At 62.0% G+C, this 113,352-nt stretch carries 108 protein-coding genes and 2 pseudogenes (2 of these 110 only partly in view); 58 read left to right on the top strand and 52 right to left on the bottom strand.

Going from position 1 to position 113,352, the window contains the following annotated elements:
* Positions 1-1,846, bottom strand: the 5' portion of a protein-coding gene (locus B7Y43_RS11480) for a S8 family peptidase (RefSeq protein WP_374131788.1). The gene continues 530 nt to the left of window position 1, outside the view; only the first 1,846 of its 2,376 coding nucleotides appear in the window; its start codon is at positions 1,844-1,846; its stop codon lies beyond the left edge, outside the window.
* Between the two features lie 90 nt (positions 1,847-1,936).
* On the opposite strand from B7Y43_RS11480, the gene B7Y43_RS11475 reads away from it, so the two are divergent.
* From B7Y43_RS11475 to glpX, 4 genes are all read left to right on the top strand, one after another.
* Complete coding sequence (locus B7Y43_RS11475; RefSeq protein ID WP_374131787.1) at positions 1,937-2,602, top strand: pyrimidine 5'-nucleotidase; 666 nt, start codon at positions 1,937-1,939, stop codon at positions 2,600-2,602.
* Entirely contained in the window at positions 2,599-3,444 is an 846-nt protein-coding gene (dapD, locus tag B7Y43_RS11470) for a 2,3,4,5-tetrahydropyridine-2,6-dicarboxylate N-succinyltransferase (RefSeq protein WP_374131786.1), read from the top strand. The genes B7Y43_RS11475 and dapD overlap by 4 nt, the downstream gene beginning before the upstream one ends.
* The gene (locus B7Y43_RS11465) at positions 3,441-4,247 is read left to right on the top strand and encodes a glutaminyl-peptide cyclotransferase (RefSeq protein WP_374131785.1); all 807 of its coding nucleotides are present in this window, start codon (positions 3,441-3,443) and stop codon (positions 4,245-4,247) included. Before dapD ends, B7Y43_RS11465 begins: the two co-directional genes overlap by 4 nt.
* A 130-nt stretch (positions 4,248-4,377) precedes the next feature.
* Positions 4,378-5,424: a fructose-bisphosphatase class II family protein gene (gene glpX, locus B7Y43_RS11460; RefSeq protein ID WP_374131784.1), complete on the top strand. Its 1,047-nt coding sequence runs from the start codon at positions 4,378-4,380 to the stop codon at positions 5,422-5,424.
* On the opposite strand, the gene B7Y43_RS11455 is transcribed toward glpX, so the two are convergent.
* Positions 5,421-6,503 carry a sensor histidine kinase gene (locus B7Y43_RS11455; RefSeq protein ID WP_374131783.1) on the bottom strand — a complete coding sequence of 361 codons (1,083 nt, stop codon included), beginning with the start codon at positions 6,501-6,503 and terminating at the stop codon, positions 5,421-5,423. The genes glpX and B7Y43_RS11455 overlap by 4 nt on opposite strands.
* Positions 6,504-6,663: 160 nt before the next feature.
* On the opposite strand from B7Y43_RS11455, the gene B7Y43_RS11450 reads away from it, so the two are divergent.
* The gene (locus B7Y43_RS11450; RefSeq protein ID WP_374131782.1) at positions 6,664-8,526 is read left to right on the top strand and encodes a CocE/NonD family hydrolase; all 1,863 of its coding nucleotides are present in this window, start codon (positions 6,664-6,666) and stop codon (positions 8,524-8,526) included.
* 55 nt (positions 8,527-8,581) lie between these two features.
* Here B7Y43_RS11450 and B7Y43_RS11445 read toward each other — a convergent pair whose 3' ends face one another.
* Positions 8,582-9,469, bottom strand: coding sequence for a hypothetical protein (locus B7Y43_RS11445; protein ID WP_374131781.1), 888 nt, complete (start codon positions 9,467-9,469; stop codon positions 8,582-8,584).
* 179 nt (positions 9,470-9,648) lie between these two features.
* Between B7Y43_RS11445 and B7Y43_RS11440 the strand changes: the two genes are divergently transcribed.
* Positions 9,649-10,569: a TauD/TfdA family dioxygenase gene (locus tag B7Y43_RS11440; protein ID WP_374131780.1), complete on the top strand. Its 921-nt coding sequence runs from the start codon at positions 9,649-9,651 to the stop codon at positions 10,567-10,569.
* Positions 10,570-10,637: 68 nt separating this feature from the next.
* Here B7Y43_RS11440 and B7Y43_RS11435 read toward each other — a convergent pair whose 3' ends face one another.
* The 5 genes from B7Y43_RS11435 to B7Y43_RS11415 form a co-directional block, all read right to left on the bottom strand.
* A complete protein-coding gene (locus tag B7Y43_RS11435) occupies positions 10,638-11,399 on the bottom strand; it encodes an ABC transporter permease (RefSeq protein ID WP_374131824.1) in 762 nt (253 codons plus the stop codon).
* 5 nt (positions 11,400-11,404) lie between these two features.
* Positions 11,405-12,340 (bottom strand): ABC transporter ATP-binding protein, encoded by a 936-nt coding sequence (locus tag B7Y43_RS11430; protein ID WP_374131779.1) that lies wholly within the window; start codon positions 12,338-12,340, stop codon positions 11,405-11,407.
* A 235-nt stretch (positions 12,341-12,575) separates the two neighbouring features.
* On the bottom strand, positions 12,576-13,334 hold the full coding sequence (locus B7Y43_RS11425; protein WP_374131778.1) for a DsbA family protein: 759 nt from the start codon (positions 13,332-13,334) through the stop codon (positions 12,576-12,578).
* Complete coding sequence (locus B7Y43_RS11420) at positions 13,334-14,683, bottom strand: M48 family metalloprotease (RefSeq protein ID WP_374131777.1); 1,350 nt, start codon at positions 14,681-14,683, stop codon at positions 13,334-13,336. The genes B7Y43_RS11425 and B7Y43_RS11420 overlap by 1 nt, the downstream gene beginning before the upstream one ends.
* A gap of 98 nt (positions 14,684-14,781) precedes the next feature.
* Positions 14,782-17,601 (bottom strand): ribonuclease E/G, encoded by a 2,820-nt coding sequence (locus tag B7Y43_RS11415; protein WP_374131776.1) that lies wholly within the window; start codon positions 17,599-17,601, stop codon positions 14,782-14,784.
* Positions 17,602-18,130: 529 nt separating this feature from the next.
* Between B7Y43_RS11415 and B7Y43_RS11410 the strand changes: the two genes are divergently transcribed.
* The 7 genes from B7Y43_RS11410 to B7Y43_RS11380 all read left to right on the top strand — a co-directional run bounded on the left by B7Y43_RS11410 (position 18,131) and on the right by B7Y43_RS11380 (position 26,104).
* On the top strand, positions 18,131-19,336 hold the full coding sequence (locus tag B7Y43_RS11410; RefSeq protein WP_374131775.1) for an N-acetylmuramoyl-L-alanine amidase: 1,206 nt from the start codon (positions 18,131-18,133) through the stop codon (positions 19,334-19,336).
* Between the two features lie 58 nt (positions 19,337-19,394).
* Positions 19,395-21,944, top strand: coding sequence for a penicillin-binding protein 1A (locus tag B7Y43_RS11405; protein WP_374131774.1), 2,550 nt, complete (start codon positions 19,395-19,397; stop codon positions 21,942-21,944).
* 115 nt (positions 21,945-22,059) lie between these two features.
* The gene (gene prfB / locus B7Y43_RS11400) at positions 22,060-23,154 is read left to right on the top strand and encodes a peptide chain release factor 2 (RefSeq protein WP_374131773.1); all 1,095 of its coding nucleotides are present in this window, start codon (positions 22,060-22,062) and stop codon (positions 23,152-23,154) included.
* Positions 23,144-23,878, top strand: coding sequence for a class I SAM-dependent methyltransferase (locus tag B7Y43_RS11395; protein ID WP_374131772.1), 735 nt, complete (start codon positions 23,144-23,146; stop codon positions 23,876-23,878). Before prfB ends, B7Y43_RS11395 begins: the two co-directional genes overlap by 11 nt.
* Before the next feature lie 4 nt (positions 23,879-23,882).
* Entirely contained in the window at positions 23,883-24,677 is a 795-nt protein-coding gene (locus B7Y43_RS11390; protein WP_374131771.1) for a thymidylate synthase, read from the top strand.
* Positions 24,674-25,141, top strand: coding sequence for a dihydrofolate reductase (locus tag B7Y43_RS11385; protein WP_374131770.1), 468 nt, complete (start codon positions 24,674-24,676; stop codon positions 25,139-25,141). Before B7Y43_RS11390 ends, B7Y43_RS11385 begins: the two co-directional genes overlap by 4 nt.
* Positions 25,142-25,174: 33 nt before the next feature.
* Positions 25,175-26,104 (top strand): bifunctional riboflavin kinase/FMN adenylyltransferase, encoded by a 930-nt coding sequence (locus tag B7Y43_RS11380; protein ID WP_374131769.1) that lies wholly within the window; start codon positions 25,175-25,177, stop codon positions 26,102-26,104.
* Here the strand turns inward: B7Y43_RS11380 and B7Y43_RS11375 are convergent.
* Positions 26,097-27,005, bottom strand: coding sequence for a MipA/OmpV family protein (locus tag B7Y43_RS11375; RefSeq protein ID WP_374131768.1), 909 nt, complete (start codon positions 27,003-27,005; stop codon positions 26,097-26,099). The genes B7Y43_RS11380 and B7Y43_RS11375 overlap by 8 nt on opposite strands.
* Positions 27,006-27,454: 449 nt before the next feature.
* Between B7Y43_RS11375 and ileS the strand changes: the two genes are divergently transcribed.
* Genes ileS through B7Y43_RS11360 form a run of 3 tightly spaced genes read left to right on the top strand, consistent with a single transcriptional unit; the run spans position 27,455 to position 31,399 of the window.
* Positions 27,455-30,475: an isoleucine--tRNA ligase gene (ileS, locus tag B7Y43_RS11370; protein ID WP_374131767.1), complete on the top strand. Its 3,021-nt coding sequence runs from the start codon at positions 27,455-27,457 to the stop codon at positions 30,473-30,475.
* A complete protein-coding gene (lspA, locus tag B7Y43_RS11365) occupies positions 30,472-30,990 on the top strand; it encodes a signal peptidase II (RefSeq protein WP_374131766.1) in 519 nt (172 codons plus the stop codon). The genes ileS and lspA overlap by 4 nt, the downstream gene beginning before the upstream one ends.
* A complete protein-coding gene (locus B7Y43_RS11360) occupies positions 30,983-31,399 on the top strand; it encodes a DUF3035 domain-containing protein (protein WP_374131765.1) in 417 nt (138 codons plus the stop codon). The genes lspA and B7Y43_RS11360 overlap by 8 nt, the downstream gene beginning before the upstream one ends.
* Before the next feature lie 249 nt (positions 31,400-31,648).
* On the opposite strand, the gene metC is transcribed toward B7Y43_RS11360, so the two are convergent.
* Together metC and sseA are read right to left on the bottom strand one after the other, a co-directional pair.
* Positions 31,649-32,839, bottom strand: coding sequence for a PLP-dependent aspartate aminotransferase family protein (gene metC / locus B7Y43_RS11355; RefSeq protein WP_374131764.1), 1,191 nt, complete (start codon positions 32,837-32,839; stop codon positions 31,649-31,651).
* Positions 32,836-33,675, bottom strand: coding sequence for a sulfurtransferase (gene sseA, locus B7Y43_RS11350; RefSeq protein WP_374131763.1), 840 nt, complete (start codon positions 33,673-33,675; stop codon positions 32,836-32,838). Before sseA ends, metC begins: the two co-directional genes overlap by 4 nt.
* A gap of 169 nt (positions 33,676-33,844) precedes the next feature.
* Here sseA and queF point away from each other — a divergent pair, with 169 nt between their 5' ends.
* The 6 genes from queF to B7Y43_RS11320 all read left to right on the top strand — a co-directional run bounded on the left by queF (position 33,845) and on the right by B7Y43_RS11320 (position 41,812).
* Positions 33,845-34,297: an NADPH-dependent 7-cyano-7-deazaguanine reductase gene (gene queF, locus B7Y43_RS11345; protein ID WP_374131762.1), complete on the top strand. Its 453-nt coding sequence runs from the start codon at positions 33,845-33,847 to the stop codon at positions 34,295-34,297.
* A 461-nt stretch (positions 34,298-34,758) separates the two neighbouring features.
* Positions 34,759-36,108 (top strand): alpha-L-fucosidase, encoded by a 1,350-nt coding sequence (locus tag B7Y43_RS11340; protein WP_374131761.1) that lies wholly within the window; start codon positions 34,759-34,761, stop codon positions 36,106-36,108.
* 784 nt (positions 36,109-36,892) lie between these two features.
* A complete protein-coding gene (locus B7Y43_RS11335) occupies positions 36,893-39,166 on the top strand; it encodes a glycosyltransferase family 4 protein (protein WP_374131760.1) in 2,274 nt (757 codons plus the stop codon).
* 80 nt (positions 39,167-39,246) lie between these two features.
* Positions 39,247-40,530 (top strand): glycoside hydrolase family 130 protein, encoded by a 1,284-nt coding sequence (locus B7Y43_RS11330; RefSeq protein ID WP_374131759.1) that lies wholly within the window; start codon positions 39,247-39,249, stop codon positions 40,528-40,530.
* A gap of 80 nt (positions 40,531-40,610) precedes the next feature.
* Positions 40,611-41,069: a DUF4440 domain-containing protein gene (locus B7Y43_RS11325; protein ID WP_374131758.1), complete on the top strand. Its 459-nt coding sequence runs from the start codon at positions 40,611-40,613 to the stop codon at positions 41,067-41,069.
* Positions 41,070-41,233: 164 nt separating this feature from the next.
* Positions 41,234-41,812, top strand: coding sequence for a glycine zipper 2TM domain-containing protein (locus tag B7Y43_RS11320; protein WP_374131757.1), 579 nt, complete (start codon positions 41,234-41,236; stop codon positions 41,810-41,812).
* Between the two features lie 65 nt (positions 41,813-41,877).
* On the opposite strand, the gene B7Y43_RS11315 is transcribed toward B7Y43_RS11320, so the two are convergent.
* The 5 genes from B7Y43_RS11315 to hflK all read right to left on the bottom strand — a co-directional run bounded on the left by B7Y43_RS11315 (position 41,878) and on the right by hflK (position 48,027).
* Entirely contained in the window at positions 41,878-42,609 is a 732-nt protein-coding gene (locus B7Y43_RS11315) for a class I SAM-dependent methyltransferase (RefSeq protein ID WP_374131756.1), read from the bottom strand.
* A 48-nt stretch (positions 42,610-42,657) separates the two neighbouring features.
* Positions 42,658-44,304: a helicase HerA-like domain-containing protein gene (locus tag B7Y43_RS11310; protein WP_374131755.1), complete on the bottom strand. Its 1,647-nt coding sequence runs from the start codon at positions 44,302-44,304 to the stop codon at positions 42,658-42,660.
* Positions 44,305-44,422: 118 nt separating this feature from the next.
* Entirely contained in the window at positions 44,423-45,961 is a 1,539-nt protein-coding gene (locus B7Y43_RS11305) for a Do family serine endopeptidase (RefSeq protein WP_374131754.1), read from the bottom strand.
* Positions 45,962-46,045: 84 nt separating this feature from the next.
* A complete protein-coding gene (gene hflC / locus B7Y43_RS11300) occupies positions 46,046-46,921 on the bottom strand; it encodes a protease modulator HflC (RefSeq protein WP_374131753.1) in 876 nt (291 codons plus the stop codon).
* Complete coding sequence (hflK, locus tag B7Y43_RS11295) at positions 46,918-48,027, bottom strand: protease modulator HflK (RefSeq protein WP_374131752.1); 1,110 nt, start codon at positions 48,025-48,027, stop codon at positions 46,918-46,920. Before hflK ends, hflC begins: the two co-directional genes overlap by 4 nt.
* A 265-nt stretch (positions 48,028-48,292) precedes the next feature.
* On the opposite strand from hflK, the gene B7Y43_RS11290 reads away from it, so the two are divergent.
* Genes B7Y43_RS11290 through B7Y43_RS11280 form a run of 3 tightly spaced genes read left to right on the top strand, consistent with a single transcriptional unit; the run spans position 48,293 to position 49,904 of the window.
* On the top strand, positions 48,293-49,081 hold the full coding sequence (locus tag B7Y43_RS11290; protein WP_374131823.1) for an Mrp/NBP35 family ATP-binding protein: 789 nt from the start codon (positions 48,293-48,295) through the stop codon (positions 49,079-49,081).
* On the top strand, positions 49,062-49,490 hold the full coding sequence (locus B7Y43_RS11285) for a CoA-binding protein (RefSeq protein WP_374131751.1): 429 nt from the start codon (positions 49,062-49,064) through the stop codon (positions 49,488-49,490). Before B7Y43_RS11290 ends, B7Y43_RS11285 begins: the two co-directional genes overlap by 20 nt.
* 60 nt (positions 49,491-49,550) lie before the next feature.
* Complete coding sequence (locus tag B7Y43_RS11280; RefSeq protein WP_374131750.1) at positions 49,551-49,904, top strand: hypothetical protein; 354 nt, start codon at positions 49,551-49,553, stop codon at positions 49,902-49,904.
* Here the strand turns inward: B7Y43_RS11280 and B7Y43_RS11275 are convergent.
* The 4 genes from B7Y43_RS11275 to B7Y43_RS11260 form a co-directional block, all read right to left on the bottom strand.
* Positions 49,901-51,190 (bottom strand): homoserine dehydrogenase, encoded by a 1,290-nt coding sequence (locus B7Y43_RS11275; RefSeq protein ID WP_374131749.1) that lies wholly within the window; start codon positions 51,188-51,190, stop codon positions 49,901-49,903. The genes B7Y43_RS11280 and B7Y43_RS11275 overlap by 4 nt on opposite strands.
* A 136-nt stretch (positions 51,191-51,326) precedes the next feature.
* Positions 51,327-52,280: an isopenicillin N synthase family oxygenase gene (locus B7Y43_RS11270; protein ID WP_374131748.1), complete on the bottom strand. Its 954-nt coding sequence runs from the start codon at positions 52,278-52,280 to the stop codon at positions 51,327-51,329.
* Positions 52,281-52,384: 104 nt separating this feature from the next.
* Positions 52,385-52,807: a hypothetical protein gene (locus B7Y43_RS11265; RefSeq protein ID WP_374131747.1), complete on the bottom strand. Its 423-nt coding sequence runs from the start codon at positions 52,805-52,807 to the stop codon at positions 52,385-52,387.
* Positions 52,808-52,922: 115 nt separating this feature from the next.
* Complete coding sequence (locus tag B7Y43_RS11260; protein WP_374131746.1) at positions 52,923-53,435, bottom strand: hypothetical protein; 513 nt, start codon at positions 53,433-53,435, stop codon at positions 52,923-52,925.
* A gap of 122 nt (positions 53,436-53,557) precedes the next feature.
* On the opposite strand from B7Y43_RS11260, the gene B7Y43_RS11255 reads away from it, so the two are divergent.
* From B7Y43_RS11255 to B7Y43_RS11235, 5 genes are all read left to right on the top strand, one after another.
* Entirely contained in the window at positions 53,558-54,787 is a 1,230-nt protein-coding gene (locus tag B7Y43_RS11255; RefSeq protein ID WP_374131745.1) for a multidrug effflux MFS transporter, read from the top strand.
* 93 nt (positions 54,788-54,880) lie between these two features.
* Positions 54,881-55,228, top strand: a complete 348-nt coding sequence (locus B7Y43_RS11250; RefSeq protein ID WP_374131744.1) for a DNA primase — start codon at positions 54,881-54,883, stop codon at positions 55,226-55,228.
* Positions 55,229-55,291: 63 nt separating this feature from the next.
* Positions 55,292-55,888 (top strand): YdeI/OmpD-associated family protein, encoded by a 597-nt coding sequence (locus tag B7Y43_RS11245; RefSeq protein ID WP_374131743.1) that lies wholly within the window; start codon positions 55,292-55,294, stop codon positions 55,886-55,888.
* 142 nt (positions 55,889-56,030) lie between these two features.
* The gene (locus B7Y43_RS11240; RefSeq protein WP_374131742.1) at positions 56,031-56,576 is read left to right on the top strand and encodes a cytochrome c; all 546 of its coding nucleotides are present in this window, start codon (positions 56,031-56,033) and stop codon (positions 56,574-56,576) included.
* A 154-nt stretch (positions 56,577-56,730) separates the two neighbouring features.
* Positions 56,731-57,144 (top strand): ExbD/TolR family protein, encoded by a 414-nt coding sequence (locus B7Y43_RS11235; RefSeq protein WP_374131741.1) that lies wholly within the window; start codon positions 56,731-56,733, stop codon positions 57,142-57,144.
* A gap of 2 nt (positions 57,145-57,146) precedes the next feature.
* Here the strand turns inward: B7Y43_RS11235 and B7Y43_RS11230 are convergent, their stop codons facing one another.
* A complete protein-coding gene (locus B7Y43_RS11230; protein ID WP_374131740.1) occupies positions 57,147-57,902 on the bottom strand; it encodes a M15 family metallopeptidase in 756 nt (251 codons plus the stop codon).
* 101 nt (positions 57,903-58,003) lie between these two features.
* Here B7Y43_RS11230 and B7Y43_RS11225 point away from each other — a divergent pair, with 101 nt between their 5' ends.
* The 4 genes from B7Y43_RS11225 to B7Y43_RS11210 all read left to right on the top strand — a co-directional run bounded on the left by B7Y43_RS11225 (position 58,004) and on the right by B7Y43_RS11210 (position 59,036).
* Positions 58,004-58,180, top strand: a complete 177-nt coding sequence (locus tag B7Y43_RS11225; protein ID WP_374131739.1) for a CopG family transcriptional regulator — start codon at positions 58,004-58,006, stop codon at positions 58,178-58,180.
* A 1-nt stretch (position 58,181) separates the two neighbouring features.
* Entirely contained in the window at positions 58,182-58,457 is a 276-nt protein-coding gene (locus tag B7Y43_RS11220; protein ID WP_374131738.1) for a type II toxin-antitoxin system RelE/ParE family toxin, read from the top strand.
* A 101-nt stretch (positions 58,458-58,558) separates the two neighbouring features.
* Positions 58,559-58,762 (top strand): hypothetical protein, encoded by a 204-nt coding sequence (locus B7Y43_RS11215; RefSeq protein WP_374131737.1) that lies wholly within the window; start codon positions 58,559-58,561, stop codon positions 58,760-58,762.
* Positions 58,752-59,036 (top strand): type II toxin-antitoxin system RelE/ParE family toxin, encoded by a 285-nt coding sequence (locus tag B7Y43_RS11210; RefSeq protein ID WP_374131736.1) that lies wholly within the window; start codon positions 58,752-58,754, stop codon positions 59,034-59,036. The genes B7Y43_RS11215 and B7Y43_RS11210 overlap by 11 nt, the downstream gene beginning before the upstream one ends.
* 47 nt (positions 59,037-59,083) lie before the next feature.
* Here the strand turns inward: B7Y43_RS11210 and B7Y43_RS11205 are convergent, their stop codons facing one another.
* From B7Y43_RS11205 to B7Y43_RS11180, 6 genes are read right to left on the bottom strand one after another with little or no spacing between them, the layout of a single operon-like run.
* Positions 59,084-59,977, bottom strand: coding sequence for a hypothetical protein (locus B7Y43_RS11205; RefSeq protein WP_374131735.1), 894 nt, complete (start codon positions 59,975-59,977; stop codon positions 59,084-59,086).
* A complete protein-coding gene (locus B7Y43_RS11200; protein WP_374131734.1) occupies positions 59,961-60,797 on the bottom strand; it encodes a HipA family kinase in 837 nt (278 codons plus the stop codon). Before B7Y43_RS11200 ends, B7Y43_RS11205 begins: the two co-directional genes overlap by 17 nt.
* A 14-nt stretch (positions 60,798-60,811) precedes the next feature.
* Positions 60,812-61,870: a ribonucleotide-diphosphate reductase subunit beta gene (locus B7Y43_RS11195; RefSeq protein ID WP_374131733.1), complete on the bottom strand. Its 1,059-nt coding sequence runs from the start codon at positions 61,868-61,870 to the stop codon at positions 60,812-60,814.
* Positions 61,871-61,908: 38 nt separating this feature from the next.
* Positions 61,909-62,121 (bottom strand): hypothetical protein, encoded by a 213-nt coding sequence (locus tag B7Y43_RS11190; RefSeq protein ID WP_374131732.1) that lies wholly within the window; start codon positions 62,119-62,121, stop codon positions 61,909-61,911.
* Positions 62,118-62,330 carry a hypothetical protein gene (locus B7Y43_RS11185; RefSeq protein ID WP_374131731.1) on the bottom strand — a complete coding sequence of 71 codons (213 nt, stop codon included), beginning with the start codon at positions 62,328-62,330 and terminating at the stop codon, positions 62,118-62,120. The genes B7Y43_RS11190 and B7Y43_RS11185 overlap by 4 nt, the downstream gene beginning before the upstream one ends.
* Positions 62,327-62,647 carry a hypothetical protein gene (locus B7Y43_RS11180; protein WP_374131730.1) on the bottom strand — a complete coding sequence of 107 codons (321 nt, stop codon included), beginning with the start codon at positions 62,645-62,647 and terminating at the stop codon, positions 62,327-62,329. The genes B7Y43_RS11185 and B7Y43_RS11180 overlap by 4 nt, the downstream gene beginning before the upstream one ends.
* 86 nt (positions 62,648-62,733) lie before the next feature.
* Here B7Y43_RS11180 and B7Y43_RS11175 point away from each other — a divergent pair, with 86 nt between their 5' ends.
* Complete coding sequence (locus B7Y43_RS11175) at positions 62,734-62,982, top strand: DUF2171 domain-containing protein (protein WP_374131729.1); 249 nt, start codon at positions 62,734-62,736, stop codon at positions 62,980-62,982.
* 2 nt (positions 62,983-62,984) lie between these two features.
* On the opposite strand, the gene B7Y43_RS11170 is transcribed toward B7Y43_RS11175, so the two are convergent.
* From B7Y43_RS11170 to B7Y43_RS11160, 3 genes are all read right to left on the bottom strand, one after another.
* Positions 62,985-63,479 (bottom strand): endonuclease domain-containing protein, encoded by a 495-nt coding sequence (locus B7Y43_RS11170; RefSeq protein WP_374131728.1) that lies wholly within the window; start codon positions 63,477-63,479, stop codon positions 62,985-62,987.
* Positions 63,480-63,660: 181 nt separating this feature from the next.
* Positions 63,661-65,553 (bottom strand): ribonucleoside-diphosphate reductase subunit alpha, encoded by a 1,893-nt coding sequence (locus B7Y43_RS11165; protein ID WP_374131727.1) that lies wholly within the window; start codon positions 65,551-65,553, stop codon positions 63,661-63,663.
* A gap of 602 nt (positions 65,554-66,155) precedes the next feature.
* Positions 66,156-68,804, bottom strand: coding sequence for an EAL domain-containing protein (locus B7Y43_RS11160; protein ID WP_374131726.1), 2,649 nt, complete (start codon positions 68,802-68,804; stop codon positions 66,156-66,158).
* Positions 68,805-68,957: 153 nt separating this feature from the next.
* Between B7Y43_RS11160 and B7Y43_RS11155 the strand changes: the two genes are divergently transcribed.
* Complete coding sequence (locus B7Y43_RS11155) at positions 68,958-70,481, top strand: fumarate hydratase (protein WP_374131725.1); 1,524 nt, start codon at positions 68,958-68,960, stop codon at positions 70,479-70,481.
* Here B7Y43_RS11155 and B7Y43_RS11150 read toward each other — a convergent pair.
* From B7Y43_RS11150 to B7Y43_RS11140, 3 genes are read right to left on the bottom strand one after another with little or no spacing between them, the layout of a single operon-like run.
* Complete coding sequence (locus B7Y43_RS11150) at positions 70,478-70,993, bottom strand: hypothetical protein (protein ID WP_374131724.1); 516 nt, start codon at positions 70,991-70,993, stop codon at positions 70,478-70,480. The two genes, B7Y43_RS11155 and B7Y43_RS11150, sit on opposite strands and share 4 nt — an antisense overlap.
* Positions 70,990-71,484: a hypothetical protein gene (locus tag B7Y43_RS11145; protein WP_374131723.1), complete on the bottom strand. Its 495-nt coding sequence runs from the start codon at positions 71,482-71,484 to the stop codon at positions 70,990-70,992. The genes B7Y43_RS11150 and B7Y43_RS11145 overlap by 4 nt, the downstream gene beginning before the upstream one ends.
* Positions 71,481-71,723: a helix-turn-helix transcriptional regulator gene (locus B7Y43_RS11140; protein ID WP_374131722.1), complete on the bottom strand. Its 243-nt coding sequence runs from the start codon at positions 71,721-71,723 to the stop codon at positions 71,481-71,483. The genes B7Y43_RS11145 and B7Y43_RS11140 overlap by 4 nt, the downstream gene beginning before the upstream one ends.
* Before the next feature lie 51 nt (positions 71,724-71,774).
* Here B7Y43_RS11140 and B7Y43_RS11135 point away from each other — a divergent pair, with 51 nt between their 5' ends.
* Positions 71,775-71,921, top strand: coding sequence for a hypothetical protein (locus B7Y43_RS11135; RefSeq protein ID WP_374131721.1), 147 nt, complete (start codon positions 71,775-71,777; stop codon positions 71,919-71,921).
* Here the strand turns inward: B7Y43_RS11135 and B7Y43_RS11130 are convergent.
* Positions 71,918-72,808 carry an FkbM family methyltransferase gene (locus B7Y43_RS11130; protein WP_374131720.1) on the bottom strand — a complete coding sequence of 297 codons (891 nt, stop codon included), beginning with the start codon at positions 72,806-72,808 and terminating at the stop codon, positions 71,918-71,920. The genes B7Y43_RS11135 and B7Y43_RS11130 overlap by 4 nt on opposite strands.
* A 141-nt stretch (positions 72,809-72,949) precedes the next feature.
* On the opposite strand from B7Y43_RS11130, the gene B7Y43_RS11125 reads away from it, so the two are divergent.
* Positions 72,950-74,128 carry an MBL fold metallo-hydrolase gene (locus B7Y43_RS11125; RefSeq protein WP_374131719.1) on the top strand — a complete coding sequence of 393 codons (1,179 nt, stop codon included), beginning with the start codon at positions 72,950-72,952 and terminating at the stop codon, positions 74,126-74,128.
* A gap of 74 nt (positions 74,129-74,202) precedes the next feature.
* Positions 74,203-74,655, top strand: coding sequence for a hypothetical protein (locus tag B7Y43_RS11120; RefSeq protein WP_374131718.1), 453 nt, complete (start codon positions 74,203-74,205; stop codon positions 74,653-74,655).
* A 22-nt stretch (positions 74,656-74,677) separates the two neighbouring features.
* On the opposite strand, the gene msrB is transcribed toward B7Y43_RS11120, so the two are convergent.
* Together msrB and B7Y43_RS11110 are read right to left on the bottom strand one after the other, a co-directional pair.
* Positions 74,678-75,169 carry a peptide-methionine (R)-S-oxide reductase MsrB gene (gene msrB / locus B7Y43_RS11115; protein WP_374131717.1) on the bottom strand — a complete coding sequence of 164 codons (492 nt, stop codon included), beginning with the start codon at positions 75,167-75,169 and terminating at the stop codon, positions 74,678-74,680.
* A gap of 79 nt (positions 75,170-75,248) precedes the next feature.
* On the bottom strand, positions 75,249-75,647 hold the full coding sequence (locus B7Y43_RS11110; protein ID WP_374131716.1) for a VOC family protein: 399 nt from the start codon (positions 75,645-75,647) through the stop codon (positions 75,249-75,251).
* Positions 75,648-75,804: 157 nt separating this feature from the next.
* On the opposite strand from B7Y43_RS11110, the gene uvrB reads away from it, so the two are divergent.
* From uvrB to B7Y43_RS11085, 5 genes are all read left to right on the top strand, one after another.
* Positions 75,805-78,012 carry an excinuclease ABC subunit UvrB gene (uvrB, locus tag B7Y43_RS11105; protein ID WP_374131715.1) on the top strand — a complete coding sequence of 736 codons (2,208 nt, stop codon included), beginning with the start codon at positions 75,805-75,807 and terminating at the stop codon, positions 78,010-78,012.
* A 142-nt stretch (positions 78,013-78,154) separates the two neighbouring features.
* The gene (locus B7Y43_RS11100; RefSeq protein WP_374131714.1) at positions 78,155-78,520 is read left to right on the top strand and encodes a type II toxin-antitoxin system RelE/ParE family toxin; all 366 of its coding nucleotides are present in this window, start codon (positions 78,155-78,157) and stop codon (positions 78,518-78,520) included.
* Positions 78,495-78,785, top strand: a complete 291-nt coding sequence (locus tag B7Y43_RS11095; RefSeq protein WP_374131713.1) for a DNA-binding protein — start codon at positions 78,495-78,497, stop codon at positions 78,783-78,785. Before B7Y43_RS11100 ends, B7Y43_RS11095 begins: the two co-directional genes overlap by 26 nt.
* A gap of 35 nt (positions 78,786-78,820) precedes the next feature.
* On the top strand, positions 78,821-79,072 hold the full coding sequence (locus B7Y43_RS11090; protein ID WP_374131712.1) for a hypothetical protein: 252 nt from the start codon (positions 78,821-78,823) through the stop codon (positions 79,070-79,072).
* A gap of 55 nt (positions 79,073-79,127) precedes the next feature.
* The gene (locus tag B7Y43_RS11085; protein WP_374131711.1) at positions 79,128-79,385 is read left to right on the top strand and encodes a type II toxin-antitoxin system HicB family antitoxin; all 258 of its coding nucleotides are present in this window, start codon (positions 79,128-79,130) and stop codon (positions 79,383-79,385) included.
* 4 nt (positions 79,386-79,389) lie between these two features.
* On the opposite strand, the gene B7Y43_RS11080 is transcribed toward B7Y43_RS11085, so the two are convergent.
* Entirely contained in the window at positions 79,390-80,748 is a 1,359-nt protein-coding gene (locus tag B7Y43_RS11080; RefSeq protein ID WP_374131710.1) for a methyl-accepting chemotaxis protein, read from the bottom strand.
* Between the two features lie 215 nt (positions 80,749-80,963).
* Between B7Y43_RS11080 and B7Y43_RS11075 the strand changes: the two genes are divergently transcribed.
* Both B7Y43_RS11075 and B7Y43_RS11070 read left to right on the top strand, forming a co-directional pair.
* Complete coding sequence (locus tag B7Y43_RS11075) at positions 80,964-81,746, top strand: class I SAM-dependent methyltransferase (RefSeq protein ID WP_374131709.1); 783 nt, start codon at positions 80,964-80,966, stop codon at positions 81,744-81,746.
* A gap of 31 nt (positions 81,747-81,777) precedes the next feature.
* Complete coding sequence (locus B7Y43_RS11070) at positions 81,778-82,440, top strand: hypothetical protein (protein WP_374131708.1); 663 nt, start codon at positions 81,778-81,780, stop codon at positions 82,438-82,440.
* 167 nt (positions 82,441-82,607) lie between these two features.
* On the opposite strand, the gene B7Y43_RS11065 is transcribed toward B7Y43_RS11070, so the two are convergent.
* A complete protein-coding gene (locus B7Y43_RS11065; protein ID WP_374131707.1) occupies positions 82,608-83,876 on the bottom strand; it encodes an MFS transporter in 1,269 nt (422 codons plus the stop codon).
* A gap of 125 nt (positions 83,877-84,001) precedes the next feature.
* On the opposite strand from B7Y43_RS11065, the gene B7Y43_RS11060 reads away from it, so the two are divergent.
* The 3 genes from B7Y43_RS11060 to B7Y43_RS11050 all read left to right on the top strand — a co-directional run bounded on the left by B7Y43_RS11060 (position 84,002) and on the right by B7Y43_RS11050 (position 87,057).
* The gene (locus B7Y43_RS11060; protein ID WP_374131706.1) at positions 84,002-84,589 is read left to right on the top strand and encodes a hypothetical protein; all 588 of its coding nucleotides are present in this window, start codon (positions 84,002-84,004) and stop codon (positions 84,587-84,589) included.
* Complete coding sequence (locus tag B7Y43_RS11055; RefSeq protein WP_374131705.1) at positions 84,589-85,173, top strand: hypothetical protein; 585 nt, start codon at positions 84,589-84,591, stop codon at positions 85,171-85,173. Before B7Y43_RS11060 ends, B7Y43_RS11055 begins: the two co-directional genes overlap by 1 nt.
* 306 nt (positions 85,174-85,479) lie before the next feature.
* Complete coding sequence (locus B7Y43_RS11050; RefSeq protein ID WP_374131704.1) at positions 85,480-87,057, top strand: amidase; 1,578 nt, start codon at positions 85,480-85,482, stop codon at positions 87,055-87,057.
* Here the strand turns inward: B7Y43_RS11050 and B7Y43_RS11045 are convergent.
* The gene (locus B7Y43_RS11045; RefSeq protein ID WP_374131822.1) at positions 87,054-87,515 is read right to left on the bottom strand and encodes a DUF2721 domain-containing protein; all 462 of its coding nucleotides are present in this window, start codon (positions 87,513-87,515) and stop codon (positions 87,054-87,056) included. The two genes, B7Y43_RS11050 and B7Y43_RS11045, sit on opposite strands and share 4 nt — an antisense overlap.
* A gap of 79 nt (positions 87,516-87,594) precedes the next feature.
* Here B7Y43_RS11045 and B7Y43_RS11040 point away from each other — a divergent pair, with 79 nt between their 5' ends.
* From B7Y43_RS11040 to B7Y43_RS11030, 3 genes are all read left to right on the top strand, one after another.
* Positions 87,595-88,554, top strand: a complete 960-nt coding sequence (locus B7Y43_RS11040; protein ID WP_374131703.1) for a GNAT family N-acetyltransferase — start codon at positions 87,595-87,597, stop codon at positions 88,552-88,554.
* A 327-nt stretch (positions 88,555-88,881) separates the two neighbouring features.
* Positions 88,882-89,139 carry a YjhX family toxin gene (locus tag B7Y43_RS11035; RefSeq protein ID WP_374131702.1) on the top strand — a complete coding sequence of 86 codons (258 nt, stop codon included), beginning with the start codon at positions 88,882-88,884 and terminating at the stop codon, positions 89,137-89,139.
* A 151-nt stretch (positions 89,140-89,290) separates the two neighbouring features.
* Positions 89,291-90,184: an ROK family protein gene (locus B7Y43_RS11030; RefSeq protein WP_374131701.1), complete on the top strand. Its 894-nt coding sequence runs from the start codon at positions 89,291-89,293 to the stop codon at positions 90,182-90,184.
* A gap of 173 nt (positions 90,185-90,357) precedes the next feature.
* On the opposite strand, the gene B7Y43_RS11025 is transcribed toward B7Y43_RS11030, so the two are convergent.
* The 9 genes and pseudogenes from B7Y43_RS11025 to B7Y43_RS10985 all read right to left on the bottom strand — a co-directional run bounded on the left by B7Y43_RS11025 (position 90,358) and on the right by B7Y43_RS10985 (position 100,307).
* The gene (locus B7Y43_RS11025; RefSeq protein ID WP_374131700.1) at positions 90,358-91,503 is read right to left on the bottom strand and encodes a patatin-like phospholipase family protein; all 1,146 of its coding nucleotides are present in this window, start codon (positions 91,501-91,503) and stop codon (positions 90,358-90,360) included.
* Complete coding sequence (locus tag B7Y43_RS11020) at positions 91,500-92,915, bottom strand: efflux transporter outer membrane subunit (protein ID WP_374131699.1); 1,416 nt, start codon at positions 92,913-92,915, stop codon at positions 91,500-91,502. The genes B7Y43_RS11025 and B7Y43_RS11020 overlap by 4 nt, the downstream gene beginning before the upstream one ends.
* A 5-nt stretch (positions 92,916-92,920) precedes the next feature.
* A complete protein-coding gene (locus tag B7Y43_RS11015; RefSeq protein ID WP_374131698.1) occupies positions 92,921-94,036 on the bottom strand; it encodes an ABC transporter permease in 1,116 nt (371 codons plus the stop codon).
* Positions 94,033-95,160: an ABC transporter permease gene (locus tag B7Y43_RS11010; RefSeq protein WP_374131697.1), complete on the bottom strand. Its 1,128-nt coding sequence runs from the start codon at positions 95,158-95,160 to the stop codon at positions 94,033-94,035. Before B7Y43_RS11010 ends, B7Y43_RS11015 begins: the two co-directional genes overlap by 4 nt.
* Positions 95,157-96,872: an ATP-binding cassette domain-containing protein gene (locus B7Y43_RS11005; protein WP_374131696.1), complete on the bottom strand. Its 1,716-nt coding sequence runs from the start codon at positions 96,870-96,872 to the stop codon at positions 95,157-95,159. Before B7Y43_RS11005 ends, B7Y43_RS11010 begins: the two co-directional genes overlap by 4 nt.
* 1 nt (position 96,873) lies before the next feature.
* Positions 96,874-97,878 (bottom strand): HlyD family efflux transporter periplasmic adaptor subunit, encoded by a 1,005-nt coding sequence (locus tag B7Y43_RS11000; protein WP_374131695.1) that lies wholly within the window; start codon positions 97,876-97,878, stop codon positions 96,874-96,876.
* The gene (cecR, locus tag B7Y43_RS10995) at positions 97,875-98,534 is read right to left on the bottom strand and encodes a transcriptional regulator CecR (RefSeq protein ID WP_374131694.1); all 660 of its coding nucleotides are present in this window, start codon (positions 98,532-98,534) and stop codon (positions 97,875-97,877) included. Before cecR ends, B7Y43_RS11000 begins: the two co-directional genes overlap by 4 nt.
* A gap of 254 nt (positions 98,535-98,788) precedes the next feature.
* Entirely contained in the window at positions 98,789-99,007 is a 219-nt protein-coding gene (locus B7Y43_RS10990; RefSeq protein ID WP_374131693.1) for a DNA translocase FtsK, read from the bottom strand.
* Positions 99,008-99,146: 139 nt separating this feature from the next.
* Positions 99,147-100,307: pseudogene (locus B7Y43_RS10985) on the bottom strand (IS30 family transposase).
* Positions 100,308-100,634: 327 nt separating this feature from the next.
* Here B7Y43_RS10985 and B7Y43_RS10980 point away from each other — a divergent pair.
* From B7Y43_RS10980 to B7Y43_RS10965, 4 genes are all read left to right on the top strand, one after another.
* Entirely contained in the window at positions 100,635-101,438 is an 804-nt protein-coding gene (locus B7Y43_RS10980; protein WP_374131692.1) for a transporter, read from the top strand.
* Between the two features lie 274 nt (positions 101,439-101,712).
* Positions 101,713-104,055 carry a CHAT domain-containing protein gene (locus B7Y43_RS10975; protein ID WP_374131691.1) on the top strand — a complete coding sequence of 781 codons (2,343 nt, stop codon included), beginning with the start codon at positions 101,713-101,715 and terminating at the stop codon, positions 104,053-104,055.
* Positions 104,052-106,892 (top strand): filamentous hemagglutinin N-terminal domain-containing protein, encoded by a 2,841-nt coding sequence (locus tag B7Y43_RS10970; RefSeq protein ID WP_374131690.1) that lies wholly within the window; start codon positions 104,052-104,054, stop codon positions 106,890-106,892. Before B7Y43_RS10975 ends, B7Y43_RS10970 begins: the two co-directional genes overlap by 4 nt.
* Positions 106,893-106,930: 38 nt before the next feature.
* Positions 106,931-108,796 (top strand): ShlB/FhaC/HecB family hemolysin secretion/activation protein, encoded by a 1,866-nt coding sequence (locus tag B7Y43_RS10965; protein ID WP_374131689.1) that lies wholly within the window; start codon positions 106,931-106,933, stop codon positions 108,794-108,796.
* A 30-nt stretch (positions 108,797-108,826) separates the two neighbouring features.
* Here B7Y43_RS10965 and B7Y43_RS10960 read toward each other — a convergent pair whose 3' ends face one another.
* Positions 108,827-109,582: a hypothetical protein gene (locus tag B7Y43_RS10960; protein WP_374131688.1), complete on the bottom strand. Its 756-nt coding sequence runs from the start codon at positions 109,580-109,582 to the stop codon at positions 108,827-108,829.
* Positions 109,583-109,668: 86 nt separating this feature from the next.
* On the opposite strand from B7Y43_RS10960, the gene B7Y43_RS10955 reads away from it, so the two are divergent.
* The gene (locus B7Y43_RS10955; protein ID WP_374131687.1) at positions 109,669-110,160 is read left to right on the top strand and encodes a hypothetical protein; all 492 of its coding nucleotides are present in this window, start codon (positions 109,669-109,671) and stop codon (positions 110,158-110,160) included.
* Between the two features lie 229 nt (positions 110,161-110,389).
* On the opposite strand, the pseudogene B7Y43_RS10950 reads toward B7Y43_RS10955, so the two are convergent.
* Together B7Y43_RS10950 and B7Y43_RS10945 are read right to left on the bottom strand one after the other, a co-directional pair.
* Positions 110,390-110,575: pseudogene (locus B7Y43_RS10950) on the bottom strand (DDE-type integrase/transposase/recombinase); the annotation flags it as partial.
* 83 nt (positions 110,576-110,658) lie between these two features.
* Positions 110,659-110,967 (bottom strand): hypothetical protein, encoded by a 309-nt coding sequence (locus tag B7Y43_RS10945; protein WP_374131686.1) that lies wholly within the window; start codon positions 110,965-110,967, stop codon positions 110,659-110,661.
* Positions 110,968-111,337: 370 nt separating this feature from the next.
* Between B7Y43_RS10945 and B7Y43_RS10940 the strand changes: the two genes are divergently transcribed.
* Positions 111,338-112,546: an outer membrane beta-barrel protein gene (locus B7Y43_RS10940; RefSeq protein WP_374131685.1), complete on the top strand. Its 1,209-nt coding sequence runs from the start codon at positions 111,338-111,340 to the stop codon at positions 112,544-112,546.
* Positions 112,547-112,743: 197 nt separating this feature from the next.
* Here the strand turns inward: B7Y43_RS10940 and B7Y43_RS10935 are convergent, their stop codons facing one another.
* Positions 112,744-113,352, bottom strand: partial view of an IS6 family transposase gene (locus B7Y43_RS10935; RefSeq protein WP_374131684.1) — the 3' portion only. 252 nt of this gene lie beyond the right edge of the window; the window shows 609 of its 861 coding nt (coding positions 253-861); the start codon falls outside the window, past its right edge; its stop codon occupies positions 112,744-112,746.

Below are 113,352 nucleotides of genomic sequence, written 5' to 3'. Positions count from 1 at the left end.
GCAAATGGGTGGCGGTCAGCACGGTGCTGAGCCCCGAGAACCGTCGATCAAGCGCAATGGCGACACGATCATAGCCCAATCGCTGCCAGCCCGATCGTTGGGCAAGCAAGGGATTGCTTACGGGCGCCAGCACCGCGCCCTGTTCGGTCGCCAGCGTCAGCCCGAACCCACCCATATCGCGCCGGAGCGCCATCGCGGTCATTGGGTTGCTGGCAAAGCCCAGCGCCTGTTCGGGGGTCTGGGCGATCAGAAAGGCCGGGTCACTGCGACCGGCCAGTTGTGCACCCATGGCGGCCGCGCTCTGTGAGAAGCCGAACGCAAAAGCCGCGCGGCTTCCCAGCCGGCTGGTGATTGTGGCGGCGATGGTGCGCGCCTGTTCGGCGTCGCCGGGCGACAATCGCAGCCGTTCGACCGATGCCTGATCCCGGCCGGGGGCGATCGTGACCGCAATGGCCGTCGAGCCGACGGCGGCGCTGAAGTGGCGCAGGCGACCGGTCAACGCGCCCACCAATGCGGGTTGTTGGCGGGCTGTCCCGATCGTTCTCGCCAGATCAAGCGTATAGGCGCGGCTGAAGCTGTCCAGGATGACCGTGCCCAAGCCGGTTTGGCGCGCATCGCCCATTGCCGATGACAACACGCCGTTGCTGGTCAGCGATACCGGCACAGCGCTGCCAGCGAGCGATGTCTGCCCGATTGGCGCAAAGGCGCGGGTGAGATCAAGGATCCCGCGCCCATAGACCGCATCGATCCCGGCAGCCCCGGCGTCGCGCGCGCTGCTATACAGAATTTCGACCAGCTGCGTTCCGGTCAGCGTCGGGAAGGCCTGCGCAAGCAGCGCAAGCGCACCGCTGATTTGCGGCGCCGAAAAAGACGTGCCGCTCCACAGAAACGGCACATTCTCCTGGTTCGGCGCGCGCACTTGCTCGCCAACGGCAGACAGAAAGAAATTGGCACCGGTGCCGGCATTGTTGCTGAAACTGGAAATCACATCATTGGTGCCAACCGATCCGGCGATGATCACCAGCCCGCGCGACACGGCGGCGTTGGTCGCGATGGCGGCAAAGCTGTCGGGATTGGCGGTTCCATCATTGCCGGCCGAAATGACAATAACGATGCCCGCCCGCGTCGCCCGGTCAATGGCCTGGACCAGCACCGGCGATGCGGGCGATCCGCCGAGCGATACGTTGACGACGCGTGCATTATTGGTCCGCGCGAGATCCAGCGCGGTGGCGATGCTGCGATCATCATGCTTGCAGCCGCTATTGTCGCCTGTGCTGACTGTGCATGACCCCGGGTTATCGGTGCGGAATATCAGCAATGTTGCATCAAAGGCGATGCCATGGGTGCCGGTGTTATTCCGCCGCCCGGCCAGGGTGAAGGCAACAGCGGTCCCATGGCCGGATTCATCGTCGATCGTGGCATTGCCCGCCGTGCTCGTCGATGCCGGGTCAACACGGCTGCCAAATTCGGCGCTTTGCAGATCGATGCCGCTGTCAATCACGCCAACCTTGATTCCAGTCCCCAGCGCGCCGCGCTGATAGGCGGCAAGCGCATTGGCCGATACCGCACCCGCTGTGGCGCGGTATTCAGCAGTGTCGAAGCTACTTGCGGGAGGGGTTGGTGTGGGCGTGGGTGTGGGCGAGGGCGCAGGTGCTGGCGTTGGTGCTGGCGTTGGTGTGGGAGTCGGCGTTGGCGTTGGTGTTGGTGTTGGTGTTGGCGCCGGTGCGGGGGCCGGTGCCGGCGGCGTTGGAATGCCGTTCCCGCCCCCTGACGAACATGCCGATGTGGTGGCGATCATGATCACGGCTGCCGTACTGAGCAAACTTTGCGTAAAAATCCGGGCCATGACGAACAGGTTCCTTTTTCCCGGTTAGATCTGCAGCGCTGCAGAACCGCGCCTTGCTCCCTCCCGCGCACCTGCTTAGAGGTCGCCACCATGCTCGCGCGTCTTGGCCATATCCGCAACTGGATTTTCGATCTGGATAATACGCTCTATCCGGCGAATATTAACCTTTTTACGCAGGTCGATCAGCGCATTACCGACTATATCGCCGATCGTTTCGGGCTTGATCCGGTCGCCGCCCGCATCAAGCAAAAGGAGTATTTTCACGCGCGCGGCACCACGCTGGCCGGCCTGATCGATGAACATGGCACTGATCCGCATGAATATCTGGATTACGTCCATGATATCGAAATGGACGTGCTCGACCATAACGCCCCGCTGGTGGCGGCGATTGCGCGATTGCCCGGGCGCAAGCTCGTTTTCACCAATGGCGATGCGCCCTATGCGCGCAAAGTGCTAGACCGGATTGGTCTGTCCGAAAGCTTCGAAGCGATCCATGATATCCACGCGACCAACTATGTCCCAAAGCCCGAACCGGCTGTTTATGCTGGGTTATGCGCGGCCTATGATATCGATCCTGCGCACAGCATCTTCTTTGAAGACATGGCCCGCAATTTGAAACCGGCCAAGGCAATTGGCATGACGACGGTGTGGATCGACAATGGGTCGGAACAGCATGCCGATCAGGATCGCGGCTTCATCGATTTCACGATTGCTGACATCACCACCTGGTTACACGAGATAATGGAGGACGCATGAGCGAAGAGCTGCAGGGCCTGATTGAGGGCGCATGGGAAAAGCGCGATCAGATCAGCACCGCCACCAAGGGCGCGGTGCGTGATGCCGTGGATGCCGCGCTCCAGTTGCTTGATTCCGGTCAGGCCCGCGTCGCTGAACCCGTGGGCGACGGTTGGCGCGTTAACCAATGGCTGAAAAAAGCTGTGCTGCTGTCGTTCCGATTGAACGACAATATGCTGGTCAAGGCCGATTCGGACTTCACCGGCAATGGCCCGAGTCTGGGCACCTGGTGGGACAAGGTGCCGCTGAAATTTGATCGCTGGACCGAACAGGAATTCCGCACCGGCGGCTTTCGCGTTGTGCCGGGCGCGATCGTGCGGCGCGGTGCTTTTATCGCCAAGGGCGCGGTGCTGATGCCCAGCTTCGTCAATATCGGTGCTCATGTCGGTGAAGGGACGATGGTTGATACCTGGGCCACCGTTGGCAGCTGTGCGCAGATCGGCAAGAATGTCCATTTGTCGGGCGGCGCCGGGATTGGCGGCGTGCTCGAACCGCTTCAGGCTGATCCGGTGATCATCGGCGATGGCGCCTTTATCGGCGCGCGCGCTGAAGTCGCTGAAGGCGTCCGGGTGGGTGAAGGCGCGGTGCTGTCGATGGGCGTTTATCTTGGCGCATCGACCAAGATCATCGATCGCGCGACGGGCGAAGTGCATCGCGGCGTTGTGCCGCCCTATGCCGTCGTCGTGCCGGGCAGCATCGGCGGCGGAGACGGCAAGCCCGCGCTCTATTGCGCGGTGATCGTCAAGCAGGTCGATGCGCAAACGCGGTCAAAGACCAGCATCAACGAATTGCTGCGCGATTGACGGCCCGGCTGGCCTTTTCGGGGCTGGCCTTGGCAGGGCTGGCCGGTTTGGCGGCGCTGTTGCTGATCGGCGCGGACGATCAGCAACAGCGCGTGCCAGCGGACGCAGCGCAAATTGTCCGCGTCTATCCGCATGACAGCAGCGCCTTTACCGAGGGGTTGTTCTTCCAGGACGGGCATCTCTACGAAAGCACTGGCCAGGTTGGCCATTCGTCGATCCGCAAAGTCACGCTTGAGACAGGCAAAGTCGTCCGCGAAGTCATCGTGCCCGCCCCCTATTTTGGCGAAGGGATTATCGCCTGGGGCAAACAGATCATCAGCCTGACCTGGCAGCACCAGACCGGCTTTCGCTGGACGCTGGATGGCTTTCGGAAAATCGGCAAATTTGCCTATCCCGGTGAAGGTTGGGCGCTGACGAGCGATGGCAAGGCGATCATCATGTCGGATGGCACGCCGGAACTGCGCTTTCTCGATCCGGTGACGCTGAAGGAGCAACGTCGGCTCCGCGTCACGCTCAACGGTCGCCCGCTCGCCAAGATCAACGAGATCGAATATGTCGAGGGCGAGATTCTGGCCAATATCTGGCAGACCAATTATATCGTCCGGATCGATCCGGTCAGCGGCAAGGTGATCGCGGCGATTGATCTGTCGGCGCTCACCCAATCGGTCAACCCGACAGACTCCAATGCCGTCCCCAATGGCATTGCCTGGGATGCCGATCATCGTCGGCTGTTCGTTACTGGCAAGTTATGGCCGGTGCTATTCGAAATCACCCCGCCCAAATCCGCACCGGCCAAGCCCTGATCCAGCGCGACGCGCGCTCGACAATCCCCCACCCGCAGCCTATCCGCCACTCCATAACCCAATCAAGGCCCATAACCTCAACAAGGCCCGTAACCTCAACAAGGCCCATAACCTAAGCAAGGAATGACTGATGCCAAAGGCAAGCAAAGTCCTGGACCGCGTTCTTGTGCTGGAAATGGTGCGCGTTACCGAAGCCGCCGCCGTCGCCGCCGCCAAGCTGGTCGGTCGCGGCGATGAAAAAGCCGCCGATGCCGCAGCTGTCGAAGCGATGCGCGCCGCACTGAACGAACTCTACATGGACGGCACCGTGGTGATCGGTGAAGGCGAGCGCGACGAAGCGCCGATGCTCTATATCGGTGAAAAGGTCGGCTCGGCGATTGGCAAGGGGCCAAAGATCGACATTGCGCTCGATCCGCTCGAAGGCACGACGATCACCGCCAAGGCGGGCCCCAATTCGCTTGCGGTGCTGGCCATTGCCGAAGAGGGCTGCCTGCTCAATGCGCCCGATGTCTATATGGACAAGATCGCGGTCGGCCCCGGTTACCCGAAGGACATCATTGATCTCGACAAGACGCCGACCGAAAATGTGAAGGCAGTCGCCAAGGCCAAGGGCGTCAAGCCGCGCGACATCGTCGCCTGCGTGCTCGATCGGCCCCGCCACGAAAAACTGATCGCCGAACTGCGCAAGATCGGTTGCGGCATCATGCTGATTCCCGATGGCGATGTCGCCGGCGTGATCGCGACGACTAATCCCGATACCCAGATTGATATCTATATCGGCCAGGGCGGCGCGCCGGAGGGCGTGCTGGCAGCAGCCGCGCTGCGCTGCGTCGGCGGGCAGTTCAAGGGCCGGCTGGTGTTCCGCAACGATGATGAACGCGCCCGCGCCGCCAAATGGGGCATCAAGGATCTCGACAAGCAATATGATTTGAAAGAGCTGGCCAAGGGCGATTGCATTTTTGCCGCAACCGGCGTGACTGACGGATCGCTGCTCGCGGGCGTGAAGCGCATGAAGGGCAAGATGACCACCGATAGCGTGGTGATGACTTTGGATTGGACCAACCCAAACCCCGTTCGCCCTGAGCGAAGTCGAAGGGCATGCGAAGCGCGTGGGCTTCGACTTCGCTCAGCCCGAACGGGTATGAGGTTAAGGCGACCTAACGTTATCCCGCTCTAGTGGGCGTCGTCAGCAGCTGTCTCCGCTGCCGCGGAGCGGGCGAATGAAATCACGACCTTCACGCCCTTGCCCGGCGCGGAATCGACCGTGATCTTGGCCTTGGCGTTCTGACGCAAGGATTGCACGATTATCGCGCTCAGCTTGCCGCGTTCGGGCCAGACGACCTGATCGGGCAGCCCCACCCCGTCATCCGCAAGCGTGATATGGCAGCCGCTATCATCGATCAGGCTGTGCATCGTGATGGTGCCGCTCTCCCGATCGGCAAAAGCGTGTTTCAGGGCATTGGTGAGGACCTCGTTGACAACCAGCCCGGCGGGCATCGCGACATCGATTGATACAGGCCAGGTATCTACCTTCATATCCAGTCGAATGCCCTCAACGGCATGGGCCTGCATCACCGCGCCAGCGATTTGGGCCAGATAGGTGCCCAGGTCGATCATGTCGTCGGCGGCGTCCTTGGACAATGTGTCGTACAGCGTTGCCAGCGCATGGATGCGACCGGCAAGCCGATCAAACCGTTCGCCCGTGTCGCCATCGGGCACGTTGCGCGCCTCCAACCGGATCAGCGCCGTGATCATTTGCAGGTTGTTTTTTACCCGGTGCTGCAATTCGCGGAGCGCCGCGTCCTTCTTGCGCAATGCCGCCAATGCATCATCTTCGTCGGCGGCAGTGTGGCCCAGCGCGACCAGCCGGTAGATCGGCGTGCCGCTGTCACCCTCAATCGTGTTTGACCAGACATCGACATTGATCACCCCGGCCTCGCGTTCGATCCGGAATTCGCCGATATATTCGGAATCATCCTTCACCGCGTCGCGCAACAGGCGATCATCATCGGCGGCAGCGGCCAGGCCAGGCAAATGCCGCCAGCTTTTCCCAACGATATCGGCAACGTCCTGCCCGGTGAGGCGGGCAAATTCCAGATTGGCATAGGTGACGATTTCGGATGGATAAAGTTCCGATACAGCCACCGCAACGGGCACATGATCCAGGAACTGTTTGAACCGGTCACTGCCCAGCGCAGTTGCCAGATCAGCCGATTCCATCATTGCCTCTACCCGGTCGGCATCGTCATTCGTCATTCAGAATCCTTGACCCTCGCAGCCGCCGTTACCTGCTTTTCCGCTGCAGTGCCAACAGGATGTCATCGTTCATGCGGTTTGGTGGCTGAGCGGGGTGATCGGCGCTTCTCGATTGGCAATCGGCGGGTTAGGCTGGACGGCGTGAATGGGAGATTGATGGATGCGTGCTCGCCACCTTGTCATGCTGCTTGCGGCCACAACCATGCCCGTGATGATCGCTGCGCGCCCGCCGGCAGCGCCTGCGCAAGCACCGGTGGAGGCGGCAGCCCCCTTCACCTTTGAAAAGCTGATGGTGCCGATGCGCGACGGCGCGAAGATGGAGACGGTGATTCTGCGCCCCACCGGGGCAAAGGGTCCGCTGCCGATTCTGTTCCAGCGCACCCCCTATGGTATCCCGCAAGCTGCACCGCGCCAGGTGCCGGGCAGCTGGAAGGGACTGGTCAAGGACGGCTATATCTTTGTGTTCCAGTCGATGCGCGGGCGGTTCGGCTCGGACGGGAAGTTCACGCTGTCCACCGCTGTGCACCCCGGCCAGCCCAAAATCGTTGATGAAGCGACCGATGCCTATGATTCGATCGCCTGGCTGGTGAAGAACGTAAAGCCCAACAATGGCAAGGTGGGCATGTGGGGCGTGTCCTATCCGGGGTTTGCGGCGGCGATTGCGCTGGTCCATCCGCATCCGGCGCTGAAGGCGGTATCCCCGCAAGCGGCGTGGATCGATTATTGGACCAATGACGATCTCCACCGCAATGGCGCGCTCAGGCTGAGCTATGTCGCCGACTGGGTATCCTCGCTCCAGCTGACCAAGGATGATGGCCCCGATTTCGATTATGGCGGCGTCGATACCTATGATTATTTCCTGAAGCTTGGCGCGGCGGCCAATCTCGACAAGATTTGGGCTGGCAAGGTGCCGATGGCGACGTCGCTGTTTGACCACCCCAATCATGACAGCTTTTACACCGACCAGAACTGGCACAAGGCGCTCGGCAAGACGACGGTGCCGACACTCAACGTCGCCGGTTTCTGGGATCAGGAAGATCCATGGGGGAGCTGGCAGATCTATGCCAAGCAGGAGGAGAACGACCCCGATCACCTGAACGTGATGGTCGCGGGCCCCTGGGCGCATGGCAGCTGGCATGGCAAGATGGATATGCTTGGCAACATTCCGCTTGGCCGCGATACGGGCGTGGAATTCCGCGAACAGATTGAGGACCCGTTCTTCCGCTATTGGCTCCACGGCGTGGGCGAGAAGCCCGCTTATGAGGCGCGCATTCTGCAATCGGGATCGAATGTCTGGAAAACATATGCAAGCTGGCCGCCCAAGATGGCGACCGAGACCAGCCTGTATCTCCACGCCGATGGCAGCCTGCGCTTCGACAAGCCTGCCGCGGGGGAGGCGTGTCGCAGCTATGTTTCCGACCCCGCCAACCCGGTGCCTTTCCGCGAGCGTCCGATCTCGTCCACCTACCCGCGTGCCGAATGGCGCTGGTGGGAAGCCGCCGACCAGCGCTTCGTCGATCACCGGCCCGATGTGCTGAGCTATGTCTCAGCGCCGTTGGACGCCGACCTGACCGTGACTGGAAAAATCGCCGCCGAGCTGATGGCCTCGACCAGCGGCACCGACAGCGATTTCGTGGTGAAGCTCATCGACGTGCTGCCCAATGATTACGAGAAATTCGACGGGACGAAACCGCTCGGCGCCTATCCGCGCCAGCTCAACGGCTATCAATGGCCAATCGCAATGGAGGTCCGCCGCGGCAAGTTCCTGACGAGCGAGACCGATCCAAAGCCGCTGGTGCCGGGGCAAGTGACGAAATGGGACGTGCCGCTTCGCGATCACGACCATGTCTTCAAAAAGGGCCACCGGATCATGGTGCAAATCCAGTCGAGCTGGTTCCCCGTCATCGACCGCAACCCGCAGACCTTCGTCCCCAACATCTCGCGCGCGAAGCCGGAGGAGTATGTGAAGGCGGAGCAGAAGGTGTGTGCGGGGTCGGCGGTGGTGTTGCCGGTGGTAAAGTAAAGCCAACAATCCCCGTCACCCGGGGCTTGACCCGGGGTCCCGCTGCCCTGCGCGCTCAGTCGATTAGCCTAATCGCGGCAAGCGCTGCGAGCGCTTGATCGGCATGCGCCGCGCGGCGTTCGACCCAGCGCTCCGCAGCACCGATCTCATCGGCGAGGCTGATTGCCATCAAAGCGCGGCGTTTCAGCCGCTGATCATTGTTGAACCGCACGCTGGGATCTTTCGAATGGGTTGAAAACAGCGGTCCGGCGACGATCGCCTCGACGAACGGTCGAGTAAAGGTGACGCCGAGATGCTCGGCTACCGACATTATGGCCTGTACCGGTTGTGCGTAGAACAGCTCGGCATCTAGGCTACGCGCATGCGGCATCAGCGCTGCGGTTGCCGAAAACAGCCGCATTTGCGCCAGCCACAACGCGGCGGCGCGTTCTGCATCTGTCGTTTGCGAGAGATCACCGAGCCACGGTGCGAGCGCGGTGGTCACACTCCGTATCCATGTGCGGAGACCCTTGCTGCGCAGAATTGCTAGGCAATAGTCGCGCAGCGGCAGATACAGCAGGATCGCGCGGGCTTCAGGATCGAGAGCTGCGAGCGTGGGAAGTGCGAAATTTACCGGGACATTGGCCTTGATGATTGTCGGGGCATCCTGACGGTAGCGTTTCGAGACCATCGCCTTGGCCACCGCAAGCTGCTCTGGTGCTTGTGCTAGCGCTGCCTGACGAAGCGTCAACGGCTCGCGCAAAATAAGATTGCCCGAGAAATCGTCCAAAGCGCGCGCCAGCAAGGTGGACCCACAATGGGCGATATGGAAGATCCAGCCAGTTGGTGCAGGGGCATGCAGGGCATCGGCCAACATCGCGATCGGAACGCGCAGCGTTCCGCTCGCTGCCTGCGAAATGCGGTTATCGAGGAAGATCGAGCGATGATAAGCTGCACGATCCATCGACACAAGCACCGCCGTATCACCGTCGAAGGCATAAAAATAGTGATCTGGCGAGTGGAAAAGGTCGTTGCGTGTCGGCATCATAGCGATCGAATATGGCCTATTACTTACCTTTCGGCTATACTCACAAGACAATGCCTATCATTCATTTACCCGAAGCGAATCGCCCGCAGGTTCTGATGCAAGCTGACCGCGAACGCGGGTTGCTAGACCTTGATCCGACGCAGATCATTGATCTGTACAAGCAGCACGGCGCGCTTTTATTGCGCGGTTTCGGGGCGGATATTGCGCAGTTTCCTGCCTTCGCTAGGCGCTTCTGCCCGACCTCGGTGATCAACAATAGCCTGGGACGACGCCCGATCGATGCGGCAGCGAAAATCCAGACCGTCAATTGCGGCACCCTAGCCTTCTCGCTCCACCCCGAATTGTCACGCGAGCCGTGGAAGCCCGACGCGGCTCTTTTCGCGTGCTTTTCTCCGCCGTCGCGTGGTGGGGCGACGACGATCTGCGATGGTGTCGCGCTGGTTCGCGCGCTTCCAGAGGCACTGCGAAGCGCGCTGGCACCGCGGCGACTGCTCTACAAGATGGAGTGCTGGCCGGAACTGCTTGAATTTTGGCTTGGTGATCCGAAGCCGAGCGATGCCCTGCTCGCGGCGCCGCCCTCGACCTGCCCGTATTTTTTCAGGCGGTCCGGCGAGCAAGTCGTGCGGATGTTCACGCGGCCGGTGTTGCATAAGCCGATGTTTATCGACGAACCAGCGTTTGGTAATTTCCTGCTCTTCGCGCGTTTTAGCAAGAACCTGCCCAATTTTCCCGTCCTTGATGATGGTTCGCCAGTGCCGGAGACATGGCTGCAGACGATCAAGGCGGTAGGGGATTCGCTGACCGTCCCCGTCGTTTGGGAAGCTGGCGACGTCCTGATGCTTGATAATACGCGCTTCATGCATGGGCGTACGACGATTCTTGATGCGCGCGAGCGGCTCATCGCGACATTTTTCGGCTATGTCAGCTTTGCACTGCCGAACCCGGAGGAGCCTGCCCAGCCAAGATGGCGGCAAGCCGATTTCACTCCGCCGCTCCGGCCAGGATTGCAGCGCTAGTCCTGCCGATGTTCCGGCGGAGCGAAGTCGGCGCGGTGGTCATTGAGCAGCTGTAAGCTTACCCACCCTCAACTCTTCAACCGATACCCCGTCCGGAAAATCCACGCGATCGTCGCCAGCGACACGGCCAGAAACCCGCCAATCGCGACCAAACTCCACCCAATCGCTACGTCCCCCTGCCCGAAGAACGTCCAGCGAAAGCCGCTGATCAGATACACGATCGGGTTGAACAAGGTTACCGTCTGCCACGCCTCGGGCAGCATCTTGATCGAATAAAAGGTGCCGCCCAGGAAGGTCAGCGGCGTCACCACCAGCAGCGGCACGATCTGCAACTGCTCAAAGCTCTTCGCCCAGATGCCGAGCACAAAGCCAAACAGGCAAAAGGTGATTGCGGTCAGCAGCATGAAGCCGATCATCGCCACCGGATGCGCGATCGGCAGCGCCACGAAGAGATGCGCGGTCGCGAAGATCACCAGCCCCAGGATCATCGATTTGGTCGCCGCCGCGCCAACATAAGCGAGCACGGTTTCAAACGGCGAGATCGGCGCGGAGAGCAGTTCATAGATCGTGCCCGACCATTTGGGCATATAGATCCCAAAGCTCGCATTGCCGATCCCCTCGGTCAGCATCGATAGCATGATGAGGCCGGGGACGATGAACGCGCCGTACGGCACGCCGTCCACCGTCGTGATCTTCGATCCGATCGCCGAGCCGAACACGATGAAATAGAGCGCGGTGGTGATGACGGGCGTCAACAGGCTGGTCGCGATGGTGCGGCCAAAGCGCGCGAGTTCGAAACGATAAATGGCGGCGATGCCGTGCCAGTTCATGCCGGTCATTGTGCCGCTCCCCCTTCATGTACCAGCCCGACGAAAATATCCTCAAGCGAGCTTTGCGCAGTGTTCAAATCTTTGAAGCCGATGCCGAGATCGCCCATCGCGCGCAGCAGCGAGGGGATGCCGGTACGTTCGCTATTCGCCTCGAACACATATTCCAGCTCATTGCCCTCAGCCTTCAGTGTCGGGTTCCATTGCGCCAGCTCGGGGGGCACCGCGCCGAGCGGTTCGGCGAGATTGATCGTCAGCGTCTTTTTGCCGAGCTTTTGCATCAGCGTGGTCTTGTCCTCGACCAGGATCAGCTTGCCCTTCAGGATCACGCCGACGCGGTCGGCCATCTCCTCGGCCTCCTCGATATAATGCGTGGTCAGGATGATCGTGGTGCCACGCTCGCGCAGGCGCCGGACCAGCGCCCACATATCGCGGCGCAGCTCGACATCGACGCCGGCGGTCGGCTCGTCGAGGAACAAAATGTCGGGTTCATGGCTGAGCGCCTTGGCGATCAGCACGCGGCGTTTCATCCCGCCGGAAAGCTCCATGATCTTGTTGTTGCGCTTCTCCCATAGAGACAGGTCGCGCAGGATGCGTTCGATCACAGCGGGGTCGCGCGGTCGCCCAAACAGCCCGCGCGAGAAGCTGACGGTGGCCAGCACCGTTTCGAATGCATCGGTCGACAGCTCCTGCGGCACCAGCCCGATCCGGTAGCGCGCCGCGCGATACTCTTTCTGGATGTCGTGCCCCGCCACCGTCACGCTGCCACCGCTCGGGGTGACCAGCCCGCAAATGATGCTGATCAGCGTCGTCTTGCCCGCGCCATTGGGGCCGAGCAGCGCGAAGATTTCGCCCTTGGCGATCGTCAGATCGACATGGTCCAGCGCGGTCAGCCCCGACGCATAGGTCTTGGTCAGGCCTGAAACGGCCAGAATTGCGGTCATGATTGCCCCTATGCTTCCTGATCGTGCAGGTAGGCACGGCAGGGGGCGACTGCAATCGCCTGGGCTTAGGGGGCGATCACAATAAACCCGTTTGTCCTGAGTAGCCACTGAGCTCTTGTCGAAGTGGCGTATCGAAGGACAGGGTTTGAGGCACGGACCCTTCGATACGCGTCTTCGACAAAGGCTCAGCCGCTACGCAGGGCAAACGGTTCGCAATGGACCATGATCCACGCAATCAGCTCTTGGCGCGCTGCTTGGCGATCAGCCGTTGCAGTTCCTCGATCGGCAGCGCTGCGGAAACGACATGGTCGCCAATCACCCAGGATGGCGTGCCCGTCATCCCCAGCTGCTGGGCGACCCGCAGGTTACTGTCAATCTCGGCATCAATGCGGGGATTGTTCACCGCCTGTTGCACCATTTGCGGATCGAGCCCCGCTGCTTGCATCGCGCGGGCCATCGACGTGTCGGAGATGGGCCCGCCAGCGTAGAGTGCTTCATGAAATTGCTTGAACCGGCCACGCTCGGCGGCGACCAGACTCAGCCGCGCAGCGCTGCGGCTTTCGGCCGACAGGATTGGCAATTCGCGAAAGATGATCCGCACATTGGGGTCGCTCGCCACCAGCTTGGTGATGGTGGGCAAGCTCGATCGGCAATAGCCGCAATTATAATCGAAATATTCCACCAGCGTGACATCGCCGTTGGGATTGCCGACCCAGGCATTGCCAAACGGAGTGAGGATCGCATCGCGATTGGCGGCGATTCCGCGGCCCGTTTCGCGGTCGCGCATCAGCCCCATCGCTTCGGGAATAATCTCCGGATGGGCGAGCACATAATCATGCACCACGCGCTCCATCGCCGCGCGCTGCGGCGTGGCCAGCGTACTGCCCGACAAGTGGTTCACTCCGGCAACCGCCCCGGCACCGATCACGGCGGATATCGCCGCCACGCCAAGCAACAGCCAGCGATTGCCAGAAATCATATTGAACTGGGTCACTATCGGCGGCCCCCTTTGCGCGAATCATCAAGCTCATTTTGCGCGGCCAGGGCAATATCCTGCGCGCGGATCCAGTCGACGCTGTTTTGGGTCAGGCCAATCATCGCCGCCCGCGCGCTAAAGGCGGCGGTGCGGGGGTCCCCCGTCAAGCTGGCGCGTTCGGCGGTGGCGAGCAATGATCGGGCACGATCGCCTTTCAGCTCATAAACCGTGCCGAGCTGAAACCAGGCAAAGGGGTTTTCGTAATCGCGCGCCACGGCCTGGCGCAGCACCTTTTCTGCCTCGGCAATATTGGTTTTGTCTTCCGTGGCGATCAGCGCATGGCCAAAGGTGGTGGCGATCAGCGGTTGATAATTGGTGATCTCGGTCGCCTCACGCAGGGGGACCAGCGCCGCGGCCGGCTCCCCTGATTCAAGCAAGATCTGGCCCTTAATCTCCAGGAAATAGGGATCATGCGGGGCGGCCGCGATCAGGGCATCGGCTTCGGCATTGGCTTTGTCGGGATAGCCAGCCTTGTGATAGGCATAGGCGCGCGCGTAATGCGCATAGATGCTCTGATTGCTGGTCGGATAGGCATTCAGCGTCCGCTTTGGTTCATCGACAAAGCCCTTCAGCTTCGCCTTTACCCGCAGGAACCGCGCATCAAGTGCCTGGCTGGACGGGGTGTTCCAGGCGGGCGATTGCTCCAGCGTATGCGTCAGCGTGGCGACCCGCTCACCGCTCAACGGATGGCTTTGGGCATAGGGATCGATATTGGTATAACCGGCGCGGAATTCGGCGCTTTGCAGCTTTTTGAAGAATTGCAGGAAACCGCGCCCGCTGATCCCGGCATCCTGCAGGAATTTCGCTGCCGTGGCATCGGCGGTTGCTTCCTGCACCCGGGTAAAGGCCAGAAAGGCGCTTTGCGCTGCTTGTTGGCCCGCTGCCAGAATTCCCGCGCCACCCTCCGGTGAACCGGCGGCAATCGCCGCGGCGCCAAGCAACAGGCTGAGCACATAAATGCCAATGGCGGGGCGAATCCCCTCGGATTGCAGCACGACATGGCCATCGGCGATATGGCCCAATTCATGGGCAATCACGCCCTGCACCTGATTGGCGTTGTCCGCCTCGCTGATCAGGCCGGAATGGATATAGACGGTCTGCCCGCCGACGACGAAGGCATTGATCGAATCATCCTTGATCAGAATGACGCGAACATCCTTGGGGCTCAGGCCGGCCGCTTCGATCAGCGGTTTGGACATGTCGGCGAACAGCGCCTCGGTTTCGGCATCGCGCAGGATCGATTGCGCACGGGCAGGCTGCGCCATAATCAGCAGCGAAAGCGCAAGCGCAGCGATGATTTTTCTCATCTGCCCGGTATCTGCCAGTTTTGCCGATTATTCAACGGTAACACCGTGCCAGGCCGCCGCGTGAACGCTCGAAAGCGTTCACGCGGTGGATGGATCGGTTAGGCCCCGAACGTGCGCTGCCACCAGCCGCGACGTGCGGGCCCTTCGGTCGCTTGTTCGCCGCCATTGGCCGCTTCAAGCGTGGGCGCGGATTCTGCTGCCACGGCCGGTGCGGCCGCCGCCTGATCTGCTGCCGCCTGATCTGCTGCCGGCGCCGCTACCGCTTCTGCCGGGCTGTCGGCATCTACCGGTGCCTTGGCTTTGGCCCTGCTCTTTGGCGCTGCCTTGGCTGCCGTCTCAGTCTTGGCCTTGGCCTTGGGCGCATCCTTTGCAGCCGCCCGACGCTTCGGCTTGGCTGGTGCATCGGCGTCAGCGTCGGCGACAATCGCATCAGCTGGCCCCGTATCAGCACCAGTCTCGGCAGGCGCATCACTGGTCGCGGCCTTGCTGCGACGCGTGCGCTTCGGCTTGGCGGGTGCCTCTGCCTCTGCCTCTGCCTCTGCTTCTGCATCTGGCGCGGTGGCCTCGACGCTGTCGCTGGCCGCTGTCGGTGCTTCGCTCATATCGGGCAGGGCTGGGGCCTTGGCACGCGGACGACGGCGCGCGCGCTTGGGTGCCTCGCCTTCGTCACTTGCCGGTGCGCCAGCGTCCGCAGGCGTACCCGCCTCTGCGGTATCGCCAGCGGCGGCGTCAGCGGCTTCAGCGGTTACCGTTGCCTGATCGCCACGATCGCCTTCGGTGCGGTTTTCACCCCGACGCCCGCCCCGACGGCCCCGACGCCCACGCCGACGGCGCGGTTCGCCATTCTCATCCGTAGGGCGCGCGGTTTCGGCGTCGCGTGGGGCGCCAGCGCCGTCATCCTCGCCAGCCTCGTCGTCGCTTTCGCTGCCATCACCGTCGCCGGCTTCGGGACGCGCCTGGCTGCCAGCGTCACGCTCGCCGCCTTCGCCCTCGGGACGACCGCGACCGCGCCGACCACGACGGCGACGGCGCTTGTTGCGACGGGCTTCGCGCTCGCCTTCCGATTCGCCCTGGCGTGGCGCATCTTCGCGCGCTTCGGCCTCGCGCTCTTCTTCGGTTTCTTCCTCGTCCTCGATCTCTTCGATCTCTTCGTCTTCGTCGATCTCGGCGATTGGCTGTTCGAAGCGTGGCGTATAGGCGGGCGGCGGACCGCTCGCCTCAACCGACATGCGCGCGCCTTCCTGCTCGCCGTCGGGCGCAACCTCGATCATCACGCCATACCGCTCTTCGATCTCGGCGAGTTCGGCGCGCTTGCGGTTGAGCAGATAGAAGGCAGCTTCCTGGCTGGCGCGCAGCAACAGCTGCGACCCGCGACCACGCGCTGCTTCATCCTCGATCATCCGTAGCGCGCTCAGCCCCGCTGAAGATGCGGTGCGGACAAAGCCCGATCCTTCGCAGTGCGGGCAGGGACGGGTGGATGCTTCCAGCACACCGGTGCGGAGCCGCTGGCGGCTCATTTCCATCAGGCCGAAGCTGGAGATACGACCGACCTGGATGCGGGCGCGATCGTTCTTCAGCGCTTCCTTCATCGCCTTTTCAACCTTGCGGTTGTTCGACGGGTTATCCATGTCGATGAAATCGATCACAACCAGCCCGGCCATGTCGCGCAGCCGCAGCTGGCGCGCGATTTCCTGCGCGGCTTCCAAATTGGTCGCGGTCGCGGTCTGCTCGATATTATGTTCGCGGGTCGATCGGCCGGAGTTGATGTCGATCGACACCAAGGCTTCCGTCGGGTTGATCACCAGATAACCGCCCGATTTCAGCTGGACGACCGGGTGGTACATCGCGCCAAGCTGATCCTCGACATGGTTGCGCTGGAACAGCGGCACCGGATCGGAATAATGCTTCACCCGCCTTGCGTGGCTCGGCATCAGCAGCTTCATGAATTCCTTGGCCTGGCGATAGCCGTCTTCGCCCTCAACCACGACTTCGTCGATCTCGCGATTATAGATGTCGCGGATCGCGCGTTTGATCAGGTCGCTATCGCCATAGACCAGCGCGGGCGCGTCGGATTTCAGCGTCGTTTCGCGAATCCCGTCCCACAGCCGGGCGAGATAATCGAAATCGCGCTTGATCTCCACCTTGGTGCGCTGCAGCCCGGCGGTGCGGACGATGCAGCCCATCGACGGCGGCAGCTTCATGTCCGCCATGATCGATTTCAGCCGCTTGCGATCGCCTGCGTTTGAAATCTTGCGGCTGATCCCGCCGCCATGCGAGGTGTTGGGCATCAGCACGCAGTAGCGCCCAGCGAGCGACAGATAGGTCGTCAGCGCGGCGCCCTTATTGCCGCGCTCTTCCTTCACGACCTGCACCAGCAGCACCTGGCGGCGGCGGATCACATCCTGAATCTTGTACCGGCGGCGCAGGTTCATCCGGCGCTGGCGGAGTGCCTCTACCGCATCATCGCTGCCCCCGCGTGATCGCGGGCGTGGCGGCGCATCGGCATCACCGCTCTCGCCGTCATCGTCGTTGTGCGCCTCCTCTTCAAAGGCTTCACCGTCATCCTCGTCGTCACCACGGGCATCGTCCTCGGCATCAGCCTCAGCACGCAGCGCTGCTTCCTCGGCGGCGTGCTCGGCCTCTTCGCGCAGCAGGGCGTCGCGGTCTTCCTTGGGGATCTGGTAATAATCGGGGTGAATTTCGCTGAACGCCAGGAAGCCGTGGCGATTGCCGCCATAATCGACAAACGCTGCCTGCAGCGATGGTTCGACTCGGGTTACCTTGGCGAGATAGATATTGCCTTTGAGCTGCTTGCGCTCAGCGGATTCGAAATCAAATTCCTCGATTCGAGTTCCCTTGACGACGGCAACCCGGGTTTCCTCCCGGTGCCGCGCGTCGATCAGCATACGCATTGTCATAAATAAATCTCCGCGCGCGCGTGCCGGGGCCGTTCAGGCCGGGCCGCGCGCGATTGTGTGGCGTCAATGAAGGAGCGGCAGCGCCGCTGACTTCGATCGATCGAGTGAAGGTAGATACTGCCTCTGCCCGCAGTGCACGCCGGGACCCTTGGTCCGCGACACCCCACACGCCCACAGTCGCGCCGGAACGAGCCGGGCGGTTTGTGGGGGAGGAGAAATGCGTCATGCGAGCGTCAACCTGAAGAACCGCGCACGGGCCGGACGGCATCGCGCGGACGTTCGCCCAACCCCGCGCGGAATGCGCATGATCGGGACAATTAGTGGCGTAGCACCACCTTTGCGCGACAGCAACCGGCAGCGCATTGCCGGTTACCGGCAAAAAAATGCCGAACGGCAAGTTAACCGCATCGTTTCACCGCGACTTGAGGCGGCGCGCTTTAGGCATGGGTGGTCAGTTTACCCCAAAGGGAGCAATCCCCTCATGCCTTTTTACTGGACCGCGCGACCCTTCGCGCGGCATTGTCGCTCTGTGAGTTTTTTGATCGCCCTGCTCGCCTGCTGGCTTTCCGGCACACCCGGCTGGGCGGCGACGGTCGAGCGAATCGACGTGCGCCCCGATCGGATCGTCATCCGCTTTGACGGTGCCGTCGCGCAGGCGTCGAGCTTTGCACTGGATGGGCCACGCCGGATCGCACTTGACGTAGACGGCGCAACCCCCGGCGGGAATGTCGAGGCGGAGGGCGTGGTGGACTCGGTCCGCCAGGCGGCGCGCGGCAGTGATGGTGCACGGATCGTGTTCGATCTCGCCGCGCCGGCGATCATCGCCGAAGGCAGGTTTGGCAGCGACGGCCAGGTCCTTACCTTGATGTTGCGGACGGTTGACGATGCCCGCTTCGCGCGTGCAGCGGCAGAGGGGCGTATGCGTTTTCTGCCGCCCTTCAATTATGGATCCGGCGTTACCCCTGCCAGCTACCGCGTTTCAACGGCGGTGCCGCCATCAAGCCGCAAACTCGCCCTGCCGCGCGTCTATGGCGATGACGACAGCCGACCGTTGGTGGTGATTGATGCTGGCCATGGCGGGGTCGATCCCGGCGCGATCTCACCCGATAGCGGGCTGCGCGAAAAGGAGGTGACCCTGAAGATCGCGCACGCAATCCGTGACGAGCTGATTGCTTCCGGCCGGGTCCGCGTGGCCCTGACGCGCGAGGATGACAAATATCTGATCCTGCAGGAACGCTATGGCATCGCGCGGAAGCTCAAGGCTGATCTGTTTATTTCGATTCATTGCGACAGCGTGGGCGGCGGATCGGCGAGTGGCGCGACGGTATACACTTTGTCCGAAGTCGCCTCTGACAAGGAATCAGCGCGATTGGCCGCCCGCGAAAACAAGGCGGACATCATCCAGGGCGTCAATCTCGCGTCAACCTCGGCCGATATCTCGTCGATTTTGATCGATCTCACCCAGCGTGAAACGATGAACAGCTCGGCCAATTTTGCCCGGCTGCTCGGTCGGGAGGCTAAGCCGCTGATGCCGATCAAGCCGAATTTCCATCGTATGGCCTCGCTGGTGGTCCTGAAAGCGCCCGACATGCCGTCGATCCTGTTCGAAACCGGCTATATCTCCAATCCAGCCGATGCCGCATTTATCGACTCGCGGGACGGGCGTGCCGCGATTGCCGAGAGCATTAGGCGCGCCATCGACATTCACTTCGCGCGGCGGATGGCAGCGCGTTAAGCGGGTGCCCGCAGAGGGTGGCAAGCCGACGTAAACTTGGCTAGGGGCTCCAGTCTGTATGGCCCAGTCCTCCTCCTCTGTGAATTTTCGCATCCGCCGCGAGGTCAGCGGGCTGCAAGGTCATATCGAGCGTGCGTGGCAGCGCTGGTGGGTGAAGACCCTGGTGGTGCTCGGCGGGATCGGCCTGATCGGCTATGCGCTGCTGTGGCTGTTGTTCGCGCGAAACCTGCCCTCAGTCGATGGGTTGCGGGCGTATGAACCGCCTTTGCCAACCAATGTGCGCTCGATCCAAGGCCTGCCGATCCACAGCTATGCGCGCGAGCGGCGCGTGGAGCTGGCGTATGACGAATATCCCAAACTGCTCGTCAGTGCGTTTCTCGCCGCTGAAGATCGGACCTTTTTCGAGCATCACGGCATCGACTATCCGGGCATTGTTGCGGCTTTTCTCAATAATCTGAAAAGCAGCGGTCGGCCGGTTGGGGCGTCGACCATCACGCAGCAGGTCGCCAAGAATCTGCTTGTCGGCAACGAAGTCAGCTATGTGCGCAAGGCGCGCGAGGCCATCCTGGCGTACCGGATCGAGGATTCGCTGACCAAGGAACAAATCCTTGAGCTGTATCTCAATCAGATCCCGCTGGGCCGGAACGCCTTTGGGGTAGAGGCTGCCTCGCATGCCTATTTCGACAAGGAACTGAACGAGCTGACGCTCGGCCAGCTGGCCTATTTGGCGATTCTCCCCAAGGGGCCAGCCAATTATGACCCGTTCCGCAACACCGAACGGGCGCTGAAGCGGCGCAATTTCGTGCTGAGCGAAATGTTGCGCAACCGATTCATCGATCAGGCGCAGTTTGATCAGGCATCGGCGGAGCCGATTGGCGCGGTCGTCCGCCAGACCCCCAAATTTGAGCGTGTCGGCGGATATTTCGTCGAAGAAGTGCGCCGCCAGCTGATCGACAAATTTGGCGAAAATGAAAAGGCCGGTCCCTTCAGCGTCTATTCGGGCGGGCTGTGGGTGCGGACGTCGTTCGATACGCGGCTGCAGCAATATGCCCAAACCGCGCTGCGGGATGGGTTACTGCGCTATGATCGCGGTCGCGGCTGGAACGGGCCGCTTGGCCATGTCGATTTAGAGGGCGCACCGACATCAGCGTCCGAGGACGAAGAGCCCGTCGCCAAGGCCAGTCAGAATTGGGCGCAGGCGCTGGCGAACACCAATATCGGCTTTGATTATGCTAATTGGCGCTCGGCAATTGTGATTGCGCGGACGGGTGATTCATTCTCGATCGGCTTTGCCGATGGAACGACCAGCACGCTCCCCAAATGGGGCGCGCAAATGCCGGTGCGGAACAAGGGCGGGAACGCCTTTGGTGCGATCATGGTCGGCGATATCATTGCGGTGGCACCGGAGGCTGGCGTTTATACGCTCCGCTCCGTACCGCGCGTGTCGGGCGGTATCGTCGTCGAACAACCCCAGACCGGGCGCGTGCTGGCGATGCAGGGCGGGTTTGATTCGCGGCTCGGCTCGTTCAACCGCGCAACCCAAGCGATGCGGCAGCCGGGATCGACGATCAAGCCCATCGTCTATTCGGCCGCGCTTGAAAACGGCATGACGCCCAGTTCAATCATCGTTGACGGGCCGTTCTGCGTATATCAGGGCGCACGGCTCGGGCAGAAATGCTTCACCAACTTTGGCGGCGGGCGGGGGTCTGGCCCGCATACGATGCGTTGGGGTATTGAGCAGTCGCGCAACTTGATGACGGTGAAGGCAGCGTCGCAGACCGGTATGGAGCGCGTGGTCGATACGATCGATCGGATGGGCGTGGGCAAATATCCGCCCTTCCTGTCGATCGCGCTCGGCGCGGGCGAAACGACGGTGCAGCGCATGGTCAACGCCTTTTCGATCATCGCCAATCAGGGGCGCGGCCACCCGTCAACACTGATCGATTTCGTGCAGGATCGGCATGGCAAGGTGATCTGGCCGGATAATTGGCGTCCTTGCAATCGCTGCAACACGCCTGACTGGAACGGTAAGGCAATGCCGCGTCCGGTGATCCGCGCGCGCCAGGTGATTGATCCGATCACGGCCTATCAAATGGTCCATATTACCGAAGGCGTCATCCAGCGTGGCACGGCCACGGTGTTGCGCGATCTCAACCGGCCGATGATGGGCAAGACGGGGACATCGACTGGACCCACCAATGTGTGGTTCATCGGCGGCACGCCGCAGATCATGGCGGGTCTTTATATCGGTTATGATAAGCCCGTGAGCTTGGGGGGCTATGCCCAGGGCGGCACGATTGCCGCGCCAATTTTCAAGCAATTTGCCGAAAAGGCCTATGCCGGCTTGCCGCCCATTCCGTTCCGGGCCCCGCCGGGCGTGCGGCTGGTGCGGGTTGATCGCGCGTCGGGCAAGCAGGTCTATGGTGCTTGGCCCAGCGATGATCCCAAGGCGTCGGTGATTTGGGAAGCGTTCAAGCCGGAAAGCGAACCGCGCCGCAATGTGGCGCGGGCGGATGATGCCGGGTTGCAGCGCGAAGCCAAGCCTGCCCGCCGCGCGGCAACCCAAAGTGACAGCGATTTCTTGCAAAGACAGGGCGGAATCTACTAGCGCCAAGCGTCACGCGTCATCAGATTAGTGTCATGCCGGTGAAAATCGGGGTCTTCCACAAACACGGATGACACCTGCAGTCATTGGCAGGATGCATCAGGAAAAGGTTCATTCAATGCGCGCTGAGGCGCAAGCCCATGTCGACAGCATCAACGAGGCGCTGGCGTTGCTCCGCCGGTTCCTCGATTGGGACCGTGCGCTGCGTCGGCTCGATGAGCTGAATGCGCGCGTGGAAGACCAGGCGCTGTGGAATGATCCCAAGGCCGCGCAGGAGGTGATGCGCGAACGCCGCCGTCTTGACGAGGCGATCACCGCGACGCGCGCAATCGAAACCGAACTCGCCGATACCGTTGAGCTGATGGACATGGCCGAGGCCGAGGGCGACACCGGCATGGTCGATGATGGCGTGGCCGGGCTAGCCGCGCTGTCGCTCCGTGCCAATGAGGACAAGATCAAGGCGCTGCTGGCGGGCGAGGCCGATGCCAATGACACCTATATTGAGGTCAACGCGGGCGCGGGCGGCACCGAGAGCCAGGATTGGGCGGGAATGCTCAGCCGCATGTATACCCGCTGGGCCGAACGGCGCGGTATGAAGGTCGAACTGATCGATCAGCATTCAGGCGAGCAGGCGGGGATCAAGTCAGCCACGCTGCTGCTGAAGGGCGAAAACGCTTACGGCTACGCCAAGACCGAAAGCGGCGTCCACCGGCTGGTGCGGATCAGCCCCTATGACAGCGCGGCGCGGCGGCACACCAGCTTCGCCAGCGTCTGGGTCTATCCCGTGATCGACGACAATATCGAGGTTGAATATAACGAGAGCGATCTGCGGATGCACATCAACACCACCGATTCGGCGGTGCGCATCACGCATATCCCGACCGGCATCGTCGTCCAGTGCCAGAACCAGCGCAGCCAGCACAAGAACAAGGCGGAGGCGTATAACCAGCTGCGCGCGCGGCTGTACGAGCGCGAACTCGCGATTCGGGAAGCGGCGGCCAATGCCGAGAATGACAGCAAGACCGACATTGGCTGGGGCCACCAGATCCGGTCCTATGTCTTGCAACCCTATCAGATGGTGAAGGATCTGCGCACCGGCGTGGTTTCGACAGCACCCGGCGACGTGCTCGACGGCGCGCTCGATCCGTTCATGGCGGCGGCGCTGTCGCAGCGGGTAACGGGCGAGACGGTCGAGGTTGACGATGTCGACTAGGCGGCGCGCCCGTGTGTTGCTGGTTGGGCTGGCCGGAGTCGGCTTGCTTGCAGCTTGCGATGCCGGGCTTGGCTCGCGATCGGGCAGCGCGCGCAATGCAGACGGATTCCCGGCGGCGGATCGCCCGGTTGCGCATATCGTCTCGTCACGCTGGTCGACCGAGGAAGCGCGCGACCGCAAGAATGAAGCGGGCGAGGTGATGGACAAGGCCGGGATCAAGCCCGGCATGACCGTGGCCGATATCGGCGCTGGCGAAGGCTATTACACCATCCGGCTGGCCGAACGCGTCGGCAAGGAAGGGCGCGTGCTGGCGGAGGATATCCTGCCCGATGTGCGGGACATGCTGGCTGAACGGGTCGTGCGCGAACGATTGCAGAGCGTGAGCGTTCGGCTGGGCAAGCCGGCCGATCCCAAGCTGCCTGAAAACAGCTTCGATCGCGTGCTGATGGTGCATATGTATCATGAGATTGAGCAGCCTTATGAATTTCTGTGGCGGATGCGCCCGGCCTTGATGCCCGATGGGCTGGTGATCGTTGTCGACGCCAATCGGCCGACGCAAAATCACGGCACCCCGCCAGCCTTGCTCAAATGCGAATTTGCCGCGGTCGGCTATACCCAGGTTTATACTGAGGACATGCCGTCGGCTGGCGGCTATCTGGCGGCGTTCCGGGCGCAGGGCGCGCGCCCTGATCCTTATGCTATCAAACCCTGCAAGGTGAGTTGAACCGATGCGGGCCTATCTCGATTTGATGCAACGCATCCTGGACGATGGCGTGGAGACGGCAGACCGCACCGGCGTCGGCACCTTATCGGTTTTCGGCCACCAGATGCGGTTTGATCTCGCGCAAGGGTTTCCGGCGCTGACCACCAAGAAGCTGCATCTTCGCTCGATCATCGTCGAACTGCTCTGGTTTCTGCGCGGCGATACCAATGTCCGCTGGTTGCAGGACCGCAAAGTCGCCATCTGGGATGAATGGGCGCGCGAAGACGGCGATCTCGGCCCGATTTATGGCAAGCAATGGCGCGACTGGGCAGCGAGCGATGGCCGCCATATCGACCAGATTGCTGACCTAATCGCGCAGATCAAGACCAATCCAACGTCGCGTCGCCAGATCGTCAGCGCCTGGAATCCGGGCGATCTCCACGCGATGGCGCTGGCCCCGTGCCATTGCCTATTCCAGACGCATGTCGCCAATGGCAAGCTGAGTTTGCAGCTTTATCAGCGTTCCGCCGATGTGTTTCTGGGCGTGCCGTTCAACATCGCCAGCTATGCACTGCTGACCCATATGCTGGCGCAGCAATGCGGGCTTGAGGTCGGCGAGTTCGTCTGGACCGGCGGCGATTGCCACCTCTATTCGAACCACCTTGAGCAGGCGCGGCTCCAACTGACGCGCACCCCCGGTCCGCCACCCCGGCTGGAAATCCTGCGCAAGCCGGATGGCATTGACGGGTATGCGTATGAAGATTTCAAGCTGCACGATTATGTCGCGCAGCCGCATATCGCCGCGCCGGTGGCGGTGTGATTTCGCTGCACCTTGCCCGCGCCGATAATGGCGTGATCGGCGCGGGCGGCACGATACCCTGGCATATCCCCGGTGAGCAACGCCGGTTCAAGGCGATGACGATGGGTCGGCCGATGATCATGGGCCGCAAGACCTTTGAAAGCTTCCCCAGCCCCTTGCCGGGCAGGCGCCATATCGTCCTGACGCGCGACCCCCTTTGGCAGGCGACGGGCGCCGAGGTGGTGCATGACGTGACTCAGGCGCGCGCGCGCGCAGGGGACGATGCGGCGGTGATCGGTGGGGTCGATATCTTCGCCCTGTTGATCGATCAGGCGACCCTGATTGAATTGACTGAAGTGCATCTGTCGCCCGCCGGTGATGCGGTAGTGCCACCGTTTACCGGCTGGCGCGAAATGGCGCGGACCGATTTTCCGCCCGAGGGTGCCGTGCCCGGCTATAGCTATGTCACGCTCGCGCGCCCCTAGCGCCCCGCGCACCTGCCCCCTATAGCCCGGCACATGGAGCGTCTCGACGGGGGTGCGCCAGTGCCTGAGCGCTATCGCGGTGGCATTGTCGCGCTGGGCAATTTCGATGGATTTCATCTGGGGCACCAGGCGGTGATTGGCCGCGCGGTCGCGCTTGCCCGCGCGCGCGGGGTGCCGGCGCTGGTTGCGACTTTTGATCCGCACCCGGTGCGCTATTTCAAACCCGATCTGCCCCCCTTTCGCCTGACGACACTCGATCAGCGCGCGCGCCTGTTTGCTGCCGCCGGGGCCGATGCGATGGTGGTATTCGGCTTTGATGCAGCGCTCGCCGGGCTCACCGCGCAGGCATTTGTCGATGAACGGCTGATCGGCAATCTGGGCGTGGGCGGCGTGGTGACGGGCGCGGATTTCACCTTTGGCAAGGCGCGTGGCGGCAATGTCGCGGTGCTGGCGGCGCTGGGGCAGGCGAATGGCTTTGCGTGCGAAACCGTCAGCGCCGTCACGGCGGGCGATGATGCCGTTTCCTCCAGCCGCATCCGCGATTTGCTAAAAGGTGGCGATCCGGCGGGCGCGGCGCGGCTGCTCACCCGGCCCTTCGCCATTCAAGGCAAGGTGCAGCATGGCGACAAGGTTGGCCGCACCATCGGCTATCCGACTGCCAATATCGATATGGGTAGCTATCTGCGCCCCGCCTATGGCATCTATGCGGTGCGGGCGCGGCTGGCAGATGGACGGGTGGTCGATGGAGCCGCCAACATAGGCATTCGCCCCACCTTTGATCCGCCCAAGGAATTGCTCGAAGTGTTCCTGTTCGATTTCGCCGAGGATTTATACGGCCAGGTGATCGAGGTTCAATTGATCGCCTATCTGCGGCCCGAAGCGAAATTCGATGGGCTCGACGCGCTGGTGGCGCAGATGGACGCCGATTGCGCGGCAGCGCGCGTGGTGCTGGCGGCTAGTTGAACCGGAAACGATAGCTGATCGACGTGCCGAGCGTGATCTGGTTGCGGCTGCCGAACGGGCTGCGGGAAATGGGCGAATCGGCGGCGTCACCCACCAGCCGCGCATAGCTGCCAAAGGCATTGATGCTCCAGTTGCCGCCAATCCGGCGCGACGCGAAGGCGGAAACCGCAACGTCGTTGACGCTTGCATCAGGCCGATAGACCGCAAGACCGCTCGTCACCGATTGGGCCGGCGTCACCCCGTGATAGGCGCGCAGATAAGTGGCATTGGCAAAGCGCACCCTGCCGCCATAGCCCAGCGTCCATTTGCCGATCAGCTTGATGCGCCGCAGGGTGAGATCGGCGAGCAAGCCATTATGTCCGCCCGCAGCCCGGCGAACCTCCAGTTGCACCGAGGTGAAGAGCGATGGCTGATAGGTAAGGAAACCGCCGATTTCAGGCGCGAAGGTGATGCGATTAAGCCCCGGAAAAACGGCAATATCGCGTTGCGTCCGGCCGAATTCAGGCCGCAGGATCGGCCCGGCACGCCATTTCCGGGTATTCAGCACATTATAGCCGATACCGCTTTGCACCGAGGCGAAGAACTGGTTCTTGTACCGGATGTCGAGCTGCGGGATCGGCAGAATGCGCAGGCCGTCGCTGCCCGGAAAGCGCGGTACGGCGAGCACGCCCGGCCCCACATCGATTTGCCACCCGGCGGGATAAGGCCCGAAGGCGATCGGGCGGAAGGTCGTTGCCGGGGGCGATGCCGCCGGTGCCGATGCTTGGTCGCCTTCATCAGCAGCGGCAAGATCAGCAGCAGGTTGGGCGGTGATGATCGCCACATCGCTGGCAATGGCTGTGTCGGACGGTGCGGCTATGGCGGCGGTGGCCATATGCAGCGCTGCAATCAAGTTCGACACCTTCTCAATCCCCTATCGCGAAAAATCGCGCGGCGGTTAGCCCAGATGGCGATAAAGTCAAATTGCCAAATGTTGCTGCGTTTCGTGATGAATGGCGAATGCGCCACGCGACAGGCCGTTCTTTGATCCAATGATTAGCTTTTTGCCTGGCCTCAGTGCCTATTCCGCTGGGCAGTCGAGGCGGCTAGGCAGGACAAGCGGATCATATTTTTTAGCGCGTTGCTCAAGCGAAGAAGAAGGGTGGTTCGCGCGGAGGCGCGGAGGAGTTTCGTTCGTGGCTCTGTCTCGCTTCAGCGAGACCCTCATCTTGCGTGGCCACGTCGAGCATTGGGTCGGCTGCGCCGAGGGACCTTAGCGCATGCGCACCCCCTCCGCGTCTCCGCGTCTCCGCGCGAACCCAATCTTCGGCTTTGTAACAAGCGCACCGCTACGCTATTGCCCGCAACCTTATGACCGACAGCACCGCACCAGACTATAAGGACACCGTCTTCCTCCCGAAGACCGAGTTCCCCATGAAAGCCGGCCTTCCGCAGAAGGAACCGGGCATTTTGGCGCACTGGCAGTCGATTGGCCTCTACGACAAGCTGCGCGATGCGCGCCGGGGGCGGGAGAAGTTCATCTTCCACGACGGCCCGCCCTACGCCAATGGCGATATGCATATCGGCCATGCGCTCAACCACATCCTGAAGGACATGGTCTGCCGCACGCAGAATTTGCTGGGCAAGGATGCGCCCTATGTCCCCGGCTGGGATTGCCACGGCCTGCCGATCGAGTGGAAGGTCGAGGAGCAATATCGCGCCAAGAAGCTCAACAAGGATGAGGTACCCGCGGCGGAATTCCGCGCGGAGTGCCGGGCGTACGCGCAGCACTGGGTGAACACGCAGCGCGAGCAGTTGAAGCGGCTCGGCATCAATGGCGATTGGGACCATCCCTATCTGACGATGGATTTTCAGGCCGAGGCGACGATCGTCACCGAGCTGATGAAGTTCGCGGAATCCGGGCAGCTCTATCGCGGCGCGAAGCCGGTGATGTGGTCGCCGGTGGAAAAGACCGCGCTCGCCGAGGCGGAGGTCGAGTATGAGGACGTCGTGTCGACGCAAATCGACGTTGCGTTCAAAATTGTCGAAGCCCCCAATGCTCCCGAGCTCAAATATAAGAGTGCGGTGATCTGGACGACAACGCCGTGGACGATCCCGGTGAATCAAGGGATCGCCTATAACCCTGACGCCGACTATGAGGCCTTCTCTCTCGTCACGGAAGTTCGACCGAAAACGGACGCAAACACCCAGAGCGGACCGGTTGGATCGTCCGTCGGCGAATATTGTTCGGGTAATACTTTCTTGGTCGCTGCCGAATTGCGCGACGCGTTAGTGGCTCGGATGAAGAAGTACCTCGATAATGCGTGGTCCGATCCCGACCATGTTCACGAAATTGTGGATATCGAAATTGAATGGCGCGGTAAGGGCTCGCAACTCGCGGGCGCCAAGGCCTACCACCCGATGGCTGGCGCATTTGAACCGGAAGGCGGGTTTTTTGACCGCTTGCGGCCCTTCCTGCCCGGCGATTTCGTCACCACCGATGCGGGTACGGGCCTTGTCCACATGGCCCCCGATCACGGCGAGGATGATTTCCTGCTGTGCAAGGCGCATGGCATCGAGCCCGTTTTCGCGGTCGATGCGGCGGGGATGTACCGGGAGGATTGGGCGTGGCTCGGCGGGCAGGGCTCGGTCATCAACAAGAAGTTCGTCGGCGCCGATGGCCCGATCTGTTCGGACCTGCGCGCCAGCGGCGGGCTGCTCGCGGCGAGCGATGATTTCAAGCACAGCTACCCGCATAGCTGGCGGTCAAAGGCCAAGGTGATCTTCCGCTGCACGCCGCAATGGTTTGTGCCGATGGATAAAGATCTGTCCGTATCCCCCTCCCGCATGCGGGAGGGGCTAGGGGTGGGCCTGTCCGCAAATGCCGCGTTTGCCGCAGAAGGCCCACCCCCGACCCCTCCCGCAAGCGGGAGGGGGGAAGAAGGCGATACCCTCCGCAATCGCGCCCTCGCCGCGATCGAGGCCACGCGCTGGCTGCCCGCCAAGGGCCAGAACCGCATCACGTCGATGGTCGCGGGCCGCCCCGATTGGGTGCTCAGCCGCCAGCGTGCCTGGGGCGTACCGATCACGCTCTTTGTCGATCGCAAGACCGGGCACTATCTCTGCGACCCGGCGGTCAACGCCCGGATCATCGCAGCGGTGCGGGAAAACGGCGTCGACGCCTGGACCGACGAAGCGGCACAGGACCTGCTCGGCAACGACTATGCCGCCGCCGATTACGAACGCGTCACCGACATTCTCGACGTGTGGTTCGACAGCGGCTGCACCCACGCCTTTGTGCTCGAATCGGGACGCTGGCCCGATCTCCTGCGGCCTAAGGGATATAAAGGCCCGGCTGCCGATCTCTATCTAGAAGGCTCCGATCAACATCGCGGCTGGTTCCAGTCGTCGCTGCTCGAAAGCTGCGGCACGCGCGGGCATGCGCCGTACAAGGCGGTGCTCACCCATGGCTTCACGATGGATGCCAAGGGCATGAAAATGTCCAAGAGCCTCGGCAACACGATCAATCCGCTCGAACTGATGAAGGAATCGGGCGCCGACATCCTGCGGCTCTGGGCGCTGACGGTCGATTTCACTGAGGATCACCGGATCGGCAAGGAAATCCTGAATGGGGTGTCCGACCAGTATCGCAAGCTGCGCAACACCTTCCGCTACATGCTCGGCGCGCTGGACGGGTTCGACGAGGCCGAACGCGTTGATGTGGACCACATGCCCGAGCTCGAACTCTACATGCTCGAGCTGCTCGGCACGATGGACGTCCAGCTAAAGGCCGCGATCGATGATTTCGACTTCAACAGCTATGTCCGCTTGCTGACCAATTTCGCGAACGAGGATCTGTCGGCATTCTATTTCGATATCCGCAAGGATTGCCTTTATTGCGATGCGCCGGACAGCATCAAGCGGCGGTCGTGCCGGACGGTCATGGACATCTTGTTCCACGCGCTGGTGCGATATTTGGCCCCGGTGCTGGTCTTCACCGCCGAGGAAGTCTGGCAGAACCGCTTCCCGAGCGAGGATGGATCGGTCCACTTGCTCGAATGGCCGAAACTGCCAAGAATGCCGGGCGATCGACCGATCGGCACCAACTGGGCCGATGTCCGTGCGCTTCGGGTGCAGGTCACCGAAGCGATCGAGCCGCTGCGCCGCGACAAGATCGTCCGGTCGAGCCTGGAGGCTGAGGTGACCGTGCCCGCACTGCCGCTGTCGGCAGAGGCGCTGGCTGAAATATTCATCGTGGCGAAAGTGACCAAGGGCGATAGCGTGGCGGTGACGCGCACCGATTACGCCAAATGTGGCCGCTGCTGGCGGCTGTTGCCCGATGTGGTAGAAGATGGTGCGCTGTGTGATCGGTGCAGTGAGGTGGTGGCATGAAGCGGTTGCCGATTATTGGGTTGATGGCGGCGGCGATCGTGTTTGCGATTGATCAGCTGATCAAATTCATCGTCACCGGGCCGCTGGGGCTCTCGTCGCTTGCGGGACCAACGATTGAAATCATGCCGATTTTCCGGCTGCGCTTCGTCGCCAATATCGGCGTGTCGTTGGGGCTGCTCAATGCGTCAAGCGATGCCGGGCGCTGGGGGCTGGTGGCGCTGACCGGGGTTATTGCGGCGGGCGTCTTGGTCTGGATGGTGCGCGAGCGGAACCGGCAGGACCAGTTTGCGCTGGGGCTGGTGCTTGGCGGCGCGCTTGGCAATATTCTCGATCGCATCCGCTTGGGCTATGTGGTCGATTATGCCGATCTGCACTTTGGCGAATGGAGCCCTTTTTTGGTCTTCAATCTGGCGGATTCGGCGATTACGATAGGTGTATTAGTGTTGCTGGTGCGCGCGATCCTGGTGCGCGACAAGCCGGTGCCGACTGTTTCAGTGGAGAATGGGAATGCGTAAATATAGCGGGCTCGTCATGGGCCTAGGCCTGACCGTTTTCCTGAGCGCGTGTGGCGGTGGCACCGGCCTGAACCGCGCGCGGCCCGATGAATTCGCGGTTGCGCGCCAGGCGCCGCTGGTGATTCCGCCCGATTTTTCCTTGACCCCGCCAAAGCCCGGCGCGGCCCGCCCGCAGGATACTGGCCCCCAGGCCTTGGCGCTTGAAGCGTTATTCGGCGGTCCGGCAGCGCGCAGTGCGGCTGAGCGTTCGGTGCTGGCTCAGGCGGGGAGCGATTCGGCGGGCGAGGGTATTCGCTCAGAGGTTGGCGATCCGCAGACCAATGTCGTCGACAAAGGGTCAACCACCCGCGACATCGTCGCCGCGCCAGAGGGCGATGGCCAGAACGCAACGACCAGCACGCCAAAATGATTCGGCGGTCGCGGCTAGAGCGTGATGACGTTAGGTCGCTTCAACCTCATACCCGTTCGGCCCCGGATCAGGTCCGGGGGAAGTCGAAGCCCACGCGATCCGCATGCCCTTCGACTTCGCTCAGGGCGAACGGGGTTTGGGTTGGTCCAATCCAAAGTCATCAGACTCTAAGCGATCGCCCGTGACCTGTTGATCGTCACCCCGCGCGCAGCGAAGCAATTGAACGACGCGCGCGGGACACTTGGCGAGCTACGCCGCGCGAAAGCGCTCCAGCCCGGCGGCCAGATCGGCGATCAGGTCGGCTGGGTCCTCCAGCCCGATGCTTAGCCGCACTAATGGCCCGTTAAAGTCGGGCGTCGTCGCGGTGCGGTAACGCTGGGGATCAACCGGCAGCGCCAGGCTTTCAAAGCCGCCCCAGCTATAGCCAATGCCGAACAGCGCCAGCCCGTCAATCAAGGCGGCACGGGCCTCCTCATCGCCGCCACGCAGTTCGAACGAGAACAAGCCCGACGACCCCTTAAAGTCGCGCAGGAAATGCGCTTGGCCCGGGCAATCGGGCAGCGCTGGGTGGAAAACCCGCGCCACCTCCGGGCGGGATTTCAGCCAATGCGCGATCTTGAGCGCGCTTTGCTGGTGATGCGCCAGGCGCACCGCCATCGTCCGCAGGCCCCGCGACCCCAGCCAGCAATCATCGGGGCTGGCGATATGGCCAAGCTGGTGGGCGGTGTCGCGCAAGGCAGCAAAATGGCCGGGACCGGCGGTTACCGATCCCAGCATCGCATCGGAATGGCCGACAATGTATTTGGTGCAGGCCAGGATCGACAAGTCGATTCCCATCGCAATTGCCGGCAAGAAAAGCGGCGTCGCCCAGGTATTGTCGAGCAAGGTCGTCACGCCGCGCGCTTTGGCGGCGGCGATGATGGCGGGCAGATCGGGCACCTCGAATGTCAGGCTGCCAGGCGCTTCAATCAGGATGGCCCGCGTCTTGTCGCCGATCAGCGCGGCAATGCCTGCCCCGATCATGGGATCATAGAAGCGCGTGCTGATCCCGAAGCGCTTGAGCAGGCCGGTCGCCATTGATCGGCTGGGATCATAGGCATTGTCGATCATCAGCACTTCATCGCCGGGTGCCAATACCGAAAGCAGTGCCCCGGCAATCGCCGCGACGCCCGAACAATAGAGAAACGTTCCCTCCGCCCCGGGCTCGAGCGAGGTCAGCGCATCGGCCAGCGACCATTGGGTCGGGGTACCGCGCCGCCCGTAGAACAGCTTGTGATGCGTGTCGCGCGTGGCCGCGCGCAGATCGGCAACCGACTCATACAGAATGGTCGATGCGCGCCACACCGGTGGGCTGACGATACCGCTCGTCCATTCCGGCCGCCGCCCGGCATTGACGACGCGGGTCGCGTCACCGTGCCGGTCGTCGTCCGTTTCGGTCATGCCGGGCCCATGGCCTTTGGCGTTGAGAGATCGGCACCCCATTCAGACCAGCTGCCGTCATATAGCGCGGCTTCATTGCCCAGCAGATGCGCGCCGAACACCAGCACGGCGGCCGTGATGCCCGATCCGCAGGTGCCGACCAGCGGCCGTGAGAGGTCAATGCCGGCATCGGTATAAACGGCTTTCAGGGCATCGCCTTGCTTCCATGTGCCATCAGCATTGAAAATCTGGCCATAAGGGATGTTCTTTGAACCAGGGATATGGCCGGGCATCGTGGCGGGGCGTGGGTCGGGCTCCTGGCCCGTGAAGCGCGCCGCTGACCGCGCGTCCATTACCTGTTCGGCGCTGGTGTCGACATTGGCCTTCATCTGGGTCAGCGTCCGCAGGCCCTTGTCGTCCGCCCACACCGTGAAGTGGCGGTGGCGCAGGCTTTCCTTGCCGCTCTTCGTTTCGCGTCCTTCCGCCTTCCATTTGGCGATGCCGCCGTCGAGAATGGCGACATCATGCGCGCCAAAGGTCCGCAGCATCCACCAGGCGCGGGCAGCGGTATGCAGCGGCGAATCGTCGTAAAGGACGATGCGGCTGCCATCGCCCAGTCCAAGCGACTGCATGCGGCTGGCGAATTTTTCGGGCGAGGGCAGCATCATCGGCAGCGTGCTCGATGTATCGGCAATCTCTGCCAGATCCATGAAAACGGCGCCGGGAATATGCGCGGCTTCATATTCTGCAGCAGCATTGCGGCCACTATCCGCCAGGAAATAGCTCGCATCGACGATCCGCAGATCAGTCGCATTCAACTCGCCTGCCAGCCATTCGGTCGTTACCAACGCGTCCATTATCTTCTCCCGGAATCCTGTTGGGCACTCCCTAGCGGTCACTATGCCCGTCGTCGAGACGATCTAGGGCCTGAGATGCAAGAACATTCACTGGTGATCAGTCTGTCCGATGGCAAGGGCATGATCGGCAGCAGCATCATTTCCTTTCGGGTTTTCCCGCGATAAGTGCATGGTGATGACACCCAAATTCCTTGGCCAGACGAGTGCATTGCCAGCATCGCCCGAGACGGCAGTGCTCGATTATGTACCCAATCCGCGATGCGACAGCACCTATATGGTGCGGTTTGCCGTGCCCGAATTCACCTCGCTCTGCCCGGTAACGGGGCAGCCCGATTTTGCGCATCTGGTGATTGATTATGTGCCGGCGGCAACGATCGTCGAATCGAAATCGCTCAAGCTGTTTCTCGGCGCCTTTCGCAATCATCAGGCCTTTCACGAAGATTGCACCGTTGGCATCGGCGAGCGGCTTTATCGCGAGATGCAGCCGCTTTGGCTGCGAATCGGCGGCTATTGGTATCCGCGCGGCGGCATTCCCATTGATGTCTTCTGGCAGAGCGGCGCGCCACCAGCTGGGGTGTGGATCCCCGCGCAGGACGTGCCCGGATATCGCGGGCGCGGCTAGGCGGTAGACTTATAAGAAACGGCCTGTCGGCAAGCGCCGCACACTGCGCCATTCAAATGATCCGATGACTGGTCTGCGGGCGGACGTTTATTGAGGTTGGGGTTCGGGCTGGGCCCGGATGCGAATGTTCACGAATGTTCGCACTGATGCGATGGTTTCGCCAGATCGTCGTCAGGGTGCAGCCCTTTGGCGCGGCAGGCAGTGCTTCCCAATGGCGAAGTGAAGACGGTCGACGGTGTGAAAGAGCGAGGGACGTGTAGCAGGACTCGCTATTGTAGGAAAGGATTGGCCGATTTCGCCCAGAGGCGGTCATCTGCGACACTAATTTGCAGCCCTGAAAGCTGTCCTCCATTCGCAACTTAGAGGGCTGGCGGGTTTAGCTTCTTAAGTGGCTGCGATCGAGTGGACACAATGCCCACTCACCACTGGCCTGCGCACTTGCGGATTGCTATGGCATAGGCATGAGCCTGATTTACGGTCCGACGATCAAGAGCCTTTCGGGACACCCGCTGCCATCTTGGTTCGACGACGCAAAGTTTGGCATCTTCATCCATTGGGGGCTGTATTCGATCCCGGCTTTTGCACCGCTTGGTGCGCATCCGGACCCGATGGCGCCCGATATGATGCGCTCAAACCGCTACGCCGAATGGTATGAGAACACCCTTAAATTTGACGACTCAAACACTGCTTCGTTCCACCGAACCCATTACGGTGACGCCCCCTATAGCGACTTTGCGAAACCGTTCGAAGCCGCTGCGGCCGCGCTACCGGTGGCTGATTGGGCGGATGCCTTTCGTGACAGTGGCGCGCGCTATGTCACGCTCGTCACCAAGCATCATGACGGTTATCTGCTCTGGCCAAGCCGGCATCCGAACCCATTTCGGAGCGGCTGGCAAAGCCCGACCGATGTCGTTTCCAAGGTCGCTTCGGCGGTTCGCGCTGCAGGGTTGCGGTTCGGCACCTATTACTCCGGTGGGCTCGACTGGACGTTCAACCCGGATCGCGTCGATAATCTTGCCGCGATGTTCGCATCGATGCCGCACGATGATGGCTATGACGACTATTGCCGCGATCATTACCTAGAGCTGATCGCGAACTACCAGCCCGATTATCTTTGGAATGACATCGGATTTCCGACCGAAGCCTCGATGCTTGAGGTCTGCGCGGCGCATTATAATGCGAACGCAGATGGTCTGGTGAATGACCGCTGGTTGGCGGCACGCGACCTGCTCGATGGCAGCGATGCTGACCGCACCGCACGAATGAGGGCGATGTTCGGGTATCTCAAGCAGCACCGTGTTCCGCCGCCCGCGCATTACGACGTGATCACGCCTGAATACGCGCCAGCGGCGACATCGTTCGAGAAGAAATGGGAAGCGACCCGCGGTATCGGGTCGAGCTTTGGCTACAATCGGCAGGAAGCCGACACGGACCTGATGAGTGCAGATGCAATCCTGCGTCAGCTGGTCGATTGCGTCGCGCATGGCGGCAATCTTCTTCTCAATGTCGGCCCGCGCGGCGATGGAACTTTGTGCCCCATGCAAGTTGAACGACTACAGGCGGTCGGCGCATGGCTGAAGATCAATGGCGACGCGATCTATGGAACCCGACCCTGGATCGTTGCAGCGGCACGAGCCGAAGACGGAAGAAATGTTCGCTTCACCACGCGCGGCTCCGATGTCTACGCCATCGCCCTCGATTGCGGCACAGAACCGCTCTCTTTCGATCACGGAGGCCCGCTGACGGGCATCACATGGAAGCTTCTGCCCGGTTCGGGCGCGTGTAGCCCGACAGTTTATGTCCGGAGCTGAAGCGACTTTTGCCAACCTTTTCGACCTTTATTGTGGCTGCCGCGTTCTGGGCCTCAAAAGCGGACTCAGTTTCTACGCAGAAGTCCGTAAAATACCGCGTCGGCATAAACTTCAATCGACTCCGGTAGCGCTTCGGCCCTTGATCGGGACAGGACGACCAGACCGTGACCCGCAGCCCATATGACACGCGACAGGTGCTCAGAATTGCTGAGCGGATCGACAAGACCCGGAACGTCGCTTACGGCAGGTGAAACGCCGCAAAAGCTTGTTCGCTCGCCTCTTTTGCGAAATCTTCAGATGAAATCGATGTCGAGCCGCTGCCGGTTTACGCTTGCTGGGATAGCAGGCGGATCGATTAATAACACGCGTGTGTATATGGCGCTTCGTCGTGGCAAGCCTACTTGGCCCGACCGGTCCATGCTTGCTCGCGACGATGCAGTGGCAGCCAAGCTATGGTCTGACAGCGCCAAGTTGTTCGGGCCTTAACTCGAACTTCGACGGTTCAATGTCTAGTTGTCGCTGGTGCAGCCCAAAACCGGCCAGGCCGAAACCCGCCAGTTTCGATCATTTAGCCCGCGTGCCGAAAGCGATCGTTTATGGGTTCATGACCTCGTTTGCGTTTGGGCCGCGACTGGACCGTGATTGGGCAACGCATCACCGCAGTTTCATGCTGCGCTGCATCATAGGTGCAACCATATTGCCGTTAACCCGTTAGGTCGACTCGAGGGTTTGCAACGAAGGGTAAGTGCACCCGCGATCGTTGCGCTCTCTGAAGGGCGCGCGCATGACCGAGGCAATCGACAGGATTTCGCATATCAAGCAGCTGGCCCTGATCGGTAACTTCCTGCCCCGCCAATGCGGGATTGCCACCTACACGACGGATGTTTTCGAAGCGCTGAAAGCCGCCGCCGCCGATCTGATCGTCGATGTTTATGCCATGGACGATTATCCCGGTCGATATGATTACCCCGCCGCCGTCACCGCTTCGATCGCCCAGAATGACCGGTCGAGCTATCTGGCTGCGGCCCGATCGATCGAGGCAAGCGGTGCCCAAGCGGTGTGGCTGCAGCACGAATATGGGATTTTTGGCGGCGTTGCCGGCGATTTCATTCTGGGCCTGCTCGATCGGCTCTCGCTGCCCGTTATCGTCACATTGCACACCATTCTTGAACGACCCAATGCCGATCAGCGGCGCGTGCTGGAGGGGTTGCTGCGTCGCGCCTCCCGCGTGATCGTCATGGCCGAAAAGGGCCGGGATATCTTGCAGCGTATTCACGGTGTCGGCGGCAAGGCCGTGGTGATGATCCCGCACGGGGTGCCGGATCGCCCGATGGCTGATCCCGCGGTTTTCAAGCCCCGTTTCGGCTGGGAAGGCCGCAGGACCGTGCTGACCTTTGGCTTGCTGGCCCCAAGCAAGGGCATTGAGACGATGATCGATGCCCTGCCGGCGATCGTCGCTGCGCAGCCTGACACGCTCTATATTGTGCTGGGCGCAACTCACCCCAATCTCGTCGCGCATGAAGGCGAAGCCTATCGTGAGCGGCTAAAGGCACAGGCGGCGGCACGCGGCGTGACCGATCACGTCCAATTCATTGACGCCTTTGTCGAGCACGAACATCTGATCGATTATCTGCAAGCCGCAGATATCTATGCCACGCCCTATATCAATCCGGCACAGATTACCTCGGGCACGCTTTCCTATGCCGTCGGTGTCGGCAAGGCAGTGGTCTCAACTCCTTATGTGCATGCCACCGAAATCCTGGCCGATGGCCATGGCGTGCTGGTGGATTTCGGCGATTCTGCGGGCTTTGCGCGTGAGATCGTCGCGCTGCTCGGCAATGATGGCAATCGCGAGCGATTGGCCGCGCGCACTTATGCGCGGGGAAGGACGATGCTGTGGTCTCAGCTCGCCGAAGCCGCGCTGCGCGAGATTGCAACGATGATCGCGGCAAAGCCGTGCCGCTTGCCAAGCCCCGTCGCCCCGCTGACCCCGCTCGACCCTGATTTCGCCGCCGTTGAGCGGATGAGCGATTCGACCGGCATGTTGCAGCATTCAATCTATTCAATTCCCGATCGTCACCATGGCTATTGCATCGACGATAATGCCCGCGCGCTGATGTTAGTCGGGCGGATGGATGTGCTTGATGACGTGGCGCGCGATAAATGGACGACGATCTATGCCTCGTTCATTCAGCACGCCTGGAACCCCGAAGCGCAGCGCTTTCGCAATTTTATGAATTTCGATCGGAGCTGGTGCGAAGAGGCTGGATCGGAGGATTCGAACGGCCGCACGCTATGGGCGCTTGGCACGACGGTTCGCTATGCGCGGCAATTGAAGCACCGCGATTGGGCCGCGGCGCTGTTCGATCAAACAGCGTCGATGGCACTCGAACTGGGTAGCCCCAGGGCGCAGGCCTTTGCGATGCTGGGCGCTGCAGAAATGCTTGACTGCCACCCCGGTCATGCGCTGGCACGGACCATCCTGGAGCGATTCAGCGCCGATCATCTCGCCTTGCTCAATGCGGCGCGGCGGCCGGTATGGGAATGGTTCGAAATCGTCCTTGCCTATGATAATGCCCGGCTGCCCGAAGCGATGATCCGCGCTGGCCTGGCGCTCGGCCGGGCTGATCTGGTTGAGACTGGCGTCAACACGCTGGACTGGATCATGGCGCGGCAAACATCGCCCGAGGGGCGTTTCCGGGCGGTGGGCACCGAAAGTTTTGGCCGACCCTTTGCCCCGCCCCTGTTGTTCGATCAGCAGCCGCTGGAAGCACAGGCAACAGCAGATGCCTGTGCCGCAGCATTTGAAGCGACGGGCGAACGCCGCTGGATCGACGAAGCGCACCGGGCTTATCATTGGTTCCTGGGGCTGAACGATCTCGATCTGGCGCTGGCGACGGTGCAGGACGGGGGCTGTTTTGATGGGCTGACGCCAACCGGCATCAATCGCAACCAGGGAGCGGAATCGATTTTGGCGCTGCAATTGGCGTCGTGCACGATTTCGTCGCTATCAACCTTGGCCGAATCCGTGGCAGGACCCACCAGGGCCGTTGCATAGCCATCATGTTGGGCAGCGCTTTGATGGGATCAATTTAACCGATCGGGTTGACCGGATCGTTTCAGGGGCCGCGCCAGCCAGTGTTAGACGTTTTCAACCACCGTTTGCGGCTTCATGCCGATCCCTCGCGCGTCGTCGTCCGCCCGTTCCACCTTGCCTGGCAGGCCAATGGCAGTGCCCCCAGCCGCACGGCGCGATTGGTGCAGGAAGTTTTGGCGATGAGCCGCGCCCAGACCCGCGCCGAGCTGGAAATCGTGCTCAAGGATTTTGAGGCCCGCCACTGGCAAACACGGCGCGTGTTCATGACGCGCTATGCCCAGATCGAAGCGTTGCTTGATCTTGACGGCAGCCAGATTGATGACGAGCGACGCCAGCTGATCGGTGCCTATTTTTGCCATGAATATAGCTATGCCGCCGCCGCGCTCATGAATCCCAGTGTCGTGCCGCATTTCGACCAGAGCGGCATGCCGCCTGGATCGCAACGGCTGCTGATGTCGATGCGCGCAGTGGGTGAGGGGCATATCTCGTCGATTGCCTTTCGCGAAGGGATCATCACCAACAAGAATGAACTGAAACTCGCGCCCGAACCGCCTTTTGCAACCGCCACCGATACCACCGACCGCGAGGAAATGGTGATGCCGACTGGCCCGGTAACGGTGCACCGCCACCGCGACAGCACGCTTTCGGGCACCGTCATCTTTCCGATCACCCAGGCCCAGTCAAAGGGGCTGGAAGACCTGCGCCTGGTCCAGTTTTGCCATGAAGATGGCAGCATTGAGTGGCTTGGTACCTATACCGCGTATAACGGCTCGATAATCCAGTCCGAGCTGATGCGGACGCGCGATTTCCGGGCGTTTGATTTGGTGCCGATGACGGGCAGTGCCGCGCGCAACAAGGGCATGGCGCTGTTCCCGCGCATGGTCGACGGCTGTTATATGATGATCGGCCGGCAGGATGGCGAGAATCTGTTTTTGCTGCGCTCTGATCATCTGACCCACTGGAATGAGGGGCAGCTGCTGATGACGCCGGCTTACCCCTGGGAATTGGTGCAGATCGGCAATTGCGGCTCGCCGATCGAGCTTGATGAGGGCTGGTTGCTGCTGACGCACGGCGTTGGCGCGATGCGCAAATACTCGATTGGCGCCGTCTTGCTCGACAAGGCCGATCCATCAAAGGTGATCGGGCGCACCCGCGAGCCGATCCTCGCCGCTGCCGATCAGGATCGTGAGGGCTATGTCCCCAATGTCGTCTATAGCTGCGGGGCGATGCGGCACGGCGAATCGCTGTTCCTGCCCTACGGCGTTGCCGATAGCTCGATCGCCTTTGCGTTCATCCCGATCAAGGTGCTGCTCAGCCATATGTAGCCGTGTTTCGTTTCGCAGAGGAGCGCCCGAGTGCTATCGCTGCACCGCATGATTTTTAGGGGGATATGATGAAAAGCGCCATGATTGCAGCCGCCGGTGTAATGATGTTCTGGGGCATGCCAGCGCTGGCCAAGGATGCCGCTGTTGAAGCGCCAATCTATCAGTTCGTCGATGCTTTCAACAAGGGCGACATCGCTGCCGCCGCCGCAACCCATGCCGGCGATGCGCATATCACCGATGAGCTAGCTCCCTATTTCTGGGGCGGTCATGACGTCGTGAAGCGCTGGGCCGATGATTATGCCAAGGACGCCACAGCCAAGAGGTTGACCAACCCCAAGGTGGTACTGGGCGCTGTGACGCGTGAGATCGTCACGGGCGATCGTGCCTATGTCGTGGTGCCCTCGACCTACAGCTTTACGCTGAAAGGGGTCGCGATGGCCGAATCCGCGCAAATGACCTTTGCGCTCAAGAAGCTGGACAGTGGCTGGAAGATCGTCGCCTGGACCTGGACAGGGCCGGATGCCTCGCCAGTAAAATAGGGTTGATCCCGGGTGTCAGCGTAGACGATCAGCCCAAGGGTCCAGAACGGTGCGATGGATGCGGATTGCGATTGATCGGTCCGATGAACGGCAGCAGGTAATTTCGTTCATGCAACGTTTCGCCAGCTTCGGTAGTTGGGCTTCAACAATCCAAGGAGACCGAGATGCCCTGTTTCACCCGTCTAGCCGCCCTGATCGCCACGTCTTGCATGGCGCTTTCCACGCCGGCGCTCGCCCAGACCGCGCAGGAGGAGCAGCGATTTTCCACCGCGCAGCAGCGTTTCCAGAACGAAATGCAGATTTTTCGCACCGAATTTGATCGCTATCAGGCGGCGCGCAACAACCGATCGAACTTTCGCGATCCGCGCGCCAACGATCCACGCTTCGACGATCCGCGCTACAATGATCCGCGGTACAATAGTCAGCGCAATGTAGATCCGCGCTTCGCCGATCGTGATGAAAATGGCTATGATCCGGCCCGCTATTATCGTGATGGGCCCAATTATCAGGAGCGCGTGCTCTCGGCCGATGACCGCGTCTATCGCGGCAACGACGGTCGCTATTATTGTCGCCGCAATGACGGGACCACTGGCCTGATTATCGGTGCAATTGGTGGCGGTGTGCTCGGCAATGTCATCGACGGCGGCCGTTCGCGCGCGGTCGGCACGATTCTCGGCGGTGTGCTGGGTGCGGTTGCCGGCCAGGCCATTGACCAAAATAACCAGCAGGTTCGCTGCCGCTAAGCGGCTGACCGGGGCACCGCTTCTATGGGGAGCGGTGCCCCGATCTATCTGCCACCGCTAACCGATTAGCCGCTCACGACCAGCCTATAACCCGCGTCATAGGCATCGAGTGTCAGAAGATCGGCGTAACGGCGCGCCCATTCACCGCTTTCCAGATCCTGCGCTAGCAGGCCCAACCGTTCTTCTGCGTCCTCAATCGCCCAGAACGACGAACTGCCCGCGCGCAGCGCCGGGTCCAGATAGGCCGTGGGGCGTCGCCAATAGGCATAGAGGAAGCCGTCGGTGCAATCATGCGGCACCGGCACTGTGGTGACTGTCACTGGCCCCAGCCAATGCTGATAATCGGCCATGGCGGGCATGCGCACGTCGTCCAACGTCGCGAGGGCTGGCAGATAGTCGGTCAACCAGGGCCGCTGGGCGGGATCAAAGGTGAGCAGGACGATGGGGCCGCGCGTCACGCGACGCAATTCGTGCAAGCCAGCCGCCTTGTCTGCCCAGTGATGGACAGTCAGGATTGCCATCGCCGCGTCAAAGCTGTTGTCATCGAACGGCAACTGCTCGGCATATCCCTGGATGACGGGGGCAGATGACCGCGCGCGCTGGTGAATCATCGCCGAAGACGGTTCGATTGCGGTTACCTGCCGATCGTTTGGCTCATAAGACCCCGTTCCGGCACCGACATTGATGATCGTCTCTGCCGACCCAAGCGCTGCATATATGGCGCTGGCGATTCGGGGATCTGGCTTGCGTAGCGCTGCATAGTCGATCCCGATCCGGTCATATTGCACGTCCGCCATCGCTCCTGCTCTCCGATTGTTGGGTGCGTCCAACAGGTGCCCAGCCGATCACCGCCCTTTGAACAGCCCGCCCAGCACGCCGCGCACCAGCCCGCCGATCAACCCGCCGCTGCTCGAACCACGCTTGCTGCTTGTCCCGAACACTTGCTTGGCGACTTCATTGGCGACGGTGCGGGTGATGGTGGTGGTCGCGGTCCGTGTCGCGGCGGTGGCGATCTTGTTCCAGGGGTTATTGGCGGCGGCGCGTTCGGCTTCGCGCGCCTGGCGGGCGGATTCCTTTTCGGCAGCGATGCGGGCGCGTTCAGCGTCTTTGGCGGCGCGGGCATCGACCTTGGCCTGGAGCGCGGCGGCCTTTTCTGCCGCCGTTGCGGCCTTGGCTTCAGCGGCGGCGGCAGAGGCTTCTTCGGCCTTTGTCGCGAGTAATTCCTCGGCGGAGTCTGCATCGATCAGCGTGTCATATTTCTCGCCGATGGCGTCGGTCGCGATCATCACGCCGCGCTCCTTGGCGTCGAGCGGGCCGACGCGGGTCGCGGGCGGTTTGATGAGGGTGCGTTCAACCGGCGATGGCGCGCCATCGGGTTGCAGCAGAGAGACCAACGCCTCGCCGACCTTCAGTTCCGTGATGACGGTCTCGACATCGACGCCGGGATTGGCGCGGAAGGTGGTGGCGGCCGATTTGACCGCTGCCTGATCGCGCGGGGTGAAGGCGCGCAGCGCATGCTGGACGCGGTTGCCGAGCTGGCCCGCGACCGTATCGGGGATGTCGATCGGGTTCTGGGTGATGAAGTAAACGCCCACGCCCTTTGAACGGATCAATCGGACGACCTGTTCGATCTTCTGGAGCAGTGCCTTGGGCGCATCGTTGAACAGCAAATGCGCTTCATCGAAGAAGAAGCACAGCACTGGCTTATCGGGATCGCCAACCTCGGGAAGGTGCTCGAACAGCTCGCTCAGCAACCACAGCAGAAAGGTGGAATAGAGCTTGGGGCTTTGCATCAATTTGTCGGCGGCGAGGATGTTGACGATGCCCCGACCCCGATCATCACAGCCAATGAAATCGGCCATTGCCAGCGCGGGCTCACCGAAGAAATGCTCGCCGCCCTGAGCGCGCAATTGCAGCAGCGAACGCTGAATCGTGCCGATGCTCGCCTTGGACATATTGCCATAGGTTGTCGTCAGTTCATCGGCGCGGGTGGCGCAGTGCGCGAGCATCGCCTGCAGATCATCGAGATCGAGCAGCAACAGCCCTTCCTTGTCGGCAACGGTGAAGGCAATGGTCAGCACGCCTTCCTGCACCTCATTCAGGTCCATCAGTCGCGCGAGCAGCAACGGTCCCATCTCGCTGACCGTGGTGCGCACGGGGTGGCCTTTTTCGCCGAACAAATCCCAAAATTGCACGGGGGTGTCGCTATAGGCCCAGCCCTCATAGCCAATCTCCTTGGCGCGGGCGGCGAAGATCTCGTGCATCTTGGCGGTTGGCGACCCGGCCATGGCGAGGCCGGCGAGATCGCCCTTCACATCGGCGACGAAGCAGGGGACGCCAACGGCGGAGAAGCCTTCAATAATGCCCTGCACCGTCACCGTCTTGCCGGTGCCGGTCGCGCCAGCGATCAGGCCGTGGCGGTTGGCGCGCTTAAGTTCGAGCGCCTGCGGCTTCCCGCCGCCCGTACCAATGAAGATGCTGCCGTCTGCCATATCACTCTCCCCGCGCTCTTGCTTCGCTATCGCGCGTTTGCGGGGACGACGGCAAGATATGAAAATGCCGCCCGGTCAATGCTGACCGGGCGGCATCGATAAACCATCGGCAAATGGCTTATTTTTTCAGCTTGATCGGCACAAAGGCACCCGGCAACCGCTGGCGCTGGACATAGAGCAGCACCGTCGGGCGGCCGTCACGGACCGCTTGTGCAACAATCGCCGCAAGCGCATCGGGCGTGGCAACCGGGGTCCCATTGGCCGAGACGACCACGTCGCCGCGCTTCAGCTTTTGCCCGGCATCGCTCGATGGATCTGTGCCGCTGATGACGACCCCGGTCACGGTCGAATCGACACCAATATTGCGGGCGATTTGCGGGGTGAGCGGGACGACGGCGAGACCAAGCTTATTGGCAACAGGCGACGCGGGGCCCTCGGTGTCGGGTTGGCTCATGCCATCCCCGTCTTCACCACCCGCTGAAGCCTGCAGCACATCTTCGGATGGCCGCGTGCCGACAACAACCGAAACGGTCATCTTCTTGCCGGCGCGGATCAGCTCGATGGGGATGCGCGATCCCGGCGTTTCATTCGCCACCAGATAGCTGAGCGAGGCGTCCTGCGTCACTGTTTTGCCATTCACGCCGACGACAACGTCGCCGACCTTGATGCCTGCCTTGTCAGCGGGCTCGCCCGGCGCAATGCTCCGGATGATTTCACCGCTATTCTTGGGCAGGCCGAGTGCGGCGGCGCTGTCATCATCAAGTGATTGCAGCCCGACACCCAGATAGCCGCGGGCAATCGTGGTGCCCTTCATCAGCTTGTCGATAACAGGCTTGGCGTCTTCGGCCGGGATGGCAAAACCAATGCCGATATTGCCGCCCGACTGGCCGGCAAAGATCTGCGAATTGATGCCGATGACATTGCCGTTCAGGTCAAACATCGGGCCGCCGGAATTGCCCTGGTTGATCGCGGCATCGGTCTGGATGAAGCGATCATAAGCGCCCGCACCCGTTACGCGGTGAAGCGCCGAGACGATCCCGGCCGTAACCGTGCTGCCGATGCCGAACGGGTTGCCGATCGCGATGACCCAGTCACCAACGCGGGTGCGAGTCGAATCGCCAAAGCGAACGAAGGGCAGGTCCTTGGCATCGATCTTGAGCAGCGCAAGATCAGAGATAGGATCGCGACCGACCAGCTTGGCGACATATTCCTTGCGGTTGGTGAGCGTGACGGTGATCGAATCGACCGACGCGCCCTTGGCTCCCGGGGCAACCACGTGATTATTGGTCACGACATAGCCGTCATCCGAAATCAGGAAGCCCGAACCGAGAGACTGTGCTTCGCGGGTCTGGGGCTGCGGCGCGCCTTGGCCCTGACCCTGGCCGCCGAACAATTCAGCAAAGGGTGTGCCGGCAAAGGGATTGGCCGGTGCCTGCTGTACCTTGATGCTCTGTTTGGTCGAAATGTTGACCACCGCCGGCTGCAACTTGGCGACTAGATCGGCAAAGCTGACCGGGGCGCCTGCGCGGGGCGCGATGGCGGCCATCGCCGCCGGTTCATTCTGCGCTGTCTGCGCGGCGGCAGGTGGCTGGAGCGTTACAGCGGCAGCAGCGCCGCCCAGCAAAAGGGCTCCGGTAATGGCATAGGCATAACGCACGTTAGATTATTCCTCTCTTGTCCGTCGCAACACGGCACGCTTTGCCGGTCCGCGCCTTAACGGCGATTGAATATGAACCGATTGTCAGCGGGGACGCCCAGTGAATTGCTTCAGATATTCGTTATTGGGCGAAAGGACGATCGACGTCTCGCCCTGCGGCGTGCTGCCATCGGCCCCAAAGGTCTGCCGATAGGACTGCATCGCCCGGTAGAAATCATAGAATTCCGCATCCTTGTTGAAGCTTTCGGCATAAATGCGTGAGGCATTGGCATCGGCTTCGGCGCGGATGATCTGCGCTGATTTTTGCCCTTGCGCACGGATCGTCGCCGCCTGTTGCTGGCGCGCGGTGCGCATCCGGTTGAGCGCGCTGTCGAGCGGGCTGCCATCGGGCAGGTCAGCGTGCTTGATGCGGACATCGACGATCTGGACGCCATATTGCGACGCCAGTTTTTGCAGGCCGTTCTGGATATTATCCATCACCTGGCCACGCTCCGGGCTGAGCAAGGCGGCAAAGGGGCGCTTGCCAAGTTCGTTGCGCAATGCCGAACCGAGCAGCGGGCGTAGCTGTTCGGCGATTCTGTCCTCGGTTGCTGCGCTGCTGCCGGTGGACACCACCGCTTTCAGGGGATTGACGATGCGAAACCGCGCGAATGCATCAACTTCAAGCCGCAACTGATCAGTCGAGAGCACTTGCTGATTGTCGAGATCGACATCGAGCACGCGCTTATCGACCCAGACGACCTTGTCGATGAACGGGAATTTGGCCAGCAGCCCGGCGCCGGTGCGACCAAACGGCTCGTTGGGTTGCCAGACATTGACGGTATAGACCGGTTGTTCAAACCGCAGCACGACGGCCTGTTCGGTTTCGGGCACGATCACGAAGCTGCTGACTGCAAGGATCAAAGCGACCAGCGCGCCAATGCCAAGCGCGACAGGATTGCGGAACAGGGTGGCGTTCACTGGCTGGCTCCCGGCGCTGGATTGGCTAGCGGCATGGCCGGCTCTGCAACACGGCCGCGAACCCCGGGCAGCGGCAGATAGGGCACTACACCACCCGTTTCGACGATCGTCTTGTTGGTCTTGGCCAGCACGGCCTCCATGGTTTCATAATACATGCGGCGGCGGGTCACCGTGGGGGCCAGCTTATACTGGGCATAGGCCAGATCGAACTGGGTCGCCTCTGCCTGCGCGCGTGCGGTAATCTGCTGCGCATAGGTGCGGGCTTCGTTCAGGTTCGATTCGGCTTCCTGCTGCGCCGCGCTCACTTTTTTGAACTCGTCGATCACCTTGGTCGGTGGATCGGCTTGCTTGATGGCGATGCCCTGGATGCGGATACCGGCATTATATTCGTTGAGGATCGATTGCATCAGATCCTGTGCCCGCACGCCAATCCGGTCGCGACCGCTGCCGATCGCTTCGTCCAGCGTCACCGTCGCAACGGTGGCGCGCATCGCGCTTTCCGCCACCGCGCGAACCGTGTCCTTGGGGTTGCGGATCTGATAGATATAATCCTGCGGGTTGGCGATGTCCCACCGAACCGAATAGGCCAGATCGATGATGTTCTGGTCACCGGTCAGCATCAGATTTTCGCCGCCGCCACCTTCGGGGAAATCCTCGGTCCGAATCGCCTGGACATCAACCTTGGTGACCGTGGCGACTGGGGCAGGCCAGGTCAGCCGGATGCCGGGATCGAGCGTTTGTTCATAACGACCGAAAAAGGCGACGACGCCGCGCTGCTGCGGCGCAATTTGATGCACGCTGGTGAAGATGACCCACAAAGCGACAATCAATGCCGAACCGATCAGCCAAATCGCGCGCCCGCCGCCGCCACTGGGGAAGCCGGTAAAGCTGCCGCCGCCGCCGCCGCCGCCGCCCGAGCCGCGTGCACGGCGAATAAATTCATCGAGCGCGGTGGGCTTTGGCCCGCGCGAGCGATTGCCGCCAGGGGGGACCGACCAGGGGTTGCGAGGCCCCTCATTGTCATCGCCAGAATTGCCCCAGGGGCTTTTTGGCTTTTCGGTCATCAGGGTGGAGAGGCGCTGCAGCCAGGCCGGACGAGTGATCATTGGCCCTTTATAGGTGTCTTGGACGGGAAAAACAGTGGCAACCGATCAAGACCGCCCTAATGCCGTAGACATGACTGATATTGATCTCCTCACCGCCACGCTCACCGCCATTGCCGGCCCGCGTGCTACTGCCCGGCTCGAACAGGGCCGCGCTTCGATCATCCTCGACGTCAGCGGCCTTGAGCCGACGGCGCGCGACATGCTGGCGGCGTCGGTTCGCGCTGAAGTGTCGGCGCTCGCCGGCATCGACGAGGTGCGCGTCGCGATGACCAGCCAGCGCAGCCAGCGCCAGCTGATCGCGGTGGCCAGCGGTAAGGGCGGGGTCGGCAAGTCAACCGTGTCTGCCAATCTTGCGATTGCGCTGCACCAATTGGGGCGCAAAGTCGGGCTGGTTGATGCTGATATCTATGGCCCCTCGCAACCCAAGCTGATGGGCGTCGAGGGCAGCCGCCCCACCGCGCCGGACAAGAAACTGTTGCCGGTCGAAACGCCTTATGGCGTGCCGTTGCTGTCGATGGGGCAATTGGTTGAACCCGATCAGGCGATTGCCTGGCGCGGGCCTATGGCTGCCGGCGCCCTTGGGCAATTGGTCGATGCCGATTGGGGGGATGCGGATACGATCGTCGTCGATATGCCACCGGGCACGGGCGATGTGCAGCTGACGATGATCCAAAAGCACCGGCCGGCGGGCGTCGTCATTGTGTCCACCCCGCAGGATCTGGCGTTGATCGATGCACGGCGGGCGATCGACCTGTTCGTCAAGGCGGGCATCCCGGTGATTGGCCTGGTCGAAAACATGGCGGGCTATGCCTGCCCGTCCTGCGGCGTGATTTCCGATCCGTTTGGCAGTGGCGGGACGGAACTTGCCGCTGATCTGCTCACGCTGCCGTTTCTGGGGCGCATCCCGCTCGATATCGCGATTCGTACCGGCTCAGATGGTGGTCACCCGCCGGTCACCGGGAACGGGCCGGAACGCGCCGCGTTCATGGAGATCGCCACGATCGTGCGCGATTGGCTTGATCGAGGAGGCAACCATGCCGCTGACTTCGGATGACGACATCAAGGCGTTGCTTGAACGCGTGCGCACGATCGCGCTGGTCGGTGCGTCGGATCGGCCCGATCGCCCTTCAAATGAGGTGATGGCCACGTTGCAGCGCCATGGCTACCGCGTGATCCCGATCAACCCGCAGATCGCTGGCGAGCACATCCACGGCGAATTCGTGTTCGGCGATATGGCCGTGCTCGGCGATCCGATCGATATGGTCGATATCTTTCGCAATTCTGCCGCTGCCGGTGCGGTGGTTGATCAGGCGATTGCTGTCGGTGCAAAAGCAGTCTGGATGCAGTTAGGCGTTATTGATGAAGCCGCCGCAGCGCGCGCCGAAGCAGCGGGCTTGGCGGTCGTGATGGATCGCTGCCCGGCGATCGAGCTCAGGCGGCTGGGCATCGCCCCAATCGGCTGACCGCGGAGGGATTGCAGGCGACGCCTCTTTTGATCACAATGCCATAGGCTTGAGGGTGTGGTGATCATGCTTGTGGCAATGATGATGATGGCGGGCACGGATGTCGCCGATTTGCTCAAGACCTATCGCGACCTGACGCGAGCGGAAATTCGCTGCGAGCAAAGTGTCGATCGTGACGAGATTCTGGTGTGTGGTGCCCGCAATGCCGATCGCTATCGCTTGCCATTTATCGCTTATGATATCGGCAATCCGCGCCGCGAAGGCGTGTTCGAACAAGCCGAGCGGTTGCAGCACAAAACGACGCCATGCCAGGATATGGGCCCCTATCTGGTCGGTTGCGGCATGGTCGGGGTTGGGGTCACCGTTGGTGGTCGCGGCACCCGTGTCGGCGGATTGAGGCCGCCCGCGCCTTAGGCCAGGATATGCATCCATAACGGCGCGCCGATCAGGCTGGGCGAACCGCGCAATTTCTCCAGTGCCTGCGCAACCGCACGCTCCGGGCCTTCATGCGTCACAATCGCGACCAGCACGCTGCCATCGCTGGCATGGCCACGTTGCATCAGGCTTTCAATCGACACCCCGGCATCGCGCATCGCCGCGGCAATTTCGGCCAGCACGCCAACCTTGTCGGCCACGGTCAGCCGCACATAGGCGCGACCGAGCCGGTTGCCCGTATCGGCGGCGTCCTGCGCGGCGAGCGATTCGGCGGGCATGGCATAGGGCGGTCCATATTCGCCGCGCGCAATATCAATCAGATCGGCAACCACCGCCGATGCGGTCGGCCCGTCGCCTGCACCTGCCCCCTGGAACAGCAAGCGCCCGACGAAATTGCCCTCTGCCACCACCGCATTGGTGGCACCGGTGACATGGGCGAGCGGGTGGCTGGTCGGCACCAGATGCGGGTGGACGCGCTGGAACAGGCCAGCATCAGTCGATTCGGCAATGCCAAGCAGGCGGATGCGATAGCCCAGTGCGGCTGCCTCAGCGATATCGGCGGCGAGGACGGCGCGAATGCCGCAAGCCTGGACGTCGCCAAAAGCGGGTTGGGTGCCAAAGGCAATGCTGGAGAGAATCGACAATTTATGCGCGGCGTCGATGCCGTCGATATCGAAGCTGGGATCGGACTCGGCAAAGCCAAGCGCCTGAGCCTCTGCCAGGACATCGGCAAAATCGCGGCCCTCTGCTTCCATCTTGCTCAGGATGAAATTGCAGGTGCCGTTCAGGATGCCATAGACGCGCGCAATCTCGTTGGCGGCAGCCCCTTCGCGCAGGCCCTTGATGACCGGGATGCCGCCCGCCACGGCGGCTTCGAATTTGAGCGGCGCGCGCGCGGCTTCAGCGGCGTGGGCGAGTTCCAGCCCGTGATGCGCGATCATCGCCTTGTTGGCGGTGACGAACCCTTTGCCAGCGGAGAGAGTTGCGCGGGCGAGGGTGAGCGCGGGGCCGTCCGATCCGCCGACAAGCTCCACCACCACATCGACATCGGCTTGCTGGGCAAGTGCTGTGCTATCATCGACCCAGGCAAAGCGGGTGATATCGACGCCGCGATCCTTGGCACGATCACGCGCGGAAACCGCAACGATCTCGATCGGACGACCGGCGCGTCGGGCAATCAGATCGCGATTGGCATCAAGCAAGCGAATGACGCCACCGCCAACGGTGCCGAGTCCGGCGAGCGCGATGCGCAGGGGTTTGGTCATTGGTCGTTCCAGTCTGTCATGCCGAAAATGTCCCGGCATCTACCGGATGGCAATAATCGCTGCCGGCGCTCTAGCGGGACAGTGGACCCAGGAACAAGCCCAGGGCGAAGAGCAAGTGCCAAGCGCGACTCTTGGCCTATTTCTTCACTAGCCCAATCTCGACTAGCCGCTCGTGCAGATAGTCATGCGCGGTGATCGGCGTTGGGTAGCGATTGGGGTTCGTGTCGCTGACGCAGCCCGGCAGCGTTTCGATCAGGAAATCGGGCGCGGGGTGGAGGAAGAAGGGCATCGAATAGCGCGGCAACGCGCGGCGTTCCGGCGGCGGATTGACGACGCGGTGCGTGGTGGAGGGCAGGACATGATTGGTCAGCCGCTGCAGCATGTCCCCCACATTGACGACCATCGCATCAGCGGGCGGCTTGATCGCCAGCCAGTGACCGTCCCGGTCGAGCAATTCAAGCCCGGCTTCCTCTGCCCCCAGCAACAGGGTGATGAGATTGATATCCTCATGCGCGCCTGCCCGTACGCCCTCTGCATCGGCGGGGATTGGCGGATAGTGGAGCAGGCGGAGGATCGAATTACCGTCCTTCACCGCTGGATCAAACCAAGTCGCGGTCAGGCCAAGATGGCGGGCAATTGCCGACAGGATCGTATCCCCGGCGCGATCAAAGGCAGTGAATAGCGTGGTCAGCGTTGGCTGAAACATCTCGGGTCGGGTCGGCCAGATATTGGGGGGCATGACGTCGGCATAGGCATGGCCAGCGGGCAGATCGCGGCCGACATGCCAAAATTCCTTGAGATCGACCAGGCTGGCGCCCTTGGCGATTTCGGTCTTGAAGGGGGTATAGCCGCGCTGCCCGCCACCTGCTTCGGTAAAATAGCCCCGCTTTTCGGCTTCCGGCAGCGCAAAAAATTCCTGCGTATAGCGCCAGGCGTCATCAATCAGCGTTTGATCGATGCCATGATCGGCCACAACGGCAAAGCCGAACCGTTCAAAAGACGCACCCAGCGCGCTTGCGAACCCGTCAGGATCATCGCGGTTCTGCAACAGCGACAAGGTGGGCACTTCGGCAGGCGGCGTTTCGAGCATCGATGGTCGTCCGTTAGGCAATGAAGGCCGCAACATAGGACGCCGCGCCGGGTTCGAACAGGGGTTCGACCCTCAGTTCGAACGGGGGGTCTGCCGGGCCGCCGTTATCCTTTGCTAACGGTACCGGTGCTGTGGCCGCCCGGGGCGGGCTGGACGTCGATCCGGATCGGCTTGCCATCGGCGTCAGTGCCGGCGAGCGCGGTGCCGTCTTCTTTCAGGGTAAAGCCCTGTTTGCCCAGCGTATCGACATACCAGGCGCGAACGGTTGCCGGATCAGCCGGGCTGTCGAACGCCATATCGATCATGTCATCCACCTCATGCGGCATGATCTTCATGTCGACCATTTTTGACCCCGGATAAAGCGGCAGCGCGGCCATATCGACGGCGCTGCCATCGGGCATCGGCATGTCCATTGCATTATTGCCCGCCATTGCCACAGCCGATGTGGGTGCTGGCGCTGCGCAACCAACCAGCGTGATCGCCATGGCTGCCAATGTCGCAACGCCAAGAGAGAATGATCGCGTCATGCCAGCCTCCACGCTAGGTTTCCTCCTACCCTCAGAGGCGAGGCAGGGGTGTTCGGTCAAGCGTTGCTATAATTAGGCACCGATTCAGGACAAAACCGTACTTCCCACCCTGACTTCAGCCGCCCGCGACAATCACGCCGGTTGAATGGCCATTGGCAGCAGGCGTCAGTTCAAGCGCAAATGGCTTGTCCTCTTCATCGGTGCCCTTCAGCCCGGTGCCGCTTTTGGTGATCTTGAAATCTGCCTTGCCCAGCCGATCAAAAAACCAGTCGCGCACCACGGCGGGTTCCGCCGGGCTGTCAAAGGTGACCCGGACATTGGCTTTGTCGTCGCCATCCTTGCCGTCATTGGCGACAATATTCATCCCGCTGATCGTTGATCCTGGATAAAGATGGACGCCATTCATCTCGAAATCGCTGCTATCGAGCTTCAGCTTGGGCAGCGTGATCTTGCCTGAGAAGCCGGGCGCATTGATCGCCACCTCACCAGTTTTTCCATCGACACCGGCCGTGACATTGCCATCCTCGGTCATGGAATTGAGTGAAATCGTGGTCCCTTCCTTGCCGTCGTCGCCACAGCCGGCGAGGGGCAGGACGAATATCCCCAGCAGCAACAATGAACGGCGCATCGGTCGTCTCCCACAGTGTATTGATGTTATAATACACATGACAGCCGACGACCGTCAAGCCAGACCTGATTTTGTGCCCTATAGGCTCGACCGAGCGCCCCGCTTCGGGCATGGCAGCCGACATGACCGTTCAGCAAACCATCCGCGCCCCAGCGCAGCCGCCGATCGGTTTTGTCGAATTTGTGGCGCTGGTCGCCTCCCTCATGGCGCTGACGGCGCTTGGCATTGATGCGATGCTGCCAGCGCTGCCAGCAATCGCCACCGCGCTGAACGTTGGTGTGGCGAATGATCGCCAGCTGGTGATCGGCGTGTTTCTGTTGGGCTTTGGCTTGGCCCAGTTGGTGCACGGGCCGCTTGCCGATCGCTATGGACGGCGGCCGGTGCTCGTCGCGTCGCTGTCGGCTTATGTGATTGCCAATCTGATTGCCGCCTTTTCGGCCAGCTTCATGTTGTTGCTGGTGGCGCGCTTTGCGGCGGGCATGGCGATCGCGGCGTCGCGCGTGGTGACGGTGGCGCTGGTGCGCGATTGCTATTCGGGGCGGGCCATGGCGCGGGTGATGAGCCTGGCCTTCATGGTGTTCATGGCCGCGCCCGTTCTGGCGCCAAGCGTCGGCGAGTTGATCCTGCTGTTCGGATCCTGGCGGCTGATCTTCGTGATGATCGCCGCCATCTCTGGCGTCATCCTCATCTGGTTCGTGATCCGGATGCCCGAGACGCAGCGGATCGCGGATCGTCAGCCCTTGTCGATCGAGCGGCTGTGGGACGGCTGGCGGCAGGCGCTGACCGATCGCTTTTCGATTGGCTATACGCTCGCGGCGACGGCGTTGATGGGCGGGCTCTATGGCTTCATCAATTCCGTGCAGCAGATTGTCGGCGCGCTGACGGGCGATAATCGCCTGCTGGTGCCGGTATTTATTGGGGTGGCGAGTATGATGGCCCTGGCCAATTTGCTCAATTCGCGGATCGTGATGCGGCTCGGCACGCGCCGGATATCGCATAGTGCGCTGGTCGGGCTGGTCCTGCTGTCGACGGTGCATCTGGTGATCGCTCGGCTGGGGGCTGAAACAATCTATAGCTTTGCGATCCTGCAAGCGCTGGCGATGGCCTGTTTTGGTCTGGCAACGGCCAATTTCTCGTCGATGGCGATGGAGAATATGGGGCATATCGCGGGCACGGCCTCGAGCGTGCAGGGCTTTATCAGCGTCACGGGGGGCGCGCTGGCTGGCGCGGCCATTGGCCAGTCGTTCGATGGCACCACGGTGCCGCTGTACATCGGCTTTCTGGTCGCCGGCCTGGTCGCGCTGGCGATCGTCGCGATTGTCGAACGCGGGCGGCTTTTCCGGCCGAGCTGAGCCTGCTCGCGACCAGCGGGTGGAACAAGCAGCGCCGCTTGCCGTTGGCCATTCCGAACGGCTGCACCCCGCAGCCTTTTCGGAGAGCAGCGAATGGCAAGCGGTGGCGAGCAAATCCCCGGCAACGGCACCGGCGACGATGGCTATGATGAAGATGGCTATGACGAAAGCCAGCGGGCCGAAATCCTTGAGGCCAGCGGCGGCGGCACCAGCGACGGCACGATCATGACCGATCTGATCCCCGATCTGGGCGGCGATGAGGATGTCGACAATCTTGATCGGCATGAATTCGACACACCCAAGGGCGGCGAAGGTCGCCCGGTTGCCGATGACGGCGATGATGACAGCGACGACGACGACGACGACGACGATGACGAGGACGATGACGAGGACGAGGACGAGGACGAGGCCATCCCCGACGATGCCGATCGCGACTCCTGACGGACCCGGCTTGACGACCCCGCGCTGCGGTCGCAGCATTGGCGGCTGGGGAAGGAAGCCGCCATGTCGATCGACAGCCGGGTTGATGCCTATATCGCCAAACAAGCGGATTTCGCGCGTCCGATCCTGATCGAGCTGCGCGCGCGCCTTCATGCGGCGGTTCCCGGCCTGGAAGAGACGATCAAATGGGGCATGCCGTTTTTCGTCCGTCATGGTCGGCCGTTCGCCAATATGGCCGCCTTCAAGGCGCATGCGAGCTTCGGCTTTTGGCAGCGCCCGGACCAGCCAACGGGGAAAGAGGGCGAAGCGATGGGCCAGTTTGGCAAGCTGACCGCGCTGGCCGACTTGCCCGATCCAGCCAGCTTTGCCGCGACAGTGGCGGCGGCGGTCGCGCTGGTCGATGACGGCGCGGGCGAGCCGGTGCGACCGGCGCGCCCGCCCAAGCCCGCGCCAGTGGTGCCGCCTGAACTTGCGGCGGTGCTCGCAGCCGATCCGGTCGCGGCCAACCATTTCGCTGGTTTTGCGCCGAGCTGTCGCCGCGAATATTGCGACTGGATCAGCGCGGCCAAGCGCCCCGAAACCCGCGACAAGCGCGCTGCCGAAGCGGCTATTTGGTTGCATGAAGGCAAGCGACGGCACTGGAAACACGAAGCCTGCTGAACGCAATCAGCGGCGTTGACCGGGGTGCCAGTGGCGACGGCCGTTGCCGCATGGGGCGGCACGGGGCATAGGCTTGTGCCTCGGCCACACGGGGCATAGTATTGTGCCAGCATCCCTTTTCCCCTTGCAGGAGCCCCCAACGATGCGCGCCTTATCCTCGATTGTCGCCCTTTCCGGCCTGATATTGGCCGGTGGCCTCGCGCTCGCCCAAACCGCGCCGACGCCGCCCAAACCGCCCAAGCCGCCAATGGCTGGAATGTCGCACGGCGATCACGCCCGGATGACGGCCGACCACAGCATGATGGATCATGGCATGATCGTCGCGGCGCGGCAGGCGGGGTTTCACCTGACCATCGCCGCGTTCCTGGGCATCAAGGCAGGTATTGCCCGCGGCGATGATGTAAAGAAGCTGGCGCTGCCGGCCGCCGCGATGGCGAGCTGGGGAGCGGTGATCCCGACAATGTTCCCGCCGCATAGCGACACGCCTGAAAGCGACGCGCTGCCAAATGTCTGGACCGACCGCGCCGGCTTCGAAGCCGCTGCCGCCAAGATGAGCGCTGCCGCCCGGACACTGGCCGATCTTGGCAAGGCCGGCGACGCGGCGGGTTTTGCGACCCAGTTCGACGCGCTCGCCAAGACCTGCGGCGAATGCCACACCACCTATCGCAAGCCCGAAGAGAAGAAATAGGCCGCGGCCCGACGCCGGACTGGATAGGAGCGAGTTGCTGCCGGAATCGTGCGCGCCTGCCCCAGCAAAGCTGCTGGGTATCGCGGGGTGGCTGCCGCATTGACCGGAGGCGGGATATGTGATGGTATCACATCACCATATCGGGAGAAGAGCCATGCGCCTGCGTTCCTCTGCTTTTGCCATCCCCGCCGACCATGCCGAGCCGATCGGCGGCATCAACACCACTCCGTTGATTGATGTGCTGCTGGTCCTGCTGGTGATGTTCATCATCACTATCCCGATGCAGATCAACGAAGTCCCCGTGCCGCTGCCCCAGGCAGGGCCAGCGCCCGCCGAGCAGCAGCAGCCGCACCTGCTGACGATCGCGGCGGGGGGCGCGGTGATGCTGGACGGACGGGCGGTGAGCCGCGCTGCACTGGCCGGGCCGCTTGCGGTGCTGCGCGATGATCCACGCGCCGCGCTGGAGATCAAGACCGATCAGCGCGCGCGCTATGACGATTTCGCGCAGACCATGGCGGTGGTGCGGCAGGCCGGGATCTCGCGGCTGCGTATATTGCCGAACGAATGAGGCTAACGCACCGGCAGCAGTTCGGGCCGGTATTCGAAATGCATCGTATCGAAATGCCGCCAGCGGCCGCCCCAGATGAAGCCGTGGCGCTCGAACGCGGCGACGATCGCGGCGGGCAGGCGGTTGCGATAGCGCGCGCCCTCGCCGCCTGACCAGCGCCAGTAATCGGCCTGGCCGCTCGCGAGATCAACGGCAATGCCATAGCTATGCATGCTGCGCTGGCTGGTGCCGGCAATCGCGCGGCAGCTATAGCCGCCCGAATGGGGGAAGAGATAGCGCGTCATCGCGGGCGGCAGTTTTTCGAGATCGCGGATGACGGCTTCGAGCTGCTCGGCGACATGGTTGGTGGTGGTGACGCGGATGCTGCCGCCGCCGCGCCCGGGCAGCCACGCGACATCGCGCAAGCGGACGTTGCCTTTGCGGCAATCGCCATAGATGGCATCGAAAAAGGGTTCGTAGCGGGTGCGGCCGGGATCGGTTGCGGGGGCAGGCGAGAGCGGCGCGCCGGCGGGATAAGGATCGACGAACATCGCATCGATATCGGGATGCGCCTGGCGCTCCGCCTCGGTAGCGGCGGCGGGCCCGAGGGTGCGCGGCAGGCGCGTGCCGTTGCTGAGAATGACCTCGCTGGCGGTGACTTGCGAGACGAGGCCGGGATAGGCAGCGAGGAGGCGCGTGGCCCAGGGCGGCGCGGGGGTTTGCGCGGCGGCGGGGGTGGACGCGGTTAGGGCGAGGAGGAGGGCGAGGGGGTGGCGCATGGGGTTAAGCTGGCACCAAGACCGTGTTGGAAGCAACCGCATAACAGCCCGCACGTACATCTCGCTTGTCGGCCAACATCATGCGGTGTAATTTGGCAAAGATGGATCCCCGCAAGACCCTTTTCGATTCAGTCGATCCGGAGGCAGAAGCTGCGGCGGATGCGCGGGCTGAGGCTGATGTCGAGGCCGGTCGTCTGGTCAGCCATGATGCCGTGAAGCGCTGGGTTCGCTCATGGGGAACCGACGAGCCTTTGTCGCGACCCCTTATCGGCGACTGACTTGCGCAAGATCGTGTGGACCAACGAGGCGGTCGAGCACCTCGAGGCGATCATCGCCTATATCTCGGCGTTCAATCCATCGGCGGCATCGGGGCTGGGTGCGCGGCTGATCGCGGTTGCCGACAGCCTGTCCGAATTTCCCGACCGTGGCCGCGATGCGGGTGGCGGGATGCGCGAAATGACGACGGTGTGGCCCTATGTGTTGCGCTATCGGGTGGAGGCGGAACGGGTGATTATCCTGCGCATCCGGCATGGGGCGAGAGGCGAGGAAGAGTAGGTGCATTTAGTAAACTGGCACCGTAGTTCCAGCGACGATTTCCCCGGTCTCGATCACGACGAAGGCTTCGAAGCCCTGATAGGCGGCGTGAAGGCATTGTCGTGCCGCTACGTTGGGGGTATTATCAGCGGATGAAGCCAATCGCCGATCCGCGCCTGAAGACTGACGAGACCGATGGTCCGGTCGAGCGTGGTTATGACGCGTGGAAGCGGGCGAAGATCGAGCGCGGGCTGGCGCAGGCGCAGGATCGCGCTGCGATGATCCCGGTTGAACAACTATTGGCCGATCTCAAGCTTGAACGTTAATTTCACGCCGCAGGCGCGAGATGACCTTGAGGCGATCCGCGACTGGATCGCTGGGGATAATGAGCGCGCCGCTGACCGGGTTGTTGCCCGGATCGTGCAGACGGCGATGATGTTCGGTCAGTTCCCGATGCTGGGCCGTGCCGGGCAGGTGGCGGACACCCGCGAATTTTCGGTGGTCGGGCTGCCGTATCTGATTGTCTATCGGATCGCGTCGGAGACGGAGGTCGATGTGTTGACCGTGCTGCATACGCGGCGGCGGTATCCGCCGGAGTGAATGGCGTGAGAATTTAGTAAACTGGCACCGTAATTCCCAGTTGTAAGCTAGTTTAATTTAAATCGATGTTGAGTGCTTGCGTGTATTTCAACCTTCGCAGATTTCTTAACGTCGTATGGTACCGCCAGGCTAGATAGCTGATCTATTAAAGTATTGCGATCGTTCGCACTTGCCCAGTTTATCAGGCGAGTTCCTTGATGAGCTGCCGCCTCGAGAGACGGCATGGCAACCCGTTCAGCTTCAACCGATGCGTCATAAACTAATCGTGACTCGGTGGAATTCTCGCCAAACTTCATACGAGCTTGTTCAAGTACCAACGCTGCTACCGCAATATCAGCAACAACCTTACGGACGGAAAGATCGTCACTGGAGGCGTCCACTGTTTCAATTACATGCATCGCCCCATTTTTTAGAACGAAGTCCGCGTTCAAACCTTCCGCAATGACAACGTTTGAAACAAGACGGTGAGCGGATATATCTTCCCCGCGCTTAGCGAGAACCCGCTCCGATCGAAAAGCTGACTTCATTAGTGTCAGAAGTTTTGTTCGCTTGAACACTGGCCTTAATCGAGCTGGCTCAGGGTCAATAAGTGCCTTTGTAAGGCGGGCAATTGATTCCTCGTAGATTGCCTGCGTTGGGGCCACGAAATATGAAGGACTCGAGAGCTTGAAGGGGCTCAACGCCCCTAGGGCCTTAATGCGATCACCGATGTCGGTGCAACCTTGGTCCAGCAGCTCCTTATCGAAATCTTCAAGCTGAGATATGGCTGTGCGAACGCCGTCAACGTCGAGGGCCGATGAAAGAGCGCGAAGTTTCTCCAGGCGGCGAGGAATACGCAACTCTAGACCTTGGTCGGAAAAAATCGCTAAAGCTGCGTTTAGCCGCTCGTTCCGACTAACGTCGGCGAGCTGGATTACCGCGTATTCAAATCTGCGACTCATGCCTTACAAGCGCTCGCAAGCGCTCAATGCGATTAAGCCGACGCCCTTCTGACCAAAATCCACTGAGCCCCTTTCTCTGGTCCACCGACAACCAGTCTGCAGGCATTTGCCCCACAATCCGGTCAATCTCATTCAACGGCACGGCAGCGATCCGGTCTATCATCTCTAGCGCTGATTCAAGATGCGGCCCGTGCGTTTTTCGTACGATCCTTCCTACCCACACTGTGTGCTCAGATTCAACCGGGAACCGATCGGTGGAAAAGTGCATAAGGCGAGCAGAGGCAAAATCGATCGCGCGAATCCTGCGCGGTTGCCCGTCCGTGTCCAGTATGAAATTTGGAAGGCACCTATCCGGATTATCCAAAAACAGATCATAGGCCCAAAGCCTTGAAAGATATTGACCAAGCCAAGGGAGAGGCTGACCAAGCTCACCTCTGCTCGGAGAACCGATGTAAAGATTCACCTCGACCTGATCAGCAACCGAAGATGGGCTCCTTGAGCCGAAAAACGTTTGGCCGTCATAGTCCTCGATCACGGCACAATCCGCGACTGAAAGGCCGAGGTGCTCTGCTAGGTTTGTAAATATCCACTCTATGGCCCGCAGCGGCTGGCCATCCTTATCGCCCTTACAATAGTAGAGCGCGCCGTCGTCCGCGAGGCATAAAAATTCAATATCTTTTCCGATTGGGAATCCGGGGAGGCGGGTGCTTAGTCTCCTATTGAGGAAGCTTTCTTGTTGAAGTGATGGCACGCGTAGTCCCTCGCCGTTCCAAGGCGAGAGAGACTTGCTTGCAAATCGTGCGATTGTCGAATCAGCCATCACTCAAACTCATCTCACTCAGCCGCTACACCAGCCCGCGAGAACATATCCCCCTCGCCCGCGTCCTCATTCGCCACATCAACCGGCCCGGCCTTCGCCTTTTGCCGTTTGTCGAAGCTGTCCCACACCTCGTTCCAGTTCCCCCGCGTCGCGCCCTTTGAATATTCCGTCGCGCGCTGTTCGAAGAAGTTGGCGTGCTCCACGCCGTTGAGCAGCGGGGCGAGCCAGGGGAGGGGGTGTTCTTCGATCATGTAGATCGGCTTCAGGCCCAATTGGCCGAGCCGCCAATCGGCGATGTAGCGGATGTACTTCTTGATTTCCTTGGGCGTCATCCCCGTTACCGGGCCCTGTTCGAAGGCGAGATCAATGAACGCGTCTTCGAGCCGCACGGTCGTCTGGCAGACGTCCATGATGTCATCCTTCACCGCCTTGGTCAGGCAGCCGCGTTCCTTGCAGAATTCATGGTAGAGGCGGATGATGCCTTCGCAGTGCAGGCTCTCGTCGCGCACCGACCACGACACGATCTGCCCCATGCCCTTCATCTTGTTGAAGCGCGGGAAGTTCATCAGCATCGCGAAGCTGGCGAAGAGCTGGAGCCCTTCGGTAAAGCCGCCGAACATGGCGAGCGTGCGGGCGATATCCTCGTCAGTATCGACGTTGAACTTCTGCAAATAATCGTGCTTGTCCTTCATCTCGCTATATTCGAGGAACATGCCATATTCGCTTTCGGGCATGCCGATCGTGTCGAGCAGATGGCTGTAGGCGGCGATATGCACCGTCTCCATGTTGCTGAAGGCGGCGAGCATCATCTTGATCTCGGTTGGCTTGAACACGCGGCCATATTTCTCGTGATAGCAATCCTGCACCTCGACATCGGCCTGGGTGAAGAAGCGGAAGATCTGCGTCAGCAGGTTGCGCTCATGATCCGAGATTTTCTGCGCCCAATCACGGCAATCCTCACCCAGCGGCACCTCCTCTGGCATCCAGTGGATCTGCTGCTGCCGCTTCCAGAAATCATAGGCCCATGGATATTCAAAGGGCTTGTAGGTCTTGCGGGCTTCGAGAAGCGACATGGCGTGCTATCCTGTTTTTGTAGCGAAACGATAAAAGGTCAGAGCATCGGGAGCAGGCTGAACGCCGTAAAGATCGCGCCTGCTGCGAACAGGCAAAAGCCGACAAACTGGCGGCTGCGGCGAGTGCTTGCTGTTTCGACCTTGCCGGCCGACAGCCCCTTGGGCGAGCCGAGGATGAAGGACACTACCATGCTGGCGAAAATGAGGTTCAGGCCAATGATGATGCCGAGAAGTTCTGCTGCGTTGGTCAAGATGAAATGCTCCAAGTCCAAAGTGCCCAGGCGAAACCGCCCAAGATGAGTGCAAGCGCCGCCAGCATCGTGCCGGCAATCCGCTTGGCGTAGCGTGCCTGATCGGTACTGCCCGGCCGCGATACGACGAATACCGCCAATAGGCCGGCCGCCGATGCGACCAGCGCCATGATGACGGGCGGCGTGAAAAGGGCAAGCGCGCGGGTCATGCGCGTTCCCGCCGAACGATCACGCGATCGACATAGACTTTGCGGGTGCGGTTGGAACCGACGCCCAGGAACACAATGCCGATGAAATAGCCGAAATCATACCAGCCGCCATTGTTCGGCACGGCATAGACCGCGACATCGGCCACGAAGAAGGAAAGGATCGCGGCGACCGGGAAGATGAAGCCGTGCCAGACGCCGAGGAAGAATCCGGGTGCGCCGGGTTCCACCGCGCTGCTCGCCTGCTGCGCGCAGGCGGCGAGCGCCAGCAAGAGCGCGACAGGGACGGCCAGACGAAACGTGCGGGCAGCAAGCGGCATGATCAATTCCCAGGTGACAGCGATGGACGTGCATCGAAACGCACAGCCGCGCGTTCAGGGGGCATTATCATCGAGGAGGAACGAGCATGTCGCACGACCACGCCATCAAGGACCGGATCAAGGACCATATGGAAGTCATCGGCGCAGACGGCGTCCATGTTGGCACTGTCGATCACATCAAGGGCGAGCGCATTCAGCTGACCAAAACGCATAGCGGGCCGCATGGCGACCATCACCATTTCATCTCGCTCGCGCTTGTCGCCGATGTCGAGGGCGACAAGGTGCGGCTGAGCGCAAATGCCGATGTCGCGGTGACGTTCGAAGAAGAAAAGTGATGTCACTTTCCCTCTCCCATCGGGAGAGGGAGGGGCCCATGCGAAGCATGGGAGGGTGAGGGCAGGGGCACTTCGGCGCTGGCGCTGCCAATTGCTTTCTGGCTGTCCTCACCCTTCCCATCGCTGGCGCGACGGGCCCCTTCCCTCTCCTGGAAGGAGAGGGAGATTTGCGCTAAGACACCTTCAAGATTCTGCATGACTTCGTTGTTCCAGAAACGAATGACGCGGTAGCCTTCGTGTTCGATGAAGGCGGTGCGGCGTGCGTCGGGTGTCGCGGCGAGGGCGTGTTCCGCGCCGTCGACCTCGATCACCAGCCTTTCGCTGAAGCACAATATGTCCGCATAGAACGGCCCTATCGGCACCTGATGCCGCCACTTGAGCGCCGGGAATGATGCGCGCAGGCCGCGCAGCAAGCGCTTCTCAATGGGACTCGCACTCCGGCGCAATTCGCGCGCTCGCGGTACAGTGCCGATCGGCTGACTCGCATAGGTTCGCATTGGCAGCCCTCACCCTTCCCACGCGGCGTTGCCGCTTGGGCCCCAGTTTGGGGTCGGCCATGCCGGGGGCATGGCCGACCCCAAACTCTCTCCCGATGGGAGAGGGAGTGGAAATCCTCTCTCCCATCGGGAGAGGGGCAAGCCGCGTAGCGGCGAGGGGTGAGGACGACTTCTCATCACCTCACTGACACGCCAGACACTCGTCATAATCCTTTTCTTCCAACTCGATCTGCTTGGGTTCGGCGGTGTTGTCCGCCTCCACGCCCCCTGCAAAACCGGCGCGCTGGATCGACTTGGAGCGCAGATAATAGAGCGACTTGATGCCCAGTTCCCACGCGCGGAAATGGAGCATCAGCAGGTCCCATTTCTCGACGTCCGCCGGGATGAACAGGTTGAGCGACTGTGCCTGATCGATGAACGGCGCGCGGTCGCCGGCGAGTTCGAGCAGCCAGCGCTGATCGATCTCGAAGCTGGTTTTGTAGCAGTCCTTTTCCTCGCCTGAGAGGAAATCGAGATGCTGGACCGAGCCGCCCTTTTCGAGGATCGAGCTCCACACCGCCTCGCTGTTCTTCGATTTCTCGATCAGCAATTTTTCGAGATAGGGGTTCTTGATCGACCAGCTGCCCGACAGCGTCTTGTGGGTATAGATATTGGCCGGGATCGGTTCGATGCACGCGCTGGTGCCGCCGCAGATGATGCTGATCGACGCGGTCGGCGCGATCGCCATCTTGCAGGAAAAGCGCTCCATCACGCCCTGATCGGCGGCGTCGGGGCAGGCGCCGCGCTCGATCGCGAGCTGCATCGATGCTTCGTCGACCTGGCCTTTGATGTGGCGAAAGATCTGCAGGTTATACTGCTTGGCCATCGCCCCTTCAAACGCCAGCCCGCGCGCCTGCAGGAAGCTGTGAAAGCCCATCACACCCAGCCCGACCGACCGCTCCCGCGCGGCGGAGTAAGCAGCGCGCGCCATGCCGGGTTCGGCGCGATCGATATAATCCTGCAGGACATTGTCGAGGAAACGCATGACATCCTCGATGAAGCGCTTCTCGCCCTTCCACTGGTCCCAGGTTTCGAGGTTGAGCGACGACAGGCAGCACACCGCCGTGCGATCATTGCCGAGATGATCCTTGCCGGTCGGCAGGGTGATTTCCGAACACAGGTTGGAGGTCGAGACCTTCAGCCCGACATCGCGGTGATGCTTGGGCATGTTCTTGTTCACATGATCGCTGAACACGATGTACGGCTCGCCCGTTGCCAGCCGGGTTTCGACCAGCTTCTGGAACAGCGCGCGCGCGTCAACAGTGCCGCGCACCGATCCATCCTTGGGGCTGGTCAGGTTCCATTCGGCTCCGGCGCGCACGGCTTCCATGAAAGCGTCGGGGATCAGCACGCCGTGGTGCAGATTGAGCGCCTTGCGGTTGAAATCGCCCGAGGGTTTACGGATTTCGAGGAACTCTTCGATCTCCGGATGGCTGATGTCGAGATAGCAGGCCGCCGAGCCGCGCCGCAGCGAGCCTTGCGAAATCGCGAGCGTCAGCGAATCCATCACGCGAACGAAGGGAATGATGCCGCTGGTCTTGCCGTTGAGGCCAACCGGCTCACCAATGCCGCGCACATTGCCCCAATAGGTGCCAATGCCGCCGCCGCGCGACGCGAGCCAGACATTCTCGTTCCAGGTATCGACAATGCCCTCAAGGCTGTCGGGCACCGAATTCAGATAGCAGCTGATCGGCAGGCCCCGCCCAGTGCCGCCGTTCGACAGCACGGGGGTGGCGGGCATGAACCACAGCTTGGAGATATAGTCATAGATGCGCTGCGCATGCGCGGCATCGTCCGAATAGGCAGAGGCCACGCGGACAAACATGTCCTGATAGCTTTCGCCCGGCAGCAGATAGCGATCGTTCAGCGTTTCCTTGCCGAAATCGGTCAGCAGCGCGTCGCGCGCGCGATCAACCTCAACAGGGAAGATTTGCGGCTTCACCGACTTTGAATCGGCCTTGGCGGCATGCGCCTTTGCCTTCTTCGCCGCCACCGCAATACTCGCGGTTGCCGCCTCGATGATATCGGTTGCCATATCGTTATTCTCTTCCCGACCGTCTCTGAAATCCACCGACTCTTCTCCCGCGCTGCGAATCGCATTTTCAGGCGATCCGTCCGAATCGGGGGCGAACCCCCATGCTATCATCTGGCGGAGGCGAGCGAGAACAAAAAGTGTCCATACGCCCTGCGCCAGGCACAAGCAGGATCAGTCTGCGATGCTCGATCGCGATAGCTGTCTACCAGTGCTTGGGTCCGCCCCCGAACTCAACCACAACAGATTGTGCCCATTCGCGCGGGGGCGCAAGACGGTAAATGACATTTTAGGGACTCGGTTCGTCGCTATTTTGATTCGCTTCATCGGCACCGCCAAACCGCGATACGGCGCGACGCGTGGACCTAGGCGGGGTTAGCGAAAGGCAAGAGAACGAACGGGAAACAGAAAAATTTCGGGAGATTATCCCCTTCGCATCGGTGCTCGTCGTCCTGCAGTGCCGGCGTGCCCAAGGGCGATGCAGACCACGGCCTGAAAGGGGCGCGGCGAAGACCGGAATTGGCAATAACATTTGGAGAATGTCGCCGCGCCGGGCCGAGGCATTCGATTCGCCGACAGCTGTTATGACGGACGCTTTGCCGCGCTTACCCCGCCAGCCGCGCCAGTCGTTCTTCCACGGGCGCGTTCAGGCGTTCCATGTTGAAGTTTTCGGCAAAGGCGATGCCCGCCTTGCCGTCGCGGTTCCACATGACGCGGGCCGGGAACATCTGGCCGTCGACCAGTTCGATCTGCAGCGCGATATCTTCTGCATTGCGACCGAAATCGATGCCGTCGATCATCGCGCCGCTAGACGAGATGTTGCGGATGCGGACTTCGCCTTCGACATTGCCGACGCGCAGCCGGGCGGACCGCATCATGGCTGTGCGCTGGCTGCGCGATACCTTAAAGCCGATTGCTGTTGCCATGCCGCCGCCTTCGGTCAGCACGCGATAGACGTCTTCGGCGCGGGCCGGGCGGCCATAGACAAAGCCCTGGATATGGCTGCAGCCAAGCTCGCGGATCAGTTCGATTTCGTCTTGCGTCTCTACCCCTTCGGCGGTGGTTTCCATGTTCATTGTCGTCGCCAGCGTGACGATCGCCTTGATGATCGCCGCGTTGCGATTGCCGGCCATCGCGGCACCACGGACAAAGCTCTGATCGATCTTGATCTTGTCGAACGGCGCACTCTTCAGATAGCCGAGCGAGGAGTAGCCCGTGCCGAAATCATCAAGCGCCAGCCGCACGCCAATCCCCTTCAGCGCCTTGAACATCGCATCCGACGAGGCGGTTTCGTCAAGGAACACGCCTTCGGTGATCTCGAGTTCGAGCCGGCTCGGCGCGATTCCCGATTTGGCGAGCGCATTGGTGATGATGGAGGGCAGCGCGGGATTGGCGAACTGGATCGGCGAGACATTAACGCCAACCCGCACGTGACGCGGCCAGCGCGCCGCTTCCAGGCAGGCGGTCCGCAACACCCATTCGCCGATGCTTTCGATCATCCCCGAATCTTCAGCGACCGGGATGAAATCAGCGGGCGAAATGCTGCCGCGCGTCGGGTGCTCCCAGCGCAGCAGCGCTTCATAGCCCATGATCCGCGCGCTTTCGGTGCAGACCACGGGCTGATAGACCAAATGGAGTTCATTCTTGATCAGCGCGTGGCGCAGATCATCCTCGAGCTGGCGGCGGTTTTGCGCGCCGTGCAGCAATTCTTCCCGATAGAAACGGTGAACGCCGCGGCCATCCGCCTTGGCGGCATAGAGCGCGAGATCGGCATTGCGGACGAGCGTTTCCGCGTCGGGCCCGTCGCGCGGCGCGACCGCAACACCAATTGAGCAGCCGATCGTGATCGACGCGCCGTCAATCGAATAGGGTTGCGAGAGCGTGGCGATCACTGATCGCGCAAGATCGGACAGCGTTTCGACATTGTCTTCGTCGGGCAGCACCACCTGGAACTCGTCACCGCCAAGCCGCCCGACCAGCCCGGCATCGCCAATGCTGCGCAATAGCCGCTGCGCCACCTGGGCGAGCAGCGCGTCGCCGGTCTGGTGGCCAAGCGTATCGTTGACCACTTTGAAGCGATCGAGATCGAGCAGGAACATCGCGGTTGACCGCTGGTGGTGGCTCGATTGGTTGAGCGTCTGATCAAGCGACACGCGCATCCGCTGGCGATTGGCTAGACCGGTTAGGCCGTCGAACAGCGCCAATCGGGTAATCTCGGCCTCGGCCCGGCGCTTTTCGGTGAGATCGCTGCCGCTGCCGATAAAGCCCTGAAACTTGCCGTGCGAATCGATCACGGGGCGGCCCGACATCGACCACCAGCTATCGATCGTGCTGAACGTCGCCGGACGCACCGGATAGTCGGAAAAGCCCGTCCGCGACGACAAGTGAAAGCCCAGGGTGCGTTCGGTGCCGGGACTGACATTGTCCATCTTGAACACATTATTCAGCGGCCGGCCGATTGGCGGCAAATCGGGTTCGGCGAGCGCTTCGGCGACCTTGGGCGAAATATAGGTCAGCAGGCCTTCGCGGTCGGTCTGCCAGAACCAGCCGGTGCCCTGGCTTTCAAATTCATGGACCAGGCGGGCGGCAAGCAGACCTTCGCGGTGGTCGCGTACGCGGTGGCTCGCTTGTTCCCCGTCCAGCAACGCCAGCCGCCGCATCGCCAGGCCAAGCCCGACCAGGCAGCCACAGGCGATATAGGTGCCCGGCCCCGGCCCGGTGAGCGCAGCGATCATGCCGGCAATCGTCGCCGCAAAGCCAAGCAAAGCCGCGCGCATCGGGTGAAGCGCCAATGCCGTCACCCCCATCGCGCCCAGTATCCCGATGAACGAGGCGAGCTGCATGCGATCGGTAGCCAGCTCGCTTGCCGACCAAAGCAAGGCCGTCATCGCCAGCGCCAGCCCGCTGCCATAGCCGACCGCGCTGCGCACGTGCAGATGCGGACGCCAATCGCGCATCGGCGGGCATTTGAGGATGATCAGCCCGGTCAGGCCGAGCAGCAGCACCGCCGCGCCCTCCAGCCCGACGGACAGGATAAGATCGACGCGCTCGGCGAGGATCACGGAGCAGGTTACGGTAGCAGCGGCGGCGAGTTGGACGAAGAACACGACCGGCCAGACCAGCCTGGTCTGCGCAACGATCGCCGCGAAATCAATGGCATCACTTTCCGATGCGGAGCTGTTGAGCGCCAGGGCCTGCCAAAGGCCGCGCTGTGGTCCTGACGCCTTGTTTTTCTTCAACTCTCTGCGCTTCATCGGCGCGGCTTACACGCATGATCGTTTAACTTGCGTTAGCGCACCGGGCGATGATCTGAATTTCGCGATTCCCTTCTATCGGCTTGGCCCAGCGCTGGCGGGCGGATATGGCAAGCGCTTCATCGCTTAACGCCGAACCCTGCGAGGATATTTATGGCCACGGTCATCCGCACCGCCGATCTGATCGAAAGCGTCGCCGACGCGCTGCAATATATCAGCTATTTCCACCCAATGGATTACATCCATGCGCTGGGCGCGGCTTATGAGGCAGAGCAGGGGCCTGCGGCCAAGGATGCGATCGCGCAAATCCTGACCAATTCGCGCATGTGTGCTGAGGGGCACCGGCCGATCTGCCAGGATACCGGCATCGTCAATGTCTTCATCAAATGGGGCATGGATTGCCGATTGGACGATACCAGCCAATCGCTCCAGGCTGTGGTGGATGAGGGCGTTCGGCGCGCGTACCTGCACCCGGACAACAAGCTGCGCGCATCGGTGCTGACCGATCCCGCCTTCACCCGGCGCAATACCAAGGACAATACGCCGTGCGTGCTGCATGTCGATATGGTGCCCGGCGCAACCGTTTCGGTCGACGTGGCGGCCAAGGGCGGCGGCAGCGAAAACAAGAGCAAGTTCAAGATGATGAACCCAAGCGATTCGATCGTCGACTGGGTGCTGGAAATGCTGCCGCAAATGGGCGCGGGCTGGTGTCCGCCAGGGATGCTGGGCATCGGCATTGGCGGCACTGCGGAACATTGCGTGCTGCTCGCCAAACAGGCGCTGATGGAGCCCATCGACATGGGGCCGCTGAAAGCGCGCGGGGCGAAGACCGATATTGAAGCCTTGCGGATCGAGATTTTCGACAAGGTCAACGCGCTGGGCATTGGGGCGCAGGGGCTGGGCGGGCTGTCGACCATCCTCGACGTCAAGATCATGGACGCCCCCTGCCACGCCGCGGGCAAGCCAGTGGCGATGATCCCCAATTGCGCCGCAACCCGCCACGCGCATTTTTCGCTTGATGGATCGGGCCCGGCCTATTTGGAGGCGCCCAGGCTGGACGAATGGCCCAAAGTCGACTGGCAGCCCGATAGCGCGGCCATCCGCGTCGATCTCGACACGCTGACGCCAGATATTGTGCAGAGCTGGAAACAGGGCGACCGGCTGCTGCTGAACGGCAAAATGCTGACTGGACGCGACGCTGCGCATGCGCGGATCAAGTCCATGCTCGACAAGGGCGAACAGCTGCCGGTCGAGTTCGCCGGACGCGTGATCTATTATGTCGGCCCGGTCGATCCGGTCGGTGAGGAAGTGGTGGGGCCAGCCGGGCCGACCACCGCCACGCGGATGGACAAGTTCACGCGGATGATGCTGGATCAAGGCCTGCTGGCGATGGTCGGCAAGGCCGAGCGCGGCCCCGATGCAACCAAGGCAATTGCCGAGGGCAAAAGCGCTTATCTCATGGCGGTCGGTGGTGCTGCCTATCTGGTCGCGCGGGCGATCAAAGGCAGCAAGGTCGTCGGGTTCGCTGATCTCGGCATGGAGGCGATCTACGAATTCGAGGTGCAGGATTTCCCGGTGACGGTCGCGGTCGATAGCGAGGGCAACAACGTCCACCAGCTCGCGCCCTTGGTATGGAAGGAAAAGATCGCGCGGGAGGGGCTGCTGGCGGGGGCCTAGTTGTCCTCGATCGGTGCGTGGCGCCAGCTCGCATGCAGTGTCGGCAGGCTGCTGAGCAGGGTCAGGAGATAGAATGCGGTGATCTGCATCGCGCGCACCAGCGTATCACGCGGCCATTCGGCAAGCGCTGCCCGCAGGCCAAGGCCGAACAAGGCGATGAGCGCACCGCATGCGACAATAGTCAGCGTGAAGATATAGGCTTCGCTTCGCACGCGACGGTCATATTCATCGACCAGTGATGGGCTGTTCCATGGCTTGACCGGGCCGAAGATCGGCAGCCACAAGCCGCCCAACATCGCCACCGATACCAGGCCTTGGCCAAGAAAATATCGATTGGGGTCGATCAGTCCCAGCAACAGCCCGCCGGTGCCGATAAGGATGACCGCCATTGGCCAGACGCGCAGCCGATAGCGCCGCCCCTCGCCTTGTTCAAAACGGCGCTGCAGTGCCGGGATGCCGGTCCATTCGACTAGATCGTCGAGGCGCTGCGGGACGGTTTTTGAGGATTTCATTCGTCGTCTCCTTCAGCTGGTGGGAACGGCACGAGCAGTTCGGCATAGAAAACCGGCAGGGCCAGACCGAGGCCGACGAGGAGGTAGGTGAGCGCCGCCCATTGGCGCGGTGCCGTCGGGACCGGCCAGGCCGCAATCGAGGCAATCCACAGATAGACCATGCCCAGCATCATCACCGTGATCAGTGTGGCATAGGCACGCGTCGTGGCGGCTGAGAGCGCGTTGCGTTCGAACTCGTCGAACGTCGCTCGCCCTTTTTCGGTCATCCAGCTTTCGCGGCCGAATGGCGACAGTGGAACGACCCCGAGCAGCAGGAACGCGATCGCCGGATTGGCGGCCCATGATTTGCTCCCGAAGCCGGGGTCGAAGAGGTCGGCGATGGCAAATAGGATCCCCGCAAAAATCCCCGCTGCCAAATAGTAGCACGTCCAGCGGCTGCGCTTGCGCGCGATCTGCGAGTTCGCAACCCATTTGCGGAGGTCATAGCTCATCCACCTTCTCCATTGCGGCGGAGCGTGTCCGCGACCGATTCGAACGGATTGAACGAAAACAGCATCTCGATTGCGACGCCAAAATAGGCGGCGATCTTCATCGCCAGTTCCAGGCTGGGCGAATAATCGCCGCGCTCGAGATAGCCGATCGTCTGGGGGTTAACGCCAACCGCATCAGCGAGATCGCGACGTGAAACGCCCCGATCTGCCCTGAACAGTGCAATGCGGTTGTAGATCATCGGTTAACTTTATTCTTAAAAACTGACGATATATTGTGTATAAGCAACAAAATGACGATAATGTCAACACCAGCATCCGATCGGCTCGTCTCGTCCGAAAGGCTGTCGCAGCGCAGCGAGGAGGGCATGCAGCGGGGTGCTGGCGAATTGGACTTTGTGATGGATGGTCGCGCTGATGTGCTTGGCCCAACAGCCTAGCTGGTCGCATGGGTGTCGTACCAGCCCGTCCCGCCTGCAAAGACGCGGTTCAGCACCGCCTTCACATAGCGATTCTTCACGTCCCGAAATCGGCCATTATGCATGCCGACCATGCGGACATTGCGATAGATATGGCGATAGCGTGCGCATGTCTGGTCAAAGCTCATCCACCGGCCCGGCAGTTCCCGTCCGAACAGTCCGCTGGACCCACTGACAAAGGCGTAATCGATAGGCAGCCCCTCCAGAGATTTGGTCGGGGGGCGCTGCAGCATGATATCATGCTGCGGGATTATCTTGAATTTGGCGTAGCCGGCCTGTCGTAGCAGCTCCAGATCGGCGACCGTTTCATCATAAAGCCAGGCATGCGATTCGATTGATGTAAAGTCTGGGCGGTCGTCACGATCGATCAACGCCCTGATACATAATTGATCATAGCCTTCGATATCGACCTTCATGAAATACGGCGTGCCATAGACGCTAAATAAATCGGCCATGCTCATCGTTGGAACTTGGATCATCGTGCTCGGCGCGCCCAGCTTTGCGTTTCGTTCCATCCAGTCGCGACTGGCCGTTCCCCACACGGACAGTTTTTCGTTGATGTAGAAGTCGATTGTCCCGGGGACATCGGCGATCGCCTTGTTGACGATCGTTAATTGTGCCGATGCAATGGCACCCGCAAATCGTCGTGCAGCGCTCTCGGCAAGCGCGGGGTTGGCTTCTACGGCAACGACCTTGAATCCCTTGCGCAGATAGAAATCAGTGTCCTGTCCCTCATGCATACCGATGTCAAAAATCATCTGATGGTTGGTCATAAGGCAATGATTCTTTTGTGATATATTTCTATTGATTATTGCCAGGGGGATTCCGGTCCTGCAACCAACGGACATCTTTTACTTCACCCCCTTGGGATGGTGGATCAATCGATTGGCTCCCGCGCCGATTGGGGGCTGCTGCGACCGCTGCTTTGCGCCGGGGCAGGGGACGATCGTCCGGCTTGCAGCCAAGGTTGCGGTATGACAGGGGGCGGCATGCTCAGCCGGATTGCGCGCAGGATTGGAACGACGGTGCTTTTTGCCGTTATCATCCTTTGCCTCGCGCTCACGATCGTGCCGCATTTTCTGGATGCGATCTATTATCAGGGGCCGGTAAGCGCCCATTATGATGGCGAACGTTTCCGTAATCCTGATCGGGATGATGAAATTCGGCTTCGCCCGCGCGGCAAGCGCGGCAATTACATCTGGCGGCGGCTGACGGGCCAAACCGGGGAAGCCCCCCCGGCATGGCCGGATCAGGTTCGGGTGGTCCCCAAACCGGTGCCGGCGCGGGTGATGGGTAATGCCATGGTCGCTACCTGGGTGGGGCACGCAACCGTGCTGGTGCAGACCCAAGGGTTGAACATCCTGACCGATCCGATCTGGTCATCGCGCGCGGGGCCGTTTGATATTGGCCCTGCACGCGTTGCCGCGCCGGGCATTGCCTTTGACAAGCTGCCGAAGATCGATCTGGTGCTGGTCAGCCATAATCATTTTGATCATATGGATTTGACGACGCTGAAGCGGCTGTGGGACCGTGATCGGCCGCTGATTGTCTCATCGCTGGGCAATGATGCGGTGATCGGTCAGGTCGGCGTGCCGTCGCGAACGCTTGATTGGGGCGGGCGGTTGACCGTCAAGCCCGGCATTGAGGTGATCGTCAATCGCAACCACCATTGGAGCACGCGCTGGCTGAGCGACCAGAATCGCGCGCTGTGGTCCAGCTTCGTCGTGCGGTTGCCGGGCGGCAATCTGTTCTTCACCGGCGATACCGGCGCTGGCGATTTGCGCTGGGCGGATGAGGCGGCGGTTTATGGTCCGACGCGGCTGGCGCTGATCCCCATCGGCGCGTTCCGCTTTTCACCCGGGCAAATGGGCGACTGGAGCCATATCGGGCCAGTCGATGCGGTGGACGTCGCGCGTCGGCTTGGCGCATCGCGATCGATTGGCATGCATTGGGGCACCTTTCGGCTGAGCAATGAAGCCTATGATACGCCGCCCCGGTTGCTCGCCGCCGCCATGGCCTGCACCCGTCAGGGCGGCCGGTTCGATACGGTCGGTTTTGGCCAGCCGACCGCGATTGCGCCTTATGCGTCCCCGGCTGGGACGCCGCCAATGCCACGCGCAGCGTTGCTTGCCTGCCTCGATACGCCCAGCATACGCGCCATGCGATAGACTTGCCCTTGGGGGCGCGCGCGAGTCGCATCGATCGGGGGCGATCACTAGTTTGGGATTGGGTTGGGATTGGCATGAACGAGTTGCGGATGCATCACCATGAAACCACGCTCGACCGGGCCGGCTTGGCGGTTGCGGTCGGCGGTCTGCTGGGCGGCGCGGTGGCTATGGGGTTGGCGGCGATGGGATCAACCAGCGGCCCATTGGGGCTGACGGCCGCCTTTATCCTCGGCGCCTTGCTCTGCGCGCTGGCGATCACGGCGGTTGCCACGCCGATCTGGATTTTCATGCATTTGACGGGCCGACGTGCCGCTGGCCACGCCGCGCTGGTTGGCGCGGCGACTGGCTTCGTCGTCTTTGTCTTCAGCCAGACCTATGGCTTTGGTCTGTTTGAAGCGCCGCCCAGCGATTTGCAGACCCTCTTGTTCCGCTGGGCGAGCGCCGCCGCCACCAGCGTGATTCTCGCGGCGGTTGCGGCGGTGATTGGCCTGGTCATGTGGCGGGTGGCCTATCGGTCGCTGCGATAGCCAGCACGCGGGATTCGCCCGATCAGGCGCGACCCGCGATGAATTTCAGCGCGGTGCCGTTCATGCAGTAACGCTTGCCCGTTGGCGCCGGGCCGTCATCAAACACATGGCCAAGATGCCCGCCACAGCGGCGGCATTCGACTTCGACGCGTTCAAAACCCAGCAATGTATCGGTTTCGGTGTGAATCGCCTTGGGCAGCGCCTGGAAAAAGCTCGGCCAGCCGGTGCCGCTGTCATATTTGGCTTTGGACGAAAACACCGGCAGCGCGCAGCCAGCGCAGGTGAAGAGGCCCGCGCGGTGCTCGTTTAGATAGGGGCTCTCGCCCGGTGTATCGGTCGCTTCCTGCCGCAGGGTGCGAAACTGTGCCGGGGTCAGCCGCTTCTTCCATTCGGCTTCGCTGAGGTTGATCTCATACCGGCGCTTCACCGCCGCTGCAGCACCAGAGGCGGCAACAGCGGCGGTGGCGACGGCAATCGTCGATGCAGTCAAAAAGGTGCGGCGATTCAGGGTCATGTCGGTGCTCCTGTGGGGTGTGCTCAGCTACGCGAAAAGCATCGCGTTGGATGCACCGACCGCCCTCAATCGCGCAGGATCAGGCCGGGCCCGTCCGGAACGCACACAGCTTGTTGCCGTCCAAGTCACGGAAATAGGCACCGTAAAAGGCCTGTGGACCTTCGTCGCCACGCAGCCCCGGAGGCCCTTCGCAGCTGCCGCCTAGCTCCAGCGCCTTGGCATGCAGCGCATCAACCTTGGCGCGCGTATCAACGGTAAGGGCAATCATCGAGCCGTTGCCGATCGTCGCGGTGTTTTTGTCATACGGATTGGTCACGGCCAGACCGGGCTTGTCCCAGCCGGTGCCCCACATCGTGAAACCGCCCAGATCATCGCCAAATTCCATGATCCGCGCCGCGCCGATGCTGCCGAGCAGGGCATCATAAAAGCCCCTGGCGGCGGCAATATTGTTCGTGCCCAATGTTGCATAACCGATCATCGAGATCCTCCCTTTATCGGGCGACGCGACTCACGTCCGCCCCTGTGTTCTTTTTATGTTCCGAGAGAATATTGGTCAATCGCGAATTCGGCACGGGGCCAATGGCGATGGTCGCGTCTGATTGCGCCGCGCCGCCACGTGCCCCATATGTTCCCGCATGGCCATCCAGATTCGCACCAGCCTCGACGAGCCGGAAACCGGCATTAGTTTCGTGCCCCACCGGCCCGAACGTCCGCCCAAGCTGGAGGGTGGCAGGCCGTTCAAGATCATATCCGACTATACCCCCGCCGGCGACCAACCGACCGCGATTGCCGAGCTTGTTGCGCAGACCGAAGCGGGTGAGCGCGACCAGGTGCTGCTTGGCGTCACAGGCTCGGGCAAGACCTTCACAATGGCCAAGGTGATTGAGGCGGTGCAGCGTCCCGCGCTGATCCTGGCGCCCAACAAGATCTTGGCGGCGCAACTTTATGGCGAGATGAAGTCATTCTTCCCCGACAATGCGGTCGAGTATTTCGTTTCCTATTATGATTATTATCAACCCGAAGCCTATGTCGCGCGGTCCGACACCTATATCGAGAAGGAAAGCTCGACCAACGAATCGATCGACCGGATGCGGCACGCGGCGACGCGGTCGCTGCTTGAACGCGATGACGTGATCATCGTCGCTTCGGTCAGCTGCCTTTATGGCATCGGCTCGGTCGAGACTTATTCGGCGATGATCTTTGACTTGAAGAAGGGCCAAGTGGTCGATCAGCGCGAGATCGTCCGCAAGCTGGTGTCGCTCCAGTATAAGCGCAATGATGCGGGGTTTTCGCGCGGCAATTTCCGGGTGAAGGGGGATACGCTCGAAATCTTCCCATCGCATTATGAGGACACCGCCTGGCGCGTGTCGATGTTCGGCGACGATATCGAGGAGATTGTTGAGTTCGATCCGCTGACTGGCAAGAAAGTGGCCAGTCTGGATTATGTCCGCGTCTTTGCGAACAGCCATTACGTCACGCCCGGACCGACGCTGAAACAGGCGATGGAGGCGATCAAGTTCGAGCTGGCCGAGCGGCTGAAGGAGCTGGTCAGCGAGGGCAAGTTGCTCGAAGCGCAACGGCTGGAGCAGCGCACCAATTTCGATCTCGAAATGATTGCCGCGACCGGTTCTTGCGCGGGAATCGAGAATTATTCGCGCTTCCTCACCGGCCGGATGCCGGGTGAGCCGCCGCCGACATTGTTCGAATATCTCCCCGAAAACGCGCTGCTGTTCGTCGATGAAAGCCATGTCACGATCGGCCAGATCAATGGCATGTCGCGCGGCGATCACCGGCGTAAGCTGACGCTGGCCGAATATGGCTTCCGGCTGCCGAGCGCGATCGATAACCGCCCCTTACGCTTCAACGAGTGGGAGGCGATGCGCCCGCAGACCACTTATGTCTCGGCAACGCCGGGATCATGGGAAATGGAGCAGACCGGCGGGGTGTTTGCCGAACAGGTGATCCGCCCCACCGGCCTGATTGATCCGCCGATTGAGATCAAGCCGGTCGAGGAGCAAGTGCAGGACCTGATCGTCGAAGCCAAGAAAACCGCCGAGGCCGGCTATCGCACATTGGTGACGACCCTCACCAAGCGGATGGCCGAGGATTTGACCGAATATATGCATGAGGCGGGGATCAAAGTCCGTTACATGCATAGCGATGTCGAAACGCTCGAGCGCATCGAGCTGATCCGCGACCTGCGGCTAGGCGTGTATGACGTGCTGGTCGGCATCAACTTGCTGCGCGAGGGATTGGATATTCCCGAATGCGGGCTGGTCGCGATTCTGGACGCGGACAAGGAGGGCTTTCTGCGCAGCGAAACCTCGCTGATCCAGACCATCGGTCGCGCCGCGCGCAATGTCGATGGGCGGGTGATCCTGTATGCCGACCGCATCACCGGCAGCATGGAACGGGCGATGAATGAAACCGGTCGCCGGCGCGAAAAGCAGCTCGCCTATAACGCGCTGCACGACATTACCCCGACAACGATCCGCCGCAATATCGGCGATATCATCAAGGACGTGGCGAGCCGCGATCAGGTGACGGTCGAGATCGATGAGGACCGCCCGCACATGGTTGGCCACAATCTGCGCGCGTACATTGAAGAGCTCGAGAAAAAGATGCGCGCGGCCGCGGCGGACCTGGAGTTTGAGGAAGCCGGGCGCTTACGCGACGAAATCCGTTCGCTGGAGGCAGAGGAGCTGGGGCTGCCGGTCGATGAGCGCAAGGCACCCGTGATGGGGCGGAGTAACGAGGGAAAACCGGGGACGCGCAAGACGCGCTATGGGAAGAGCCAGAAGTTGCGTGCTGGGGTGGCGGGGAGTTCGAGGCAGGGGCGTTGAAATTTGGGATTGATTAGCTTATAGACGTTAAGTCAAGTCTTTGGGGACTGTCGCGTATTCGGCTCGCGACGAGGCAATAGTCAGATGCCGTCCAACACTTGCCCTGTCCTTGCTTAAGGAGAGGGAGATTTGGAGCAATCTGATGACCGACGACCTTGCCAATCACCCATTCGTCCTGTATAAAGGACAAATTATCGAAGTCCGACAAACAGTCGAATTTCATGAATGGCTCACGTCGCTGCACGACCTGCGAGGGCGCGCCCGAATTTTCGACCGGCTGCTGCGCGTGGCCGATGGGAATTTTGGAGATACCAAACCGGTCGGGGACGGCGTTAGCGAGCTGAGAATGCCTTTCGGCCCGGGCTACCGGGTTTATTTCAAGCGAGCCGGGCAGGCGGTAATTTTACTGTTGGCAGGTGGTGACAAAAGCAGCCAGCGGCGCGACATCGCCAAGGCGATCGATCTGGCGAGGCGAGAAGAGAATGGCGCGGAAAACAACGATCTTTGATCCGGCAGAGTATCTTGACACCGAGGAGGAAATTATTGCCTTTCTCGATGCGTCGATGGACGGTGGCGATGCGCAGCACATCGCGCGCGCGCTTGGTATCGTCGCCCGCTCGAAAGGCATGACCGAGATCGCGCGCAAGACCGGGGTCGGGCGGCAGGCACTTTACGCGGCGCTTTCCGAAAACGGGAACCCGACGCTCGAAACACTGACCGCCGTCCTGTCGGCTATGGGCCTGCGGCTCAGCGTCGCACGCGACGCCGCCTAACCCAGCGTCAGATCCCCGCGTCCCACGCCGTAACATTGCGCCACGCGGTCGGCGTACGCCTCATCGAACTCCGGCGCATGTTTGGCACAGCTCGGTCTGTCTTCGAGCACGCGGCGGTCGATCGTCACGAGCTAGCGGTCGCCGACCGGATCATAGCCGAGCGGCTGGTTCTTGCGTTCGGCTTCGCGCCGCGCCGTACGACGGGAAGGCATCGCCAATTTGCCCGCCCCGATATTCCCTATGTCGTCAACATCCAGCCACGCGGCAAGGAGAAGAAAAACTATTAAATTCAATAATTTATCGCTATATGCGATCAATAGGGGTTGAAACTGGACGACTGAATTGCCGCGCTATCACATCGATCTGTTCTGGTATGAAGACGACGCATGCTGGGCTGCAAACGTGCCCGATCTGAAGACATGTTCGGCGCACGGCGATACGCCGGAGGAAGCGCTGGCCGAAGTCCAGATCGCAATGCAGGGCTGGCTTGAGGTTGCCAAGGACATGGGTTTCCCCATTCCCGAACCGCAGTATCGGCCGACCCGTTTCGCCGCCTGCGCTTACAGCGCGCTCGACAAGATCACCCCCCGCGCCGCCTAACCCTTCACGCCGCGCGCTGTTCGCCTGCGATGCCGGCGACGAACTTGCCCGCCACGCTTTCCATATTGGTCAGCCGGGCGTCCACCGTCGTCACGCGCGCCTGCAGGTTGTCGACTTCGCTGGCGACGACCTGGCTGTCTTCGCGGATCGCGGCGATCGTGCCTGACATTGTGTCGGCGGCGTGCGCGGTTTCGTCGACACTGGCGGTGATCGCGCTGACGGTGTTGGCCTGGTCGCTCATCGCCGTGCGGATCCGCCCTGCACCATCGGCAAGCTGGGCGATGGTCGATTTGATCGACGCGTTGGTGTCTACGGTTGACCGCGTCGCTGCCTGAATGGCGGCGATCGTCGCGGCAATGTCATCGGTCGCGCGCGCAGTTTGGTTGGCGAGGCTTTTCACTTCCTGCGCGACGACGGCAAAGCCGCGCCCGGCATCGCCGGCGCGTGCGGCTTCAATCGTCGCGTTGAGCGCCAGCAAATTGGTTTGCCCGGCGATGTCGCGGATTAGCCCCAGGATCGATTCGATCGATTTGGCGTGATCAGACAGCACCCGCGACATATCCACCGCTTCCTCAGCCTGTTTGCTGGCGCGCATGGCGATGTCGGCCGCTGCCTCCACTTCGCCGCGCGCATCGCGGATTGCCTTGATCAGGCCACCCGCGGTCTGCGCGGCGTCGCGCATGGCGATTGCCGATTGTTCGGCTGCGATCGCGACTTCGGATGTCTTGTCGAGCGTACTGCGCGCCGCCAGCGATGTCTGCTGCGTATGCGCGCGCAGCGCCGCGACATCGGCCACCGATTCGTGCAGCATCCCCCCCAGGTCAGCCAGATAGGATTGGCCCCGCGCCGCCAATTCCTCCGCGGTCTCGGCGCGGCGGACGACGCCGATCTGCGTCATGCAAATGTCGACCTCGATACAATGCAATCGGTGGATCGTGTCGAGCGCGAGCGCGACGAAATCGACATCGTCGGCATAATGGCTGGTGATCGCGCGAGTCAGCGCGGTACCGTAATTCATCAGGCCATAGATCACCATCGGCAGCGACAGGTTGAGCGCGGCCTGTTCTCGACCGCGCCGCGCAATCAGCGCGACCCAATTTTCATCGACCGGCAGGGTCCAGCGTTGCGCCGTCGTCTCGAGGACCAGCACCACGAATTCCTCGATCCGATCGGGCGCGACGCCGCTCAACGGATTTTGAAAATTAATGCGCCATTCGCGTTCGATCACCGGCATGATGACGTGCGACGCGCGCGCCCAAACGGTGCGCAACGCCTGCTGAAAATGACCGCCTTCATTATACAGGCGAACGCGCATCGCGACTTCCTTGTCGCTCAACCGCTTGCTGATCCTCCCGTCGATCATTGCCGACCTGCCCCCAATTCCCGTGACTCTAATCCCCAGGACCCCAAGTCCCACGACCAATGTTGGACGTTTAAGCACCAAGTAGCGCGATGGGGTTAACGCTCCCTAAACCAGCCGCAAATGGCGGTTGATCGGGCCGAATTTGTCATTCGCGGTGATTGACCGAACGGCCCATGAACTGTATTAAATACATAACACACAAATGGATGCCGCTGATGCGATCGACTGCGTTGCTGTTCATCACCGCCCTGACCCTGTCGTCGCTTTCCCTTTCGTCGCCACTGGCCGCGAAAGAGGTGGCGCGACCCATCGTCGCAGCGGTTGCCGCACCCGGTCGCCCGGCGGAGCAGGTCACGCTCGATGAAGGCCGCAAGCCTGCCGATATCCTGGCGTTTGAAGGACTGAAACCCGGCATGAAGGCCGCCGATGTCATGGCCGGGGCAGGCTATTATACCGAGATTATGGCGCGCGTTGTCGGGCCGAAGGGGCATGTCACGGCATATGAACCCACCCAGTTCTTACCGACCGATGACAAGGGCAAGGCGATCTGGACATCGCTGGTCGCGCGCAACCCCAATGTGACGCAGACCGCGTATCCGTTCGATCAATTCACGGCAGCACCGAACAGCCTTGATTTCACGATGCTGCATTTATCTTATCATGATCTCTATTGGGAAAGTGCGCAGTATAAGGTGCCGCGCACTGACCCCGATGCCTTTGTCGCCACGCTGTTCAAGGCGACCAAGCCGGGCGGCATTGTGGCGGTGATCGATCACGCCGCGCTGCCGGGCGACACCCGCGCGACCGTTGAAAAGCTGCACCGGATCGATCCCGCCGTGGTCAAGGCTGACTTCGTGAAGGCAGGATTCGTGCTGGAGGCCGAGAGCGATGTGTTGAAGGTGACGGCGGACGATCACAGCAAGATGGTGTTCGACCCCAGCATTCGCGGCAAGACCGACCGGTTTGCGTTGCGGTTTCGGAAGCCGAAAAAAGGATAGTGTATCGTCAAGTCTAGAGGGGAGCTGATCAATGCGTAAATGGCTGTCGATGGCGGTGACATTTGTCTGTGTGGCCTGGGTTTTTTGTACAGTCGTTCCAGAAGCCCTGGCCTTTCCCCATCACCTTCAGGTCGGTGACACCCAGCTTTATTCGGATACGCCTATCCCTGAGCGCGCAGCGCGCAATATCCTGGCGCGATCGGATCGATTGCTTCGGGCCAGCCCGATCGCCGGGCCCGGATATGGCCGCCGTATTTTTTTGACTGACGGCGGCTGGCGCTGGCGATTATTGGCGCCGGGATCGCAAACCACGATCGCGATCAGCCGGCCCTTTATCGAAACGATCGTCTTCAATCGCAGTGACATCGCCAACGATAGCGTGATGACGCGGGCCAACACGGCCGGGCGACGCAGCCTGTCGGGCGTGATTGCGCATGAACGCACCCACGGCCTGATCCGCGCCTATTTCGGGCCACTTGCCGATTGGCGCTACCCTATTTGGCTGCGCGAGGGATATTGCGATCTGGTCGCGGGTGGGGGCACGCTTTCCGACGCCGAGGCCGCCGCCCTGAAGGCACGGGGTGAAACGGCCCCGGCGCTCGTCTATTATGATGGCCGCAAGCGGGTCGAGGCCGTGCTGAAACGCAACGGTGGATCGGTGGATCGCTTGTTCGCGGAGGCGGGCAAGCCCTGACGCTTCAGAGCGTGATGACGTTAGGTCGCTTCAACCTCACACCCGTTCGGCCCCGGATCAGGTCCGGGGGAAGTCGAAGCCCACGCGCTTCGCATGCCCTTCGACTTCGCTCAGGGCGAACGGGGTTTGGGTTGGTCCAATCCAAAGTCATCAGACTCAAGGCTGTTTTAGTCCTCCACAATCAAGCTCGCATGCTTGGTTTCCGGCAGCATCAGGAACCCGATCGTCGCCATTCCGATGATCGCTGTGACGTACCAGTAAAACCCCGCCTCCAGGTGCAGGTCCTTGAACTTCAGCGCGACATATTCCGCTGTGCCGCCAAAAATCGTGTTGCCCAGCGCATAGGGCAACGCCACACCAAGCGTGCGAATATGCGCCGGGAAGAGCTCGGCTTTGATCAGGCCGCTGATCGATGTGTAGGCCGATAGCAGCATCAGCGGCACCAGGATCATCGCGAAGGCGCTCACCGCGTCGGTTGTGGCTGCAATGGCGGTGAACACCGGTACCGACACCGCCATCCCACCAAAGCCAAACAGCAACAACATCGGCTTGCGCCCAAACCGGTCCGCGAGCAGGCCGAAGATCGGCTGCGACAGCATGAAGACGATCAGTGCTGCGGTCATGATCTCGGTCGCGGTCTGTTTGCCGAAGCCCGACGTGTTGACCAGGAATTTCTGCATGTACGTGGTGTACGCGTAAAAGGCGCACGATCCGCCGCCGCTGATCGCGGCGACGATCATGAATTCGCGCGGGAAAGCGCGCCACAGGCTGAGCGCGGTCGATTTCGGGCGATCCTTGGCGAGCGCCTCGAACTGCGCGGTTTCGGCAAGCCGCCGCCTGAGCACATAGACCGCCAGCGCCAGCGCCGCGCCGATCACAAAGGCGATCCGCCAGCCCCAGGCGCCCATCGCCGCCTCATCCAAAAAGCCCTGTAGGACTAGCGTCACGCCCAATGCGAGCAACTGCCCGCCGATCAGCGTGACATATTGAAAGCTCGACCAGAAGGCGCGCCGCTTCTTGCTCGCCATTTCGGACAGGTAGGTGGCACTCGCGCCATATTCGCCGCCGACTGACAGCCCCTGCAACATCCGCGCGATGACAAGGATGGCCGGGGCGATCACGCCGGCCTGGGCGTAAGTCGGCGCGATCGCGATCATCAGCGATCCGGCGCACATCAGCCCCACCGACAGCGCCAGCCCCGCCTTGCGGCCATGCCGGTCGCCATAGCTGCCCATGATCCAGGCGCCGATCGGCCGCATCAGGAAACCCACCGCAAAGATCGCGGCGGCGCTCAGCAGTTGCGCGGTCTGGTCAGATTTCGGGAAAAAGCTTGGCGCGAAATAAATGGTCAGCACCGAATAGGCATACCAATCATACCATTCGACCAGGTTCCCCGCCGATCCGCCGAGGATCGCTTTCAGCCTTTTGCCGTCCATAGTTCCTCCGCCGGGCCCCTGATTGCCCCTTGGTTGCCCAAGGACGGGACGAAGGGAAGCGGTTTCATGGTTGATGGGGCGGATCGGCGGTTGAGCCTTTGGGCGGCATCGCGCATAGGGATAGGATGCTGCGATCGCCCCTTTTTGTCGTGATGCTGGTGGCCGGCTGCGCCAGCGCCCCTGCGCCGCTCCCGGCCCGGCTTGCCCCGCCACCCGCGTGGCAAGTCTCGCCGCCGGTGGTATCGACTGCCGTGCCGACCCAAGCGCCAATGGTTGCAACTACCCAAACGCCGGGCCCAGTGCCCCCCGCTTATGGCGGTGACTGGCGCGATTGGCCGGTGACGCCGGGTGACTGGGTGTATCGCCAGGATAGTCGCGGCAGCATCGCGCTGTTCGGCAGACCGGGTGCCGATGCTGAACTGACCATCCGGTGTGATCGCGGCGCCGGGCAGATCTATGTGTCGCGGCGCGGCGCGGCGCCCGGCAATGCGCCGCTGACCATCCGCACCTCCAGCATGGCGCGCACTATTGCTACCCAGCCAACCGGCGCGAGCCCGGCGTATATGGCCTTTGCGCTGTTCCCGCGTGATCCGTTGCTTGATGCGATCGGGTTCAGCCGGGGGCGGTTCATCGTCGATCAGGCGACCTTGCCGGTGCTCATCATTCCCGCCTGGCCGGAGATTTTGCGCGTCAGCGAAGATTGCCGTCCGTGATGCGTAGGACGGTGGTGCTGGCGGGTGCAGCCTTTATCGGGCTGGCCAGTTGCGCCCCGTCTGCTGACACGCCTCCCACCAAGCCGGAAGATGCCTCGGTCACGATCAGCGTGCCGGGGCCGGACCGCGTGATCGCGTCGGGGATATTGCCGACGCCCGAGCTGGACGGCGTGGCGATCACCGCTGGCCATTGGCGGCATGATGTTGGCCCGGCCGGCGATGCGGCGGTGTTTGTCGATACTGCCGGCCAGACCCAATTTGCGCTGCGCTGCGATTCCGCTCGCCACCGGTTATTGTTCGTCCGCGCCGTGCCTGCTGCAGCGGGGGGCATGCTGAAGATCATCACCGGATCGGGCGCGGCCAGCTTTGTCGCGCGGCCGCGCGCCTTTGCGCCGGGCGTGATGGCGGCGGTGCCGATCGACGATAGCTTCATTTCCACGGCGCTGGCGCGGGCAAAAGGGCGGATTGGCGTGATGCTGACGGGCAGTTCTGCACCCGGTGCAACGCTGGCGATGCCAGCAGATGGCGCGATTGCGGCGGTTATTGGGGACTGTGCGGGCCGGTCCCAAGCACAGTCCTCTTGAATCGCCCAAAAAGAAATAAATTACAAGACTTGTTGTTATGAATCACATGATTCAAACAGGAGTCGTGCCCAGGCAGGGTACGCCGTTTTAACGGCGGCTCGCATGGTCTCCCGGGCTGGAGCTTCCGGCCGCTGACCATGTCAGGAGGTTGCCGGGGCGGTGCGTGGCACCCCCCGGCAGCCTCTTTTCATTTCTGCGCCTGTTCATTGCGGCTGATCAGGCGTGGGATACGGTCTTCGGGGCAGGCCCCTTGCATCGTTTGCCGTCACCGATAGGGTCGCGGCTGTTTCGCCAAAGGGGAATTTCATGCGCGCCATTTCTGCCCTGCTCCTCTTGACTGCGGCAGTGCCCGCCACCGCGCAAATCGCCCCCAAAATCGAAGAGGCCTCCATCGCCGATCTGCGCGCGATGATGGCTGATGGCACGGCGTCGAGCGAGGCGATCACCCAGGCCTATCTGGCGCGGATCGCGGCGATGGACCGCACCGGGCCAACGCTCCGATCGGTCATTGCGACCAATCCGGACGCGCTGGCGCAGGCCAAGGCGGCGGACGCGCGGCGCAAGGCGGGCAAATCGCTCGGGCCCCTCGATGGGGTGCCGGTGCTGGTGAAGGACAATATCGAAACCAAGGATCCGATCGCGACGACGGCGGGCAGCCTCGCGCTCAAGGACAATGTCACCTTGCGCGACGCGCCGATGGTGGCGGTGCTGCGCGCGGGTGGCGCGGTGATCCTGGGCAAGACCAATCTCAGCGAATGGGCCAATATCCGATCGAACAATTCAGTCAGCGGCTGGAGTGCGGTCGGCGGGCAAGTGCGCAATCCCTATGCGTTTGACCGCACCCCCTGTGGGTCGTCGAGCGGTACCGGTGCCGCGATCGCCGCCAGCTTTGCTGCGGTTGGTATCGGCACGGAAACCGATGGGTCGGTGGTCTGCCCGTCGTCGATCAATGGGCTGGTCGGGCTGAAGCCGACGATCGGGATGGTCAGTCGAACGCATGTCGTGCCGATCAGCCATAGCCAGGATACGCCGGGGCCAATGGCGCGCAGCGTCACCGATGCCGCGATCCTGTTTTCGCAGATGATTGCCAGCGACCCCGCCGATCCGGCAACGCGCGATGCCGATCTGTTCAAGCGCGATTACGCCGCCGATCTGCCCCGCGCGACGTTAAACGGGGTGCGCGTGGCGGTCTATCGGCCCGCGATGAATGCCGATCTTACCAAGGCGTTCGACGCCGCGCTGGCGGTGCTGAAGGCGCAGGGCGCGGTGCTGGTCGATGTGGAAAAGCCCAAGCTTGACGGGATTGGCGCTGCTGAATTCGCGGTGTTGTTGACCGAGCTGAGGGCCGATCTGAACAGCTATCTGGCGACCACTCCGCCAGCCGTGAAGACGCGGACGCTGGCTGATGTGATTGCGTTCAATGAAGCCAATGCGGCGACGGAAATGCCCTATTTCGGGCAGGAAACATTCCTGGCGGCGGAAAAGACCAATGGCCTGACCGATCCCGAATATCTCGGCGCGCGCGCAAAATCGCTGCGGCTGGCGGGCAAGGAAGGCATTGACGCGATGCTCGCCAAGGCAGGCGCGCAGATATTGGTGGAACCAAGCTATGGCCCCGGCTGGCTGATCGATCACGTCTATGGCGATCAATATAATGGCCCGTCGTCGAGCGACCTGCCCGCCGTGTCGGGCTATCCTAATCTGACTGTGCCGATGGGGCTGGTACGCGGATTACCGGTCGGCTTGTCGTTCATCGGCCGCGCGCATAGCGAAACGACCTTGCTGGGTGCCGGCTATGTTTATGAACAGGCGAGCAAAGCGCGGGTTGCGCCGCGCTATCTGCCAAGCGCTGATGTCGGGCCGGGGATGGACGGGACGCGCTAACCGCGTTCGCGCTCCAGCAACTCGGCGCGGATATGCGTTGCACGCAGGGACATCCTGACCTCGATCATGAACATGACGAGGCCCGCGACGAGCAACGCCATCGCCAGAATGAAAATCAGCGCGACAATCGTGCCGATGTGCAGATTGGCGAGCTCGGCGACGAAGAGCAGCGCGACGACGGTGCAGATCGCCACGGCGCTGGTCACGCACAGGAACAGCGCGGCGTTGATCACGGACATGCGCCGATCAAGCAGCCGCAATTCCCAGACATGCCGATCATGTTCTGGGCCGCTGCTGCGTGGATGAAGCCGTTCGAGCGCGCGGGCGCGGTCGACGACGCGCGCCAGTCGTCCAGCAATGACGTTCAGCACTGCGCCAATCCCCGCGAGCAGGAAAACCGGGGCCAAGGAAAGCTGGATCGTCTGCGCGATCGTGGTGACGGCGGGGGAGAATTGCATACGAAAATACTCATAACGGATCGCGGTGGTCTGGCCACTACCAACCATATCGTAACGATTATTGCGGTATTTTTGCTGCATGACCAAGCCGCTGTTGCTCGCTGATTTCGTGCGCCTGCCGGCGACGATGACGGCAATGGCGTGTGAAGGACTGTCCAGCAGGATCGATGCCGTTGCGGCGGTCGCCCCGCATAGCCACCAATTTCTGCGCTATCACTGGTTCGCGGCGGCACTCGCCGCGCAGGGCGGGCAGGCCCATACGATCATGATCGAAGCGGATCGCGTGCCGCTGGTCGCGCTGCCGATGGTGGCGATCGGGCCCGGATGGGCGCGGCTGGCGGCGGTGCCGGGCAGTTATTGGCCGTTTCGCAGCTTTCCGGCGTATGAAGGCGCCGATGCATCGGTGTTCGATGCGCTTGCTGATTCGCTGGCAGCGCGCGTCAATGCGCTCAGGATCGGGCCGGTTTATGATGATGATCCGGCAGCAATGGCGCTGATCACGGCCGCGCGCGGACGCGGCTGGGCAGTGCTCGATCGCTTTATCGCTGATAGCTATCTGCTCGATATGGCTGCCGAAGCGGTCGGTGGTTGGCCGCGTAACTCGACGCTGCGCAAGAATCGGTTCCACGAAAAGCACTTGGCCGACCACGGCGCGCTGGAATGGGAATTTCTGGATGGCAAAGCGCTGTCGAACGGTGGCTTTGATGCGATGGCGGCAATCGAGGAAAAGAGCTGGATCGCCGCGCGCACCGATGGTCGCGACGCGAAATTCACTCCCACCGGTCACGGCGCCTTCTGGCGCCAGGTCGCCAGCGATCCGGTGATCGCCGGGATGCTGCATGCCGCGCTGTTGCGCGTGGATGGCGCGCCAGCGGCTTTTTCCTTCGATATTGATGCGGGGCCGCTCAAATATGCGATCGCCAACAGCTATGATCCGGCGTTCGCCAAGCATTCGCCGGGCAAATTGCTCTATTATCGCAACCTGGCAGACGCGATGGCGCGCGGGATTACGCGGGTTGATTGGGGGGGCGGGCGATAGCGGCTATAAAAGGGTGATCGGGGCGACCAAGGGGCCGGCGATCCGGGATTGGCTGCTGGTGCGGCCAGGGTTGCCGGCGATGCTCGGCGCGCTGCTCAAAGGCTATTGGGCGCGGAGCGGGCAGGGGCATTGATCGGCTATTGACGGCTGCGGGCACCGCCCGGTAACTTCTTGGCCTCGCTTGGAGTGGATATGTTAGGAATTGTCGCCCGCTGATTGCTGGCCGGGATCGTGATCCCGGGCCCGGCATCACGCATCGTCGCCGCCCATTTTTGGGCGTTTGCGGCGGTGATGGCGCTAACCCCATGCTCGGGGCTGACATTTCCCATGAATATTTCAAAGCTTGAACAGCGCGTGCTGCACGCGCTGGCGCAGGGTGGCCGCATCGTCCACCGGCGTGATGATGACGGGCGTATCGCGGCGGTCGATTGCTTCACCCGTGAAGGCTATGTGCTGAGCGATTGCACGCTCAGCCTATTCCAGCGGCTCAAGCGGCGCGGGTTGATCGCCAGCAGCGGCGGTGGCCCCTATCGCGCGACGCGGCTTGGGCTGGCGTCGGTACGGGCACAACCCGACAATCGCTAACCCTGGCATTGGGTCGCTGGACCCCGGCACTGTGCCGGGGTTCCCCGACCAGCGTGATGCGAAACGGGATCAAGCGCTCTTGCGGCACCGGGGGAAAACCGGCTTTACTCATGCGGATGACTAAATTGCTCCACCACCGCCCGAACGCGTCATGAACCGCGGAGAAGAATTGCTCGCCGGGATCGAGCTTGGCGGCACCAAATGCATCGCGGTGCTTGCGCGCGGCGAGACGATCTTGGCCAAACAGGCATGGCCGACCGGCGCCCCTGCCGAAACATTGGCGGCGGTGCTTGGCACGCTGGAGGGCTGGCGGGCGCAACAGGGCTTTGTCGCGATCGGCATCGCAGCGTTTGGCCCGCTGGGGCTGGCCCCGGCCGCGAGCCGTTTTGGCCATGTGCTGGAGACAACCAAACCAGGCTGGAGCGGCTTTGATCTGCTCGGCACGGTGCAAGCCCGTTTTGATTTGCCGATTGCGCTGGATACCGATGTTGCTGGGGCGGCATTGGCGGAACAGCTTTGGGGCGGCTCAGTTGGCTGTCGGGTGCATGCCTATGTGACGATTGGCACGGGCGTTGGCGGCGGCATCATCGTCGATGGTCGGCCCGTGCATGGTTTCCTGCATCCAGAGATCGGCCATATGCGCGTGCCGCGCCGGGCGGACGATGCTTTTGCCGGCATGTGCTGCTTTCATGGCGATTGTGTGGAGGGGTTGGTGTCTGGCCCGGCGCTTGAAGCGCGGACGGGCCTGGCCGGGGCGGATATTCCCGCTGACCATCCGGTCTGGGCGGATGTCGCACAGGAATTGGGCGATTTCTTTGCCAATATGCTGATGAGCTTCGCGCCCGAACGGATTGCGCTGGGCGGCGGCGTGCTGCAGCAGCGGCCCTATCTGCTCCCCCAGATCCGCGCCGTGGTGACGGAACGATTGGCGGGGTACCTGCCCGATACCGCAATTGCCCCCGCCGCGCGGATCGCGATGGCGACGTTGGGTGCGAATGCCGGTCCGCTCGGCGCCATCGCGCTGGCAGCGCTCGCGCGCGGCTAGAGCGGGATGACGTTAGATCGCCTTAACCTCATACCGTTCGGCCCCGGATCAGGTCCGGGGGAAGTCGAAGCCCACGCGATCCGCATGCCCTTCGACTTCGCTCAGGGCGAACGGGGTATGGTTTGGTCCAATCCAAAGGCACCATACTCTAACCAAGCCCGGCTTTTGTTGTCTTACGGCGCGACGGGATCGCCAGAGGGCGGTGCGGATGCCCATTTCTGGGCCAGACCCTGGCTCAATCCAAAGGCATAGAGCCGGTTCATATAGGCCGTATCGAACGGCTTATGTGGCGGACCGGGTTCGAAGCCTGACGTGATATAGCTCAAATGGTAGCGCGCGCCGTAGCGTTTTGACCAAAGATAGGCGGTTGCAGTCTGTTCGCGCACCGCCGCCGCCGTCGCCAGCGTGAAGGCACGACTGGCAATGGCCAGGATGCCGCCTTTGACGATCTTGAAATCGCCCCCCAATTGCCCGTTCACCAACAGATAGAGATCGGACACATCGGTGCCGATACCGCTGGTGGTGATCACCCCCGGCGGCACGACCAGCAACGATCCCGACGTCGCGCCATCGACATGTGCTTCGCGGATCAGTTTGCCGCCCGATTGCGCATCGATCACGACGGGCGGGAACAGCGCGGGTACCGCAGACGATGCCAGCAATACCTGCCGAAACAGCCGATAACGGCCCGGCGCCTTGCTGTCGGCGATAACCCCCAAATTCCACACGACGCCGCGCTGCGCATCGAGATTGGCGGTGCCGACGAACAATCGCCTGCCATTGCGATGCGCGGCGGCGACCTCGTCGATCACTGCATCGGTCACATAGGTGTTGAGCAGCCGCCACAGCGGCCCGGTGGTGGCGACGCTGGTCGACAGTAACGCCGTTGGCGGCAGGCGGAGTTTGTAAATGTCGCGCTGGCTGATCGTTGTGTAAGCGGCTTTGACCCGGTCATCATAGCGCGCGCCGAGAAAGGCAAAGGGGGCAATTAGCGCACCGGTGCTAACCCCGGTGACCACGGTGAATTCCGGGCGCTTGCCCGATTGGCTCCAGCCGTTGAGAAAGCCCGCGCCATAGGCCCCGTCATCCGATCCGCCCGATATGGCGAGCATTGCCTCTGCCCGGCCGGCCAAGCGTTCCGGTCGTGCGCGCATGAAGGCGGCAGGATCATCGGCCCAGAACCGCGCGCCGGGAATGCCGGGCATTTGCGCGATGGACTGTTCTTGTTCGCTGTAAAGCCGCTTGGGCAGCGTAACACAGCCGCTGGTCGTAACCAGGGCAAGCGCCAGCAGCGTCGTGAGGCCGAAACGTCCGGTCATTTGTCCGTCTCCGCCCAGGTGCCGCCAAGGGCCTTGGCGAGTGCGATATAGGCTTTCAGCGTGTCGGTCTGCGCGCTTAATGCCTGTTGTTCAATGGTCAGCCGAAATGATTGCGATTCAAGCCAGGCGATCCGATCATCTTCGCCTGCGCGAAAGCGACGTTCGGCAAGCGCGGTGGCCGTGCTGCTTTCGGCGAGGGCAGCGGCGCGGTCCTGTTGCGCGGACCTGCTCGCGGCGAGACGATTGACCGCGGTTTCGCTGTCGGCAAGCGCCCCCAATACCGCCTTTTCATAACGCGCGGTCGCCGCATCAGCCCGCGCATCGGCGGCGCGGATCTGCGCCCGGATTCGCCCGAAGGAGAAAATCGGCCAGCTAAAGCTCGGCCCGATCTGAAAGCGCGTGCTTGCCCCCGAAGCAATATCGCCAAGCGCGCGCGATTGCTGGCCCAGGCTGCCGGTCAGCGAGATATGCGGATAGAGATTGGCGGTCTCCACGCCGATATCGGCGGTAGCGGCGGCGAGATCGGCATCGGCAGCACGGATGTCGGCGCGGCGGCGGAGCAGATCGGAGCGGATGCCGGTCGCCACCACGACAGGCACCTGCGGCAAGGGTGCGGTGGGGGACAGATCGGCAAGTAATGCCTCGGGCGGCTGGCCGGTCAGCAACGCCAATCGGTAGATTGCGCCGCGGATATCAGCTTCAATCCCGCTGATCGCCGCGCGAGCGGTGTCCGTACGCTGCCGTGCTGATGCCTGATCGCTGGCCGAGGATTCGCCCGCTGCGGTGCGTTGCGTGACCAGGGTTGCGATCGCATCGCGGATATCGCTGTCCGCGCGGGCATTGGCGAGCCGGGCCTGGGCGGCGCGCAGATCGGCATAGCTGCGGGCAACCTCGGCGATGCTTTGCAAACGGACATCGTCGATTCGCGCTTCGGCAGCGGCGGCTCGGGCCCGCGAACCTTCCACCGCGCGCCGGGTGCCGCCCCACAGGTCAAGCTCCCAAGAAGCATCGAAGCCAGCATCGAACAGCGAAAACTGCCGTGTAAAACCGGGAATACGCGCAATCGGGATCTGGCCATTCTGGCTCAGCTGGGTCTCCGTCGCGCCACCGCTCACGCGGATTTCGGGCACGGTTCGGCCAGCGGCAGCGTCGCGATTGGCGCGCGCATCAAGCAGCCGCGCCTGTGCCTCACGAACATCGAGATTGCCTGTCAGCGCTCGCGCTACCAGCGTGTCGAGCATCGGATCGCCCAGCGCCCGCCACCAGCTGGTATCGACATCGCCGGGTGCAGTGTCCGGCGATACCCATGGCGCCGCGCTGCCAAGCGTGGTGGGCGGTTGCCGATAGCTTGGTCCGACGGTGCAACCGCCAAGCACGGCCAGTATCAGGATAAGGGGCGGGGCATATCGCATTGGCTTCACTCCACGCGCGATCGGAATTGCAGGGTTGCCGCGGTCAGCGTCACGGCGGCGATGACCATCAGCGGCCAGCTATTGGCGAACACATCCGCCAGCGGCATCGCTTTCAGAAACAGGCCCTCGGCGATGATCAGGAAATGTTTTTGCGGGTTTGCTTCGGCAATGATCTGCAGCCAGCGGGGCATATTCTCATAGGGGCTGGTGAAGCCTGACAGCAGGGTCATCGGCACCGTCACCAGAAACATCCCCAGAAACGCCTGTTGCTGGGATTGCGAAATCGTCGAAACGACCATGCCGATGCCGATCACGGCGAGCAGAAAAAATGTCAGCGCGGCATAAAAGAGCAGGATCGATCCGGTCATCGGCACGCCGAAAAAGACCGGAATAACGATCAGGTACAGGGTGCCGTTGAACATGCCGATCAGGAAAGGCGGCGTCATCTTGCCGATCAGGATTTCATGCAACCTAAGCGGCGAGACCATCAACTGATCAAACGTCCCCAGTTCGCGTTCGCGGGCAACCGACTGGACGATCACCGACAGCGCAGAAATGGCGCAGATGATTGCGACCAAAGACGGCATGATGAACCACAAATAATCGAGATTGGGGTTGAACCAATTGCTGACCAGCACCCGCCCGGGGGGTGGCGTTCGCGAGGCAGCCGGGCGGACAACCGCACCGACGCTGGCGGCGATCTGATCGATATAGCTGGCGGTGATCTGCGCGGCATTGGATCGGCGCCCGTCAAAAATGGCCTGCACCTGTGCTGGCCGATGCGCCGCAACATCGCTGCTGAAGCGCTGATCGAACACCAACACACCAATCGCGCGTTGATCATCGATCGCGCGGCGCAATGCATCTGGCGATTCGATGCGGATCAGCCGCTGGACATTGGGGCTGCCGGCAAGCTGATTGATGAATTCGGTCGCTGCCGGGCCGCCGTCGCGATCATAAACGCCGATCGTGACATTCTTTACCTCCAGCGTCGCCGCCGCGCTGAACAGCACCAGCTGCAGCAGTGGCGGGATGATCAGGGTGATGCGCCCGCGCGGATCGCGCAGCACCGCCCATAATTCCTTGACGATCATCGCCAGAATTCGCCCGCCGCCGCTCATGCGATCCGTCGCTTCGTTGCCCGCACGGCGAGCGTGAAGAAGATCAGCCCAAAGCCGAGCATTGCTGCAATATCAGGCAGGAACAGCCGCCAGTTATCGCCGACCACGAACACGGTTTGCAGCGGTGGGATCAGGTAGCGCGCCGGGATCAGATAAGTGATGATCTGCACCCAGCGTGGCATTGAGGCGATTTCGAAGATAAAGCCCGACAGCAACATGCCCGGCAAAAACGCGGTCAGCAGCGCGATCTGGCTGGCGACGAACTGGTTCTTTGTGGCCGCCGAAATAAACAGACCCTGGCCAAGTGCCGGGACCAGAAACGCCGATGCGATCGCCAGCAGCGCGATCGGCGATCCGCGAAAGGGCACGCCGAAAACGAACACCGCCAGCAGCGCGCAGATCGTCATCGAGCCAAGCCCCAGCATGAAATAGGGGATCACTTTGGATGCCATGAATGCGCCCATGCCAATCGGCGTTGCCATGATCGCCTCCATCGTCCCGCGTTCCCATTCGCGGGCGATGACGAGCGCGGTGAGCAGTGTGCCGATCATCGTCATCACGATGGCGATGGCGCCGGGCACCAGGAAAAACCGGCTGGCAAGCTCTGGATTGAACCAATAGCGCTGATCGACGCTGATGGCCGGGGCGATGCTGCGACCGCGATCTTCGCTTCGCGCCGCCGCCCAGCTCGCCTGCACGCCTTGCGCATAGGCGGCGGCAAAGCTGGCGGTGTTGGGTGACGATCCATCAGTGATCACCTGAATATCGCCGCTGCCGTGCCGTTCGACACGCCGACTGAAATCGCTGGGGATCACGACAATCGCGCGCACCTTGCCCGCGACCAGATCCTGCTTCAGGATTTTGAGATCGCCCGTCGAGGCGACGTCGAACCAGCGTGATTGCTGAAAGGCACCGGCAAGGCTCTGCGCGGGGCCGCCACCGTCCTGCAGCGACAGCGCAATCCGGGTGCGCGCCGTGTCCAGGCTGACGCCATAGCCGAACAGGAAGATCAGCAGCACCGGCAGGACAAAGGCGATCAGCAGCGTCGATGGATCGCGGAAGATTTGCAGTGTCTCTTTCAGCAGCATCGCGCTGAATCGGCGGTAATCCCAGCGCGCGTTCATGCCGCTGCCTCGCGCTGCAGGTCGGCAGCCTCGATCAGGGCGATGAAGGCGTCCTCCATCGTCGCATCGGCTTTGCCTGCCTGGCGTTTCAGCTCGTCAGGGGTGCCGGTGGCGATTTGTTCGGCGCGGTAGATCAGTGCGATCCGGTCGCAATATTCGGCCTCGTCCATGAAATGGGTGGTCACGAGCACGGTCACACCCTTTTCGACCAGTCCGTTGATGTGGCTCCAAAATTCACGCCGAACGATGGGGTCGACGCCCGATGTCGGTTCGTCGAGGAACAGCACAGGCGGTTCGTGCATCACTGCACAGGCCAGCGCGAGGCGTTGTTTGAAGCCAAGCGGCAAGGTGGCGCTATTGACCTTTAGGTAGCGCTCCAGCCCGAAAATCTCGGTGACGCGCGCTGTTGCCGCACGCCGTGCGGCCCCCTGCAACCCATAAATGCCAGCGAAGAAGTCGAGATTCTGCTGGACGCTGAGATCGCCATAAAGCGAGAATTTCTGGGCCATATAGCCAAGCGACTGGCGCGCATCGGCTTTGGCGGTGCGCAGATCGAAGCCCGCGACCGATCCGGTGCCATGGGTTGGCGTCAACAGGCCGCACAGCATCTTGAAGGTGGTCGATTTACCGGCGCCATTGGGGCCGAGCAGCCCGAAAATCTGTCCGCGCGGGATCGAAAAGCTCACATCATGCGCAGCGGTGAAGTCGCCAAAAATCTTGGTCAGCGCATGGGCGGCAATCGCCGGCGCCGAATTGGCCGGGATGGTGCGATAGGCCTTGGCCAGTGCACTGCTGCCATGCGCGCCGCCGCCCAGAATATCGATGAAACCATCTTCAAAACGCGGCTCGGCGGGTTCGATGGTGATGGCGGGCAGGCCGAAATCGGCAGCAGCAAGAACAACGTCGCGGTTGCGCAGCAACAATCGCACGGCGTCCCCCTGTACCGTGCCGTCGATTACGTCATCGCGGTCAAGAACATGCTCCAAAATGTGGCGGCGATCGGCGGAGGGGACCGCGACGCGAACCACGCGCCCTTCTACCTGGCGCAGCAATTCGCCCGGCGGCCCGCCGTGCAGCATTTTGCCTTCGTTGAGCAGGAATACCGTGTCGCATTTCTCGGCTTCGTCGAGATAGGCGGTTGACCACAAGATGCCGACGCCGTCGCCCGCCAGCGCGCGGACCATTGCCCATAATTCTCGCCGCGATACTGGATCGACCCCGACCCCAGGCTCGTCGAGCAGCAACAGTTTCGGCGCGCGCACCATGGCGCAAGCAAGCCCCAGTTTCTGCTTCATGCCGCCCGATAACTTACCGGCACGGCGCGCCTGAAAGCGCTTGAGATCGGTAAAGTCGAGCAGCCGCGCAAAATTCTCAGCGCGCTCGCTGGCGGGAAGGCCGCGCAGATCGGCATAAAGATTGAGATTCTCGATCACCGACAGGTCTTCGTAGAGCCCAAAGCGCTGCGGCATATAGCCAATCTGCGCGCGGTCAGCCTGAGCAGCGGGCGCGCCGAACACCTCGATGCTGCCATGATCGGGCATGATCAGCCCCGCCAGAATACGGATCAGCGTGGTCTTGCCGGCGCCGTCCGGGCCGACCAGCCCGGTCATCTGCCCTGGCATGATCGTCAGGTCGACCGAGTCGAGCGCGGCGGGGCCATCACTGACGAAGCGTTTGGTAACGCCCACTGCCCGTGCGACGGGCGCTGTCATGTCAGTTCTTGCCTGCGGCGCGGGCCGACGGCACGGCAATGCTGACGGGTTGGCCCTGGCGCAGCGCATCATCGGGATCGCTGACGTTGATCCGCAGCCGATAGACCAGATCGGTGCGGAGATTTTCGGTCTGTACGGATTTGGGGGTAAATTCCGCGGTCGGCGAGATGAAACCGATCGTGCCGTGATAGCGGCGGGGGTTGCCATCAGCGCGCACCAGCACGGCCATGCCGGGCGAAATCCGGCCCAGATCCGGCTCGGCGATATAGGCGCGCACGCGTAAGGGGCGATCGATCGTGAGGGTGAACACCGTTTCGCCGGGTTGAACGATTGCGCCGGGTTCGCGCGCGCGCGTCAGCACCGTGCCGCCTTCGGGCGCAATGATCGTGGCATCGGCCAGATCGGTGCGGGCCCGGTCGCGGCTCGCCATGGCGGATGCGCGTTGCGCGCGGGCGGCGCGGATATCTTCGCTGCGGCTGCCGGCTTGCTGCAACGACAACGCCTGTTGCGCTGCCTTTAGCCGTGCCTGCGCCGCCTTTAGGTCAGCCCGGGTCGCGTCGGCGATTGCCTGGCTGACCGCACCACTGGCGACCAGCGACTGGCGGCGGGCATCGTCCTGCTGCGCCTTGTCGAGCGCGGCCTGGCGTTCGGCGAGCACCGCCTGCGCCTGGGCGATATCCTGCGCGCGGCTGCCAGCTTCGCGCTTGGCGAGTTCGGCATCGGCCAGGGCGATCTGCGCATCGGCAACCGCCACCGAATCGCGCAATGGTCGCGGATCGAGCCGAGCGAGAATGGTGCCGGGCGCCACCTTGGCACCCTCATCCACGGCCATCATTTCGATCCGCCCCGGCACGCGGAAAGCGAGCTCGACCTGTCGGACATCGACATTGCCATAGAGCGCCAAGCCGGTGTCCGCAGGCGCAAATAGGCCGAACCCGCGGGTGGCAAGCGCCGCCACCACCACCATGATCAGCGCCGCGATCCCGATCGGTCGCCTGAACTTCATATGCCGTCTCCTGCTTCGAGCGCGTCGAGAATCGCGGCCAGATGCCGCTGAATGCTTTGGTTGATCGCGGCCGCCTGGTCGGGGCCAATGCTGGTCCAGCCGGTGGTGCGCATGGCGGCGGCGTGCGCGACGCGAAAGGCCATGACCTGGCCCATCAGCGCGATAGTGCGGACTTGGGCCTCGGCCTTGCTCAGTCGATCGCCGCTGACAACGATCAGCAGATCGGTAACATGGGTGAGCATCGACCCCATCACCCCGCCATACAGAATCTCGAACGCGGCGGACGGCTCCATCTGCTCGCGCATGATGAAGCGGGAAAATTGCGCGGTTTCCTCGCTCACCATCGTCTGGACAAAGCCGGTGAAGATCATCGCTAGCCCCGCGCGCGCCTGCGCCGGGCTGCCATCGGCGCGGCACAGGGCGGCGACCTGGTCCAGCGCCGGGGCGACCATCGCGCCAATCGTATCGGCAATATGCTGCGCACAGGCCAGGTAAAGCCCGTCCTTGCCCCCGAAATGATAGGTGATCGCCGACATCGGCTTGCCGGCCGCCCCGGCGATATTGCGCGTACTCGCCCCCTCAAGCCCATAGCGCCCAAAGGCATCAATCGCGACGCGCAGCAGCGCTTGATTGCTGGGGAGATTGGGTGTGGGCATCGACTCAGCTCTAGTTCGTTCGAACGAATGAGTCGAGGGGCAGTTTCGACCGTCGGCAATCGATAGTGGATTGCCGAATGGTTATTACTTTAAGATCAAGTTTTACTTCTCGAACCCGCAGATATGGTGTGTCGACAAGGCCATGTCGCCGAGACCGGCGCGGTCTCAGCATCGACAGCAAATAGCTTTATCTACCGGTAGCTGTGTGAGGGTGCTGTCAGTCTAACTCGAACCAAATTCCATACGCGGGTTCATCATTCGTCCTCTTCATCGACACCAAGGACTTTGCGGCGGCCTACGGCGTCCGGAGGCGAAACCAATCCCTTGCCCTGCATACGCTCGATAAGCCGCGTCGCTTCGTCGCGAATGAGTCTGCGCTGCTGTTGTAGCCATGGTGGGGAGACGGCCCCTAATTCGAGAATAAGCTCTCGCGCCGTTCGATACTGCTCGGAGCCGATACTGATATCGGCCAAGGCTCCATTTTCCGAGTGAATGGCGAGAGGTGAAGGTGCTGGCCCGCTTCGTCAGCGACCAGGGCGCGGGCCGAAAATAATAAGGAGCCTTCCTTTCGCGAATTTCGGCCGATCACGAATGTCCGAAAAGCTGGTGGGTTCAACCGGTCGACGCAACGCTCTGAGCGAACTTCTCAGCTGGCGTTTGGTACATCAAGGTTTTTCTTGGCCGCTCGTTGAGTTGTCTGGCGATGGCGCTGAGTTGGGCCTGGCTGAAGGTCGACAGATCGACGCCGTGGGGCAGATACTGGCGCAGCAGGCGGTTGGTGTTCTCGTTGGTGCCGCGCTGCCATGGGCTCTAAGGATCGCAGAAGTAGACAGCGACGTCGGTCGCGAGGGTGAAGCGCCGATGGTCGGCAAGTTCCTTGCCGCGATCCCACGTCAGCGATCGATAGAGTTCGTGAGGCAGTTTGCGCGCCTGCTTGATCAAGGCCGAGACGACGCTAGCAGTCTCCTTGTTCGGGACCTTGGCCAGGATCACGTAACGCGACTGCCGTTCGACCAGCGTCACGACATGGCTGCCGCGCGCGCCGGAGATGAGATCACCTTCCCAGTGCCCGGGTACGGCGCGGTCCTCGACCGAAGCGGGTCGTTCGCTGATCGAGACCGCGTCCTTGATCTGGCCGAGCCCGTCGCGCTTCAAGCTGGCGTGGCGCGAGCGGCGGATCGTGCGCTTGGCGCGCAGATGCGCAAGCAGCTCTTTCTTGAGGACGCCACGCGCCTGAATATAAAGGCTCTTGTAGATCGTCTCGTGTGACACGCGATGCTGGTCTTCGTCCGGAAAGCTATGCTTGAGCCAGCCCGCAACCTGCTCTGGCGACCATTTGCGGCGCAGCTTGCGCGATACTGTTCGTCGCAAGCCCGGGTGGCAAGCGAGCTTGCAGCGCTTCGGGCGCAGCGCACGATCCCATGCCGCTTGATCCGATACCGTGGCACGATACCGATCGGCGCCACCGTTACGGCCGACCTCTCGGCTGATCGTTGACGGCGCGCGGCCAAGCTGGACTGCAATCGCACGCAGCGAACGGCCGGCGACCAGACCTCTGGATATCTCTTCGCGGTCGGCCAAGCTGAGCGCTCGCCCGCATCGCTTCCGATCGGGTGGGCGGATCCCACCCGACGGTGAGAGCACCGAGAAGATCGACGAGCTCTCCCGCTCGAAGCCGCGGCCGATCGAACTCATCGACTCGCCGCGCTGCCACCGATCCCAAATCTCTGCCCGCTGAGCGGCCGAGTAATATATCCGACGACGCTGCTTCATCACATCACTCCTTCTCATCATGAAAATGATGCGTTGCGTCGACCGGTTGAACCCACCCTGGAAAACGGCCTGGCAGGTTTCGGGCAGCGGTTTGAGGTAAGTCGACATTGGTTCAGGCCAATCGAGCCAGGCTGCCAGGTTAACGTTGCCGCGAGGCTGCGGGCGACAGCGACGGTCGCCATCGCGCCTGACGTGCCATCGTTCGAAAAGGCGATCACGGCCTTGCCGATTGCTGACACGATAGCGCAGTAGGCGTGGTTTAGCGTGTTCGTGCCCCCTCGAGAGCGCAATTTGACCCCGCAAGCGAAAGCAAGATAGCCTCCTGCGATGCTCACGCCGAAAATCTCGATTTTCTCTGCCCTCTTTGTGCTCGTGTCAGCCAATTCGCTCACGCCAGCGGCGGCCCGGGATCGGTGTGCCGAACGTCCCGGACAGACCACACCACCCTGCACCGTCGAGCCGGGTGGCGTGGTTCTGGAAACCGGCCTCGTCAGCTGGTCGCTGCAGCAAAGTAGCAAGGACCGAAGCGACACATTCACGATCGGGCAGAGTACGCTGCGGATCGGTATTGCCGATCATGGCGAAATCGCAATTGGATTGACCCCCTTCGCAACTGAGCGCGTGCGCGACAAATTGGCGGCGCTGGCTAATCGTCAGTCGGGGGTTGGCGACATTACCTTTTCAGTCAAACGCAGTTTCGGGAAAGCGGATGCACCGATTGTCGCGATCAAGGTCTACGTCACGGCACCCGTCGGCGCTGCGCCTTCGGGCGCTAGCGATTGGACGGGAGGGGCGGCTCTGCCGGTATCGATACCGTTGTCGGACGCTATTGAGCTATCGCTAACCCCGGAGATCAATAGCATCGTAAACGGCAGCGGCAGCGGGCATCATCTTTCCTTTGGCAGCGCAGGCGGGCTTGCGTTCAAATTATCGAACACTCTCGGGTTTAATACCGATGTTCGTTTGCTCCGCGACAATGACCCCGTCGAGACCACGACAAAGGCAACACTCGGCACGTCATTGGCCTATCTGCCGAGCGACAAACTCCAGTTTGATCTTGGGGGCAATTTCGGGATCAACAAAGACACGCCCGATGTCGAGCTCTATGTTGGAATTGTGAAGCGGTTTTGACGCCAGTTCGATTAACTCATTAAGGTACAAAGCAAAAAATTTACGACCTACTGCCCTTCGAGGATCGGGGGCTCATATTGACCAGATGTTCGAGGTGAGCCAGCGGCGGACGTGCCCGGCGCTAAAGAAATTGTATGCATTGGTAGCCTAATCATGATTTCGGTAAACATCAGAGAAGCAAAAGGGCTTTGGATTTTCCGCATCGCCGCCGTTTTGCGAATTGCCTAGTCCGTGATAAGCCAGCTCTATGGGGGCTTGGCAATTTTTCGTCTCGGTGCGAACGCCTCGGTTTGTTGCCGCATTGGCGGGGGTCATCCTTGCCTTCCCGGCGGCAGCAGCGGCACCGAAATCAATCTGTCAGACCGGTTCTGTCCCCGAAGCTGGAGTTTCCGCGCCGTTATTGGAGCGGGCAAGCCTCGCGGCAGAGGACGCCATTGAACGGCGGCTTTCCGGTGGCGGCGGTCCAAGCGAGATTGCCCTGCTCGCGGTCGCTGACGAACCGATGAGCCCAATTTCGCCTGCAGTCCGAGCACGTTATTGTGCTGCTGCGGGGGAGCTGATGCGGGTCGATCCGGGCGGTAACCAGTTGGAAGCCAGGCAATTTCTGGTCGCGGCTGTCAATCTGGCGCGACAAGCCGGCGACGCCGCCGGCGAGGCGCGTGCTGCCTATCGATTGGGGTTGACACTGCTGGGTGGCGACAGCGCCGTCGGCACCAACACACGCGGCACAGCGCAGCCCATTATGGCGCCAGCCGACAGCAATATTCCTGTGCCGAGCGAGGATGATCCGTGTCAGGCGATCGAAGCGCCCGTCATACGCGGTGCCGCCGCAATCTTGGCACGAGCTGCTCTTGGTTGTTCCGCTGCACGCGCGCTTGAGGCAGGCGATGCCGACCGCGCGGCGCTCGCCCGACTTCGTTTAGCTCGCTTGATGCTATCGGACATTACCATAGCGCCGTTCCGTGCCGCTTCACTGCGCGGAGAAGCCGCAATTGCAGTGCGTCAAGGTCTCCAAGCCGCGCAGCACATTGGCTCTCCCCTGCGACGTGCGCTGCTCACCGGGCGGCTTGCCGAGGCAATGGCCGCAGCCAATCCCGCCGACGATGCGATTGGATCGGCGATCAAGTCGATGCACGCAGACGCGCGGGGCGACGCCGCGACATTGGCATTTGCGGCCGGACTAGAGGGCCAGATCGCGCTTGCGAAAGGCGATCGCCAAGCCGCAGTAATCGCACTCGAACGAGCGGTGTTTCTTGAAGGGCAGCGTAGCCAGCCGTTGCGCCTGCCCGGCTGGCTGTTGTTGTTGGCCGAGGCGCGCCCCGATCGCCGGGTGGCGTTGGTGTTACAGGCTTATCGCGCGCTGGAGGCGATCCGGCCGATTTTGCCGCTCAATGATCCGCTGACGGAGGAGTCTAATTTCGCCTTGCAGATGCGACCTGTTTTCGAGGCGGCGGTCGCGGCGCAGCTTGCCGAGGCGGGGTCGGACCAAACCCGTATCGCCAGCGTTCAACGCATCGTCGAAACCTATCGCGAGGCGGAGTTGCAGTCAGCGTTCGGCGCCAATTGCGTACCGGCCCGCGACCCAGTCGATCCGGCCGCGCTGCGGACTGGCGAAGTCTTGCTCTATCCGATTCTTCTCGATGATCGCGTCGAGCTGTTATTCGTCGCGGGCGGGCGCGACGGCACTGCAAGCTTCAGCCGCCTTGCGACAGGCACGCCCATCACCCGCAGGGCAGTCGTCCAGCTCGTCGACGAAATGGCGAGTTCGCTGATCGGCGGCGGTGACGAACGCTGGAAAGACGCCGCGCACGCGCTCTACGATCTGCTCATCAAGCCGATCGAAGGCCGGCTGCTGCCCCGTGGGACGCTCGTGATCGTCCCCGATGGTCCGCTACGCGCGCTGCCGTTCGCGGCACTGATCGATGGCAATGGCAAATATCTGATTGAGCGGACGCAGCTCTCGCTGGCGCCAGCGCTCGCTTATTCGCAGCCAGGGCGTGATCGCAGCGGCCGGGCGCTGAAGGTCGTCGCGGTGGCGCTCCAGCGTGATGTCGATCTGCCCGCGGGGCGTTTCGCCAAGCTTGAGGGCACGCGCGACGAAGCCCTGGCCGCCGCTGGCCCGGGCGGCACCGTGATCGACGATTTTCGCGCAACCGACCTCCGGCGCGCGTTAGCGCGTGGGCATGTAGATGTGCTGCATCTGGCGACGCACGCTGCGTTCAACGGGCGGTCGGACCGCAGCTTCATCGTCGCCAACGGCGAAGCGATCCCGCTGGCCGATCTGCGCGGCTTGATCGGCGACGGGCGCGCGCGCGGCGACGATCTCGATCTGCTGGTGCTGAGCGCGTGCGAGACCGCCGTTGGCGACGATCTGGCCAGCATGGGGCTGGCCGGTGCCGCCGTTCAATCGGGTGCTGACAGCGCGATTGCCTCGCTCTGGTCGGTCAACGATACCGGCGCCGTCGCGCTGATGAAGGGCTTTTACGACCGCTACCGGGCAGGCGACGGCAAGGCGGCCGCGCTGCGGCAGGCGCAACTGGCATTGATCAGTCGCGCGGGCGATCTGTCGCACCCGTCGATCTGGGCGGCATTCACGCTTCTGGGTGGTTGGCGGTGAGGCGCTGTGCCATCATGGTCGGGGCATCGGCCTTGGCGCTGCTGGCGGCACATCCGGTGCGCGCGCAGACGGCGATTACCCCCGATAGCCAGCCCGGGGTTGGTACGGGCACAACGGCAACGACGGCCGGCACCATAACCGCAATCGACGGTGGTCGCCGTGTCGGCGACAATTTGTTCCACAGCTTTACCAGCTTTTCGCTGGGCACGGGGGACAGCGCGGTCTGGGTGCGATCGGGCGGCGACGGCGGCAGCATTGCCAATGTCATCAACCGGGTCACGGGCGGCACGATCTCGACGATCGATGGCACGATCGCGACCCAAGGCCTGGACCGCGCCAATTTCTTCTTCATCAACCCAGCCGGAATCATCTTTGGGACGAATGCCTCGGTTGCGGTGCCCAATGCTGCCTATTTCTCGACGGCGAACACGCTGCGTTTTGCTGACGGCGGCGTCTTCGGGGTCACGACGCCCAGCGGTTCAACCTTTTCGATGGCGGCGCCCAGCGCGTTCGGTTTCCTTGGAACGCGGGGTGACATCACCGTGCGCGGCGCCGGGACAGGCTTTGTCGGCCCGAATACCAGCCTGTCGTTGAGCGCGGCCAACATCGCGATCGATCGATCGACCTTCTCGCCCGGCGCGCTCGATCTGCTTGCGCTCGGCGCAGCCAATCTCAATGTCGCGCTCGATTCGCCGCTCGCGACGCGGTTTCCAGGTGGCACCCTGTCGCTGGCCGACAGTTTCATCAGCGTCGAGCCAAGCGCCAGCCAGACCGGCCTGTTGCGCGCCAATGCCGGGCGGATCACGCTCACCAGCTCGATTCTTGCAGCCGATTCGAACGACCGCGGCGCTGCGGGTCTGCGCGTGCTCGCCGGCGATCTGATCCTTCGCGCGGCGGTCGGCGGCGCCCATCAAACCTATCTTGGCAGTTTCGCGCCCGATTTCGGCAATGCCGCAGCGGTCGATATCGACGCGTTGCGGATCGCGCTGTCGGACACCAGCCAGATCAGCTCGCAGGCGCTGCCCGGCGCGCTTGGCAATGCTGGCGATATCCGTATCCGCGCCGGATCGTTGCTGATCGAAACGGGCGCTTCGATCATTTCCTCCGCTTACGGTGATTCTCGATCGGGCAACATCGCCATCACGGCCGACAGCATCGCCATCGGATCGGGCGGACTGATCGAATCGACGACTTTCGGCACGGGGGATGGCGGTGATCTGACGATCAACGCCGGATCGCTGACGATGGACAATGGCGTGATCGCTGCCGAGGCCGAACAAGGCGCAACCGGTGATGCCGGGACGATTACGCTGAGCGCATCGACGGTCGCGCTCACCAACGGCGCACGCATTTCGTCTTCAAATCTGGGGGCTGGCCTTGGTGGACTGGTCGACATCACGGCCGACATGATCACGCTGCGGAACGGTTCGCGGATCGAGTCAGATGCCATCGGCTCGACGAGCGGCGGTGCAGGGGTGGTCTCCATCGCCGGCCGGGCGATCCGGATCGAATCGGGCAGCGAGATTTCGTCGGTTACCGAGGGATCGGGCGATGCCGGTGCGGTGGCTATCACAGCGGACAGTCTGGTGATCGACGATGGCGCGATCAACAGCGCGGCACTAGGCGGTACGGGTGCCGCCGGTATCGTCGGGATCACGGCCAACAACCTCGATCTCCGCAACACCGGTGAGATCACAACATCGACGCTGGGATCAGGGGCGGCCGGATTCATCCAGGTCGAGGCAAGATCGATTGCGATGTCGAGCGGTGGCGCGATCACCTCGCAAACCTTTGCCGCCGGTAGGGCGGGCGATATTGTCATCAAGCCGCGCGCGGGCACGGCGCCCGATATTTCGATCACCGGCGAATCGCGGATCACCTCGGCGCAAACTGGCGCGCGTGCAACGGGCGATGCTGGCAATATCCTGATCGATGCCAATCGGCTTTACCTGGGCCCGGCGGCTACACCGTCGATTAGCACCAACGTGGCCAATCGTGGCCTTGCAGGGGTGATCGACATTACCGCGAAATCGGTGGTGCTCGATGGTGCGGAGATCGCCTCGGCGGCGACGGGCACCGTGTCGGGCACGGCGGGCGCGATCGATATCACTGCCGACATGCTTAGCATCGTCAATGGCGGGCGGATTGAAACCACATCGTTCAACCCCGATCCGGCGGGCGCGATCAGCCTGAAGTTGGGAACGCTGGCCGCTCAAGGAACTGGCTCGGAGATCACCAGCGAAAATCTGTCGCAGCGCGGCGGGACGGCTGGCGGCATTTCGATCGAGGCGAACCGCATCGACCTGCTCGACGGTGCTGCAATCTCGACCAATTCGATCGCAGGCGCCGCAGGCGACATCACCTTGCTGATGCCGCGCACCGGTACGCTGGTGCTTCGCGGTGCGGCGCAGTCGGGCTTGATCACGACATCGTCGGGACCAGGTACCGGCGGCCTGATCACGATCGCCAGCCCCTATCTCATCCTGTCGGACGGGGGCCAGATTCTCGCCCTTGGCCAGGCTTTCGGGGCGGATGTGCTGCTCCAGTCCGATTTCTACATCCGCTCTTCGGATCGGCTGAATCTCCTTTCGGTCGATGGCGCCTTGCTGGTCGACAGCCAGGTGGGCGATCTGTCGACCGGGGCCGAGGCGATCGACCTGTCGTTCCTCGATGCCTCATCAGTGCTCCGCGGCCAGTGCGCTGCCGCGCGGCGCGGCGGTACTAACCAGCTCAACCTTCGCTCGACGGGCCCCTATGCTGGCCTGCTCGAAGCGAGCCGTGAGGTCGCGACTGACGTGGCGCAACTGCCTGTCCGCTCGAATTTGTGCGCGCCGTGATCGGTTTGAAACCGTTCCGAATCCTGGTGGCGTCGACGGTGATCTGCAGCACCTGCGGCTACGCCCAGGACCGCCCCGAACCGCTGCAGGGCCGGACCGGCCCCGACGCATCGGCGCCGGCACTGCCCGCTTATTCCAGCCCGCAGTCGCCGATTGTCCCAATGGTCGAGGCACCGCCGATCAGCGCCGCCAACCCGAGCGACGTCGATGTCATCATTTCGGACGTCATCGTGACCAGCGGGCCAGGCATGGCACCTGCGCTGCCCAGTTGGGCGCCCGCGAGTGATCCTGTCACCGGGATTTCGCTTGATCGTCCCGAATCAACCGGGTTCGACGCAGCCTGGGTCAAGCGTCAGGTCGTGCAGAACGGTTTAGTGGGCGCGCGGGTGCCGCTCGACCGCGTTACTGCACTGATCCAGATCATTAATATCGCGCTCGCCCGCAACGGCTATATCAATTCAGGCGTGCGGATCACTGGCGGCGAGCTGGTCGATGGCGGCGTGCTGCACCTTGAGCTGATCTTCGGTCGTCTGACAGATCCGGGCGATGGCGGTTTGGTCGGCGTCAGCTGGGGTGCGGGCGGCCCACGTGGGCTAACGCCTGACTATGTGACGGATCGGATGCGACCGGCCGGTGACGTGCCGCTCAATGCCTTTTCGGTCGAACGCGCTTTTCGCCTGCTGTCGGAAAATCCGGCGATCGCAACGGTGCGTGCCGATCTGCGGCCGGGCGCAAGCCCTGGCGAAGCGACGCTGGCGCTGACGGTGGATCCGGCAGAGCGCACCGACCTGTATTTCAATTTCGCCAATAGCCGCTCGCCAGCCGTCGGGGGCCAGCGCGGCGCGATTGGAGGGTCTATCCGCAACCTGATCAAGGCAGGCGATCTCGCCAGTGCCGAGGCCGGGATCACCGCCGGCCAGCCCGATGCATCGGCAAGCTATCAGCTGCCGGTGCTGGGCACGCGCACCACGCTGATCCTGCGCGGCGGCTATAATCGGGCATCGGTGGTCGACCGTCCGCTGGTGCCGCTCGACATCAGCGCGCGCGACTGGAATGTCGAAGGCGGGCTGAACCAGTTGCTTGTCGCCGAGCCGTTGACCCCGCGGCCGACCGGCGGCTGGCGTGCGGCACGCAGTATCTCTGTGGGATGGCGGCTCGCGCACCGTGAAACGCAGACATTCCTGCTCGGCCAGCCCTTTTCTTTTGCGCCCGGAGCGGTCAACGGACGGTCGGATTACACCGCGCTGCGGCTCGTCGCCGACTGGGTCGAACGCGGCATTTCCCAGGTCACCGCGCTGTCGTTGACGTTGACGCAGGGGCTCGCTGGATCGCGGGTGATGCCGACCAATGCCGCCGACGCGGCCGACTTGTTACGCCGGGTGCCGAAGACCGATTTCCGCGCCGCACTGATCCAGGCCAGCCATGCGCGCCGCTTGACTGGCAAGGGCCTCGAACTGCGGCTACGCGTTACCGGCCAATGGGCCGATGGCTTGCTTTATTCGGGCGAGCGACTGGCGGTCGGCGGTGAATTCACTGTTCGTGGATATCGTGAAACCCTTGCCCTGGTCGACCGCGGCGTCGTTGGCTCGGTCGAACTTTACCAGCCTGTGTCGCTATCGGGTCGGGGTGCCAGCGCCAACGGGGTCAATCTTGCAGCATTCGGCATGTCGGTCTTCGTCGACGGTGCTATCCTGAGCAATGCCCTCGATCCGCAGCCGCAGCCAAGCGAACTCGCCAGCATCGGTGCCAGCCTGGCGTGGATTCCGTCGGACGCGTTCACTGCGCGGGTCGGCTATGCCCATGCCTTGATAGAAGCGCGCCAAGTCGGCAGTCGCGACCTGCAGGACCGTGGCTTTCAGTTCCGCCTGACGCTCCACCCTCTGGCACTGTTTCGTAAGCGCTAGGCCATTGCGGTGGCGGCACCGACAGCCAGGCTACAGGATCGGCGCACCCGAAACATCGGTCTTCTTGCAGCTGACAGTCATCCACCCGGTCTTGCGCACATAGGCCAAATCGATCTTGCGCCCTTCGCAGGTTATACGGCGCTTGCCATCGCTGTAAAAATTTACCGAAACGGCAAACCTGCTTGGTCCTTTGGCAATCGCCGTCACGGCCTCGTCGAAAGTGCCGAACTGCGCGCAAGCCTTGTCATTGCCATCGCAATTCCAGTCGGTGATGGGATAGGTGAGATACGGTGAGCGGACAGCACCACCGGGAATGTCGATAATCTCGTCGCCCTGCTCGATCGCCAGCAGCCCAGGCAGCGTGATGCAGCGCGCACCGATGTCGCATTTACTGGCTGCGTCCGGATCGTTGGTGAAGACGGGCTTGACGATGCCGGCAAACTTGAAGGCGGGCCCCCCGACGATCGGCGTGATCGACGCACCCATCAGCACATCGCCGTGCTGGGAATCGGCGGCGTTTATAGTGGCCAGGCGCATCGCCATCGTCAGCACGGCCTTGTCGCCAACGCCATCGCGATAGAGGATCACCTGTTCGGGCGGCTGGACGACGATCACGGAGCCACGCAGTGCAGCGAACGCATTGATCGCGGCCAGCATGACGGCAAGGAAAAAGCCCGCAGCGCCAATGGTAATGCGTCGATGCCACGTATCGCGGACGCGCTCTCGTTCCGCCGACGTGGTGGGCGGATCGTCGTCCATCATCAGGTTCGCCATATCTTCGATCATCGTGCGTCCCCGTTTGGCCTGCAAACTTGCTGCGTCCCGGTGTCAGGCGTAAGGATATTGAACGGCGACGTCGAGGGGAGCAGGACATGACAAAGTGGTTTCGCGGCGGCACGGCACTGATGGCGATCGGGCTGCCAGCGGCGGCAATAGCCCAGGCCTTTTCGCTGACGGTCGTCGAATTTGCCGGTGGGCCCGATCAGCTCATCAGCTTCAACACGGGCAAGGTGGTGGCTTATGACGCTAGCGATACGCCGATGTTCCGGGCCGATCGCGCGTTCCTTTTCGGTGACGGCAGCAAGCTAGGGAATCCGGCCGGACGTGTTTTTGCCTGGGATCTGGTGCGCAAAAAGGTGCGGGTCAGCGCCGCGGGCCGCCCCCAGATTTGGCTCGCCTGCAGCGAGTTGAATCCAATGTCGCTGGCTTGTTCGACCACGCTGCGCATCGCCAATGATGGATCGCTGGTGATTTCGGGTACGGGCTTGAACGGAGGGCTACGCGGGAACGGACCGATCGAAGCGGATGCGGCAACGCTAGCACGCCTCCCCGATTGTCCAGGCGATCCTCGTTGCCCATCATGATGGTGCTGTCAGTCTAACGCGAACCGGTTTCCGCTAATTGGAGCTCGGTCGCGAGCGCCATGGATTATCCCATGACCAGCTGCCACTCAGCCAGGGCGGCTGAGCGGCGTTCTTTGAAGATTTGGCGATCGACGATGTGGCGTTCAAGGTTGAGGTGATTGTGAACATTGGCGTGGACCGAGGCGCACTTTTGTCATGTCTTCATTCGCCTGAACCGGCGCATCGCGCGCTATCGTCGTCGGAAAGAAAAATGACTGTTTTCGGCCCGGTTGTTCGACCATCGGCCCATTTCGCGACGATCGGAATTTCCCAACTCACGCATGCCTGCGGGGTAGGATTTGAACCCGTCTGTCACGATTGCCTCGGCCTGGCTCTGGCGCTTCAGCGCCTTCTTCATAAAGGGGAGCGCCACTGATTTGTGCCGCTTTTTGGTAACGTAGCTCTCGAGGACCTCGCCTTTATGATCGACGGCCCGTCAGAGCTAAACCATTTCGCCGTTCAGGTTGGCTTCGCCGCCCTTCGGGTCACGTACATCTCGTCCAGATTCCAGCGCCAGTGGGAATAGCTGCGCATCCGCGACACCCGCTGGCGACGGATATGACCAGCGAACATCGGGCCAAACCTGTTCCACCAATGCCGCACCGTCTCGTCGCAGATGTCGATGCCGCGCCCGAACAGCAGGTCCTCGACGTTTCGGAGCGACAGCGGAAATCGCACATATATCAGCACCACCAGCCGGATCACCTCGGGCGACGAGTTGAAACAGCGAAAAGGGGAGGGAGGTTTTGCTCTGGATTTGCGGCTCATTCGCGCCCGCTATCAGTCTCAGTCGAGGACTGCCACATTGGTTTGACAAGGCCGTCTTCCTTTCCTTGGGCGCGCCAGAAGGAAGGGCGGCCCCCTTCGGCTGGCTGCTTGCAGCAGCCGCTCAGGACTGGCTTCGACTTCGATCAGGGGGGATGGATTTGGGGCGCGCGTGCCGGTCGCTGTTGCAAAAGTATCGCAGTCCGATCTTTTTGCGCTGCAGCACGGACGGCAATTGACCAGCAAGATGCTTATGGTAATTGAAGGACACCATACAGGACTTGGCACCACACGGTGAGAGGCCACGCCGCGTGCGGTCGCAGGCAGGAACGTAACCTTAATCCAGGAATCAGTCCCAGGGAGGTCGTTCCACATGAAGTTCCGTCTCGCCACCAAAGCATTGCTGTGTGCCTTTTCTGCGTTCGCCGCCACGGCCGCGCACGCTGAGGACGCCGCATCTTCGTCGGAGGCCGCATCTTCGTCGGAGGCCGCACCTTCGTCGGAGGCCGCACCTCCCCCGGCGCTGCTCCCGGCCCTTGCCGGCCCGTTGAGCTATAACCCCGAGCCGATCAGCCTCGATCTGGCGGGCTCCAAGGTCTATGTCACCGCCATTGCCAGCGGTTATCTCGGCACACAGTCCAACACCACGCCGGGTGTGGCAAGCAGCTTTGCCGATCTTTCGAATGCGCAGGTCATCGTGCAGAAGCCGGAAGGCGTGCTCCAATTCCTCGTGCAGGCCGGCCTCTACAATCAGGAAACGCTGGGCGCTGCCTTTGTGAAGTCCACCGACTACACCACCAACAGCTATGGCGTAGTGCCCCAAGCCTGGGTGAAGATCGCGCCCTCGTCCACGTTCAACGTGCAGGCCGGTATCCTGCCCACGCTGATCGGGCTGGAAGCGCCCTTCACCTTCCAGAACCTCAACATCGAACGTGGCATCCTGTGGGGCCAGGAAAATGTGATGACCCGCGGTGTGCAGGCCAATCTGACGGCCGGTAAGCTGAGCTTCAGCCTTGCTTTCACCGATGGCTTTTTCTCCGGCAGGTTCAACTGGTTGTCGGGTGTCGTCAGCTATGTTGACGGGCCGCACACCCTCTCGGTGGTGCTTGGCGGCGCGCTTAGCAGGAATTATCGTTCCACCTTCAACACGCCACTGGTGCAGAACAACAGCACCATCCTCAACGTGATCTACAGCTATTCCGGCAGCAAGTGGCTGGTGCAGCCCTATTTCCAATATGCCTGGGTGCCGGACCTACCACTGGCGGGCACCACGAAGGCGGAGAATTACGCCTTCGGCCTGCTCGCCAAGTACAAGTTCGACGATAACTGGAGCCTGCCGGTGCGCTTCGAATATATCGACAGCAACCGCCCGCGCGCCACGGCAGCAAGCTTCCTTTACGGTCCGGGCTCAAACGCCTTCACCTTCACCGCCACACCCACCTATACATGGAACCGGTTCTTCATCCGGCCGGAATTTTCCTATGTCCGTGCCAGCGGGATCACGCCTGGCGCCGCCTTTGGTCCTGCGGGCCTGAACAGGGAGCAGGTGCGCGGGCGGCTGGAGTTTGGCGTGATGTTCTGATCTCCGCCGGAGTCTGGGGATAGCGTGCGACGCTATCCCCAGACTCCGGCAAGATCGGCCAGCGAACAAAACGTCGGCACGACCAGCACTGACCCGACGTTCGTCGCCTCGCTGACCGCTGCATTCGGTGCTGTCAGTCTTGTGCGAACTCGTCTCTCGACGATGCAGATCGGGCTTTGGTCCGAAGGTTCAGGTGGCTAGCGATTGCCACTCGGCCAGCGCGGCCGAACGGCGTTTTTTGAATGTTTGGCGATCGACGATGTGGCAATCACGATTGACCCGAAGGGCGGCGCAGCCAACTGATTGTGGACGTTTGCGTGAACCGAGGCGAACTTTTGCAGTGTCTTCATTCGCCTGAGCCGGAGCATCGCCCGCTCCCTTCGTCGGAAGGGAAGATGGCTGTTCTCAGCCCGGTTGTTGTCCCATCGGCCCATCTCGCGACGGTCGGGATTGCCCAACTCGCGCATCGCTGCGGGGTAGGATTTCAGCCCGTCAGTAACGATGACCTCGGCCCGGCCGCGCCGCTTCAGCGCCTTCTTCATGAAGGTGAGAGCCGCTGATTTGTCGTGCTTTTTCGTACCGTAGCTCTCGAGGACCTCGCCTTCGTGATCAACACCCCTCCAGAGGTAAACCATCTCGCCGTTCAGCGTTACGTGCATCGCGTCCAGGTGCCATCGCTGATGGCGAAACCCGCGCATCCGACTGATCCGTTGCCGCCGAATGTCACCAGCGGGCATTGGCCCAAACCTGTTCCACCACATCCGAACGGTTTCATGACACAAGTCGATGCCGCGCTCGAATAGCAG

Source organism: Sphingomonas sp. 28-62-20 (genome assembly GCF_002281505.1).
Note: the sequence above shows the minus strand (reverse complement) of the source record. Positions and strands in the feature narration are given on the sequence as shown.

Excerpts from the sequence above, each read along its gene's own strand:
- B7Y43_RS11475 (WP_374131787.1), top strand. The coding sequence starts at position 1,937 with ATGCTCGCGCGTCTTGGCCATATCCGCAACTGGATTTTCGATCTGGAT.
- dapD (WP_374131786.1), top strand. The coding sequence starts at position 2,599 with ATGAGCGAAGAGCTGCAGGGCCTGATTGAGGGCGCATGGGAAAAGCGC.
- glpX (WP_374131784.1), top strand. The coding sequence starts at position 4,378 with ATGCCAAAGGCAAGCAAAGTCCTGGACCGCGTTCTTGTGCTGGAAATG.
- B7Y43_RS11455 (WP_374131783.1), bottom strand. The coding sequence starts at position 6,503 with ATGACGAATGACGATGCCGACCGGGTAGAGGCAATGATGGAATCGGCT.
- B7Y43_RS11450 (WP_374131782.1), top strand. The coding sequence starts at position 6,664 with ATGCGTGCTCGCCACCTTGTCATGCTGCTTGCGGCCACAACCATGCCC.
- B7Y43_RS11445 (WP_374131781.1), bottom strand. The coding sequence starts at position 9,469 with ATGGATCGTGCAGCTTATCATCGCTCGATCTTCCTCGATAACCGCATT.
- B7Y43_RS11440 (WP_374131780.1), top strand. The coding sequence starts at position 9,649 with ATGCAAGCTGACCGCGAACGCGGGTTGCTAGACCTTGATCCGACGCAG.
- B7Y43_RS11435 (WP_374131824.1), bottom strand. The coding sequence starts at position 11,399 with ATGAACTGGCACGGCATCGCCGCCATTTATCGTTTCGAACTCGCGCGC.
- B7Y43_RS11430 (WP_374131779.1), bottom strand. The coding sequence starts at position 12,340 with ATGACCGCAATTCTGGCCGTTTCAGGCCTGACCAAGACCTATGCGTCG.
- B7Y43_RS11420 (WP_374131777.1), bottom strand. The coding sequence starts at position 14,683 with ATGAGAAAAATCATCGCTGCGCTTGCGCTTTCGCTGCTGATTATGGCG.
- B7Y43_RS11415 (WP_374131776.1), bottom strand. The coding sequence starts at position 17,601 with ATGACAATGCGTATGCTGATCGACGCGCGGCACCGGGAGGAAACCCGG.
- B7Y43_RS11405 (WP_374131774.1), top strand. The coding sequence starts at position 19,395 with ATGGCCCAGTCCTCCTCCTCTGTGAATTTTCGCATCCGCCGCGAGGTC.
- prfB (WP_374131773.1), top strand. The coding sequence starts at position 22,060 with ATGCGCGCTGAGGCGCAAGCCCATGTCGACAGCATCAACGAGGCGCTG.
- B7Y43_RS11395 (WP_374131772.1), top strand. The coding sequence starts at position 23,144 with ATGTCGACTAGGCGGCGCGCCCGTGTGTTGCTGGTTGGGCTGGCCGGA.
- B7Y43_RS11390 (WP_374131771.1), top strand. The coding sequence starts at position 23,883 with ATGCGGGCCTATCTCGATTTGATGCAACGCATCCTGGACGATGGCGTG.
- B7Y43_RS11380 (WP_374131769.1), top strand. The coding sequence starts at position 25,175 with ATGGAGCGTCTCGACGGGGGTGCGCCAGTGCCTGAGCGCTATCGCGGT.
- ileS (WP_374131767.1), top strand. The coding sequence starts at position 27,455 with ATGACCGACAGCACCGCACCAGACTATAAGGACACCGTCTTCCTCCCG.
- lspA (WP_374131766.1), top strand. The coding sequence starts at position 30,472 with ATGAAGCGGTTGCCGATTATTGGGTTGATGGCGGCGGCGATCGTGTTT.
- B7Y43_RS11360 (WP_374131765.1), top strand. The coding sequence starts at position 30,983 with ATGCGTAAATATAGCGGGCTCGTCATGGGCCTAGGCCTGACCGTTTTC.
- metC (WP_374131764.1), bottom strand. The coding sequence starts at position 32,839 with ATGACCGAAACGGACGACGACCGGCACGGTGACGCGACCCGCGTCGTC.
- sseA (WP_374131763.1), bottom strand. The coding sequence starts at position 33,675 with ATGGACGCGTTGGTAACGACCGAATGGCTGGCAGGCGAGTTGAATGCG.
- queF (WP_374131762.1), top strand. The coding sequence starts at position 33,845 with ATGGTGATGACACCCAAATTCCTTGGCCAGACGAGTGCATTGCCAGCA.
- B7Y43_RS11340 (WP_374131761.1), top strand. The coding sequence starts at position 34,759 with ATGAGCCTGATTTACGGTCCGACGATCAAGAGCCTTTCGGGACACCCG.
- B7Y43_RS11335 (WP_374131760.1), top strand. The coding sequence starts at position 36,893 with ATGACCGAGGCAATCGACAGGATTTCGCATATCAAGCAGCTGGCCCTG.
- B7Y43_RS11325 (WP_374131758.1), top strand. The coding sequence starts at position 40,611 with ATGATTGCAGCCGCCGGTGTAATGATGTTCTGGGGCATGCCAGCGCTG.
- B7Y43_RS11320 (WP_374131757.1), top strand. The coding sequence starts at position 41,234 with ATGCCCTGTTTCACCCGTCTAGCCGCCCTGATCGCCACGTCTTGCATG.
- B7Y43_RS11315 (WP_374131756.1), bottom strand. The coding sequence starts at position 42,609 with ATGGCGGACGTGCAATATGACCGGATCGGGATCGACTATGCAGCGCTA.
- B7Y43_RS11310 (WP_374131755.1), bottom strand. The coding sequence starts at position 44,304 with ATGGCAGACGGCAGCATCTTCATTGGTACGGGCGGCGGGAAGCCGCAG.
- hflK (WP_374131752.1), bottom strand. The coding sequence starts at position 48,027 with ATGATCACTCGTCCGGCCTGGCTGCAGCGCCTCTCCACCCTGATGACC.
- B7Y43_RS11290 (WP_374131823.1), top strand. The coding sequence starts at position 48,293 with ATGACCAGCCAGCGCAGCCAGCGCCAGCTGATCGCGGTGGCCAGCGGT.
- B7Y43_RS11285 (WP_374131751.1), top strand. The coding sequence starts at position 49,062 with ATGCCGCTGACTTCGGATGACGACATCAAGGCGTTGCTTGAACGCGTG.
- B7Y43_RS11275 (WP_374131749.1), bottom strand. The coding sequence starts at position 51,190 with ATGACCAAACCCCTGCGCATCGCGCTCGCCGGACTCGGCACCGTTGGC.
- B7Y43_RS11270 (WP_374131748.1), bottom strand. The coding sequence starts at position 52,280 with ATGCTCGAAACGCCGCCTGCCGAAGTGCCCACCTTGTCGCTGTTGCAG.
- B7Y43_RS11265 (WP_374131747.1), bottom strand. The coding sequence starts at position 52,807 with ATGACGCGATCATTCTCTCTTGGCGTTGCGACATTGGCAGCCATGGCG.
- B7Y43_RS11260 (WP_374131746.1), bottom strand. The coding sequence starts at position 53,435 with ATGCGCCGTTCATTGTTGCTGCTGGGGATATTCGTCCTGCCCCTCGCC.
- B7Y43_RS11255 (WP_374131745.1), top strand. The coding sequence starts at position 53,558 with ATGACCGTTCAGCAAACCATCCGCGCCCCAGCGCAGCCGCCGATCGGT.
- B7Y43_RS11250 (WP_374131744.1), top strand. The coding sequence starts at position 54,881 with ATGGCAAGCGGTGGCGAGCAAATCCCCGGCAACGGCACCGGCGACGAT.
- B7Y43_RS11245 (WP_374131743.1), top strand. The coding sequence starts at position 55,292 with ATGTCGATCGACAGCCGGGTTGATGCCTATATCGCCAAACAAGCGGAT.
- B7Y43_RS11240 (WP_374131742.1), top strand. The coding sequence starts at position 56,031 with ATGCGCGCCTTATCCTCGATTGTCGCCCTTTCCGGCCTGATATTGGCC.
- B7Y43_RS11235 (WP_374131741.1), top strand. The coding sequence starts at position 56,731 with ATGCGCCTGCGTTCCTCTGCTTTTGCCATCCCCGCCGACCATGCCGAG.
- B7Y43_RS11230 (WP_374131740.1), bottom strand. The coding sequence starts at position 57,902 with ATGCGCCACCCCCTCGCCCTCCTCCTCGCCCTAACCGCGTCCACCCCC.
- B7Y43_RS11225 (WP_374131739.1), top strand. The coding sequence starts at position 58,004 with ATGGATCCCCGCAAGACCCTTTTCGATTCAGTCGATCCGGAGGCAGAA.
- B7Y43_RS11205 (WP_374131735.1), bottom strand. The coding sequence starts at position 59,977 with ATGAGTCGCAGATTTGAATACGCGGTAATCCAGCTCGCCGACGTTAGT.
- B7Y43_RS11200 (WP_374131734.1), bottom strand. The coding sequence starts at position 60,797 with ATGGCTGATTCGACAATCGCACGATTTGCAAGCAAGTCTCTCTCGCCT.
- B7Y43_RS11195 (WP_374131733.1), bottom strand. The coding sequence starts at position 61,870 with ATGTCGCTTCTCGAAGCCCGCAAGACCTACAAGCCCTTTGAATATCCA.
- B7Y43_RS11185 (WP_374131731.1), bottom strand. The coding sequence starts at position 62,330 with ATGACCCGCGCGCTTGCCCTTTTCACGCCGCCCGTCATCATGGCGCTG.
- B7Y43_RS11180 (WP_374131730.1), bottom strand. The coding sequence starts at position 62,647 with ATGCCGCTTGCTGCCCGCACGTTTCGTCTGGCCGTCCCTGTCGCGCTC.
- B7Y43_RS11175 (WP_374131729.1), top strand. The coding sequence starts at position 62,734 with ATGTCGCACGACCACGCCATCAAGGACCGGATCAAGGACCATATGGAA.
- B7Y43_RS11170 (WP_374131728.1), bottom strand. The coding sequence starts at position 63,479 with ATGCGAACCTATGCGAGTCAGCCGATCGGCACTGTACCGCGAGCGCGC.
- B7Y43_RS11165 (WP_374131727.1), bottom strand. The coding sequence starts at position 65,553 with ATGGCAACCGATATCATCGAGGCGGCAACCGCGAGTATTGCGGTGGCG.
- B7Y43_RS11160 (WP_374131726.1), bottom strand. The coding sequence starts at position 68,804 with ATGAAGCGCAGAGAGTTGAAGAAAAACAAGGCGTCAGGACCACAGCGC.
- B7Y43_RS11155 (WP_374131725.1), top strand. The coding sequence starts at position 68,958 with ATGGCCACGGTCATCCGCACCGCCGATCTGATCGAAAGCGTCGCCGAC.
- B7Y43_RS11150 (WP_374131724.1), bottom strand. The coding sequence starts at position 70,993 with ATGAAATCCTCAAAAACCGTCCCGCAGCGCCTCGACGATCTAGTCGAA.
- B7Y43_RS11145 (WP_374131723.1), bottom strand. The coding sequence starts at position 71,484 with ATGAGCTATGACCTCCGCAAATGGGTTGCGAACTCGCAGATCGCGCGC.
- B7Y43_RS11140 (WP_374131722.1), bottom strand. The coding sequence starts at position 71,723 with ATGATCTACAACCGCATTGCACTGTTCAGGGCAGATCGGGGCGTTTCA.
- B7Y43_RS11135 (WP_374131721.1), top strand. The coding sequence starts at position 71,775 with ATGACGATAATGTCAACACCAGCATCCGATCGGCTCGTCTCGTCCGAA.
- B7Y43_RS11130 (WP_374131720.1), bottom strand. The coding sequence starts at position 72,808 with ATGTCCGTTGGTTGCAGGACCGGAATCCCCCTGGCAATAATCAATAGA.
- B7Y43_RS11125 (WP_374131719.1), top strand. The coding sequence starts at position 72,950 with ATGCTCAGCCGGATTGCGCGCAGGATTGGAACGACGGTGCTTTTTGCC.
- B7Y43_RS11120 (WP_374131718.1), top strand. The coding sequence starts at position 74,203 with ATGAACGAGTTGCGGATGCATCACCATGAAACCACGCTCGACCGGGCC.
- msrB (WP_374131717.1), bottom strand. The coding sequence starts at position 75,169 with ATGACCCTGAATCGCCGCACCTTTTTGACTGCATCGACGATTGCCGTC.
- B7Y43_RS11110 (WP_374131716.1), bottom strand. The coding sequence starts at position 75,647 with ATGATCGGTTATGCAACATTGGGCACGAACAATATTGCCGCCGCCAGG.
- uvrB (WP_374131715.1), top strand. The coding sequence starts at position 75,805 with ATGGCCATCCAGATTCGCACCAGCCTCGACGAGCCGGAAACCGGCATT.
- B7Y43_RS11100 (WP_374131714.1), top strand. The coding sequence starts at position 78,155 with ATGACCGACGACCTTGCCAATCACCCATTCGTCCTGTATAAAGGACAA.
- B7Y43_RS11095 (WP_374131713.1), top strand. The coding sequence starts at position 78,495 with ATGGCGCGGAAAACAACGATCTTTGATCCGGCAGAGTATCTTGACACC.
- B7Y43_RS11080 (WP_374131710.1), bottom strand. The coding sequence starts at position 80,748 with ATGATCGACGGGAGGATCAGCAAGCGGTTGAGCGACAAGGAAGTCGCG.
- B7Y43_RS11075 (WP_374131709.1), top strand. The coding sequence starts at position 80,964 with ATGCGATCGACTGCGTTGCTGTTCATCACCGCCCTGACCCTGTCGTCG.
- B7Y43_RS11070 (WP_374131708.1), top strand. The coding sequence starts at position 81,778 with ATGCGTAAATGGCTGTCGATGGCGGTGACATTTGTCTGTGTGGCCTGG.
- B7Y43_RS11065 (WP_374131707.1), bottom strand. The coding sequence starts at position 83,876 with ATGGACGGCAAAAGGCTGAAAGCGATCCTCGGCGGATCGGCGGGGAAC.
- B7Y43_RS11060 (WP_374131706.1), top strand. The coding sequence starts at position 84,002 with ATGCTGCGATCGCCCCTTTTTGTCGTGATGCTGGTGGCCGGCTGCGCC.
- B7Y43_RS11055 (WP_374131705.1), top strand. The coding sequence starts at position 84,589 with ATGCGTAGGACGGTGGTGCTGGCGGGTGCAGCCTTTATCGGGCTGGCC.
- B7Y43_RS11050 (WP_374131704.1), top strand. The coding sequence starts at position 85,480 with ATGCGCGCCATTTCTGCCCTGCTCCTCTTGACTGCGGCAGTGCCCGCC.
- B7Y43_RS11045 (WP_374131822.1), bottom strand. The coding sequence starts at position 87,515 with ATGCAATTCTCCCCCGCCGTCACCACGATCGCGCAGACGATCCAGCTT.
- B7Y43_RS11040 (WP_374131703.1), top strand. The coding sequence starts at position 87,595 with ATGACCAAGCCGCTGTTGCTCGCTGATTTCGTGCGCCTGCCGGCGACG.
- B7Y43_RS11035 (WP_374131702.1), top strand. The coding sequence starts at position 88,882 with ATGAATATTTCAAAGCTTGAACAGCGCGTGCTGCACGCGCTGGCGCAG.
- B7Y43_RS11030 (WP_374131701.1), top strand. The coding sequence starts at position 89,291 with ATGAACCGCGGAGAAGAATTGCTCGCCGGGATCGAGCTTGGCGGCACC.
- B7Y43_RS11025 (WP_374131700.1), bottom strand. The coding sequence starts at position 91,503 with ATGACCGGACGTTTCGGCCTCACGACGCTGCTGGCGCTTGCCCTGGTT.
- B7Y43_RS11020 (WP_374131699.1), bottom strand. The coding sequence starts at position 92,915 with ATGCGATATGCCCCGCCCCTTATCCTGATACTGGCCGTGCTTGGCGGT.
- B7Y43_RS11015 (WP_374131698.1), bottom strand. The coding sequence starts at position 94,036 with ATGAGCGGCGGCGGGCGAATTCTGGCGATGATCGTCAAGGAATTATGG.
- B7Y43_RS11010 (WP_374131697.1), bottom strand. The coding sequence starts at position 95,160 with ATGAACGCGCGCTGGGATTACCGCCGATTCAGCGCGATGCTGCTGAAA.
- B7Y43_RS11005 (WP_374131696.1), bottom strand. The coding sequence starts at position 96,872 with ATGACAGCGCCCGTCGCACGGGCAGTGGGCGTTACCAAACGCTTCGTC.
- B7Y43_RS11000 (WP_374131695.1), bottom strand. The coding sequence starts at position 97,878 with ATGAAGTTCAGGCGACCGATCGGGATCGCGGCGCTGATCATGGTGGTG.
- cecR (WP_374131694.1), bottom strand. The coding sequence starts at position 98,534 with ATGCCCACACCCAATCTCCCCAGCAATCAAGCGCTGCTGCGCGTCGCG.
- B7Y43_RS10980 (WP_374131692.1), top strand. The coding sequence starts at position 100,635 with ATGCTCACGCCGAAAATCTCGATTTTCTCTGCCCTCTTTGTGCTCGTG.
- B7Y43_RS10960 (WP_374131688.1), bottom strand. The coding sequence starts at position 109,582 with ATGATCGAAGATATGGCGAACCTGATGATGGACGACGATCCGCCCACC.
- B7Y43_RS10955 (WP_374131687.1), top strand. The coding sequence starts at position 109,669 with ATGACAAAGTGGTTTCGCGGCGGCACGGCACTGATGGCGATCGGGCTG.
- B7Y43_RS10945 (WP_374131686.1), bottom strand. The coding sequence starts at position 110,967 with ATGAGCCGCAAATCCAGAGCAAAACCTCCCTCCCCTTTTCGCTGTTTC.
- B7Y43_RS10940 (WP_374131685.1), top strand. The coding sequence starts at position 111,338 with ATGAAGTTCCGTCTCGCCACCAAAGCATTGCTGTGTGCCTTTTCTGCG.